89 protein-coding genes and 2 tRNA genes (2 of these 91 only partly in view) are annotated in these 115,343 nt (G+C 34.1%); 64 read left to right on the top strand and 27 right to left on the bottom strand.

Annotated elements, in window-relative coordinates; translation table 11 throughout:
- Both ACTU6T_RS12970 and ACTU6T_RS12965 read left to right on the top strand, forming a co-directional pair.
- Positions 1-13, top strand: partial view of a hypothetical protein gene (locus ACTU6T_RS12970; RefSeq protein WP_460218619.1) — the final stretch only. It extends 1,184 nt beyond the left edge of the window; the window shows 13 of its 1,197 coding nt (coding positions 1,185-1,197); its start codon lies beyond the left edge, outside the window; its stop codon occupies positions 11-13.
- An 8-nt stretch (positions 14-21) separates the two neighbouring features.
- A complete protein-coding gene (locus ACTU6T_RS12965) occupies positions 22-399 on the top strand; it encodes a hypothetical protein (RefSeq protein WP_460218618.1) in 378 nt (125 codons plus the stop codon).
- On the opposite strand, the gene ACTU6T_RS12960 is transcribed toward ACTU6T_RS12965, so the two are convergent.
- The gene (locus tag ACTU6T_RS12960; RefSeq protein ID WP_460218617.1) at positions 392-919 is read right to left on the bottom strand and encodes a hypothetical protein; all 528 of its coding nucleotides are present in this window, start codon (positions 917-919) and stop codon (positions 392-394) included. The genes ACTU6T_RS12965 and ACTU6T_RS12960 overlap by 8 nt on opposite strands.
- A gap of 130 nt (positions 920-1,049) precedes the next feature.
- On the opposite strand from ACTU6T_RS12960, the gene ACTU6T_RS12955 reads away from it, so the two are divergent.
- From ACTU6T_RS12955 to ACTU6T_RS12895, 13 genes are all read left to right on the top strand, one after another.
- Positions 1,050-2,465: an alpha/beta fold hydrolase gene (locus ACTU6T_RS12955; protein WP_460218616.1), complete on the top strand. Its 1,416-nt coding sequence runs from the start codon at positions 1,050-1,052 to the stop codon at positions 2,463-2,465.
- A 95-nt stretch (positions 2,466-2,560) separates the two neighbouring features.
- Positions 2,561-2,911 carry a hypothetical protein gene (locus ACTU6T_RS12950; protein ID WP_460218615.1) on the top strand — a complete coding sequence of 117 codons (351 nt, stop codon included), beginning with the start codon at positions 2,561-2,563 and terminating at the stop codon, positions 2,909-2,911.
- A 154-nt stretch (positions 2,912-3,065) separates the two neighbouring features.
- A complete protein-coding gene (gene uvrA / locus ACTU6T_RS12945) occupies positions 3,066-5,897 on the top strand; it encodes an excinuclease ABC subunit UvrA (protein WP_460218614.1) in 2,832 nt (943 codons plus the stop codon).
- Between the two features lie 31 nt (positions 5,898-5,928).
- The gene (locus ACTU6T_RS12940) at positions 5,929-6,618 is read left to right on the top strand and encodes an LOG family protein (protein WP_460218613.1); all 690 of its coding nucleotides are present in this window, start codon (positions 5,929-5,931) and stop codon (positions 6,616-6,618) included.
- Between the two features lie 37 nt (positions 6,619-6,655).
- A complete protein-coding gene (locus tag ACTU6T_RS12935) occupies positions 6,656-7,927 on the top strand; it encodes an endonuclease/exonuclease/phosphatase family protein (RefSeq protein ID WP_460218612.1) in 1,272 nt (423 codons plus the stop codon).
- Positions 7,924-10,764 carry a gluzincin family metallopeptidase gene (locus ACTU6T_RS12930; RefSeq protein WP_460218611.1) on the top strand — a complete coding sequence of 947 codons (2,841 nt, stop codon included), beginning with the start codon at positions 7,924-7,926 and terminating at the stop codon, positions 10,762-10,764. Before ACTU6T_RS12935 ends, ACTU6T_RS12930 begins: the two co-directional genes overlap by 4 nt.
- Before the next feature lie 152 nt (positions 10,765-10,916).
- The gene (locus tag ACTU6T_RS12925) at positions 10,917-13,328 is read left to right on the top strand and encodes an alpha-ketoacid dehydrogenase subunit alpha/beta (RefSeq protein ID WP_460218610.1); all 2,412 of its coding nucleotides are present in this window, start codon (positions 10,917-10,919) and stop codon (positions 13,326-13,328) included.
- A 153-nt stretch (positions 13,329-13,481) separates the two neighbouring features.
- The gene (locus tag ACTU6T_RS12920) at positions 13,482-15,089 is read left to right on the top strand and encodes a class I SAM-dependent methyltransferase (protein ID WP_460218609.1); all 1,608 of its coding nucleotides are present in this window, start codon (positions 13,482-13,484) and stop codon (positions 15,087-15,089) included.
- Between the two features lie 16 nt (positions 15,090-15,105).
- Positions 15,106-15,483, top strand: coding sequence for a DoxX family protein (locus ACTU6T_RS12915; protein ID WP_460218608.1), 378 nt, complete (start codon positions 15,106-15,108; stop codon positions 15,481-15,483).
- Positions 15,483-15,746: a DUF202 domain-containing protein gene (locus ACTU6T_RS12910; RefSeq protein ID WP_460218607.1), complete on the top strand. Its 264-nt coding sequence runs from the start codon at positions 15,483-15,485 to the stop codon at positions 15,744-15,746. Before ACTU6T_RS12915 ends, ACTU6T_RS12910 begins: the two co-directional genes overlap by 1 nt.
- Positions 15,743-16,222 carry a hypothetical protein gene (locus ACTU6T_RS12905; RefSeq protein WP_460218606.1) on the top strand — a complete coding sequence of 160 codons (480 nt, stop codon included), beginning with the start codon at positions 15,743-15,745 and terminating at the stop codon, positions 16,220-16,222. Before ACTU6T_RS12910 ends, ACTU6T_RS12905 begins: the two co-directional genes overlap by 4 nt.
- Before the next feature lie 25 nt (positions 16,223-16,247).
- Positions 16,248-17,108, top strand: a complete 861-nt coding sequence (locus ACTU6T_RS12900; RefSeq protein WP_460218605.1) for an alpha/beta hydrolase — start codon at positions 16,248-16,250, stop codon at positions 17,106-17,108.
- Positions 17,109-17,213: 105 nt separating this feature from the next.
- Positions 17,214-17,678 carry a hypothetical protein gene (locus tag ACTU6T_RS12895; protein WP_460218604.1) on the top strand — a complete coding sequence of 155 codons (465 nt, stop codon included), beginning with the start codon at positions 17,214-17,216 and terminating at the stop codon, positions 17,676-17,678.
- Positions 17,679-17,720: 42 nt separating this feature from the next.
- On the opposite strand, the gene holA is transcribed toward ACTU6T_RS12895, so the two are convergent.
- Positions 17,721-18,725 (bottom strand): DNA polymerase III subunit delta, encoded by a 1,005-nt coding sequence (holA, locus tag ACTU6T_RS12890; RefSeq protein ID WP_460218603.1) that lies wholly within the window; start codon positions 18,723-18,725, stop codon positions 17,721-17,723.
- A 105-nt stretch (positions 18,726-18,830) separates the two neighbouring features.
- Here holA and ACTU6T_RS12885 point away from each other — a divergent pair, with 105 nt between their 5' ends.
- The 3 genes from ACTU6T_RS12885 to ACTU6T_RS12875 all read left to right on the top strand — a co-directional run bounded on the left by ACTU6T_RS12885 (position 18,831) and on the right by ACTU6T_RS12875 (position 21,211).
- Positions 18,831-19,274 (top strand): type I restriction enzyme HsdR N-terminal domain-containing protein, encoded by a 444-nt coding sequence (locus tag ACTU6T_RS12885; protein WP_460218602.1) that lies wholly within the window; start codon positions 18,831-18,833, stop codon positions 19,272-19,274.
- Positions 19,271-20,251 carry a glycosyltransferase family 2 protein gene (locus tag ACTU6T_RS12880; RefSeq protein WP_460218601.1) on the top strand — a complete coding sequence of 327 codons (981 nt, stop codon included), beginning with the start codon at positions 19,271-19,273 and terminating at the stop codon, positions 20,249-20,251. Before ACTU6T_RS12885 ends, ACTU6T_RS12880 begins: the two co-directional genes overlap by 4 nt.
- Positions 20,252-20,353: 102 nt before the next feature.
- Complete coding sequence (locus ACTU6T_RS12875; protein WP_460218600.1) at positions 20,354-21,211, top strand: OmpA/MotB family protein; 858 nt, start codon at positions 20,354-20,356, stop codon at positions 21,209-21,211.
- Positions 21,212-21,260: 49 nt separating this feature from the next.
- Here ACTU6T_RS12875 and ACTU6T_RS12870 read toward each other — a convergent pair whose 3' ends face one another.
- Entirely contained in the window at positions 21,261-22,166 is a 906-nt protein-coding gene (locus ACTU6T_RS12870) for a hypothetical protein (RefSeq protein ID WP_460218599.1), read from the bottom strand.
- Between the two features lie 78 nt (positions 22,167-22,244).
- Complete coding sequence (locus tag ACTU6T_RS12865) at positions 22,245-22,865, bottom strand: L-threonylcarbamoyladenylate synthase (RefSeq protein WP_460218598.1); 621 nt, start codon at positions 22,863-22,865, stop codon at positions 22,245-22,247.
- On the opposite strand from ACTU6T_RS12865, the gene ACTU6T_RS12860 reads away from it, so the two are divergent.
- The 3 genes from ACTU6T_RS12860 to ACTU6T_RS12850 are packed head-to-tail and all read left to right on the top strand — an operon-like array spanning position 22,800 to position 25,745.
- A complete protein-coding gene (locus tag ACTU6T_RS12860; RefSeq protein ID WP_460220769.1) occupies positions 22,800-23,783 on the top strand; it encodes an alpha/beta hydrolase fold domain-containing protein in 984 nt (327 codons plus the stop codon). The two genes, ACTU6T_RS12865 and ACTU6T_RS12860, sit on opposite strands and share 66 nt — an antisense overlap.
- A gap of 34 nt (positions 23,784-23,817) precedes the next feature.
- The gene (locus tag ACTU6T_RS12855) at positions 23,818-24,777 is read left to right on the top strand and encodes a pepsin/retropepsin-like aspartic protease family protein (RefSeq protein WP_460218597.1); all 960 of its coding nucleotides are present in this window, start codon (positions 23,818-23,820) and stop codon (positions 24,775-24,777) included.
- Positions 24,774-25,745 (top strand): early set domain-containing protein, encoded by a 972-nt coding sequence (locus ACTU6T_RS12850; protein ID WP_460218596.1) that lies wholly within the window; start codon positions 24,774-24,776, stop codon positions 25,743-25,745. Before ACTU6T_RS12855 ends, ACTU6T_RS12850 begins: the two co-directional genes overlap by 4 nt.
- Here the strand turns inward: ACTU6T_RS12850 and ACTU6T_RS12845 are convergent, their stop codons facing one another.
- Positions 25,746-28,061, bottom strand: a complete 2,316-nt coding sequence (locus tag ACTU6T_RS12845; RefSeq protein WP_460218595.1) for an ATP-dependent helicase — start codon at positions 28,059-28,061, stop codon at positions 25,746-25,748.
- Positions 28,062-28,207: 146 nt separating this feature from the next.
- Between ACTU6T_RS12845 and ACTU6T_RS12840 the strand changes: the two genes are divergently transcribed.
- From ACTU6T_RS12840 to ACTU6T_RS12830, 3 genes are read left to right on the top strand one after another with little or no spacing between them, the layout of a single operon-like run.
- Entirely contained in the window at positions 28,208-29,479 is a 1,272-nt protein-coding gene (locus ACTU6T_RS12840) for an amidohydrolase (RefSeq protein ID WP_460218594.1), read from the top strand.
- Between the two features lie 47 nt (positions 29,480-29,526).
- Positions 29,527-31,095, top strand: a complete 1,569-nt coding sequence (locus ACTU6T_RS12835; RefSeq protein ID WP_460218593.1) for an FMN-binding glutamate synthase family protein — start codon at positions 29,527-29,529, stop codon at positions 31,093-31,095.
- A 36-nt stretch (positions 31,096-31,131) separates the two neighbouring features.
- On the top strand, positions 31,132-31,650 hold the full coding sequence (locus ACTU6T_RS12830) for a DUF7935 family protein (protein ID WP_460218592.1): 519 nt from the start codon (positions 31,132-31,134) through the stop codon (positions 31,648-31,650).
- A 6-nt stretch (positions 31,651-31,656) separates the two neighbouring features.
- Here the strand turns inward: ACTU6T_RS12830 and ACTU6T_RS12825 are convergent, their stop codons facing one another.
- Both ACTU6T_RS12825 and ACTU6T_RS12820 read right to left on the bottom strand, forming a co-directional pair.
- Positions 31,657-32,556, bottom strand: a complete 900-nt coding sequence (locus tag ACTU6T_RS12825; protein WP_460218591.1) for a patatin-like phospholipase family protein — start codon at positions 32,554-32,556, stop codon at positions 31,657-31,659.
- Positions 32,553-34,562: a M1 family metallopeptidase gene (locus ACTU6T_RS12820; protein WP_460218590.1), complete on the bottom strand. Its 2,010-nt coding sequence runs from the start codon at positions 34,560-34,562 to the stop codon at positions 32,553-32,555. Before ACTU6T_RS12820 ends, ACTU6T_RS12825 begins: the two co-directional genes overlap by 4 nt.
- A gap of 79 nt (positions 34,563-34,641) precedes the next feature.
- Between ACTU6T_RS12820 and recG the strand changes: the two genes are divergently transcribed.
- Both recG and ACTU6T_RS12810 read left to right on the top strand, forming a co-directional pair.
- Positions 34,642-36,744, top strand: a complete 2,103-nt coding sequence (recG, locus tag ACTU6T_RS12815; RefSeq protein ID WP_460218589.1) for an ATP-dependent DNA helicase RecG — start codon at positions 34,642-34,644, stop codon at positions 36,742-36,744.
- A 68-nt stretch (positions 36,745-36,812) separates the two neighbouring features.
- Positions 36,813-37,547, top strand: a complete 735-nt coding sequence (locus tag ACTU6T_RS12810; protein ID WP_460218588.1) for a Tim44 domain-containing protein — start codon at positions 36,813-36,815, stop codon at positions 37,545-37,547.
- A gap of 67 nt (positions 37,548-37,614) precedes the next feature.
- On the opposite strand, the gene ACTU6T_RS12805 is transcribed toward ACTU6T_RS12810, so the two are convergent.
- The gene (locus ACTU6T_RS12805) at positions 37,615-38,715 is read right to left on the bottom strand and encodes a DUF2911 domain-containing protein (RefSeq protein WP_460218587.1); all 1,101 of its coding nucleotides are present in this window, start codon (positions 38,713-38,715) and stop codon (positions 37,615-37,617) included.
- A gap of 160 nt (positions 38,716-38,875) precedes the next feature.
- On the opposite strand from ACTU6T_RS12805, the gene ACTU6T_RS12800 reads away from it, so the two are divergent.
- Positions 38,876-39,457 carry a MiaE family protein gene (locus tag ACTU6T_RS12800; protein WP_460220768.1) on the top strand — a complete coding sequence of 194 codons (582 nt, stop codon included), beginning with the start codon at positions 38,876-38,878 and terminating at the stop codon, positions 39,455-39,457.
- Between the two features lie 10 nt (positions 39,458-39,467).
- On the opposite strand, the gene ACTU6T_RS12795 is transcribed toward ACTU6T_RS12800, so the two are convergent.
- Complete coding sequence (locus tag ACTU6T_RS12795) at positions 39,468-40,682, bottom strand: peroxiredoxin family protein (protein ID WP_460218586.1); 1,215 nt, start codon at positions 40,680-40,682, stop codon at positions 39,468-39,470.
- Between the two features lie 200 nt (positions 40,683-40,882).
- On the opposite strand from ACTU6T_RS12795, the gene pheT reads away from it, so the two are divergent.
- The 8 genes from pheT to ribB all read left to right on the top strand — a co-directional run bounded on the left by pheT (position 40,883) and on the right by ribB (position 51,928).
- Entirely contained in the window at positions 40,883-43,309 is a 2,427-nt protein-coding gene (pheT, locus tag ACTU6T_RS12790; protein WP_460218585.1) for a phenylalanine--tRNA ligase subunit beta, read from the top strand.
- Between the two features lie 5 nt (positions 43,310-43,314).
- On the top strand, positions 43,315-44,169 hold the full coding sequence (locus ACTU6T_RS12785) for a phosphatase PAP2 family protein (RefSeq protein ID WP_460218584.1): 855 nt from the start codon (positions 43,315-43,317) through the stop codon (positions 44,167-44,169).
- Between the two features lie 115 nt (positions 44,170-44,284).
- Positions 44,285-44,785 (top strand): thiol peroxidase, encoded by a 501-nt coding sequence (tpx, locus tag ACTU6T_RS12780; protein WP_460218583.1) that lies wholly within the window; start codon positions 44,285-44,287, stop codon positions 44,783-44,785.
- Positions 44,785-45,153: a diacylglycerol kinase gene (locus ACTU6T_RS12775; RefSeq protein ID WP_460218582.1), complete on the top strand. Its 369-nt coding sequence runs from the start codon at positions 44,785-44,787 to the stop codon at positions 45,151-45,153. Before tpx ends, ACTU6T_RS12775 begins: the two co-directional genes overlap by 1 nt.
- A gap of 100 nt (positions 45,154-45,253) precedes the next feature.
- A complete protein-coding gene (locus tag ACTU6T_RS12770) occupies positions 45,254-47,656 on the top strand; it encodes a DNA translocase FtsK 4TM domain-containing protein (RefSeq protein ID WP_460218581.1) in 2,403 nt (800 codons plus the stop codon).
- A 39-nt stretch (positions 47,657-47,695) separates the two neighbouring features.
- A complete protein-coding gene (gene lolA1, locus ACTU6T_RS12765) occupies positions 47,696-48,337 on the top strand; it encodes an outer membrane lipoprotein periplasmic chaperone LolA1 (RefSeq protein WP_460218580.1) in 642 nt (213 codons plus the stop codon).
- Positions 48,338-48,354: 17 nt separating this feature from the next.
- Entirely contained in the window at positions 48,355-50,733 is a 2,379-nt protein-coding gene (locus ACTU6T_RS12760; RefSeq protein WP_460218579.1) for an LptF/LptG family permease, read from the top strand.
- Between the two features lie 40 nt (positions 50,734-50,773).
- Positions 50,774-51,928 carry a 3,4-dihydroxy-2-butanone-4-phosphate synthase gene (gene ribB / locus ACTU6T_RS12755; RefSeq protein ID WP_460218578.1) on the top strand — a complete coding sequence of 385 codons (1,155 nt, stop codon included), beginning with the start codon at positions 50,774-50,776 and terminating at the stop codon, positions 51,926-51,928.
- On the opposite strand, the gene ACTU6T_RS12750 is transcribed toward ribB, so the two are convergent.
- The 4 genes from ACTU6T_RS12750 to ACTU6T_RS12735 all read right to left on the bottom strand — a co-directional run bounded on the left by ACTU6T_RS12750 (position 51,925) and on the right by ACTU6T_RS12735 (position 55,912).
- The gene (locus tag ACTU6T_RS12750) at positions 51,925-53,481 is read right to left on the bottom strand and encodes a family 16 glycosylhydrolase (protein WP_460218577.1); all 1,557 of its coding nucleotides are present in this window, start codon (positions 53,479-53,481) and stop codon (positions 51,925-51,927) included. The genes ribB and ACTU6T_RS12750 overlap by 4 nt on opposite strands.
- 97 nt (positions 53,482-53,578) lie before the next feature.
- Complete coding sequence (locus ACTU6T_RS12745; protein WP_460218576.1) at positions 53,579-54,772, bottom strand: DegT/DnrJ/EryC1/StrS family aminotransferase; 1,194 nt, start codon at positions 54,770-54,772, stop codon at positions 53,579-53,581.
- A gap of 7 nt (positions 54,773-54,779) precedes the next feature.
- Entirely contained in the window at positions 54,780-55,199 is a 420-nt protein-coding gene (locus tag ACTU6T_RS12740; protein WP_460218575.1) for a hypothetical protein, read from the bottom strand.
- 83 nt (positions 55,200-55,282) lie between these two features.
- The gene (locus tag ACTU6T_RS12735) at positions 55,283-55,912 is read right to left on the bottom strand and encodes an NAD(P)H-dependent oxidoreductase (RefSeq protein WP_460218574.1); all 630 of its coding nucleotides are present in this window, start codon (positions 55,910-55,912) and stop codon (positions 55,283-55,285) included.
- Positions 55,913-56,089: 177 nt separating this feature from the next.
- Between ACTU6T_RS12735 and ACTU6T_RS12730 the strand changes: the two genes are divergently transcribed.
- Both ACTU6T_RS12730 and ACTU6T_RS12725 read left to right on the top strand, forming a co-directional pair.
- Positions 56,090-56,174 (top strand) — tRNA-Ser (locus ACTU6T_RS12730).
- A gap of 174 nt (positions 56,175-56,348) precedes the next feature.
- Positions 56,349-60,113, top strand: coding sequence for a WD40 domain-containing protein (locus ACTU6T_RS12725; protein WP_460218573.1), 3,765 nt, complete (start codon positions 56,349-56,351; stop codon positions 60,111-60,113).
- A 3-nt stretch (positions 60,114-60,116) separates the two neighbouring features.
- On the opposite strand, the gene ACTU6T_RS12720 is transcribed toward ACTU6T_RS12725, so the two are convergent.
- Positions 60,117-60,974 (bottom strand): universal stress protein, encoded by an 858-nt coding sequence (locus tag ACTU6T_RS12720; protein ID WP_460218572.1) that lies wholly within the window; start codon positions 60,972-60,974, stop codon positions 60,117-60,119.
- Between the two features lie 185 nt (positions 60,975-61,159).
- Between ACTU6T_RS12720 and ACTU6T_RS12715 the strand changes: the two genes are divergently transcribed.
- From ACTU6T_RS12715 to ACTU6T_RS12700, 4 genes are all read left to right on the top strand, one after another.
- The gene (locus tag ACTU6T_RS12715; protein WP_460218571.1) at positions 61,160-61,945 is read left to right on the top strand and encodes a DUF3108 domain-containing protein; all 786 of its coding nucleotides are present in this window, start codon (positions 61,160-61,162) and stop codon (positions 61,943-61,945) included.
- 6 nt (positions 61,946-61,951) lie between these two features.
- Positions 61,952-62,281: an FUSC family protein gene (locus tag ACTU6T_RS12710; protein WP_460218570.1), complete on the top strand. Its 330-nt coding sequence runs from the start codon at positions 61,952-61,954 to the stop codon at positions 62,279-62,281.
- Positions 62,282-62,365: 84 nt separating this feature from the next.
- Positions 62,366-63,403 (top strand): M28 family metallopeptidase, encoded by a 1,038-nt coding sequence (locus tag ACTU6T_RS12705; RefSeq protein WP_460218569.1) that lies wholly within the window; start codon positions 62,366-62,368, stop codon positions 63,401-63,403.
- Between the two features lie 93 nt (positions 63,404-63,496).
- On the top strand, positions 63,497-65,050 hold the full coding sequence (locus ACTU6T_RS12700) for a M28 family peptidase (protein WP_460218568.1): 1,554 nt from the start codon (positions 63,497-63,499) through the stop codon (positions 65,048-65,050).
- A 279-nt stretch (positions 65,051-65,329) separates the two neighbouring features.
- Here ACTU6T_RS12700 and ACTU6T_RS12695 read toward each other — a convergent pair.
- Together ACTU6T_RS12695 and bshB1 are read right to left on the bottom strand one after the other, a co-directional pair.
- Positions 65,330-65,405: transfer RNA gene (locus ACTU6T_RS12695), tRNA-His, on the bottom strand.
- A 66-nt stretch (positions 65,406-65,471) separates the two neighbouring features.
- The gene (bshB1, locus tag ACTU6T_RS12690; RefSeq protein WP_460218567.1) at positions 65,472-66,188 is read right to left on the bottom strand and encodes a bacillithiol biosynthesis deacetylase BshB1; all 717 of its coding nucleotides are present in this window, start codon (positions 66,186-66,188) and stop codon (positions 65,472-65,474) included.
- 316 nt (positions 66,189-66,504) lie between these two features.
- On the opposite strand from bshB1, the gene pckA reads away from it, so the two are divergent.
- The gene (gene pckA / locus ACTU6T_RS12685; RefSeq protein ID WP_460218566.1) at positions 66,505-68,136 is read left to right on the top strand and encodes a phosphoenolpyruvate carboxykinase (ATP); all 1,632 of its coding nucleotides are present in this window, start codon (positions 66,505-66,507) and stop codon (positions 68,134-68,136) included.
- A 67-nt stretch (positions 68,137-68,203) separates the two neighbouring features.
- Here pckA and rlmF read toward each other — a convergent pair whose 3' ends face one another.
- The 5 genes from rlmF to ACTU6T_RS12660 form a co-directional block, all read right to left on the bottom strand.
- A complete protein-coding gene (gene rlmF, locus ACTU6T_RS12680; RefSeq protein ID WP_460218565.1) occupies positions 68,204-69,088 on the bottom strand; it encodes a 23S rRNA (adenine(1618)-N(6))-methyltransferase RlmF in 885 nt (294 codons plus the stop codon).
- Positions 69,081-70,247 (bottom strand): trans-sulfuration enzyme family protein, encoded by a 1,167-nt coding sequence (locus ACTU6T_RS12675; RefSeq protein WP_460218564.1) that lies wholly within the window; start codon positions 70,245-70,247, stop codon positions 69,081-69,083. The genes rlmF and ACTU6T_RS12675 overlap by 8 nt, the downstream gene beginning before the upstream one ends.
- Before the next feature lie 65 nt (positions 70,248-70,312).
- A complete protein-coding gene (locus tag ACTU6T_RS12670) occupies positions 70,313-71,128 on the bottom strand; it encodes a T9SS type A sorting domain-containing protein (RefSeq protein WP_460218563.1) in 816 nt (271 codons plus the stop codon).
- A 131-nt stretch (positions 71,129-71,259) separates the two neighbouring features.
- Positions 71,260-80,793: a LamG-like jellyroll fold domain-containing protein gene (locus tag ACTU6T_RS12665; RefSeq protein WP_460218562.1), complete on the bottom strand. Its 9,534-nt coding sequence runs from the start codon at positions 80,791-80,793 to the stop codon at positions 71,260-71,262.
- A gap of 230 nt (positions 80,794-81,023) precedes the next feature.
- Entirely contained in the window at positions 81,024-82,430 is a 1,407-nt protein-coding gene (locus ACTU6T_RS12660; RefSeq protein ID WP_460218561.1) for an MATE family efflux transporter, read from the bottom strand.
- Positions 82,431-82,733: 303 nt separating this feature from the next.
- Here ACTU6T_RS12660 and ACTU6T_RS12655 point away from each other — a divergent pair, with 303 nt between their 5' ends.
- The 4 genes from ACTU6T_RS12655 (at position 82,734) to ACTU6T_RS12640 (ending at position 87,531) form a co-directional block, all read left to right on the top strand.
- Complete coding sequence (locus ACTU6T_RS12655) at positions 82,734-83,399, top strand: HAD family hydrolase (RefSeq protein ID WP_460218560.1); 666 nt, start codon at positions 82,734-82,736, stop codon at positions 83,397-83,399.
- A gap of 213 nt (positions 83,400-83,612) precedes the next feature.
- Positions 83,613-85,907 carry a hypothetical protein gene (locus ACTU6T_RS12650; protein WP_460218559.1) on the top strand — a complete coding sequence of 765 codons (2,295 nt, stop codon included), beginning with the start codon at positions 83,613-83,615 and terminating at the stop codon, positions 85,905-85,907.
- 4 nt (positions 85,908-85,911) lie between these two features.
- Complete coding sequence (locus tag ACTU6T_RS12645) at positions 85,912-87,024, top strand: hypothetical protein (protein ID WP_460218558.1); 1,113 nt, start codon at positions 85,912-85,914, stop codon at positions 87,022-87,024.
- Positions 87,025-87,243: 219 nt separating this feature from the next.
- Positions 87,244-87,531, top strand: a complete 288-nt coding sequence (locus tag ACTU6T_RS12640) for a DUF2188 domain-containing protein (RefSeq protein ID WP_460218557.1) — start codon at positions 87,244-87,246, stop codon at positions 87,529-87,531.
- 24 nt (positions 87,532-87,555) lie between these two features.
- Here ACTU6T_RS12640 and ACTU6T_RS12635 read toward each other — a convergent pair whose 3' ends face one another.
- Positions 87,556-91,023 carry a CHAT domain-containing protein gene (locus ACTU6T_RS12635; RefSeq protein WP_460218556.1) on the bottom strand — a complete coding sequence of 1,156 codons (3,468 nt, stop codon included), beginning with the start codon at positions 91,021-91,023 and terminating at the stop codon, positions 87,556-87,558.
- A 52-nt stretch (positions 91,024-91,075) separates the two neighbouring features.
- Between ACTU6T_RS12635 and ACTU6T_RS12630 the strand changes: the two genes are divergently transcribed.
- From ACTU6T_RS12630 to ACTU6T_RS12610, 5 genes are all read left to right on the top strand, one after another.
- Positions 91,076-91,849 carry a hypothetical protein gene (locus tag ACTU6T_RS12630; protein ID WP_460218555.1) on the top strand — a complete coding sequence of 258 codons (774 nt, stop codon included), beginning with the start codon at positions 91,076-91,078 and terminating at the stop codon, positions 91,847-91,849.
- Positions 91,842-93,026, top strand: coding sequence for a CHASE2 domain-containing protein (locus ACTU6T_RS12625; protein ID WP_460218554.1), 1,185 nt, complete (start codon positions 91,842-91,844; stop codon positions 93,024-93,026). The genes ACTU6T_RS12630 and ACTU6T_RS12625 overlap by 8 nt, the downstream gene beginning before the upstream one ends.
- A gap of 172 nt (positions 93,027-93,198) precedes the next feature.
- Positions 93,199-93,528, top strand: a complete 330-nt coding sequence (locus ACTU6T_RS12620) for a nucleotide pyrophosphohydrolase (protein ID WP_460218553.1) — start codon at positions 93,199-93,201, stop codon at positions 93,526-93,528.
- Positions 93,525-95,723 (top strand): DNA/RNA helicase domain-containing protein, encoded by a 2,199-nt coding sequence (locus ACTU6T_RS12615; protein ID WP_460218552.1) that lies wholly within the window; start codon positions 93,525-93,527, stop codon positions 95,721-95,723. The genes ACTU6T_RS12620 and ACTU6T_RS12615 overlap by 4 nt, the downstream gene beginning before the upstream one ends.
- Positions 95,724-95,764: 41 nt before the next feature.
- Complete coding sequence (locus tag ACTU6T_RS12610) at positions 95,765-96,643, top strand: phospholipase D family protein (protein ID WP_460218551.1); 879 nt, start codon at positions 95,765-95,767, stop codon at positions 96,641-96,643.
- 45 nt (positions 96,644-96,688) lie between these two features.
- Here ACTU6T_RS12610 and ACTU6T_RS12605 read toward each other — a convergent pair whose 3' ends face one another.
- Entirely contained in the window at positions 96,689-97,165 is a 477-nt protein-coding gene (locus tag ACTU6T_RS12605; RefSeq protein ID WP_460218550.1) for a Pvc16 family protein, read from the bottom strand.
- Between the two features lie 415 nt (positions 97,166-97,580).
- On the opposite strand from ACTU6T_RS12605, the gene ACTU6T_RS12600 reads away from it, so the two are divergent.
- On the top strand, positions 97,581-97,988 hold the full coding sequence (locus tag ACTU6T_RS12600; protein WP_460218549.1) for a DUF2452 domain-containing protein: 408 nt from the start codon (positions 97,581-97,583) through the stop codon (positions 97,986-97,988).
- Positions 97,989-98,474: 486 nt separating this feature from the next.
- Here ACTU6T_RS12600 and mscL read toward each other — a convergent pair whose 3' ends face one another.
- The gene (gene mscL, locus ACTU6T_RS12595) at positions 98,475-98,915 is read right to left on the bottom strand and encodes a large conductance mechanosensitive channel protein MscL (RefSeq protein ID WP_460218548.1); all 441 of its coding nucleotides are present in this window, start codon (positions 98,913-98,915) and stop codon (positions 98,475-98,477) included.
- Between the two features lie 508 nt (positions 98,916-99,423).
- On the opposite strand from mscL, the gene ACTU6T_RS12590 reads away from it, so the two are divergent.
- Positions 99,424-99,696, top strand: coding sequence for a GIY-YIG nuclease family protein (locus ACTU6T_RS12590; RefSeq protein WP_460218547.1), 273 nt, complete (start codon positions 99,424-99,426; stop codon positions 99,694-99,696).
- Between the two features lie 63 nt (positions 99,697-99,759).
- On the opposite strand, the gene ACTU6T_RS12585 is transcribed toward ACTU6T_RS12590, so the two are convergent.
- The gene (locus ACTU6T_RS12585; protein WP_460218546.1) at positions 99,760-103,014 is read right to left on the bottom strand and encodes a cytochrome c biogenesis protein; all 3,255 of its coding nucleotides are present in this window, start codon (positions 103,012-103,014) and stop codon (positions 99,760-99,762) included.
- Positions 103,015-103,120: 106 nt separating this feature from the next.
- On the bottom strand, positions 103,121-103,522 hold the full coding sequence (locus tag ACTU6T_RS12580; protein ID WP_460218545.1) for a group III truncated hemoglobin: 402 nt from the start codon (positions 103,520-103,522) through the stop codon (positions 103,121-103,123).
- Positions 103,523-103,597: 75 nt separating this feature from the next.
- Here ACTU6T_RS12580 and ACTU6T_RS12575 point away from each other — a divergent pair, with 75 nt between their 5' ends.
- The 10 genes from ACTU6T_RS12575 (at position 103,598) to ACTU6T_RS12530 (ending at position 113,745) form a co-directional block, all read left to right on the top strand.
- The gene (locus ACTU6T_RS12575) at positions 103,598-104,356 is read left to right on the top strand and encodes a Rossmann-like and DUF2520 domain-containing protein (RefSeq protein ID WP_460218544.1); all 759 of its coding nucleotides are present in this window, start codon (positions 103,598-103,600) and stop codon (positions 104,354-104,356) included.
- A complete protein-coding gene (locus tag ACTU6T_RS12570; RefSeq protein WP_460218543.1) occupies positions 104,346-104,876 on the top strand; it encodes a KdsC family phosphatase in 531 nt (176 codons plus the stop codon). The genes ACTU6T_RS12575 and ACTU6T_RS12570 overlap by 11 nt, the downstream gene beginning before the upstream one ends.
- Before the next feature lie 41 nt (positions 104,877-104,917).
- Positions 104,918-105,832, top strand: coding sequence for a geranylgeranylglycerol-phosphate geranylgeranyltransferase (locus ACTU6T_RS12565; RefSeq protein ID WP_460218542.1), 915 nt, complete (start codon positions 104,918-104,920; stop codon positions 105,830-105,832).
- Positions 105,833-105,839: 7 nt separating this feature from the next.
- A complete protein-coding gene (locus tag ACTU6T_RS12560; protein WP_460218541.1) occupies positions 105,840-106,424 on the top strand; it encodes a Maf-like protein in 585 nt (194 codons plus the stop codon).
- A 38-nt stretch (positions 106,425-106,462) separates the two neighbouring features.
- A complete protein-coding gene (locus tag ACTU6T_RS12555; RefSeq protein WP_460218540.1) occupies positions 106,463-107,407 on the top strand; it encodes a septum formation inhibitor Maf in 945 nt (314 codons plus the stop codon).
- Positions 107,408-107,459: 52 nt separating this feature from the next.
- On the top strand, positions 107,460-107,978 hold the full coding sequence (locus ACTU6T_RS12550; RefSeq protein WP_460218539.1) for a mechanosensitive ion channel domain-containing protein: 519 nt from the start codon (positions 107,460-107,462) through the stop codon (positions 107,976-107,978).
- Positions 107,979-108,013: 35 nt separating this feature from the next.
- Complete coding sequence (locus tag ACTU6T_RS12545; protein ID WP_460218538.1) at positions 108,014-108,358, top strand: VOC family protein; 345 nt, start codon at positions 108,014-108,016, stop codon at positions 108,356-108,358.
- 97 nt (positions 108,359-108,455) lie between these two features.
- Entirely contained in the window at positions 108,456-110,978 is a 2,523-nt protein-coding gene (locus ACTU6T_RS12540; RefSeq protein ID WP_460218537.1) for a PIG-L family deacetylase, read from the top strand.
- Between the two features lie 96 nt (positions 110,979-111,074).
- A complete protein-coding gene (locus ACTU6T_RS12535) occupies positions 111,075-112,778 on the top strand; it encodes a sodium:solute symporter family protein (protein ID WP_460218536.1) in 1,704 nt (567 codons plus the stop codon).
- Positions 112,765-113,745: a Gfo/Idh/MocA family protein gene (locus tag ACTU6T_RS12530; RefSeq protein ID WP_460218535.1), complete on the top strand. Its 981-nt coding sequence runs from the start codon at positions 112,765-112,767 to the stop codon at positions 113,743-113,745. The genes ACTU6T_RS12535 and ACTU6T_RS12530 overlap by 14 nt, the downstream gene beginning before the upstream one ends.
- A gap of 61 nt (positions 113,746-113,806) precedes the next feature.
- On the opposite strand, the gene ACTU6T_RS12525 is transcribed toward ACTU6T_RS12530, so the two are convergent.
- Positions 113,807-114,655: a DUF2911 domain-containing protein gene (locus ACTU6T_RS12525; RefSeq protein ID WP_460218534.1), complete on the bottom strand. Its 849-nt coding sequence runs from the start codon at positions 114,653-114,655 to the stop codon at positions 113,807-113,809.
- A 111-nt stretch (positions 114,656-114,766) separates the two neighbouring features.
- Between ACTU6T_RS12525 and ACTU6T_RS12520 the strand changes: the two genes are divergently transcribed.
- Positions 114,767-115,343: the 5' portion of an MIP/aquaporin family protein gene (locus tag ACTU6T_RS12520; RefSeq protein ID WP_460218533.1), read on the top strand. It continues 80 nt past the right edge of the window; only the first 577 of its 657 coding nucleotides appear in the window; the start codon lies at positions 114,767-114,769; its stop codon lies beyond the right edge, outside the window.

Below are 115,343 nucleotides of genomic sequence, written 5' to 3'. Positions count from 1 at the left end.
TATGAACCCATAACTTAAATAATGAAAGATATTTTTGATTTCACTTATAAAGTTCTTATGAATTTATCTAGAATTTCAGGTTTTAGCTATAAGGAAACCAACATCATTATATGGTTCGTCCTTATTCCTTTTTCTTGGATGTTTTTAATTGATAAAATTAGAGGTAAACATATATTCAAATTAAGCTTTACCTTAATAATATTTATATCTGTTATAACCATTAATGATTTTTCAAAATTCTCTAATAAGTTATTTGACAAGTCAGCTGAATTCCTCAGAAGTTTTAATGCCGTAGGAAGCAATTATACTTCATCTTCAGTAATTATATGTTTAATAATCCCATTGATAGTCTACATTATATTAATCAAAAAAGCATACTTCAGTAGACCACCTATTTAGATTTCTGCCCCACGAACTGCTGTGATTTTAACTTAAACAAGACATTAAACGTTGTCAAACTACCATAACTTCGTGTGATATATTGCTGCAAATCAATTTTCTCTTGTTCATCAAGATTCTTGCTCGAATTGATTTTTTGTTCCATCACTCTCAGTCGATCTCTTACCATAGTAATCTTATGAAAAAAACTATCAATAGGTAACTCTTTACCTTGAAGGTTAGTATCTCCTGGTTCCATAATGAGCTTACCGCCTTTCCACTTCTCTGCAATAGGCACAACTTCAGTAACATCACTCCAACGTTTTAAAATATGTACTAAACTACTTTCAACTTCAGCAAAACTTACTGTGTCCACTTCGTCTTCACATGCTTCAATAACTTCAAATTCACTATCAATATCAATGGTTTCTAATCCGTTATCCATAAAAGTAACCCAATAGTGTTTTGAAGTGACATTGGTCACAACACCTTTTCCGTATTCATTATGATTAATTCTTGATCCTATTCCTAATATATTCATGATTAATTACTTTAATTTATAAAACTAAAATAGAGATAATATTGGAATTGTAGCTCTTATATTTTTGTTAATTGAATTTAGGCTAAAGTATTTTTTTCTAATTTGTATGTATAAACTAAAACATATTATTATGCGCCAGCAGATATACTTTTCTTTATTTCTTTTTATTTGTTTAAGCTGTCAATCACAAGAAGATCATAGCTGCGTTTTTAAAGGTCAAATTAGTATACAACATGATCGCTGTGGTTATGTTGATGTGCCTAACAATTGGGGAAAAAAATCAAATGGCAATACTCAAATTGCCTATCTCGTCATTGCATCTAAATCGGCTAACCGAAAAGAAGACCCTGTTATTTTTTTACAAGGTGGTCCAGGTGGAAGTGTACTACCATTGGCCAATGTATTTAAAAATCTATCTTTAGATAGTGATCGTGATTTTATCATGTATGATCAGCGTGGAATGGGGTTTTCTAATGAAATTTGCCCTGGATTAAGTAGTAAATTTTTAGATATCATGTCTGCAGACATACCTTTAAATCAAGAAGACGAAGCGCTTATAGAGATAAGTAAAGATTGTATTAAAACTCTTAGTAGTTCTAATTTTAAAACGGCTTTTGGGTCTACAGAAAGTGCAAAAGATATTGAAGCCTTAAGGTTACATTTAGGTTATAAGCAACTCAATTTATTTGGTGGATCTTATGGTACACGACTTGGTCTAAAATACATGGAGCTCTATCCAAGTAAGGTGCGTACTTCTATTTTATCAGGTTTGTTTCCACCAAATATTAGGCTTTATGATAATATTTACACTAACTTAAATCGTTCTCTTAATAAACTTTTCAATACTTGCGATAATGATGAGAATTGCTCAAAAAAATATCCAAATTTAAGAGATGAGTTCAAAACTATCTGTACTGCTTTAGACAAGGCGCCAAAAACCTTCTCAAATGGCAATGAAAACATTGTAATTAACAAACAAGACTTTTTATTACTCATACAACAAATGCTATATGATCGCAGAACAATTAGTGAAGCACCTAGCTTTATTATGGCCTTTAAGAATGAAGACTCAAATGCTGTTATTGAATCAATTCAAGCATTTGCAAGTCGTCTAGGAATTATCAATGTGGCCGCGTATTGGTCGGTTATGACTATTGATGAAGGCACTTTTGGTAACGCTAAGAGTTTAGCAAATGATGGACAACAGCATGCTACTTTATCGTCTGGAATAAGCTTATTTACATCAGATCCAGATGTCATCAAAGTATGGCCATCTCAAAACAACAAGAACAAAACAATGAAAGCAGTAGCTTCAGATGTCCCAACCTTATTAGTGAGTGGTGATTGGGATCCTATTACACCTCCTTCTAATGCTGAAAATGCAGCGAAATCTCTCAGAAATGCTAATCATGTTGTATTTCCTAACGATGGGCACTGCCCTATGAATCAATGCTTCTTTAGTATAGCCAAATCTTTTTTAAATCATCCTCGTCAAAATATAGATGATAGCTGTACTTCTGCTACGCAATCCATTAGATTTAATTAATGCTTTTTTGTGAAGTTAAAAAATCACCAAAAGAATTGTTTCGAATACATTTTCTGAATAATTTTGTAATAGTCTCACTGTAAAGACTTTTTATTATGAAAACACTTTTTTTTACAATCCTTTTTTTAGGGTTCAGTATCATTTCATATGGACAAAATCAACCAAAAGTTGGTGATGTTTTAGAAATTAACAAACCCTATGCCCAAACTTTTAACCATATCAAATTCCCAAAGGTAAATATGTTAATTAAGAAGGGGAAAGTTCCAAATTACAATAGTGTATATGGAACTAAAGTTGTTATTTCAAATATTAAAACCAAAGGCGATGGAACAACTTATGTGATTCTAAAAAAGCAAGATGATTCTAAGTTTTTTGGTTATCTAACTGAAGTCAAAGCACACTACACAAATGCTATCGAATCTGGAGAATTATCAGTTTCTAAATAACATACAAACTGGTTCTACAACTATAAATGCTCTGAAAATTCAGTATGTTTTTTGTTGAAACCCTGTTTAACACACCTAAGCTTCACAATTATTTAACAACTAAATATCGTACCTTTGCAACTTTGCCATCTAATTCAGCAATTCTATACCATTTATGAGCAATTTTGATGATGCGATAGAGGTTAAAGGCGCCCGCGTACATAACCTAAAAAATATTGACGTAACCATACCAAGAGAACAACTTGTTGTCATAACAGGATTGTCGGGTAGTGGAAAATCATCCTTAGCATTTGATACTATTTATGCTGAAGGTCAACGTCGTTATATTGAAACATTTTCAGCATATGCTCGACAATTTTTAGGCGGACTTGAACGTCCGGATGTTGATAAGATTGATGGGCTTTCTCCAGTTATTGCGATTGAGCAAAAAACAACAAGTAAATCTCCTCGTTCTACGGTTGGTACCATTACAGAAATCTATGATTTCCTTCGTTTGTTGTATGCTCGTGCAAGTGATGCCTATAGCTATAACACAGGCGAAAAAATGGTAAGTTACAGTGATGAGCAAATTAAAGACCTTATTAAAGATAGCTACAAAGGCAAGAAAATTAATATCCTCTCTCCTATCATTCGTTCTCGAAAAGGTCATTATCGTGAGCTTTTTGAGCAAATTGCTAAACAAGGCTTTGTCAAAGTTAGAACTGATGGAGAAGTTCGTGATCTCATAAAAGGAATGCGACTTGATCGTTATAAAACTCATGATATAGAAATTGTAATTGATCGCTTAAAAATTGATGATACAGACGATAACGATAAGCGTCTTGCCGAAACTATAAATACTGCAATGTATCATGGAAACGATGTACTTATGGTTTTAGATCATGACACCAATGAGACTCGTTATTTTAGTCGAAATTTAATGTGTCCATCTTCTGGAATTTCATATCCTAACCCTGAGCCTAACAATTTTTCATTTAATTCTCCTAAAGGCGCATGTTCAAACTGTAATGGGATTGGTACTTTATATCAGGTAAATGAAAACAAAATCATACCAGATAAAACACTGTCTATTAAATCTGGAGCTCTAGCACCTCATGGTCCACAAAAAAACAGTTGGATATTCAAACAGTTTGAAACAATTGCTCAACGTTTTAATTTTAATTTAAGCGATCCCTATGAGAGCATTCCTGAAGATGCTAAACAAATGATTTTGTACGGTGGAAATGATAAGTTTTCAGTTGAAAGCAAGACACTTGGAGTAACAAGAGATTATAAAATTGACTTTGAAGGTGTTGCGAATTTTATTGAAAGTCAATATAGAAATGCCGAAACCACGTCATTAAAGCGATGGGCAAAAGATTACATGGACAAAATAAAATGTCCTACCTGTGAAGGCTCGAGGCTAAGAAAAGAATCTTTATATTTTAAAGTTAATGGGCTAAACATTGCTGAATTAGCGCACAAAGACATCGTAGATTTGGCAAAATGGTTTGATCAGATTAACGAAAAGCTCACAGATAAACAATTTAAAATAGCCGAGGAAATCATTAAGGAGATCAAAGCAAGACTTCAATTTTTATTGGATGTTGGATTGGATTATTTATCTCTAAATCGAAGTTCAAAATCGTTATCTGGAGGTGAAGCTCAGCGTATAAGGTTAGCAACGCAAATTGGTTCGCAGTTGGTTGGTGTACTTTATATTTTAGATGAACCAAGTATTGGATTACATCAGCGTGATAATGAAAAGTTAATTAACTCATTAGTTTCGCTTCGCGATATTGGAAATTCTGTGATTGTTGTTGAGCATGATAAAGACATGATAGAGCGTGCCGATTATGTTATTGATATTGGTCCAAAGGCAGGAAAATACGGAGGAGAAATTATAAGCACAGGTAACCCTGAAGAATTATTAAAACACAATACCTTAACTGCAGATTATCTCAATGGAACACGAGAGATTCCTGTCCCTAAAACACGTCGAAAGGGTAACGGCAAACATATAGAACTTAAAGGTTGTAATGGTAATAACTTAAAAAACGTATCGGTAAAATTTCCATTAGGAAAAATGATTGGCATTACTGGAGTATCTGGAAGCGGAAAATCGACCCTTATCAATGAAACTTTGTACCCAATAATGAATGCTTATTACTTTAATGGTGTAAAAAAACCAATGCCTTATAAAAGTATCAAGGGATTAGAACATTGTGATAAAGTTATAGACATCAACCAGTCTCCTATTGGAAGAACACCACGAAGTAATCCTGCAACTTATACTGGAACATTCAGTGAAATAAGAAGCTTATTTGCTAAAATTCCAGAAGCCATGATTCGTGGTTATAAACCTGGCCGCTTTAGTTTCAATGTTAAAGGCGGACGCTGTGAAACATGTCAAGGTGGAGGATTACGCGTAATTGAAATGAATTTTCTTCCAGATGTCTACGTCGAATGTGAAACCTGCCAAGGGAAACGTTTCAATAGAGAAACTTTAGAAATACGATATAAAGGAAAATCGATAAGCGATGTTTTAAATATGACGATTTCCGAAGCTGTTGATTTCTTTGAGCACATTCCGAAAATTTATAAAAAACTTAAAACCATTAAAGATGTAGGTTTAGGTTACATCACACTAGGACAACAAAGCACAACACTATCTGGTGGTGAGGCACAACGCATTAAACTAGCTACAGAATTAAGTAAACGGGATACAGGGAATACCTTCTATATACTTGACGAACCTACTACTGGCTTACATTTTGAAGATATAAGAGTCTTAATGCTAGTCTTAAATAAATTAGTAGACAAAGGAAATACCGTTTTAATTATTGAACACAATCTCGATGTTATAAAAATGTGTGACTACATTATTGATATTGGCTATGAAGGCGGACAAGGAGGCGGACAAGTTGTTGCTAAAGGAGATCCTGAAACAATTATAAAAGATAAAAAGAGTTACACTGCTAAATTCTTGAAAAAAGAGTTAAATTAGCAGGTTGACAAAACACTAATTTAAAGCATATATGAGAAAAGAACAAAACCATAAAGGTTGGAATGAAATAAAAACAAATGATTCTTGGGCAATTTTTAAAATCATGGGTGAATTCGTAAACGGTTACGAAAAGCTTAGTAAAATTGGTCCTTGTGTATCTATATTTGGTTCAGCACGTACTAAACCAGACCATAAATATTATAAATTAGCAGAAGAAGTTGCTTCTAAAATTGTTGAACATGGTTATGGTGTAATCACTGGAGGTGGTCCAGGAATTATGGAAGCTGGTAATAAAGGAGCACATATTGCTGGAGGAACTTCTGTTGGATTAAATATTGAACTTCCTTTTGAACAACATGACAATCCTTATATCGATAATGATAAAAGCTTAGATTTTGATTATTTCTTTGTTAGAAAAGTCATGTTTGTAAAATATTCTCAAGGTTTTGTAGTGATGCCTGGAGGTTTTGGAACATTAGATGAACTCTTTGAAGCTATTACTTTAATTCAAACGAATAAAATTGAAAAATTCCCAATCATTCTCGTTGGAAGTGAATTTTGGGGTGGTTTAATGGATTGGGTAAAACAAACCTTATTAGAAGCCAATAATAATATAAGTGCTAAAGATTTAGACTTAATTCATGTTGTAGATACATCAGACGAAGTCATAACAATACTAGATAAATTCTATAAAGAATATGGGCTAAGTCCGAATTTCTAGAACGCATACATCAAAATAAAATTTCAAGATTACCGCTATGATTAAGAAATTATATGTTTTGGTTTTTGCCTGTACATTAGTGTGTCATACATTGATCGCTCAGGAAAACTTTAAACTCATGTTTTACAATTTATTAAATTTTCCTTCAGAAGATGCTGTTCCAAACCGCTTAGATGGATTGCAACTCGTTTTAGACGATTACAGACCAGATCTTTTTATGGTTTGTGAATTGAATAATGAAAACGGAGCAAACTCCATATTATCTGTCATGCAATTTTTGAACCCAAATTATCAAAGAGCAGTCTTTCAGACCAATTCGTCGGACGATAATGGGAGTGATCAAAATGATTTGCAAAATTTAATTTATTATGACAGCTCGAAATTTAGTCTTGAAAGTCAAACCATTATAACCTCAATTTTTAGAGATTTCAATCACTATAAACTTAAATTAAATACGATAAATCAAGATTCAAATCCTGTAGTTTTAGATGTCATCGTTTGTCATTTAAAAGCTTCAAGTGGTGTTGATAATGAAGCCTTGCGTTTACAAATGGTTCAAGATTTAACTGCTTATCTTAACCCCTTCCCTGAGGATAGCAATATTATTCTTGCTGGCGATTTTAATGTGTATTCTAGTTCTGAACCAGCATTCCAAGAGATTATTGATACTGATAATGATAACACTATAACATTTGAAGACCCTGCAGATCGTATAGGAAATTGGCATACCAATCCTACATACATTGATGTATTTACGCAATCAACAAGAACACAAACAGGTTTTGGTGGATCTACTGGCGGGTTTGATGATCGTTTCGATTTCATAATGGCATCTTCATCTCTAATGACTGGAGACCCAATGTTATCTTATGTTACAAACAGCTATGACGTGTATGGAAATAATGAAAATGTGAATTGTTTTAACCGATCGATAAACTCAAATGATTGTGCTGGATCTCAATTTTCATTTACTATTAGAGACGCCTTGCATGATTTTAGTGATCACCTTCCGGTTACTATTGAACTTCAAACCAACCAGACACTTCATGTTAAAGATATTGTTAAAGAAAATGCCATATCGTTCTTAGGTACAAATATTGTAGATGAACTATTAAAAATTAATATCAAAACCGGTTTACAAAATCAATTGTCATTATCTGTATACAACAGTTTAGGACAAATTATTAAAACTGTCGACGTTAATAATTCGTTAATAGAGATAGATACCTCACAATTTACCAACGGTATCTATTATATTACAAGTTCTAAATTTCAAATTAAACCCTTAAAATTCATCGTCTCACATTGAAGCTTAATCGATTTATAAGTTTAACTCTCTTTTTATTGTGGAGCTTTTTGTCTTTTGGTCAAAATACTATTGACCTAAAAGCTTCTGTAGATGCTGAAACGAAAACTATAAAAATACACCAGCGTATTAAATACTTAAATGAAAGTAACGATATACTCACCGAAATTTATTTAAATGACTGGAACAATGCCTATTCAACAAAAAAAACACCTTTAGCAAAACGCTTTACCGAAGAGTTTAATGATAAATTTCATTTTGCAAAAAGTGAACAACGTGGATTTACTGTCATTACAAGTCTTGAGGATCAGGAAACAAACTCACTAGAATTTTCTACATTAGAAAATCATCCTGATGTTATTAAGGTAACATTGAAAAAACCGATACTTCCTGGTGAATCTTATGTCATAAAACTCGCCTATGATGTTATTTTACCTGATGATAATTTTACAGGTTATGGGATTAGTCCAGAGAAAGATTTCAATCTAAAATATTGGTACATTACTCCTGTCGTTTATGATGGGCAATGGCACTATTACAGTAACAAGAATCTAGATGATTTATACATTCCAAATGCCGATTTAATTTTTGAAATTGAATTACCGTTAAATTATCAATTAATTTCAGAACTCAATACCATAAATGTAAAGCAAACTCTAGACAAACAAACGTTCTTTTTACACGGAAAAAATCGAGTAAACACCCATTTAATTATTACAAAATTCTCACAGTTCAAATTTGTTCAAACCGATAATTTCACGATTTATTCAGATTTATCAAGTGAAGGCATTCTTTCAGAAGAGAAAGCATTAATCACAGATAAAATCACACGATTTATTACCGAACATTTAGGGAATTATCCTCATGAACGTATGTTAATTACTAAAAATGATTATAAGAAGGATCCTTTATATGGATTAAACCAATTGCCTGATTTCATTTTGCCCTTTCCAGATAATTTTCAATACGAATTAAAACTCTTAAAAACAGCATTAAATAATTATCTAGAAAACACCTTGCTCATTAATCCAAGGAAAGACTATTGGTTACGAGATGGCATACAAATTTATTTCTTGATGAAATATGTTGAACTCTATTATCCAGACACTAAACTTTTAGGGAAATTGGCAAATATATGGGGCGTACGCTCATTTCATGCTGCTGATTTAGGCTATAATGACCAATTCAATTTGTTCTACATGCAAATGGCCAGAACCAATAGAGACCAACCACTTACAACTTCTAAAGACTCTTTACTTAAGTTTAATTCTAATATAGCAGGTAAATATAAAGCTGGTATTGGTCTTCGCTATCTTGATGATTTTGTTAACTCAGACATTCTTGAAAATACTATTTCTGAATACTTAAAAACCAATCAAATAAAGATTACCAATTCAAATAAATTTGAGAGTTTATTGAAATCAAAAACAAAAAAAGATATCAATTGGTTTTTTACAGATTATGTAGATTCAAGAAAGAAAATTGATTTTAAAATTAAGCGTATAGAAAAGACTGAAGATTCTGTAACAATTATTATTAAAAATAAACGAGAGAACAGTATGCCAGTGTCTCTATTTACATTGAATAATGATTCTATTTTATCAAAGTCTTGGGTTGAAAATATTGACAAGTACAAAAGCTTAACAATACCCAAAGACATTTTAAACAAGTTAGCTTTAAATTATGACAATATACTACCAGAGTTTAATTTGAGAGATAATTACAAGTCTCTAAAAGGCTCTTTTTTAACAAACAAACCATTCCAATTCAGATTATTTAAAGACATTGAGGATCCGTATTATAACCAAGTCTTCATTATGCCTCAAGCAGAATTTAGAAACATTTATGATGGACTAACACTTGGTGCAAAATTCTACAATAAATCTGTACTAAGAAAACGCCTAAACTATCGATTTTCTCCAGTATATGCTACAAAATCTAAATCTCTAACTGGTAGCAGTAGTGTGTTTTATACACATTATTTAGACGGAATGGACTTATTTAATATTACATATGGTGTTAATGCTAAATATAATTCTTTCGCAGAAGATTCATTCGTAACCATATTAACTCCTAGCCTATCGTTTTCATTTAGGAATAATGACAATTTTAGATCAAATCAACGCCGTTTTCTAAATTTAAGATATGTTGGAATTTCTCGAGATGTTGGTGAAAATGCAATTATTGAAGATTTAGATGAACCCGATTACAGTGTAATCAACTTGAGATACATTAACACCAATCCAGGATTGGTTGACTTTTATAGATGGTTTTATGACGTGCAGTTTGCCAGTAACTTCGGAAAAGTTGCCGTAAATTATGAATATAGAAAGTTATCTGAAAACAATAGACAATTCAATCTCAGACTATTTGCAGGAACCTTTTTATATAACAAAACTAATACAAATTCTGACTACTTTAGTTTTGCATTAGACAGACCAACAGACTACTTGTTTGACTATAATTATTTAGGACGTTCTGAGGATTCAGGAATCTTTAGTCAACAAATTATCATAGCTGAAGGCGGTTTTAAATCCCGTTTAGAAACACCTTTTGCAAACCAATGGATGACAACGGCCAATGTAAGTACTACAATTTGGAAATATATAGAAGCTTATGGAGATGTCGGCTTTGTTAAAAACAAAGGTTTTGACCCAATATTTGTCTATGACTCTGGAATTAAAGTCGATCTAGTAACCGACTATTTTGAATTATATTTCCCTATATACTCCAATCTAGGTTGGGAAATTGGTCAACCTAACTATGATCAAAAAATAAGGATAAAATTTACTGTTGACCCACAAGTATTACTTGGGCTATTTAGAAGAAAATGGTATTAACAGATTCTTAACGAAAAAGCCTTTTTTTGTGCTTTTTTAATGATTTTCTTAAAAAATCATTCTTTTATTAACATATTCGCAATATTATAACAATGCTCAAGGTTGCAAATGCGGTAAAAATTAGCTAATTTTGCAGCATATAATTCACAGCTATGCCAACAGAAACCAAGGTTACTAATAAGATGACTTTTACAGACTTCAAAAATGAAGTTCTTAATGATTACAAGACTGCTGTTACCAGTAGAGAGTGTAGTCTACTCGGTCGTAGAGAAGTACTCACTGGTAAGGCAAAATTTGGAATTTTTGGTGACGGCAAAGAAGTACCTCAACTCGCTTGGGCCAAAGTATTCAGAAATGGCGATTTTCGTTCAGGTTATTATCGTGATCAAACATTGATGATGGCTATTGATGAACTCAATATCCAACAATTTTTTGCGGGATTATATGCGCATACATCTTTAGAAGCTGATCCAATGAGTGCTGGACGTCAAATGGGAGGTCATTTTGGAACTCATAGTCTTGACGACAATGGAGACTGGAAAAACTTAACACAGCAACGTAACTCTAGTGCAGATATTTCTCCAACTGCTGGTCAAATGCCTAGATTATTAGGTTTGGCTCAAGCCTCAAAAATTTATCGTCATGTCAATGATATTGATACTACAAAATTTTCTATAGATGGAAATGAAATTGCCTGGGGAACAATAGGAAATGCTAGTACAAGTGAAGGCTTGTTTTTTGAAACTATTAATGCCGCCGGAGTATTACAAGTACCAATGGTAATTAGCATTTGGGATGATGAGTATGGTATTTCAGTACATGCAAAGCACCAAACAACAAAAGAAAATATTTCTGAAATTTTAAAAGGGTTTCAGAGAGATGAAAATAACAAAGGTTACGAAATTTTAAAAGTAAATGGTTGGGACTATTCGACATTGGTAGATACTTACCAAAGAGCCGAAAAAATTGCTCGTGAAGAACATGTACCAGTAATGATTCATGTCGTTGAATTAACACAACCGCAAGGACACTCTACTTCAGGATCACACGAACGTTATAAAAGTAAAGAGCGTTTAGCATGGGAAGCAGAATACGACTGTATTGCTCAAATGCGCCTATGGATGATTAGCAATAACATTGCAACTGAAGAGGAATTAGATCAATTAGACAGATCGATCAAGAAAACCGTAAGAGAAGGAAAAAAAGCAGCTTGGACTGCTTACTTAAAGCCTATTTTACAAGAGCAATATCAAGCGATAGACTTAATTTCTAAAGCCGCAGAAGTAAGCTCAAATAAAGCTTTTATCGATAAAATTTTAAACGATTTAAAAGAGATTGATGAACCTTGTAGAAAGGATGTTCTTTCTGCAAGTAGAAAAACCTTACGTTATATAGTAGGTGAAACATCAAATGAAAAAGTAGCCTTACAACAATGGATTACAAATTATATTTCTAAAGTTCAACCTGAATATAGTTCTCATTTATATAGCCAATCTAAACAGTCTGTTTTACATGCTTCAGAAGTAAAACCAACATATAATAACGATTCACAATTGGTAGATGCAAGACTTATCTTGAGAGATAATTTTGATTTCATATTTAACAATTATCCAGAAGCACTCATTTTTGGTGAAGATTCTGGAAACATTGGAGATGTAAATCAAGGTTTGGAAGGCTTACAAGAAAAATATGGTGAATTAAGAGTCGCCGATGCAGGAATTAGAGAGGCTACCATCTTAGGTCAAGGCATAGGAATGGCTATGAGAGGTTTACGACCAATAGCTGAAATTCAATACCTAGATTATATCCTGTATGCACTACAAATTATGAGTGATGATTTGGCAACGCTACAATACAGGACTAAAGGGAAGCAAAAAGCACCATTAATTGTAAGAACACGTGGTCATAGATTAGAAGGTATTTGGCATTCAGGCTCTCAATTAGGAGCTATAATTAATTTAGTAAGAGGTATTCGTGTTTTAGTTCCTAGAAATATGACTAAAGCAGCAGGTTTTTATAACACTTTATTAGAAACCGATGAACCTGCATTAATTATAGAATGTCTTAATGGCTACCGTTTAAAAGAAAAAATGCCAAGTAATATTGGCGAATTTAAGACTCCAATTGGTGTTGTCGAAACGATCAAAGAAGGAAGTGATATAACATTAGTATCTTATGGTTCTACATTAAGAATGGTCGAACAAGTTGCTAAAGAACTACTTGTTGTAGGTATTGATGCTGAAGTTATCGATGTACAGTCACTACTCCCGTTTGATATCAACCATGACATTGTAAAGAGTGTTGAAAAAACTAATCGTGTAATGGTTATTGATGAAGATGTTCCGGGAGGTGCTTCTGCATACATACTCAATGAAATACTAAATATTCAAAACGCATTTCAGTATTTAGATAGTCAACCAAAAACCTTAACGGCAAAAGCTCATCGTCCAGCATATGGTACTGATGGAGATTATTTCTCGAAGCCCTCGTCTGAAGATATTTTTGAGGCTGTTTATGACGTCATGAATGAAGTAAATCCTTCAGATTACCCGAAATTAAGGTAAATACATTCAATTTTGAATTGTCAAAAACTGCTATATTCTATATTGATTTACACTAAGTAACGATTAAAGCTCACTTCGCGTATCATATATTTATAATAGACCTTTTGCTATATATTAATAAGGTTTTTTATATTTATAGAAACTCAAACAAATATGCTTTCTAAAGACGACAAAGTCAAACTAAGAAGTACCATTTTTAGGCATCTTGATGGTATTGCAACAGCCACATCTGCATATGCTCTTCATAAAAAAGGAGTGTTAGATTATTTGCTACAACATAAAAATGTTAATGTAGATTCTCTTTCAGAAAAATTTAAAGCTAATAATGGCTATCTTAATGTTGCACTTCATGTAATGGCATCGCAAGGCTGGGTTACTCAAGAAATAGAAAATAAAACTAATACTATTAGTTACCTCACAAATGACAAAAGCGCAACTGCATTTGAATTGGTTCATTTATATGAAGAAGCCGTTAATTTGCTTAGCTATTCAGATCGTTTTGCTCAAGACAAAATGATAAGCTCAGATGCATTTATTGCCTTAGAACGTATTTTCAATAATTTCAAAATAAACTTTGGTATAGATGTTTCAGATGAAAACTCAATTGCACATCAAATTATAAAACATATAGAAGGCGTTATTGCTGCACCTATTATTGTTTTACTTGGAGTTAATGGTTTGTTTCATAAATATTTTATGGAAGCCTCCTTCACAGCAGAAGAATACCACAAAGATCCTGAAAGTTTTAAAAAAATACTTGATTTTTTTGCACATTTGGGGTGGTTTAAAAAAAAGAAAAACACATACCAATTCACAGACGAAGGTTTATTTTTTGCTAAACGCGCTAGTGCTTATGGTGTAACTGTATCATATTTACCAACCTTTATCCACTTGGATGAGTTAATTTTCGGGAATGCAAATATCTTAAAAACAACATCATCTGATGATACCGAAAAACATGTACATCGAGAAATGAATGTTTGGGGAAGTGGTGGCGCACATTCCACCTATTTCAAGGTAATTGACGAAGTCATTATTAAATTATTTAATAAACCAATAGACGAGCAGCCCAAAGGTATTTTAGATATGGGTTGTGGCAATGGCGCATTTATTCAGCATATATTTGATGTTATTGAATACCAAACGGCACGTGGAAAGCTATTAGATGAACATCCTCTATTATTGGTTGGTGCCGATTTTAATCAGGCCGCTTTAAAAGTCACTAGAGCCAATTTAATTAAAGCTGATATTTGGGCTAAAGTGATTTGGGGTGATATAGGACGACCAGAACTACTGGCTAAAGATTTAAAAGACGATTATAATATTGAATTGAGAGACTTGCTTAACGTAAGAACTTTTCTAGACCACAATCGTATTTGGGAAGCACCAAATAAGAGAACAAACAGGTTAAGTAGTTCTTCAGGTGCTTATGTTTCTCTGGGAAAAAGACTCAATAATAACGAGGTTGAAGATTCACTCCTAGAACACTTAAGTAAATGGAAACCCTATGTAGAACGCTTTGGATTACTAATGATTGAGTTACACACCGTTAATCCAAGTCTAGTTGCAAACCACATGGGAGAAACAGCAGTTACAGCATACGATGCAACTCATGGCTACAGCGATCAATATATTTTAGAGGTCGATGTTTTCAACGCTATAGCGAAAGAAGCAGGTTTACATCCCGACCCTAATTATTTTTCTAAATTTCCTAATAACGAATTGGCTACAGTAAGTGTCAATCTTTTAAAAGGACACTAACCAAATAGACTATCTGATGAAAAAAAAATTTATAGATTTAGCTTTACTTATTTTACGACTTGGATTTGGCGGACTCATGCTTACACATGGCATTCCTAAAATCAGCATGCTATCAGATGCTGCAAATTTCCCTGACCCACTTGGAATCGGAGCTATGGTGTCTCTTATTTTATGTATTATAGGTGAAGTTGTAGCTCCAATTCTTTTAATTATTGGATTTAAAACCAAATGGGCAGTCATTCCGGCTGCGATGACTATGTTAGTAGCTGCATTTATCGTTCATGCTCCAGATGATTTAGCTACAAAAGAAAAAGCCATACTATACTTAATAGCATATATTGTTATCTTTTTAGCTGGAGCTGGTAAACTTTCAGTAGATGGAATAAAAAAATAATGGATACAGAAAACACACTTATCACGAGAGACTGGTTAGCAATAGAACGCACTAAACTTGCTAACGAACGTACTTTTTTAGCTTATTTTAGAACCTTTTTGGTTATTCTAGGAACAGGAGTAACGATTTTAAAATTAGAGTTTTTCTCAGATTTAAAATCTTATGGAATTATCCTTATCATTTTATCTCTAATACTTCTTTTGATTGGAGTATTAAGACTATTTAGTGTAAAACGAACTATAAGAAAACATTATAACATTTGAAAGCCGTTTCTGTCGTTACAATTAGAAAAGAACTCAAGCATAAATCTAATGAAGAGTTAGCTGAGTTATGCTTACGTTTATCGCGTTTTAAAAAAGAGAATAAAGAATTGCTCACTTATTTGCTATTTGAAGCCGATAGTGAAGCTGGATATATTGAAACCGTTAAGGAAGAGATAGACGAACAATTTGAGGACATCAATACCAATAGCAATTTCTATATTAAAAAAAGTGTACGCAAAATTTTGAGACACACTAAAAAATATATCCGTTATTCCTTGAATAAAGAAACCGAAGTAGAGCTTCTCCTCTACTTTTGCAAAAAACTTAAATCCATGTCTCCATCTATTAAGCGCAATACAACACTTACAAACATTTATGAGCGTAATATGGATGCGATAGCAAAAAAACTAGTGAAGCTACATGAAGATTTACAGTACGATTTCAATGAGGAATTAGAACAATTAAGAGACTCGTAAAATTCAAACAATAATAGTTTAGGTTATGCAAGACACCGTTAAAGTAAGCAATGGCAGCCTACAATTTGATTGTAGAGTGGCTGGTAACAAAGATAATGAGCTCGTAATCTTCCTACATGGTTTCCCCGAAACCTCTTATATGTGGATTAACTTAATGGCGTCTATCTCAGAACTTGGATACTACTGTGTAGCTCCTAATTTAAGAGGTTACAGTCCAGGTGCATGTCCAAAAGGAAAACACAACTATAGCCTAGACAAACTTGTCTCAGATGTCATAGCGCTATCTAAGCATTTTGATGAATCAAAATTTCATTTGGTTGGTCATGATTGGGGAGCCGTAATTGGCTGGAAAATTGCACATGACTATAAAGAAAGTATCCTATCTTGGACAGCGATTTCTGTTCCGCACATACAAGCTTTTGGAGAAGCTATGATGACTAACGAAGAGCAGCATAAAATGAGTGCGTATGTAAGGCGCTTTCAAATCCCTTTTTTACCAGAGTTAAAGATTAGAAAAAATGACTTTAGATTGTTTAGAATTCTATGGAAACATAGCTCCCCAGAAGAAATTGCAGATTATTTAACGGTATTTAGAAATAAGAAGCAGTTAACGGCTGCCATTAACTACTATCGAAGTAATTATCCATTATTAAAAAGTACTAAACACCAACAAATACTTGGTGATATTCACGTACCTACATTATTTATTTGGGGTAATAAAGATGTCGCCATTGGTTCACATTCTGTTAGTAACTGTCATAAATACATGAAGCATGAGTATCGGTTTCTGGAACTAGATTCTGGACATTGGCTTATACAAACGAGTTATGACCAATTAAAAGAAGTTATAACTAAACACCTAACTACATACAAGCTAGAGTCATAGCATAATTAACTGCATCTTAAAATTTACGCTACGTATAGACATAGTAAGAAAATACTTCAATTTTATTTTATTGTAACTTACTATCCGTTAACCAACTATACAAATATGAAACGAATAGTATTAATTGCTAGTCTACTGTTTTTTACCAATATGTATTGTCAGGAGAAACCAGACAAATATGAACCATTTGTTAGAGTATATAATTTAGATTATAAAAAAACACATAAGGGTCGTGTAGTCTCTATTTCAGACACTTTGCTTCAATTAAGACGTAATAAGAAGATTACAAATATTCCTGTTAGTAGTATTGGAAAAATAAAAACTAAACGTTCTAACGGTCATAATATACTTACTGGTGCAGCAGTAGGTTCTGGTCTAGCTATTGTTTTTGCATCAAGCTCAGGTGAAGAATCATTTTATGAAGGTTACTCTGGCTTAGGAACACTATTATTTGGTGGCACTGGCGCAGCCGTAGGTGGAATTACAACTATTTTCAAAAACTCTATAACCTATCATATTGATGGTAAAAATGAGAACCTCAAAGTTTTTAAAGAAATAAGAAATAATTGACAAGCAATACACAAACTAGACTTAGACTTTTCATATATAGACTTAATTAAATATCTTCACTAACAACTCTTTCAATAAATCGCCTTGAGGCACAGCATTAGAATTCACACCTTTTCCTTTAACGTCAAATTCACGAAGCGTGGCTACTACTTGACTCACTTTTCGCATTGGAAAATTACGAGCCGCTGCCATATATTCATTAACAAAATAAGGATTTATCTTTAGTGCAGATGCCACATTTCTAGGATTTTTATCATGCAACCCATGAAAATGTAGTAACTGAGAAAAGAAACTAAATAACAATGACACCGTTACAACCATTGGATTGTCCTTTGGATTATCAGCAAAATAATTAATGATTTTAAATGCTTTTACAGTATCGCGTTCACCTATAGCTTTTCGCAACTCAAAATTATTATAGTCTTTACTAATACCTATATTCTCTTCAATATGTTCTGCCGAAATTTGAGTGCCTTCGGGTAACACAATTTTTAGCTTATCTAACTCATTATTAATTTTACTCAAGTCGGTTCCTAAAAACTCAACAAGCATTTGAGCTGCTTTTGGTGAAATCGTATATTTTTGGCCAGATAATACTCGACGAATCCAATCAGACACTTGATTTTCATATAGTTTCTTACTTTCAAATACGACACCAGTTTTCTTAATCGCCTTATATAAAGCCTTCCGCTTATCTATTTTTTTATACTTGTAATTCACCACTAAGACGGTTGTAGGCTGCGGGTTTTCAGCATAAGCCGATAATTTCTCAATCGTACGTGATAAGTCCTGGGCTTCTTTTACGATAACCACTTGTCTTTCAGACATCATAGGATAGCGTTTGGCATTTCCAACGACATCATCAATTGCTACATCACGACCATATAACACCATTTGATTAAAACCTTTTTCTTCTTCAGCAAGTACATGAGATTCAATATAGTTAGAAATAGCATCAATATAATATGGCTCTTCACCCATTAAAAAATAAATAGGCTTTATATTTCCATTTTTTATATCTGCGACTAATTGTTTTACCTCGTCCAAATTGAGTTTATTTCAAGTTTTAATATGCCAAATTCTAAAAAATAGATTTCCGATTTGGTATTTGAGTTTTGAAGGTTACCTTTGGAAAAATTCTAGATTGCAGTTATGCAAGAATTAAATTTTCCGAAGTATAAATTCCGTTTCAAAAATAACGAAAATAAAGTTTCTATTTTTGATGAAATTCGCAAAAAATTCATTGTCTTACAACCTGAAGAATGGGTACGTCAACATTGTATTCAATATTTAATTCAAGTAAAAAAATACCCAAAATCATTAATTAATGTTGAGAAAGAACTAAAGGTTAATGGATTAAGCAAACGTTATGATATTGTCATTTTTAATCCAGATGGCACTATACATCTTATTGTTGAATGTAAATCTCACAAAATTAAAATTAACCAAACAACCTTCGATCAAATAGCGCGTTACAATTTAGCTTTAAATGCAAGCTACTTAATGGTCACTAACGGAATTAATCACTATTATTGCGTGATGGATTTCGAGAAGGAACGTTATGATTTTTTGAAAGACATCCCTAGTTACAAATGAAATTAGCAATTGTCATATTAAATTGGAATGGAAAGAAATTATTAGAACAATTTCTTCCTTCTGTAGTCGAACATTCTAAAGATGCCGACATTTATGTTGCCGATAACGCGTCAACGGATAATTCAATCACTTTTTTAAGAGAACAATTTCCTCAAATCCAAATCATTCAAAATGATACTAATTGCGGATATGCAAAAGGCTATAATGATGCACTTAAATCTGTTGAAGCCGACATATACTGTTTATTAAATAGTGATGTTGAAGTTACAAAAGAATGGCTCACCCCTATTATTACAGAATTTAGTACCAATGACAAAACAAGTATTGTTCAACCTAAAATACTAGATTTCAAAAACAAGTCTAATTTTGAATACGCAGGAGCTGCAGGCGGTTATATTGACAAATATGCCTACCCTTTTTGTAGAGGTCGAATATTTGATACTATCGAGAAAGACAAAGGTCAATACGATGATAATACACCAATTTTTTGGGCATCTGGTGCCTGTTTCTTTATACGGAAATCAACATTTGAAAATCTCAATGGTTTTGATGATTCCTACTTTGCTCATTTCGAAGAGATTGATTTATGCTGGAGAGCTTATAATGCTGGCTATCTAACAAAATATATTGGAGGCTCAAAAGTGTATCATGTTGGTGGCGCTACTCTAAATGCAATTAACCCCAAAAAAACCTATTTAAATTTCAGAAATAGTTTATTCACCCTCACCAAAAATGCACATGGCTTTGTCTTCGGAATAATTTTTATTAGGTTAATTCTCGATGGTATTGCCGGATTAAAATTTTTATTAAGTTTCAAACCATCTCATACAATCGCAATTATAAAAGCGCATTTCTGTTTTTATGCACATTTGCCAAAACTTCTTAAGCAACGACACCATTTACCTCAAAAGAAAAACTACTATAAAATGAGATCAATTGTCTGGTCCTACTATATTCGAAAACGTTCTCGCTACTAATTGTTCATAAAAGTGTTAAAAAATTAGTTAAAGACTATCATAAGGACTATTCTTTTGTATAATTTTGGTACGTTAAATAACAACTAATTATTAAACTTTATTATGAAAAAATTAATGCTATTAAGTGTTGCTGGGATGTTGATTTTAACTTCATGTGTGTCTAAGAAAGAATTTATGGCACTAGAAGAAAAACAAAAAGAAACGCAAGATTTATTAAATACTGCTACTGTAAAATTGAACAGCTGCTTATCAGATAAAGCTGCTGCTCTAGCCAGAGTTGATGCTATGAAAGATCAACTAGATGATTTACGTAAAGCAAATCAAGATTTAATAGACACTAAAGGAAACTTAACGACTTTAACCCAAAAAGGTGCAGAAAATCTTGAAAAATCATTAGAAAGTCTAAAAGAAAAAGATCTGAAAATTTCGCGCCTTCAAGATGCTTTAACAAAAAAAGACAGTGTTACTTTAGCTATTGTAACGAGTTTAAAGAAAGCTGTTGGTATCGATGATCCAGACATTGAAGTTAATGTTGAAAAAGGAGTTGTATTTATTTCAATTGCAGACAAATTATTATTCAAAAGCGGAAGTTATAATGTTACTAGTCAAGCAAAAGATGTACTAGCTAAAGTTGCTAAAGTAATTCAAAGTAAGCCTGATTTTGAAGCTATGATTGAAGGTCATACAGATAGTCGTTCTTATAGCAAAGGAGATTTAGTAGACAATTGGGATTTGAGTGTTAAACGTTCTACATCTATTATTCGTGTATTACAAGAACTTGGTGTAAACCCTGGACAATTAATAGCTGCAGGCCGTAGTAGTTATGTGCCTTTGGCTGATAATGATACCGCTGAAAATAGAGCAAAAAACAGACGTACACGCGTTGTTGTGCTTCCTAAAATTGATCAATTCTATGAAATGATCGAAGAAGAAATGAAAAATTTATCTGCTGAAAATTAATTCGGTAGAAACATAAAATCAAAAGCTCAATCTTTAGATTGAGCTTTTTTTATGCTAATAAATGAGCATAAACATCATATAAAAATATAGAAGAGAAAATAGTGATTAACAACAGAGGGACTTCATAAAGATACTTAGTACTTGAAGATTCATTCATATAATCTGGCCTCTTCTTGAACAAAAAAATATAAATAGAAGATAATAGTTTTTGAAAAATTAAAAACAAAAAGGAACTTGTTAAAACACTAAAAAATGTAAACGAGTCTGCAATCAAATTTTGTTTTATAGCATAATAACCAATACTCATAATAAGAATAGAAAACACTAGCATTTTGAGATAGTGCCTAGCTTTGAATAAATAATCATGCTCAAAATAAACCCAGCCAAAAGGTGCTAATGTTAAAAACACATAATAGGTGTTATGCAATTTAGAATCAATGTAATGAATAGATACTAAAAATAATAGTATAAAAATTGAAGCAATTATATAAAACCGCTTTTCAAATGATTTATGATTTACAAATGGATTGTAATCATCTGGTAAAGGTTCTGGCACCTTTATAGATTGAGTATGTGTAACCATATCAATACTAAATAAGGGTTCTGAAAAGAATTTCATCGCTTTAAATTTAAAGCGTTTGGGCTTAAAATCAATACTATAAAAATCACCTTTAGTAGTAACAACATTTACACTATCTAAGACTTTATCATCTTCAGGTAGTAGCACCATAATACGGTCACCCAATTCGTCTTCAGAAAAAAGAACATTATCTTTCACATTCGTATAACCCTTGATATAAGGCGAATAGTCAATATACTGAGGATATTTTAAATAGTTTACAAGAAAAAAGAACTGAAGATTAGTTAGCCTATTATCAACTTCTACAATATGTTTTCCTCTTCCATTTTTATGAAGCAAAAATGCGTAATCCTTTTCAAGTTCTTTACAATACAAACCCAACCATTGATTTAAAGCTTTTTTTAAATCAACATAGCTACAACGTTCTATATAAATTATTGAATTTTTAATACCCTAAAAAATCTCTAAACTCCCTTTCCCTTCCCTTACAATAAATGGTTCATCTTCAGACAAGTCAATAACTGTAGACGCCTCATTTCCTCCATAACCAGCATCTATAACCAAATCGACAAGGTTGTCCCATTTTTCAAGAATTAACTCTGGATCGGTTGTATACTCCACAACATAATCGTCATCTCTGATAGATGTCGATATAATAGGATTGCCCAACTGATTTACAATTTCAAGCGCAATAGCATTATCTGGTACACGAATACCAACTGTTTTTTTCTTTTTAAAAGGATGAGGCAAACTCTTTGAACCAGGAAGGATAAAAGTGTATGGACCAGGAAGTGCACGCTTTAATATTTTAAACGTTGTTGTATCAATTTGCTTCACATAATCGCTCAGGTTACTTAAATCCTCACATATAAATGAAAAATTAGATTTTTCAAGTTTCACACCTTTTATTCTTGCAATCTTCTCTAACGCCTTTATATTAGTAATATCACAGCCTAAACCATAAACTGTATCTGTAGGATAAATAATTAATCCACCTCGCTTCAATACATCAACAACCTTTTTAATTTCCTTAGGATTAGGGTTTTCCTCATAAATTTTAATCAGTTCAGCCATAATATTGTATATTACATTTGCGTTTACAAAGTAATTAAATATTTCATCATGAAAGCTATAAAGACTACTTTACTACTGCTTTTTATTTCCTTCGGAATATATTCTTGTTCTGAAGATGACACAAATTCTAACGATCCACAAAATGAATCACCTTTAGAATTCCGCCAAGAGCTAAATGTGGCTTACGGAACTGATAGCGAACAAATATTTGATATTTATTTACCTGCCAATAGAACCATAACAACAAAGGTTATGATTTTAGTTCATGGTGGTGGATGGACATCTGGTGACAAAAATGATATGAATCCAATAAAAGATTTAATCCGTCAAGATTTACCCGATGTAGCTATCGTAAATATTAATTATAGATTAGCCGATGAGAACAACCAGCCTTATCCTATGCAAATTAATGACATTACGGCTATTATTGACTTTTTAAAAGCCAATCAAAATGAATATGTCATATCGAGTGATATTGCATTTCTTGGCACAAGTGCTGGAGCGCATTTGTCGATGCTTTGGAGTTATGCATTTGACTCCGATAATGACGTAGAAATGGTTGCAAGTATTGTAGGCCCAACAAATTTTACAGATCCAGCTTATTTAGAAAGTAATAATCCATTGTTAGATGAACTTATTGAAACTTTTGGCATTGATACCTCTATTGAATTTTTAGAAGAAGTTAGCCCGTACCATCAGGTAACATCAACTGCGCCTCCCACTATTCTATTTTATGGTGGACAAGATCCTCTTGTTCCTACAAGTCAAGGTGAAGATATGGAAGAGAAACTTTCAGATTTAGGTGTTGTTAATCAATTCACTTTATATCCAAACGCTGGTCATGGCTGGGTTGGATTAGAGCTTTTAGATACCTGGACAAAACTCAAGGCTTTTACCGAAACCCACCTAGAAAATTAGTGTAACATTTTTAATGTTTTAACGTCTTTATAGTATGCGGAACCTCTACCTCCTCATATTGCTTTTTACATTATCGCTACCATCTTTTGCCAACAAAGGAGCAAAAGCCACTATGTCTTTTCCTAAAGCTGAAATTCTAAATAATTACACAACCAGAATTCCATTTAAACTTATAGACAACCTCATCGTTATTGAGGCAGAATTATTAAATAAAAAAGGAAACTTTATTGTTGATACAGGTTCAGAAACTTTAATCTTAAACAAAGTACATTTTGAAACTGGAATTTCGAATGCCAGTAATAGAAAAACCTCAGGAGTGATTGATGTTATTGACAATCCTATAGAAAAAAGATTAAAGCAATTTATCATTAAAGGTTTAGTTCTTGAAGATAAAAACTCAGATGTCATTGATTTATCACATATTGAAGTCAGCAAAAAAATTCATCTACTAGGTATCATAGGCTATAATATCCTGAAAGATTATGAAGTCTTTATTGATATGTATTTGAATCAGATTACATTATCCAAAATAGATTCTAAAGGTGTTAAACTTGATAAAAGAGGTTATTTAGAAACAATTATAGATACTGTCAATTTCAAATTGAAAAAACACACGATAGTATTAGAAGCCAATATTAATGATCGCAAACTCAAATTCGCATTAGATTCAGGAGCCGAATACAATCAACTCAACAAAAGAACAAGTAAAAAAATCCTGAAATACTTCTATCCATCTAAAAGACTAATGCTTGTTGGTGCTAGTGGAAAGAAAATAGAAGTTTTGGCAGGGAAATTGTATCGAGTTAAATTAACCGATCAAATTTATTTTGCTCCTATGGAAACTATACTCACAAATCTCAATCAGATGAATGAAGCTTTTGGAACATCTGTAGATGGAGTTTTAGGATATGAGTTTTTCAGACAACAACGTACCATCATAAATTACAAAAAAGAAAAGCTTTTCTTTGTAGAGTTCCCTATCATAAAACAGTGAATCACTTTTACAAACATATTATCATCATTATAATTGCACTTGCAACTAGCATATCTTTTGCACAAAAGAAAGACAAAGGCTATCGCTTTGAAGGCAATGATGTAGTATTCACATTTCATAAAGAAGATTATGAGAAATATACAGATCACAACACAGATGAACGCATAAAGTTTGAAGACTTAACCATTGAAAATGTCGTAGTTGCTGGCGAATTTAATAATTGGTCGCTGTACAATTGGGCTATGACAAAGATTAGTGATACGACATATGAGCTTAGAAAAAATATTAACGACTTTAAAGACGAATTTACATGGGAATTTAAATTTGTTGTTAACAATCAATATTGGGCAGAACCTTCTCAAGAGGATTCAAATATTAAATTAGCGCAAAAAAAAGGAAGCCTTTTAAATGTGTATAACTTAAAAATGGACACCAATGCTGCTATTCCGAATAAAAAAGGGAATGTACGTTTTAGGTTAAAAGGCTACGAAGACGCAAATAATGTCATCGTCACTGGATCTTTCAATAGATGGGATCCTGATGAATTTCAGATGTATCGTATAGACAATGGCTGGGAAATCAAACTTAATATTAAGCCTGGAGAGTATGAATATCGTTTTATTGTAGATGGTCATTGGATGGAAGATCCTTCAAACCCATCTAAGGTTATTAACGAATTTGATGACTATAATTCCTATCTTAATGTAGGTAAATATGTAACCTTTTTACTCAAAGGACACAAAAGAGCTAGTCGTGTTATTTTAGCAGGATCATTTAATGATTGGAATGAAAACGAAATCCAAATGAAAAAAGGAGATAATGAATATTGGACCTATCGCATGCCATTACCTGCAGGTAAACATTACTATAAGTTTATTATTGATGGAAAATGGATTTTAGATCCAGAAAATCCTGTTAGAGAGTACGATGGCAAGGGTAATGTCAACTCTGTTTTTATGGTGAAATAATTAACCTAAAATATCTAATTTCGCAAAACGTAATAGTAGTTTTTTTACACCTCCAACTTCAAAATTAATTTCAGCTTTAGTATCAGGACCTTTACCTTCTATCTTAACAACCTCACCTTTTCCAAAACGCGTATGCTCAACAACATTTCCAACAGTGAGTTTACCATCAAATAAATTAGTATTATCAGAAGGAGAACTTTTTGATACTCGCTTTAAATTTTTTGGCGCAACAAATTTTGGAGGTTTCGTTTCAGATTTTCGTTTTATTGGCTTTTTAAATCTAATACGGTTAGGCTCAACATCACCAAATATATCTGCACTTAACATTGGGTTTTGTCTAGGCTCATTAATAGGTGTCATCACATCTAAATATTGATCATCTATTTCTTCTATAAAGCGACTAGGTTCAGCATCAATAAGCTTTCCCCAACGGTATCGTGATAATGTATATGTTAAATACGCTTGCTTCTCTGCTCTAGTTAATGCCACATAAAATAATCGGCGTTCCTCCTCTAACTCACTTCGCGTATTCATACTCATTGCACTCGGAAACAAGTCCTCTTCCATACCTACAATATAGACATAAGGAAATTCTAAACCTTTAGCTAAATGTATGGTCATTAAAGCAACACGCTCATCATCACCTTTATCATTATCTAAATCGGTAGCTAAAGCCACATCTTCTAAAAACTCTGCAATACTACCAGTCGCATCAGCAATCTCCACTTGCCCCTCAACAAAATCTTTAATACCATTTAACAATTCTTCAATATTCTCGAGTCGTGCAATATCTTCTGGTGTCCCTTCATTATTGAATGCTCTAATAATTCCAGTTGTCTTAGTAATATGTTCTGCCAATTCAAAAGCATTAGCAGTTTGATTCATGACTTGAAAACTCTCAATCATTGTCACAAAATCTTTAAGTTTTGTACGTGTTCCAGCATTCACATTGACTTCTGTTTTATCAATATGCTTCATCACTTCAAATATGGAACGATTATAACCATTAGCAGCAACCACGAGCTTGTCTACAGTAGTTTGCCCTATACTTCGCTTCGGAAAATTGATAATTCGTTTTAGCGCTTCTTCATCAGCTGGATTAATCACCAATCGTAAATACGAGAGCACGTCCTTAATTTCTTTACGTTGATAAAAAGATAAGCCTCCATAAATCCTATAGGGTATATCACGTTTTCTTAAGGCATCTTCAATTGAACGTGATTGCGCATTGGTTCTGTACAACACAGCAAAATCATTGTCCTTAAGCTGATGCTGCATTTTATTTTCAAAAATAGAACTGGCAACAAAACGACCTTCATCTCCATCGGTCATCAAACGATTCACTTTTATTTTCGGACCTTCATCATTGGCCGTCCAAACCACTTTATCTAGTTTCGTTTGGTTTTTATCAATTATAGAGTTTGCAGCATGAACAATATTCTTGGTTGAACGATAATTTTGCTCTAACCTAAATACCTTAACATCGTCATAATCGCGTTGAAAATTTAGAATATTATTAATATTTGCACCACGAAACGCATAAATACTCTGTGCATCATCACCTACAACACAAATATTTTGAAAGCGATCTGACAAAGCTCTTACTATCAAATACTGAGAATGATTAGTATCTTGATACTCGTCAACTAATATATATCTAAAGCGATCTTGGTATTTAGCTAATACATCAGGAAATCGGGTTAATAGTTCATTAGTCTTTAACAATAAATCATCAAAATCCATGGCTCCAGCCTTAAAGCAACGATCCACATAGTTTTTATAAATCTCTCCTAAACGTGGTCTTCTAGCTGCTGTATCAGCCTCAACAAGTTCTGGGTTCTGAAAATAAGCTTTAACAGTTATCAAGCTGTTTTTATATGAGGAAATTCTAGATCTAACTTGCTTATACTTATATACATCTTTATCTAATCCCATCTCTTTTATTATAGATGAAATTAAACGATCAGAATCCTGAGTATCATAAATGGTAAAATTACTCGGAAAACCTAAACGGTCAGCTTCAAAACGAAGGATCTTTGCAAAAACAGAGTGAAAAGTTCCCATCCACAAATTCTTTGCTTCACTTGACCCAACAATATCAGCTATTCGACCTTTCATCTCACGAGCCGCTTTATTCGTAAAAGTTAATGCCAATATATTAAACGGATCAACACCTTGACTCATCAAATACGCAATACGATATGTTAGTACTCGCGTCTTACCAGAACCCGCACCAGCAATAACAATCATTGGACCATCTTTTTGCAATGTAGGTGCTAGTTGCTCATCGTTTAACTGACTTAAATACTTCTCCAAAAGTGTTAGATTTTATGAACTGTGAAATTAACCAAATGCCTAGTTTTTACTAAACGATTTTATAAATAATTATAAACAATTTTTAATTCAATTTTACTTAACATTTTTTTGAATATCTTTAGGCTCAAACTTAAATATATAATTCAATGCGCTACTTGTTTTTATTGTGTTTTTTCTTCGGAAATGTAACCGCGTTTTCGCAAAATGATCTAGAAAAAGATATCATAGATATCGAATCTAAAGTCATCGAATGGCGTCATGATTTTCATCAAAACCCAGAACTCTCTAATAGAGAATACAAAACTGCTGAAAAGATTGCTGCACATTTGAAGTCCTTAGGCTTAGAAGTCAAGACTGGAGTTGCTATCACAGGTGTGGTAGGTTTATTGAAAGGTGATTTACCTGGAAAGGTAGTAGCTTTAAGGGCTGATATTGATGCTTTGCCCGTAACAGAACGCAATGACCTACCTTTTAAAAGCCAAGTAGAAACTGAATTTTTAGGCACAAAAACAGGTGTTATGCATGCTTGTGGACATGATACCCATACAGCAATTTTAATGGGAGTAGCAGAAGTATTGTCCAAACATAAAGACAAGATTAAAGGCACAATAAAATTCATTTTTCAACCTGCAGAAGAAGGCCCTCCTCCTGGTGAAGAAGGCGGAGCAAAACTCATGATAAAAGAAGGAGTTTTAGAAAACCCAAAAGTAGATGCTATATTTGGATTACACATACGTTCTAACTACGAAGTTGGCACTATTCATTACAAAAAAGGTGGCATCATGGCATCTGTAGAGCGTTTTGTTATTAATGTCAAAGGAAAACAAACCCATGGAGGTCGACCATGGCAAGGTGTCGATCCCATATTAATTTCAGCAAAGATTATTGACGGACTGCAAACCATTATTAGCCGCGAATCTAAATTAGTAGATGAAGCTGCGGTAATTACAGTAGGCAAAATAACAGCTGGTACTCGTTTTAATATCATTCCTGAAAGTGCCGAATTAATTGGAACTGTAAGAACTCTAGATCCAGATATGAAAGCCTTGATCGAAAAACGAATGACCGAAATGTCTACTGATATTGCTAAAGCTTACGGCGGAGAAGCTACCATTACTTTTCAAAATAACACAACAATTACTTACAATGATTTTGACCTAGTCGATCAAATGCTTCCAACAATGAAGCGTATCGCTGGTGATAAAAATGTACGCTTAAGAAAAGCTACAACTGGAGGTGAGGATTTTTCCTATTTCCAAGAAATCATTCCTGGGTTTTATTTCTTTTTAGGAGGTATGACACCAGGAAATACTGAAGCTTTCCCACATCATACTCCTGATTTTAAAATTGATGATGATGGACTATTACTCGGTGTAAAGACCATGACTCATTTAGCCTTAGATTATTTAAATAACTAATCATACTTATTTCAATTATAATTACTTTTATAGCTCATTAGAATTATATGGATACTGTTTTAAATTTCATGTCTAACATCTCTTGGTGGATGTGGATTATTATTGTTGTTGCAATTATTGCCATTCGTGATATTTTCTTTCAAAACAAGCATACTATTAGTCATAACTTCCCAGTAATAGGACATTTACGATACTGGCTTGAAAGCATAGGTCCAGAAATGCGTCAATATTTTGTAGCAAATAACCGAGAAGAATTACCATTTAATCGGATTGAACGTGGTTGGATTTATGCCTCGGCGAAAAAAGAAAACAACTATGAAGGTTTCGGTACCGATAGAGATATTTATGCACATCAGCATTTGTTCATCAATAATGCAATGTTCCCCTTTAAAACTGATGAAAATCATCCAAACAGCATAGATAAGTCATTCTTGCCGTGTGCTAAAATAATGGGAGAATTTAACAAGCGTAGAAAACCTTATCGACCTGCATCCGTTATTAACGTTTCTGCAATGAGTTTTGGATCACTTTCTGCTAAAGCTATAGAGTCTCTCAACAAGGGAGTAAAAATCGCTCATGCCTACCATAACACAGGTGAAGGTGGATTATCTCCTTACCACAGCCATGGTGGAGATGTAGTGTTTCACTTCGGAACAGGATACTTTGGAGTACGTGCAGAAGACGGTGGCTTCTCTATGGAGAAAATGAAAAAACTAGTAGAAAACAACCCTTTTATTCGTGCTATTGAGGTAAAGCTATCACAAGGCGCAAAACCAGGAAAAGGCGGTGTGCTTCCAGGCTCAAAAATCACAAAAGAAATTGCAGAAATCAGAGGTGTTGAAGAAGGTAAAACTGTACTCTCTCCTCCAAATCATAAAGCATTTTCAACAATTCCAGAAATGGTCGATTTTATTGAAGCCATTGCTGAAGAAACAGGATTACCTGTAGGCATCAAAGCAGCTATAGGAAAACTTGATCAATGGAAAGAACTTGCAGATGTTATGCTCAAAACTGGTAAGGGCCCAGATTTCATAACTGTTGATGGCGGCGAAGGGGGAACTGGAGCTGCTCCTCCAAGCTTTGCTGATCATGTGTCATTACCTTGGGTATATGGATTTGGGGATTTGTACAAACTATTTCAAAAGAAAGGCTTATCTGAACGAATAGTATTTATTGGAAGTGGAAAACTAGGATTTCCTGCTAAAGCAGCGATGGCTTTTGCTATGGGAGCAGATTGCATTAATGTAGCTCGTGAGGCTATGATGAGTATTGGCTGTATACAAGCACAGATATGCCATACTAATCGTTGTCCTGCTGGTGTCGCAACACAAAGTAAGTGGTTGCAAAATGGAATCAACGTACCCTTAAAATCTGAACGCTTAGCTCAGTATTTTAAAACCTTCAGAAAAGAACTAGTCGAAATTACACATGCCGCTGGATATGAACATCCCTGTCAATTTACTATGGATGACATAGAAGTTAATGTTGACGATCACAACCTATCAAAAGAACTTTCTAGCACCTATATGTATCATAAAACAAAGGTGCCATATACCTCGATGCAGGATTTAAAAGATTGTATGTATTTGGGTGGAAAATATGAATACAATAATTAAAAAACTATTAAGTTTACATTCAAATAAAAACCAACTATGGAACAACAGCTAGTGAACCTTTTAATGTTTATCATCCCTGCTTTAATCACTGGAGCAATTGCCTTTTTATTTTTTAGAGAGCATGTAGAAAATGAAAGTAAGCGTCGAGATTTTTTGATTCAAAAAGACCTTCAAAAAGACAGCTTACCAATGCGACTTCAAGCCTACGAAAGACTATCGCTTTTCCTTGAAAGAATCAAGCCTTCAAAATTACTAACTAGAATCAATCCAATATCCTCTAATAAAGAAGATTATGAATCCTTACTTATATCAAATATTGAACAAGAATTTGATCACAATTTAGCACAACAAATCTACGTAACTGACCAATGCTGGAGCATCACGTCTACCGCCAAAAATGCTACAATTCAAATGATTAGAAAAGCTACACTTTCAGATAAAATTGACTCTGCAGACAAGCTTCGCGAAACCTTATTAACAGACATGATAGACAAACGCGCTCCTAGCGATGCTGCACTTTCATTTATTAAGGAAGAAGTATCAAATATTTGGTGATTTATTTTACCCAGAAGACATTTCTGATTCAAATTTATCCTTAGCATAGTCATAGCCTTGAGCCCACCACTTTGTCATTAATGGTTTGCTAAAAATCAAGGAGTTTTCAGTTAAGCTAGTTGGCGTGTAATACAAATTAAGCTTAGCACCTTTGTTTTTAGCAGCCAACTTACCGATAACAACATCGTTTTTTTCTACTTGATCCAATAAATGACCAAATAAATTCATCATTAAGGAAAACGGATTCTTACCCAAAACTTTAGTACGCTCCATTTGTTCTGCCTCTAAAACAATAGCATCAATCTCAGTAGCACCTCTCAAAATTGCTTCTCTAATTGGTATAACACACCCTAAACCACCATCAGCATACTCATAACCATCTACTGTTGCTAAGGACATAAATGGAATATAATTACATGAAATCCAAATCCAGTTACAAAATTCCTCGTAAGAATAATCTTTGATTGACTTATATTCTACTCTGTTTTTTGACAAATTTGAAACAGTTACAACAACATCTTCTTTAGAAGCTATGATTTTATCATATTCTGTTTTAGTAAAATTTTGCCTAATGTTACGTTTTAACGCTTTACTTTCTCCAAACGTACGTTTCATGCGAATAAATTGCCACAGTGAGTTCACAAAATCGATCGACACAAATTCTCGATCTCCTTTTTTACGTTGCACAAAAGGACTAATACTAAAAATATCATGCTGTTGAACATTTGTAAAAATATCATACAATTTACCGATATCATTTACAGCTAAGTGAGGCACAAGCAAACTCCCAGTAGACGTCCCAAGAAACATATCGTAATCACGCCCCTGCCCCTCCATAAGATACTGAGCCACACCACCCGCAAAAGCTCCTTTACTTCCTCCTCCAGATATTACAAGTGCCCTCATTTCTGTTTGTTTTTAAGAGTTTCTATAATTCTTTTATAAACTTCCTTTTGTTCCAATTCCAAAACTAACGCTTTAGCATACTTTGAAAATCGCCAATTATGATGTTTTGTTGCCGCCAACAAACTTTCCAATGACTTTTCTTCAAAGGCATCAAGAAGTTTTAAATAATTAAACGCATTAATACGCAATTCAAAATGGTAATGCTTCAACGAATAACTAATTAACTCCCCTAGCACCTTATTTTTCAGCTTTGACTGATATTCCATAGTATTTAAATGTAACGCTAACCAAAGCAATCTCACATTATAATCGTTAAAACCAATAATATCTTTGGTTTTGTGCAGGTATTCAATTCGGTTTTGCGGAAAATTAACCCACAAATGATATAAAGCGTTTTCAATAGTTACATAGGACTGATCATCTAAAAGTGACTCGTAGTGCAATTTTAACGCTTCTGGAATATACTCCATATGCTTTGCAATTGCTTGGCGCACCTCTAAACTATTCTGAAATGCATTAGCATCGATTTTGTCAGGAATTTGACTAACAACCTTCATCTTTGCCTTATCAGAAACATACGATGAAACATAATCTTTGCATTTAGAAGTATATACATCGCAATCCACCATAAAATACTCCTGCATAAATGAAGACTGTTTCAAACTCTTTACCATAGCATCTTCAGGCAAACTAACACCTTCAAGCCACACCTTTACAAAATCCGACAAATCTTGACCACTAGTACGCTCAGCTTCAGCAATAAAATCTGAAGTCTCCACATTAGCAAACTGATACTTTTCTAAATATGACTTTACCGCAGATCTAAATGCTAAATCACCAATCTGCTTCCTAAGCACATGCAAAGCCCAAGCACCTTTCTTATAAAATGTTGTACTGCTAGATTTTGGGTCTAGTAATGACGTACTATGACCAGACTCCTCTTGAGCAATCAACTCTTGAGCATTCTCAAACAATTGCCAATAATAGTGATTCTCACCATATAAAGCTTGTTCAGCTAACAAAGCATAATAAGTAGCAAACCCTTCTTGAAGCCAATGATGCTTATCTGATTTTGCAGTAACCATATTTCCAAACCATTGGTGAGCCAATTCATGAGCATTAACAGTAATATAATTTTTATCATTAAACGCTATAGAATCAACCATAAAGCTATCCGAAAAGATCGTTAAGCCCACATTCTCCATTCCTGAATACAAAAAATCCTTCACTGGAACCTGTTTGTAATTTTGCCAAGGATACGGAACTCCGATTTCTTCTTCAAAGAAATCAAACATCTCCTTTGTATAACGATAGGTTGGTTCTATTTTGAGCGAATCTTCAGGATAATAGTAATACTCCAACGGAATACCTGATTTAGAAACCTCGGTTTTCTTTTTATACTTTCCAATCGCAAGCGCAACAAGATAACTAGATATCGGCTTTTTCATATCAAAGAACCAATTACCAAACAAACCAACTATACTATCTACCTGCCTCCCATTACTAATAACTTCATAATCCTTAGGCGTATTAAATGTTAAGTCGAATTCAATTTTATCATTAACATCATCTATACTCGGCAACCAATGACTTGTATACATTCCTTGACCTTGAGTCCACAATTGATCAAGTTTTTTATCATTGTTTTCAAAAAAATACATCGCTTTTTTAGGACTTGCATAAAAATTAAATTGCAATTGATAATCTCTACCTTTTTTAAAATTATTTAGAACTACAACCTCTTTACCTGTATTAATAAAATCAACATCTTCATTATTAAGACGAACACTATCAAATTTCATATCAACAGCATTAATAAAAATTGAGTCAACCGAGTTAATAACTTGGAATTCAATTTTATATGGAGTCCCAAAAATACTTCCTATTTCAAATTGATCAATAAAAATAGTTGCTGCTACTCTTTTAAAGTCAACATCTTTTGTTTGCTGAGCAGTAACATAACTGCAAACCAATAAAAAGACAAACAATTGAGGAAAACGTTTCATAAGTAAGTTTAATCAAAGATGACACCAAAATACGATAATTAAAAAATAAATTAAGCCGCAAATTCTGTAAATTCGCTTTATGAGTGCTAATATTCAAACCCCAATTGATTATCTTAAAGGCGTTGGCCCCAATCGTGCAGATTTACTACGAACTGAACTTGGGATACATACCTATCAAGACCTAATCAACCTTTTTCCTAACAGATATTTAGACCGAACTAAGCATTACAAAATCAATGAACTCCAACGCAATAGCTCTGAAGTACAAATAATTGGAAAGATTACTGGATTCAAAGAAATCACTCAAAAACGTGGCAAACGCTTAATTGGAACCTTTAGAGACGAGACAGGAACTATGGAGTTGGTTTGGTTTAGAGGACAAAAGTGGATTAGAGACAGTATTAAGCTAAGCACGCCATATGTTATCTTCGGAAAAATAAACTGGTTTAATGGCGTCTACAATATGCCTCATCCGGAATTAGAATTACTAGCAGACCACAAAGCCAGTCTACGCTCTTCAATGCAAGCCGTATATCCATCTACAGAAAAATTAGCAAACAAAGGCATTACAAATCGTGTGATGACAAAAATCATGCAAAACCTCTTTTTAGAGACAAAAGGACAATTCTCTGAAACCTTACCAGAAAACCTGTGCGCTGAACTTAATTTAATATCAAAAAGTGACGCTCTTTTTAATGTACATTTTCCAAAACACCAAGAACTTTTATCACGTGCAGAATATAGATTAAAATTTGAAGAACTATTCTATATTCAATTGCAATTAATTTTAAAAAATCTAATTCATAAATCAAAAATAAAAGGTTTTCCTTTTAAATCTGTAGGCCATTACTTTAACACCTTTTACAAAGAGCATTTACCATTCAATCTAACCAATGCTCAAAAACGAGTAATTAAAGAAATTAGACAAGATCTAGGTAGCAATGCACAAATGAACCGCTTATTACAAGGTGATGTAGGTTCAGGAAAAACCATAGTTGCCTTCATGTCAATGCTCATGGCACTTGACAACGGTTTTCAAGCCTGTTTAATGGCGCCAACTGAAATTTTGTCAGTCCAACACTACAACAGTTTTAAAGAGTATTCTAAATTACTGAATATCAGGATAAAAATACTAACTGGATCAAGCACTACTTTAGAAAGAAGAAAAATTCATGAATCCTTAGAAAATGGTGAATTAAACATCCTAATTGGCACACATGCATTACTTGAAGACAAGGTCAAATTTAAAAATTTAGGGCTTGCAATTATTGATGAACAACACCGATTTGGAGTTGCACAACGCTCTAAATTATGGAAAAAAAACACATCTCCTCCACATATTTTAGTAATGACGGCAACACCAATTCCAAGAACATTGGCCATGTCGGTTTATGGCGATTTAGATATCTCAATAATTGACGAATTACCTCCAGGAAGACAAAGCATAAAAACCGTTCATCGCTATGATTCAAATCGACTCAAAGTGATGCGATTCATGCGTGATGAAATCAAAAAAGGCAGACAAATCTATGTGGTCTACCCATTAATTCAAGAAAGTTCAGCGTTAGACTATAAAGATTTAATGGATGGCTATGAAAGTATAGTAAGAGAATTTCCGCAACCAGACTATCAAATTTCTATAGTTCATGGAAAAATGAAACCCACAGATAAAGACTACGAAATGCAGCGGTTTGCTAAAGGTGAAACACAAATTATGGTTGCCACTACAGTAATCGAAGTTGGTGTAAATGTTCCAAATGCTTCTGTAATGATTATAGAGAGTGCGGAGCGTTTTGGATTGGCTCAATTACACCAATTAAGAGGCCGCGTAGGGCGTGGCGCAGAACAAAGTTACTGTATCCTAATGACAAGTTACAAGCTAAGTCAAGACAGCAAAACACGCTTGGAGACTATGGTTAAAACCAGCGATGGTTTTGAAATTGCAGAAGTAGACCTAAAACTTCGCGGACCAGGCGACGTCATGGGCACACAACAAAGTGGTGTTCTCAATTTAAAAATTGCCAATATCATAAAAGATAAAGATATTTTGCAAAGCGCTCGATTACATGCAAAACGCATATTAAATAGCGACCCTTCATTAGCATTTCCTGAGCACAAAACAATCTTAAAAACTTATAGAGAACTAAGTAAATTCAAGAATATCTGGAATTACATAAGTTAGTTAACTTCTAATGGTTTTTAAATAAATTAGTATCTTTAATTTAAAAGTCACTTAAACAAATTCCCAAAATGACTCCAAAACAAAAACAACTACTCTTTACTTTTATATTACTTGCCATTCTGTTTTATGCAGATCCAGTCTATGCTGGACCTGGAGGCACTGTAGCAAAAGCATTCTTCAAAACGTGGTGGGGAAAAACCATTTTAGCGCTACTTACAATTATTTTCCTTCCACTTATTATTTACATGAAGACTGTTGAGTTTTTTGCAGTTAGAAAAGCGAAACAGGAACTCTCCAAAATAGGTTTGATTAATAAAGATTTTTCATGGCTCAACTTAGAAAAGAATGTGCACAATGTGTTTACTCGTGTTCACAATGCATGGAGCAATGAAGACATGAAGGAAGTCTCTGAATATGTCAACCATTGGTATTGGCAAAATCAACAATCGGTATATCTAAATCAATGGAAAGCCGAAAATATTAAGAATGTATGTAACTTAGAGAGCGTAGGTAAAATCAAACCGCTTTATATTGAAATATCTGAAGACGACAATTTTGAAGGTTCAAAAGTTGCGTTTAGCATTACAGCAAATATAGAAGATTACCTCATTGACAGAGACACTCGAAGACCAGTAAAAGGAAAGAAAGGCTATAATGACGAAGAAAAGATTTGGATTATGGAATATACTGATGGAAAATGGCTTCTCGATGATATTAGAGATGGCGATATGTCTCTTCAGTTTGCAAAATTAAAAAACATAATCCCAGATAATATTACTAGTCGCGTACTCCATAGAGCATAAATACAACACCAATAAAAAAGCTCAACCTTAGGTAAAAGTTGAGCTTCAAAACGATACTGAACGTTTTTTAATTGATATCTTCATTTTTTTCAAGCTTATCTATATTAGCCTGAACCCTTCCTTTACTAGCTTCATTTGGAGCATTAACTAAAGCCTTTTTTAAATGTTTAAGAGCCGTTTTATAATCTCCTTTTGCAGAATACCCTCTTGCTAACCCATAATGTGTTGGCCATACATCAGCATTCTTCTCTGCATTCATTTTAAAAACAGCTAAGGCTTTATCCGTTTGACCGCCTGCAATCAGTGTTCTACCATACTGATGCACTTGTAAAATTGTCGCTAATGGTAGTGCCTCATCCATTATTGCTAAAGCATCTTCGGTTTTACCCAACTTATTCAATATTTGCGACTTTATCTGCAAATTATTAAATGTCTTTTGACTAAAGAACTGACCAGAAATTGCACTATCTATCCAACCCAAAGCTTCGTTTAAATCACCTCCATTATTCAATGCAAAATTAGCCGCCTGTTCCCAATTTTGACGTTGAAACCCTGCTTGACCTTTAGACTTTTGTCGCCAATCATTTAACACAATATCTGTAACATCAAAGGATACTTCAAACGGAAACGCCCTTTTCTCCCACAACAATGAAGCAGTTGCTGAATTAGGCTTAACATTATCAAACTCATAAGTAAGAAGTTCATGATGTGGCACTGATACACTTTTGATTTCTGCTCTCAATGCATCTTTGGTATCGTCATAAAAATAACTTCCCCAAGCATCGGCATCATTTGACAAAATTAATGTAGCTGTATTATCTGGTTTGACTTCTAAATGCAATCCATAGGTTCCAGCTTTAATAGCCTTTCCCTCTATTTTAGCATCATGTGAAAATGTAATCGTTGTATTTTCGTTTGCTCCTGCTCTCCATGGTGCAGCTGTAGAAGTCCCAAAACCCAGATTATTCATTCCATATGGCACTAATTTACCCCAAATTTCTCGATCGTTTACACTAGGTCTTGAATACGTAATTGAAACATCAGATACTCCAACACGTTGTGACACAGTTGCCTGTTGACTTCCTCTTGGTGTGTTGAGTTGTGCATAAGTACTAAAACTAAGAGACAGCATTATACACACAAAAAGCGTAGTAATTGTTTTTTTCATGATTTTGATTGTATTAGTTAAATTGTGATATCAAGGTAGATACAATACAGACATAGCGATGTTACAAACTTGTTAAAGTATGATTTGTTTTTGTTAATTAACATTGCTTTATGATAATTTTACATACATTCCCTTATTCAAAAAAACCAGTGTTATGAGTATGCTTCACTTAAAATTAGAAACAGATCCACGTTGGACAAAGATTGCTGAAGACAATATAGAAGACATTCTAACCGATCATGCTTGGTGCGAACAAAAAGCGGCAACAAATGCAATTACCATTATCACACATAATTCTCAATATGAAGATTTAGTAACCGATTTATTAGAATTAGCTAAAGAAGAGCTAGAACACTTTCAAATGGTTCATAACATAATTAAAAAACGTGGCTACACTCTAGGCAGAGAACGAAAAGATCATTATGTCAATCAACTTTATAAATTTATGAATAAAGGAGGCAGTCATTTACAAAGTATGGTAGACCGACTTTTATTTTCCGCAATGATTGAGGCAAGGAGTTGCGAACGATTTAAACGTTTATCTGAAAACCTAAAAGACCAAGAGCTTGCTAAATTTTATTACGACTTAATGGTAAGCGAAGCAGGACATTACACCCTTTTTATTGGATATGCCAGAAAATATGGTAAAGACATAGATGTAGATAAACGCTGGAAAGAACTCGTAGAATTTGAAGGAGAATTAATTAAAAGCTATGGAACTTCCGAAAGCATTCACGGATAGTTGAATACATTTATTCGGTTAATAATGTTTCAATAAAACCTGTAAACTCTTCCTGAAATTCAGTATATTTCTCTCCAGTTGCTGGACCGTTAAATCCAGTATGTATTTTACGCACCTTCCCCTTCTTATCAATAAATATTGAGGTTGGGTACGACAATACGTGATTTAACATAGGCAATTTTTCTTGAGCCTTGCTTTTACTAGAAGTGCCATATTGGGCTAGTAAAATTGGATATTGAATACCAACATCTTTCTTAAGTCGCTTTATACTTTTAAAAGCACCTTCTTCAGTTTTTGCATATTCAAAAGCCAAAGCAATGAATTCAATATCTTTTTCGGCATTATTATTATAAAATTCCGAATAATACTTGCTTTCATCTAGGCAGTTTGGACACCATGTTCCCATAATTTGCACCACTACAACTTTATCTCTAAACCTAGTATCTGACAAAGACACTTGAGTTCCTTCAGTATCAGGAAAAGTAAATTCTAAAGCATCATATCCTTCATTTAAAAACGTAAGGTCATTAGCATTTGGTAACTCATAAGATGCATTGCGTTTTGCAACAAACGGCTCTTTCCAATGATTCCCTGAATAAAAATACCCAGTCATGACACTGTCACTTATTTTAGCAGTAAATAAAAAAGCGTGAGCACCATCAAAAGTAGATAACTTCATTTTGTCTCCATCCATAACACCTTCTAAATATCTATAATCTCCTGTTGTTGTTCTAAACGTCCCTGTAACCTTAGCTCCTTCTTGTTTAAAAATCCCTTTAGCAATATAACGATTAGCATCTGAGTTAGGACTAAAAACAGCTTCCCAGTTTCCTGTCACATCAGCTTTAGGTGCATCATTCTTAATTTCAAAACGGTTTTTTTTACCATATTCGGCTGAAAAAGGTACTACACGATCCAAACTTTCTTTTACATAGTTCCCTACTAACTTTCCATTTTTAGAAACCGCCTCTATATAGCCTTCAAAAACAGGTGCTTTAAAGACTACAGTGTCATTAGAATAGCTTATATCTGTAACCATAATAACTTCTTCTGCATTAAAAATTTTAAATGCGTCTCTAGACGTTACTTCAAAATTAAACGGTAGCACTTCAGTATCAGACACTTTTAACTCTGCTCTCCAAACACCCTCCTTCAAGGCCTCTGGTCGATTTAGATTGCAACTCAGGCATAACAAAACGAGTAAAAAATAGAATAATTTCCGCATGATAATTCCTTTTAAATAGGTATAGTCTCAACAAAGATAAAATTCTTACATTGACTACATAACAATTGTTACTGATTTGATTACAATTCTAAAAGCTTTTACATTTCCGAAGAAAAATAAAAGATTCGTTTAATTTTTATTAAAATCACGGCTTTCAAATTATTAGTATTATTATCTTTGGCAATTGATAAAATAGGATAATGAAGATATCATACAACTGGTTAAAACAATTTTTAAAGACAGATTGGTCTGCTGAAAAAACCGGCGAATTATTAACCGATTTAGGATTAGAAATTGAAGGTATAGACACCTACCAATCTGTTAAAGGCGGATTAGAAGGAATAGTTATAGGTGAAGTATTAACCTGTGACCAACATCCAAATGCAGATCGTTTAAAGGTAACTACTGTCAATATTGGTGGAGACGAGCCCTTACAAATTGTTTGTGGCGCACCTAATGTCGCTGCTGGTCAAAAAGTGCCTGTAGCAACTATAGGAACGACGCTTTACACAGAAACAGGAGAAGCTTGGAAGATTAAAAAAGGAAAAATACGAGGCGAAGAAAGTCATGGAATGATTTGTGCCGAAGACGAATTAGGACTCGGAAAGTCTCATGATGGCATCATGGTTTTAGATAGTAAATTAAAACCAGGAGCTCTTGCCTCCGATATTTTTGATATTGAAAATGATGAAATCTTTGAAATTGGACTTACACCTAATCGCGCCGATGCCATGAGTCATTATGGTACTGCTCGTGATTTAAAAGCTGGGTTACTTCAAAAAGACATCAACACAGAATTAATCACACCTTCCGTTAGTTCGTTTCATGTAGATAGCAGAACACTTAAAATAGATATTGATGTTAAAAATTATGATTTAGCACCTAGATATTGTGGTCTTACTATTACCGGAATAAAAGTAGACGACTCGCCTGCATGGTTACAACATCGTTTAAAAGCAATTGGATTAACGCCAAAAAACAATATTGTTGACATCACAAATTACGTGTTACATGAATTAGGACAACCTTTACACGCATTTGATGCTGCGAAAATTTCGGATAACAAAGTTATTGTTAAAACCTTACCTGCAGGCACAAAGTTCACCACTCTTGATGAAGTAGAGCGCGAATTACACGCTGAAGATTTAATGATTTGTGATGGCGAAAAACCAATGTGTATTGCTGGTGTCTTTGGCGGCGCACATTCTGGAGTTTCCGAAGGTACAACAAGTATCTTTTTAGAAAGCGCATATTTCAACCCTGTGAGCATTAGAAAGACGGCTAAACGTCATGGTTTAAACACAGATGCCTCATTTAGGTTTGAAAGAGGTATTGACCCTAATATTACAGATTATGCGCTTAAACGTGCAGCTTTGATGATTTTAGATATTGCTGGTGGTGAAATAGCGAGTGATTTAATGGATTTTTATCCAAAGAAAATTGAAGACTTCCAAGTACGTTTAAGTTTTGAAAATGCTAAAAAGTTAATTGGTCAAGAAATTCCAAAAGAAACGATTAAAAGCATCTTAACTTCTTTAGATATTAAGGTAAATAATGTAACCGAAGCAGGTTTAGGATTAACCGTTCCAGCATATAGAAATGATGTTCAACGTGAAGCTGATGTGATTGAAGAAGTATTACGTGTCTATGGATACAACAATATAGAAACAACAGAAAAGCTCAATGCTTCAATTTCTAACACATCTAAATTTGAAGATTATAAGCTTCAAAATATCATAGGCAATCAATTAAGCTCTCAAGGTTTTTTTGAAATCCTATCTAATTCGCTCACAACACCAAAGTACATTGAGTTAAGCGATCAATTAAAAGAGGAACACAATGTAGAAATGCTTAATCCGTTAAGCAATGATTTAAGTGTTATGCGTCAAAGTTTACTCTTTTCTGGATTAGAAGCTGTAAGCTTTAACATTAATAGAAAGCGTGATAATTTAAAGTTGTACGAGTTTGGTAAAACCTACCACAACTACGACAAAGCACGTGAAGAACACAAACACCTGTCTATTTTCTTATCTGGAAATAAAACAAATTTACGCTGGAATTCTCCTGTTCAAAAAAGTGACTTCTTTTACCTAAAAGGAATTGTAAATGCCACTTTAGAGCGTCTAGGGGTTTCTAGATTTAAGGTTTCTCCTATCAAAAATGATGTATTTAGTGAAGGTATTAGTTTATCTTTAGGAAAAACTAAACTCGTTGATTTTGGCATTGTGAGTTCTAAAGTTTTAAAACACTTCGGAATTTCACAAGAGGTATTATATGCAGATTTTAATTGGGATAATGTTTTAGAGATGGCAAAGCATAATGACATTAAGTTTAAAGGCATCCCAAAATACCCAGAAGTACGACGAGATTTTGCGTTACTTTTAGATGAGCAAGTAAGCTTCGAAGATATCGACAAAATTGCTATGCAAACAGAAAAGCAATTACTAAGAGATGTTGATTTGTTTGATGTCTATCAAGGAAAAAACCTTCCAAAAGGCAAGAAAAGTTATGCTGTAAGTTTCACAATTCAAGATGAACATAAAACGCTTACAGATAAGCAAATTGATAAAATCATGAATAAGCTTCAAGCAAATTTTGAAAAACAACTTGGAGCAGAATTAAGATAAATTTATTGAAGAAGGCTAGTGTTTTAATTTTTGGAATAATAGCATGGTTTGGATCTAATTCAATCCATGCACAAACCCTTGATACTTCTCCTTCTAATGACACCATTTCTGTTTGGCAATTAGCAAAGCATGATTTTAAATACACCTTTAAAGGTTTTGGGCACTCAATAACACGCCCCATTCACTGGAAAGGTGACGATTTTGGCAAACTCGGAATATTAGTGGTTGGTACGGCGAGCTTAAGTCTAATGGATAATCCCATTCGAGATTTGGCTCAAAACAATAGAAAAGATTTTCCTAAAATAGTGCGTGACTTTGGCTGGTATTTTGGAAGTCCACAAAATTATTTTGCCGCAAATGCAGGACTTTACACCTTTGGTTTACTCACTAAAAATGAAAAAATTAGAAAAACAAGTGTATTAATCATTTCCTCATCGTTAACTACTGGTATTATTCAATCCTTTGGCAAAACCGTTATTGGTAGAGCACGCCCAGGATCTGATTTAGGACATCTAGATTTTAACCCATTTTCGGGGAAATCTAGATATCGCTCATTTCCGTCTGGTCACACTATTTTATCAATGACAATGGCACATTCTATAGCAAAACAATTTGACAATACTTGGGTGAAAGTTGGAATTTATACTGTTGGCGCCATTCCTCCTATATCGAGAATTATTGATGATGCGCACTGGATAACTGATGTCGCCTTTAGTACAGCAATTAGTATTATTGTGGTAGACAGCATAGATAAATTTCTTTTTGACGAAAAGGCCTATGACTACACAAAAAAGAAAAAGCACATTTCTTGGAACCTAAAATTTAGCACTAATCAAATTGGTATTGTTGGCACATTTTAGATGTTAACAAATGCTTTCATTTCCATCTGTTAAACTATTGTAAAAAAGTAAGCAGACCTTGCTTTTAACATTCAAATAATTCTTAATTTTAACATTCACAAAAACATTAAGATACATGGCAACAGTTACATTGGGCGGAAACACAGTACACACATCAGGAACATTACCAAATATTGGAGTTACAGCTCCTGATTTCAAATTAACAGCAACCGACTTATCAACTAAATCATTAAGTGATTACAATGGTTGTAATCTAGTTTTAAACGTGTTTCCTAGTGTAGACACTGGGACTTGTGCAGCCTCTGTACGAGCATTCAACAAAGCTGCTAGTAACCTTGATAACACAAAAGTGCTTTGTATTTCTAAAGATTTACCATTTGCCATGGCTCGATTTTGTGGCGCTGAAGGCTTAGACAATGTTGAAAGTTTAACAGATTACAAGGATGGTAATTTTGGAAAAACTTATGGCTTAGACTTTATAGATGGTGCTTTTGACACATTACTTTCTCGTTGCGTAATTGTTATTAATTCTGAAGGGAAAGTTATTCATACTGAGCAAGTTTCTGAAATTGCTAACGAACCAAATTATAATGCCGCCTTAGATGCATTAAGCTAATGCAAAAAAAAGAATCCTTTCTAATAAACAGACTTAAAAGTGTTGGATATGCTTTTAAAGGTGCTATGTATTTAATTAGAACAGAAGCTAGTATAAAAATTCAAGTATGTATTGCTATTGCAGTGACTATTGCTGGTTTTTATTTTGATATTTCTAGAACCGAATGGTTATTTCAAATTGCCTTTATTGGCTTAGTGATGAGCTTAGAAGGAATGAATACTGCAATAGAGTATATCGCTGACTTCATACATCCAGATCGTCATGAAACCATTGGAAAAATAAAAGACATTGCAGCTGGAGCTGTATTTATTGCAGCAATTTCTGCAGCTATTGCAGCGCTAGTTATTTATATTCCGAAGCTATTTTAGAAGCACTACTGCTTTCTTTTAAATATGTAAGCATAAAATACTTTTACGTTAGGATAACCGTTAGTAATTTGTATTTTTGTTTTATACTAATAACCCTTTAATGGCGAAGAAAAAAACCAAAACTAAAAGCAAAGCTAAAACAACGCCTAAATTTAAAAAACCAAGTTTTAAATTATCAAGTCAGCAAAAACTGATATTCGGTAGCTTATTAATCATTCTTGGTGTTTTAATGTTTATTGCTTTTCTATCATTTTTCTTCACAGGTAAAACTGATCAAAGTGCACTATCAGAGATTGCCTCTCGAGAGGTAAAAACAGACAATTGGCTCAACAAATTAGGAGCTTGGGTAAGCGACCTATTTATAAGCAAAGGTTTTGGAATTGCTTCGTTTATTTTTTCTGGATTGGTATTTTTATCGGGAATCTATATCACATTAGACATCAATAAAGCGCGATTGCGTCGTCATTGGATTTGGGGCACACTTATCGCTATATGGCTATCAGTGTTTTTTGGCTTCTTCTCACACAAATATGATATTCTTGGGGGCACTATAGGTTTTGAAATGAATACATTTTTTCAAGATTATATCGGCAAAATTGGCACTGCTCTATTGCTACTCTTTGTTCTTATAACCTATCTAGCCATTCGTTTTGGTGTTAATGGTGAAACATTTGTAAAACTCTTCAAGCGTGCAAAAAATGACATCAAAAATGATATCAATACCTCAGAAGATAATCAAACCTTTACAGTAGATAATGATTTAACAGCTGAGGCCGAAGATATTAAATCTGCTTTTGAGCTTACCATAGATGACACTAAACCTAAAGAAACCGAACCTGTTTCTAAACCTGAAATAGAGAAAACATTAAAGCCAGAATTTAAAGTTGAGCCAAAACCGGAACCAATAAAAGAAGCCGAATTAGATATTCAAATTGAAACTGTAGAAGAAGAAATCTCAGAAACCAACAACTTATCTGATAAACTTGTGGAAGACTTTGGGCAATTTGATCCAACTTTGGAATTGAGCAAATTTCAATTTCCACCTTTAGATTTATTAAAAAAATACGATACAGAGGGTATTACAATTAATCAGGAAGAACTTGAGGAAAACAAAAACCGAATTGTAGAAACACTAAATAACTACAAAATTGGTATCTCAAGTATTAAAGCAACGATTGGCCCTACGGTAACATTATATGAAATTGTCCCAGAAGCGGGTGTTCGTATTTCAAAAATTAAAAATCTTGAAGATGACATTGCCTTATCATTGTCTGCACTTGGTATAAGAATTATTGCGCCTATTCCTGGAAAAGGAACTATTGGTATAGAAGTTCCAAATAAAAATTCCACTATAGTTTCTATGCGATCTGTAATTGCATCTCAAAAATTTCAGAAGTCTGAAATGGAATTACCTATCGCATTTGGAAAAACGATTAGTAATGAAACTTTTGTTGTTGATTTAGCTCGAATGCCACATATGCTTATGGCTGGAGCTACAGGTCAAGGTAAATCGGTAGGATTAAACGCTGTTTTGACCTCTTTACTTTATAAAAAGCATCCTGCTGAAGTAAAGTTTGTATTGGTAGACCCAAAGAAAGTAGAATTAACCTTATTCAATAAAATAGAACGCCATTATCTTGCTAAACTTCCCGATAGTGAAGATGCCATTATCACAGATAACACCAAAGTGATTAATACCTTAAATTCACTTTGTATTGAAATGGATAACCGATACGAGATGCTTAAAAATGCAATGTGTCGTAACATTAAGGAGTATAATACAAAATTTAAAGCCCGTAAGTTAAATCCAAATGACGGTCATCAATTTTTACCTTATATCGTTTTGGTAGTTGACGAATTTGCCGATTTAATTATGACGGCAGGAAAAGAAGTAGAAACCCCTATTGCGCGTTTAGCCCAATTAGCACGTGCCATTGGCATTCATTTAATTATTGCAACGCAACGTCCTTCGGTAAATGTAATTACTGGTATTATTAAAGCTAATTTCCCTGCGCGAATTGCATTTAGAGTAACATCAAAGATTGATTCTAGAACTATTTTAGATGGTTCAGGAGCAGATCAATTAATTGGTCGTGGTGATATGTTATATACTTCTGGAAATGACATTACGCGTATTCAATGTGCTTTTGTGGATACACCAGAAGTTGAAAGAATTACCGAATTTATTGGTGGTCAAAAAGCATATCCAGATGCTCATTTATTACCAGAATATGTTGGCGAAGAAAGTGGCACAAGTCTTGATAATAATATTGCAGATAGAGATAAATTGTTTAGAGAAGCTGCAGAAATTATTGTAACTGCACAACAAGGTTCAGCTTCTTTATTACAACGAAAACTGAAGTTGGGTTACAATAGAGCTGGACGATTAATAGACCAGCTTGAAGCTGCCGGAATTGTTGGTGGTTTTGAAGGTAGTAAAGCACGACAAGTGTTGGTTCCAGATTTAGTTGCTCTCGATGAATTATTAGCAAACGAAATTTAAACATTTAAAGTTTCCGCGAAAGCATTAAAAGACACAGACATGAAACAAATAATTGTAGTATTAGCATTTTTAATTACAGGTGTTGGGTTTTCACAAGACTCAAAAAAAGCAGAAGTATTGTTAAATGAGGTTTATGATAAAGTAAGTGCTTATGATAATATTTCTATTGATTTCAAATACGTATTAGAAAACACAAGTGAAAATATCAATCAAGAAACTCGTGGCGATGTTGTCATGCAAGGCGAAAAATATGTACTTAATATATTAGGGGTTACGCGATTATTTGACGGAAATAAACTATATACAATAAGCCCTGAAGATGAAGAGGTAACAATTTCTTCTGATAATTCTGAGGATGAAAACACCATTACTCCAAGCAAGATGATGTCATTTTATAAAGACGGATATTCCTATGCAATGGATATCATACAGGATGTAAAAGGTAGAAAAATTCAATTTGTAAAATTAAATCCTATTGATACAAATTCTGAAATCAAACAAGTTCTATTAGGGATTGATGCAAAAACGAAGCATATCTATAGGCTTATAGAGATTGGAAAAAACGGAACAAAAACCATACTAACTGTTAATTCTTTTAAAACCAACGAACCTATTTCAAAAACCTTATTTACTTTTGACAAAAATAAGTACAAAGATTATTATATCAATAATCTGGACTAGGTGAACCAATCCCATATATGAAAATATTAGATAGGTATATATTAACGACCTACCTAAAAACATTTTTGAGCGTGTTTGTGATACTCATGTTCATTTTTGTTTTACAGGCTATCTGGCTATACATTGGTGATTTAGCAGGAAAAGACTTAGACACCTTTATTATTGTAAAACTTTTACTTTACATTACGCCTACACTTATCCCTTTAATTTTACCGCTCACAATTTTATTGGTATCCATTATGGTTTTTGGACAGTTTGCCGAAAACTACGAATTTGCAGCTATGAAATCTACTGGAATTTCATTGCAACGTGCTATGCGAAGTTTGAGCGTATTTATAGTGTTATTAGGTATCACAACTTTTATTTTCTCTAATAATGTCATTCCTTGGGCAAATTACAAAGTCTATAATCTAAGAAAGAATATTGCTCAAGTAAAACCAGCTCTGGCAATTGCTAAAGGACAGTTTAATGAAATTGGCACCTATAATATCAAGGTGCAAGATAAAAGTGGTGAAAACGGTCAGTTTTTAACCAATGTGGTTATTCATAAAAAAGCGGCCAATGGCACTTCTAAAAACAGGACTGTTATCATTTCTGAAAGTGGCGAGCTAAAGAGTAATGAAAACTCAAATATTCTACAGCTGGTTTTATATAAGGGTAACTACTACGAAGAAATTTTCACAAAAAAACAAAGTCAGACCAAGAAAAAACCTCATGCAAAAAGTTATTTTGAAGAATATACTATTAATGTAGATTTAGAAGGGCTTAACGACGTTGATATTAATGATGAAAGTTATGATAATCGCTACAACATGTTAAATGTAAGCGAATTAAACTATACTATTGATAGTTTATATAATCGTAAAAATGAATCCTACAAAAATTTCTCAAATACACTTTACAACAGAACATCTATCGCTAATTTAAACGATAATATTTCACCTCAACAAGATTCAATTTTTGATAGCAGCCAAGATGTTTTAGATTTATTTAAAACGCAAACCAAAGTCAATCTTCTTAATCTGGCTAAAAACACAATAACAAGTACCAAACAAATTATTACAACTAACAAAAAGAGCTTCTTAGTTAGCACTAAATGGCGAAATAAACACGTTCAATCTTTGCATGAAAAATATGTCTTAGGACTTGCATGTATTATCTTGTTCTTTGTTGGTGCACCTCTTGGAGCCTTAATTAGAAAAGGGGGAATTGGATTACCTTTAGTTGTAGCTATACTCCTATTCTTAACCTATCACTTTATTGGGATTTTTGCAAAAAATAGTTCTTTAGACGACTCATTAAATCCAGTAGTTGCTTCATGGTTATCAACTGCAATTATGTTGCCGTTAGGTGTGTATCTAACCAGAAGAGCAACAAGAGACAGACCTTTATTTGAATCTGAAGGCTTATTACAACCGTTAAAAAATCTCTTTGGTATACAAAGTAAGACGCTTACCTACAACACCAATGTTCTAGCCACTGATTCTGAAGCCTACAGTACACTCAATAGTTATGATGACAAAAAATTAATTGATGTTGTAAAACACTATCGCCAATATGATTATGGCATTGAATACAGAAATTCATCTTTGGCTATTTTGGATTCCAGAGGGATTACTGAACAAGAATTAAAATTTGGAGGTAATCTCACCGACCATGATTATGAAGAGTCGCTAAGATTAAAGTATTCATACGAAGAAAATTCGAAACTAGCTTTTGTTCTGTATATTCTTACTGTTGTTTTAATAATTCCAGGTGCTATTCTCAAAAACAATGGGTTACCTTCACTAGGGCAAGCATTATTTGTTTCTGGAATTATTGTCGGTGTATTCTATATTTTTGCTCTCATAAAATCTTTCTTAGATTATACAAACCTATACAAACTTATAGGAAAGAATAGCTTTTCAAATTCATTGTTATATATTTTATTAGGACTACCATTAAATGCATTTTCTTATTTTTTCATCGTAAAACAAATCAATAAAGATTTGAAAATTTCGGATAAAAATAGAGCTAATGTTGATGCAGATACGCCTATAAAAACTAAAATCACAAATCTTGAGGGCTTTACTAACACATTAAATGATTATAAAGCGTATTCAAAATTTGCGTTGATTTTCTTCTGTGTTGGTGTCGTTCTGTTTGTACTCAATTTTGTGTTAAAAAACAATAATGTACCAGCAGCAACTTCGGCATCATTAGAACTTTCAATAATTTCTGGGTTTATATTTTTAATCTATGCTATACTAGCAAGTCTTAGCTTTAATAAGCTTTATAATTATAATGTTGAGAACTCAAATTCAAAACATATGTTATGGACAATTTTAAGTTTTGTATTGTATCCTTTAATACACATTCTAAGGCGAAATAAAATCACTGAAGACTTTTCAGCATAGAAAAAATTAGCCATATCTTTGCATTTATAAATTGAAAACAATGACTAGTAACACTGCTCAACGTACTACAAACATACAATTAGATACTATTGAAGACGCCATTCAAGATATAAGAGACGGAAAAGTAATCATTGTTGTAGATGATGAGAATAGGGAAAATGAAGGTGATTTTCTAGCCGCCTCTAGTAAAATTACACCAGAGACGATCAACTTTATGGCTACTCATGGACGTGGACTTATCTGCGCGCCACTTACAGAGAGCAGATGCAAGGAGTTGGACTTACACATGATGGTGAACAATAACACTGACCCTATGGAAACGGCTTTCACGGTTTCAGTTGATTTAAGAGGAAATGGCGTCACTACTGGAATTTCTGCAAGTGACAGATCAAAAACTGTTAAAGCACTCATCGACCCTGACATTAAGCCTTTTGAATTGGCTCGTCCTGGCCATATATTTCCATTAGTAGCTAAAGATGGTGGTGTGCTAAGACGAACTGGTCATACTGAAGCTGCTATTGATTTTGCAAGACTCGCTGGCTTAGAACCTGCTGGTGTTATTGTAGAAATCATGAATGAAGATGGTACAATGGCTAGACTGCCGCAACTTGTAGACGTTGCCAAAAAGTTTGATTTAAAAATTGTATCAATTGAGGATCTTGTTGCTTATCGTATGGAACATGATTCCTTAATAGAAAAGAAAGAAGATTTTGATATTGAAACGCGTTTTGGTCAATTTAGATTACGTGCTTATCAACAAACAACAAATAACCAGATTCACATTGCATTAACCAAAGGATCATGGTCAAAAGATGAGCATGTACTCACTCGTGTTAATGCTACTTTAGTAAATAATGACATCCTTGGCACACTAACCAATAATGCCGATGAAAAGTTGGATGACATGTTTAAAGTGATTAATACAGAAGGTAAAGGCGCGATTGTATTTATCAACCAACAATCGCAATCAATGAACCTTCTAAAACGTTTAAATATGTTAAAGGATAATCAGATTAAAGGTAAAGTTGCTAAGGCACCAAGAATTGAAATGGACTCAAAAGACTTCGGTATTGGTGCTCAAATCCTACATGATTTGAACATTCACAAATTAAAACTCATTTCTAATAGTCTGCAAACAAAGCGTGTTGGAATGATAGGTTATGGCTTAGAGATTGTAGAATACGTAAACTATTAATTAACAACTATCTTTTTTGAGGCCACTTGTCCTTCAGAATAAATCTTTAGAACATATAATCCAGATTCCAAATCAGTAACAATCAATTGATTAGCATTAGCACTATAGTGTTGTATTAATTTACCTAGAACATTATATAGTTCAATTCTATCAATAGGCTTAGTACTTTCTATTTGAATTCTATCTGAAGTAGGATTTGGAAAAACACTAAAGGCATTATCTAAAGTCTTATCTACACTCAAACTATTTTGATACACTCTTACATAATCAATCACCATACTACTTTGGTTAAAATTGGGATCTATGGTTCCTGAGATTCCTCCCATTGCAATATTTAAGAGCAAATATTGATCTTCGTCAAATGGCCAAGTGCTAGAATTTTTATTGGCAGGATTATAAGTGTAAAAACCAACACCATCAATTAAAAATGTAATTTGATTTGGAGACCAATTTACAGAATACACATGAAAATTATTGGCTACATCTGTTAAGAGTTGAGTCGCTGTATTTACTGTATTTCCAGAACTAGAAGGTGTATGTATAGCTGTACTAACTTCATTTGTTGCATGCAATCCATGCTCCATTATATCTATTTCCCCACAAGCTGGCCAAGACGTAGTCCCATATTGATTATCCCAAAAAGCACCATCTTCGTTTATATTTTTTCCAAGTGTCCAAATGGCTGGCCAAGTGCCTTCTCCAAAAGGCAATTTAGCTCTCACATCTACTCTACCATAGGTAAACGCAAATTTAGAATTGAGTCGTGCTGATGTATATTGCTTTGTTTCTCCTTGATCTGTATAATTTTCTTTAATTGCTACAATATTTAGAAATCCATTATCAACAAATGAATTTTCGATACGATTAGTATAATGCTGTTCTTCTCCATTAAACCAACTCCCACCCGCTGGTAGTTGGGTTTGATGGAACCAATTATTACTATCTATAGCACCTGAATTATCAAACTCATCTGCCCAAACCAAATCTGTATAAATCACATCCAATTCATTAGGATCTACAGGTTCAGTTCCATCATCAATATCATCAATTAGATAAGTCCCAGAAGTAAATTCTCCTTCATCAATAAAAATAGTTAATCTGCTATAAGCACCAGAAGCATCTACAGGAGAACCATCTGAACTGTATTGTGCCATAGAAAAATCGAAAGTTACAGTCACCCAATTTGAAGGAGAAGGCACGCTAAATGTTTCTTTAACTTGAACATCTGGGTTTACACCATTTTCAAGTTTCATTAGAATATTGTGTTGATTAGGATCAAATGAATAAAAAGATAACGTAATGGTTTGCTGCTCATCTAAGTCTATAGGTTGAATCAAATCTAGATAAAAGCCTTGTGAAGCTTGAGAGCCGTCATTAAAAAATTGTCCTACAGCATCACTCCCATCTTGTGGATTTGAATTGAATGAAAACCCACTATTACCAAATGGAAGAAAATTATCATTAGTATCCTCAAAACCAATTGGCATTTGTTGCGCAAAAACAATTTGAATAAGACAGATAAATACTAAAAGAAATAATTGGAACCGATTCATAGATTATTTTTTTACAATCTTATGAATAGTAAAGTCTAGGCTAAAATTAATAACCCATACAAAAACACAACAAAACCGTTAAATAAGGGAATCTATACTAAATTGATGCTTTAATAGCTTCTACCATTTTCATAGCTCGTTCTTTCACTTCTTTTTCTGTCCATGATAGTTTTATCAAACACGAAATATTACGACCAATATAATGGTCAGATTGCTCAAAGTTTTTTGTTTGAAGATAATTTAAGCCTTCTTTGACTTCTTGAGATATTGGATACAGTGATTTTAAATCTTTAAGATGTTGCCACTCTCTAATATAATGCCAACTATTATCATAATAATGCCAACATGCATCAATACCAATTGCCTTAAACGTTTTAATCGTTTTTCTGGTAGTATCTAAATCAGGTAAAAAGAAACTTAAAAATGAATAACTTTCTTCACCACCAACTGGAACTGTTCTAAATGTCACTTCAGGTATTTGAGATAAAGCATCTCTTATAATGGTATAGTTTTTCTTTTGAATAGCAACAAATTCATCTAATCGCTTTAATTGTGCTAAACCAACAGCTGCATGCAATTCTGAAATTCTAAAATTATAACCTAAGAACGGATGAGATTCTGCACCTCTATCGTTACCAATATGATCATGTCCATGATCTGAATAATGATCTGCATGTCTATAATACGCTTCATTATTAGTTAATACAGCGCCTCCTTCTCCAGCGGTAATTATTTTCACAAAGTCTAAGGATAAACAACCTAAATCACCAATACTTCCAAGAGGTTTTCCATTATAAGTTGCGCCTGTAGCTTGTGAAGAATCTTCGATAAGAACTAAATTATGTGCTTTACAAATTGATGTTAAAGCATCAAGATTTGCCATACTTCCGCACATATGCACAGGCATAACCGCTTTAGTTTTAGGTGAAATTGCTTCTTTTACTTTTTCAGGATCAAGTGTTAATGTATCATCAATATCAACTAATACAGGAATAGCCCCAAGCATCATAATAGCTTCAAAACTAGCAACAAATGTAAATGTTGGCATAATCACCTCATCACCAGAGCCTATACCTGCTGAAGCTAAAGCAACCGACACTGCAGCCGTACCACTAGATACTAATTGTGCGTGCTTTACTTGTAATTGCTGTTCTAATTGGTATTCTAATGACTTAGCTTTCCAATGGCCTTTGCGCATACCATCAAAGCCATAACGCATTAATACTCCATTGTCTAAAACGTCATTAACTTCTTTGCGTTCTAGGTTACCAAATAATTCAAATCCAGGCATATGCTAATTAGAAATTATCATTCCACAAGGCTAAAAACTTCTCGATGTTTTCTGAAGAAAAATCAACAACAAGAGGATCAAACATAGGTTTCCCCTTCTGGTTTATTAGCGAAATTCCAGGTGCATTATTGTGTTTGGTATAATGTATTCCTAAACGTGCATTTGTAGAATTTTTATCTGATACATCTAATTTCAGCAAAATACATTTTGAAGCGAACTTTTTAAAAGTATCAGATTTAAAAAAATCTGTATTTAAATTTTCATATGCTTCAGACTTTTCATTATTAGTTACAAATACTAATATGGGTTTATTTTGTGTTTTAGACAGATTTAATGCTGTTGTATTATCTGTAATCCAATTGGATTGCTCTTGAGCAGATACTTGAAGGGCAAAGATCAAGGCTAAAATTAAAAGAAATCTTTTCATTGCAATAGTTATAATACGATTGGTATCGTAATTAAAGGTGAAACAAATATAGGTAATTCAAAAGCACATCAAAAGCTTTTTAATTACATTTCTATAACAGATTCATTAAGATTTTTCCTAACTTTTTTAAAGTCAGCAAACATATCATCATCTGCTCGATATCCTACTGGAAGCAATAACACCGACTTTAAATGCCTCTCTTTCAAGTTTAGGATGTCATCATAAGCTTCTGGAATAAAACCTTCCATCGGACAAGAATCAATACCTTCAATCGCACAAACTGTCATTAAGTTTCCTAAAGCGATATAAGCCTGTTTAGTAGACCATTCTATACGTTCTTCTATGCTTTTGGACGACATCATTTCTTTTAAATCGCTTCGATAAGGTTCTAAAATAGTCTCTGGAGTTTTCCTAATCGCTTTCACATTATCAAAATAATCATCAACATCATGAGTTTCAATATTATCTTGTATACATAAGACTAATAAGTGTGAGGCTTCTGCCACCTGTTTTTGATGAAACGAATGCTCAATAAGTTTAGTCCTTAAGGATTTATCCTCAATCACTATCATACTAATGGTTTGCAAACCGAAAGAAGTGGCTGTAAGATTAAAAGCATGTTTTAGTATCTCTAGTTTACCTTCTGATAGTAATTTACTGGAGTCAAATTTTTTTGTGGCATAACGCCATTTTAATTTATCTATAGTGTTCATTATGGTTCAATATTTCGGCAAAAATAAGGCTTGAAAAATCATCTTGCGTTATTTGTTTTATAAATTAATTCTATAGTCCTATTTAAAAGCATAAAAAAAACAGTTTTTTATTTGAAAGAATTAAAAAAGGGTTCTATATTTGCACTCGCGTTTGGGGAATACCCGATGAGACACACTGGAGAAATGGCAGAGTGGTCGAATGCGGCAGTCTTGAAAACTGTTGAGGGTCACACCTCCGGGGGTTCGAATCCCTCTTTCTCCGCAAAAAAACCTATAACGAAAGTTATGGGTTTTTTGTTTTTATAGTTTGCAGAAACTTTACCATTCTATTTCTAAAACACACCTCATATTTATCTTTTAATTATTGGTGTTAGGTTTATTATTTTTTAAATTGAAAAGCAAAAGCTGTTTTTTTTAATTTAAAATTCGGACCAAAATGTTTACTAAAAAATTAAATATTATTAGTTTATTTATTACTATAGTATTTTGGACAACAAATATTTGGTCTCAAAAAGTTGAATTAGGTATTCCTTTAGGTCATAGTGATAATGTAAGTTCATTATGTTATTCTCCATGTGGTAATTTTTTATTATCAGCTTCATATGATGGTGATGCAAAATTATGGGATCTAGCTTCAGGAAAACTAATTCACACACTCGAAGATCACACTTCTTTACTTTATACGGCAAGTTTTTCTCCTGATGGAAACCAAATAATAACAGCATCCGCTGATGGAACAGCAAAATTATGGGAGACAGATTCTGGTAATTTAATTCATACTATCCAAGATGACAAAAGTTCCATTATAGAAGCTATTTTTTCTCCTGACGGGAAACTAGTTTTAACTTCTTCATTTAAAGGAAAAATTAGTTTATGGGATTCAAAAAGCGGTAAACATCAACATTCTTTTGGAGGAAAAGAAAATAAGGTTTATGATTATTTTTTTACTCAAGACAGTAAAAGTATTTCACTAAAACTAAGTAACGAACTATTGCTTTGGAACATTGAAACACGCAGCCTCATTTATTCAAAACCCATTCCTAAATGGTCTTTACAAAATTATGTTTTATCAAATGATGATAAGCTTATTGCTGGCATTCATAAAAACGGATTAATATTTATAATGGAATTAGCAAGCGGAAAGATTATAAAAACACTCAACGGTCATAATGAATCTAATGGTTTGGTGAACTTTTCATATGATAGTAAGTCATTGATAATATCATATAATGATGGAACCGTTGAGATTTGGAATATAGCTAAAGGCAAATTAATTAAAACAGTTAAACTTGCCACGTCAAATGTATTATCTGTAAAACTCACATACAAGGATAAATACATTCTTACGCGTTCAAGATATAATGGTGAAGTAAAATTATGGAATTTACTTACAGGAAAAATGATTAAGTCATTTGGAAATTCTAAAAACCAGGTGGTAGAAACATCATTTAACCTAAACAAAACTAATCTTATTTTAGCATATAAAAATAATGAAATTAAGTTTTGGGAAATTGAACAAAAGAATTTTTTACCTACTATAAGAAACAGTACATATCCTATTAAATCCGTGGCATTTTCAAATGATTCTAAGCGATTGCTTTTAAGTTCTTTTGATAATTCATCAAAATTATTAAATCTAAATACAGGGAAGTTGATTCATGTATTTAAAAATCATAAGGATCATGTCAATTCATCAGTTTTTTCACCAGATTATGAAAAAATATTAACAGCTTCAAAAGATGGGACTGCTAAGCTTTGGAATGCAAAATCAGGAAATCTAATTCATACATTTTCAGGTCACAAAGACCAAATTAATTCCGCTATATTTTCACCCAATGGCGAAAAAATATTGACAGCATCAAAAGATGGAATGGCTAAAGTATGGGATATAAATTCTGGAACATTAGATTATTCTATAATTACAGGTGATTATGATGTAAATCTAGCCATTTTCTCTTCAAATGGGGAGCAAGTGGTAACTTGCTCTAAACAGGTAAGACTTTGGAGTGCCATTACAGGAAAATTACTTGATTCCCTTGGCGGAGGTCCCGAAGTATTACACGCTAAATATCTGCTAGATGGAAGTCAATTAATAACAGCTACTAACTTTGGTGAGGTAAATATATGGAATAATAAGAAACAAAAATTAACTATTAAAGCTCATACAGCATATATTCGCTCTATAGAATTTTCAACAAATGAAGAGCAATTTTTGACTTCTTCGCCTTTTGATAATAAAGTAAAAATATGGGATTTGTCTACTGGCAACTTAATAAAAGAAATACAAGATGTACAAAGCGGTATTGTTTTGGCTACCTATTCGAGTAATAGTAATGAAATATTAACAACCACAAAAAAGGGGGATATAAAATCGTGGAATATTTCAACTGGTAACCTAATTAATACTATGGGTAATAAGTCAAATTACATTAATTCAATTAGCATATCTCCTAACAAAGCATTTATTATAACAGCATCTGATGATGGCAGCATTACTGTTTTGAATGCCAGTACAAATAAATACATTATGAAGCAATTCTTTTTCGACGGAAATCCCAACAAATGGGTACACTTACATCCAAGCGGACTCTTTGATGCCTCGCCTGAAGCCATGAAACTAATGTACTGGACAAAAGGTCTTGATATTATAGAATTTGAGCAAATAAAAGAGTTTTATTGGGAACCTGGCTTATGGGAAAAGGTCATGAACAATTTACCCTTAAAAGAAGTACCAGATATTCAAGATTTAAAACTACCTCCAGAAGTTGTATTAGGTGACATAAAAAATAACACTCTGCCTATTCATATAAAAAAACTGGATGGAGGCTATGGAAATCTTTCAGTTTTTGTCAATGACGTTAAGGTTGATCAATTGCAAAATCAAATTGATAAAACTAAGGAGAATCAAACCGTGTATTATAAGTTCGATCCCAATACAGATTTTTCAAAAGGTAAAAATACCATTCAAGTTATCGCTGAATCTGATGACGGATTAGTAAAAAGCAGAGGTGCAATTGGCGAATATATCAATAACAAAAAAGACCCAGAAATCAATTTTTATGGAATATTTGTTGGGGTTGAAGATTACCCTGTCAATAGTATGGATTTAAGCTTTCCTGTTAAAGATGTAAAGGCGTTATCAAGTATTGTAAGTAAAGGTGCCAACAATTTGTATTCAGAAAAAACTCATATTTACAAATATGTATCTAACCATTCAAGTTCAGATTCGGTACCGACAAAAAAAAATATCAAGAAAGCATTTCAAACCATACAATCTAAAGCTAAAGTAGATGATATCATTTTTGTATATTTAAGTGGTCATGGAGCTACCTTTCATAAAGCTAACAATAGTGAGTTTTTATTCTTACCAGAAAACGCAACATCTATTAATCTAGAAAAATATCAAAACGATTTTATAAGGGCACAACAAACTATTTCTGGAAATGAAATCAACGATTGGTTATATAAAATCAAAGCCAATAAAAGGGTCATGATTTTAGATGCTTGTGGTTCTGGTATATATACTAATAATCAAAAGAAAAGCATTATTGATCCAAGTCGTGAAAAGGTATTAAAGGAAATGGTAGAAGTATCTGGTTTATCCATACTAGTTAGTAGCGCAGCAGATAAAGCAAGTTATGAAAGTAGTTCCTATGGACAAGGCTTATTAACTTATGCTATTCTGGAGGGTATTAAACAACAAACACAAGATAACAAGGTACGCTCCTACCCTATTATGCAACACGCCCAAGAGCGTGTTCCTGAACTTGCAAAAGGGATTTCTGCGATACAAAAACCTGAATTATATGGAGATGCATCTATAACTTTTGGGATTTTAAATGCTTCGGAAAAAGATGCTATCATATTACCTAGTCCAAAAAAAATAATGGTATTACCTCGACTGAGCAATTCTAAACTAAAATATAACGAAGATGATTTAGGGTTAACAGAAATACTCAGTCAACGCCTAATATCATATTCAGATGAAAAAGGTGTTGCCATAAAATATATCCCTCAATTAAGCTATTCTGGTGCATATAGAATAAATGGAACCTATCAAGTAGAAAATGACTTTTTCATTCTTGATTTAATAATCATACATGAAAAGGAAAAAGTTACAGCAACTCAGTTAAAAGCATCTACCCCAAGGGAACTAATAGAATTAATAATTGATTGGGTTGGTCAAAGTTTAAATAAATGAAAACTACTTCAAATAAAAATCTCCAGTATTTTCCATAACCAATAAAGGCACTTTTAAATCAAAAGTAAAGCTTTCAACAGGATGTCTAGTAAACAAGCGTTCTAAAAAAGAATGTTTTCTACTCATCATGGCTAACATATCTATTGCATTAGTTTCGATATACCTACTAATTGTTTTAAATAATTTTCCCTCATCCAATTCAACAAACGAATGATTTAAGTTTGCGAAGCAACTATCTAAAAACGCACGATTATTTTCTTGAAACTCGGTAAGATGTTCGGCTTCCTTAACATGAATCACATGCATAGTATAATCATATTTTTCAGCCATATGGATTAATGGCATTAGGTCTTCAATACGATATTCAGTATAATAATTAGATGGAAAAGCCACATCCTTAATATTTGAATACACATAATGTTGTGGTATTGCCAACACAGGACAACTACAACGCTGAATAACACGTATGGTATTAGATCCAAAAATTCGCTTATCAAATTTAGAATCACCACGAGTTCCCATAACAATCAAATCGATGCCTTCTTTCTCAATAATTTGATGTATCGCATCAATAAAATTGTCAAAATCAACCTTGGCATTAAACTGGTGTAATGAGTTTCCATGAGTTGCTTCTAAGTCTTTAATTAAACTAGCTAAACGCTCTTTAGCAGAACTAATTAACGAGTTAAATATGGTCTCCGAAGGCGGTGTTAGCATCAAATCATCTGTCACAAATGACGCCACTTTTTGAACATTCAATACAAAAAATTCGCAAGGCTCATACTGAAAATAAGCTAAAGCATAATGAATAGCATTTATAGAATTTTCAGAAAAATCGGTAGGTAACAATATCTTTTTCATTTTAAAAAGAATTAAGGTTATACACTAATTTACAATGCATTCATAAAAAAAACCATGACATTTATCAGTTAAAATATGGGGTATCATCATGAGAAAACCATAATAAAAAATTAGCTAGATATCTTAAAGGATTGTATTTTCGGCACAATAAATGCTAATAGATACGTTATTAAACCAAACTAGAAATGATGAGATTATTACTAACTCTTGCTTTTGTTTTACTTACTTCGATTGCTGCTTTCGCTCAAAACACCACAATTGCAGCTGGAGAAAAATTAACCTTTAGTGCGTCGTATAATATGTCTGGGTTACTTAACGAATTAGCTCAAGTGACTATGGAGACTAGCGAAGTAAAAACATCTAAGTCTACCTTACTTAAATTAAAATGTACAGCAGCCACTTATAGCAAATGGGATAGTTTTTTTAAAATTCGTGATTTATATGAAAGTTATGTAAATCCGAAAACTTTGACTCCTTATTTGTATAATAGAGATATTGATGAAGGTGGATATAAGAAATTTATGAAATATAAATTCAATCATAAAAGTAGAAATGTATCAAGCACAAAACGTAAAACGAGAAGTGACGGAACTGTTTGGGAAGAAAAAAAATCTGTAAAAATTGGCGCTTCTACTCGAGACTTAGTAACCACTTTATATCATATTAGAAATTTAGACATTCATAAAGCTAATATTGGTGATAGCCAGAATTTTAAAGTTATATTCGACAATAACGAATCTGTGATTAACGTAAAATACTTAAGTAAAGAGACCTTAACTACCGCTTTAGGTAGTAAAGAATGCTACAAACTTGCAATCAAAATATACAATAGCAATGTTCTTAAAGGTAATAATGCTAATGTAATTTGGCTTACAGCAGACGCCAATAAAGTTCCGGTATACGCGAAATTTAAAATTGCTGTGGGTAGTGGTGAATTAAAACTCAAATCTGCAACAGGCTTAAAACACTAAATTATTATGAAAAAATTATTCGTTATTTTTGGATTTATCACTTCAATTCTTGCTTTAATTTTAGCGGTTACGCCACTGTCAAAGATTGCTTATATACCAGCCATTGCTGCATTAATATTTGGTATCATAGCATTGTATGTTTCCAAAGGCAATCAAACTTCTAAAAAATCAATCCAACTTATATTTTTAATGACCATTATTGCATTAGCTCTTACAACCTATAAAGCGGTATTTGACAAAGCTGAAGTTGGAAACACAGAAGAACTTCAACAAAAAGAACAACAAATAGAAGAGGATTCATTAAATGAACTCAACGATTTAGAAATTGATGAGTAAAAAATTAAATCAGGTAATACGTTTCGGTATTACCTTTTTTTTTGTTTTATTTGAATCAAAATCAGACACTTATTTAATCCGAGAATGAAAGTTCAGCTTATTGCGTTATCCCTTACTTTAGTTGGCTCCTGTTCAACACCAAGACATACCGAAAAAATTGAGCAATTAAAAGAGAGTATCGCATACGAAGATACGCAAACCATTGAAAAATATCTCAATACTATAACAGCCGAAGAACTTAAAGATCATGTATATACGTTTTCTTCAGATGATTTCAAAGGAAGAAAAGCAGGAGAAATAGGACATCATAAAGCCTCCAAATTTTTAAAGGATTATTACATTAACCAAGAAATAAAATCTCCACTAGGATCAAAATATTACCAACACATCCCTGAGTCCTATTTTTCAGATGGCATAAAAGATTCACAAAATGTTATTGCCTATGTGAAAGGGAGTGTCTATCCTGATGAAGTTATTATCATCTCTGCACATTCAGACCATGAAGGGTATACAGACACCGAAATTTATAACGGTGCAGATGATAATGGTTCAGGCACAGCAGCTGTTTTAGAAATGGCTCAAGCCTTTAATAAAGCTGCCGAACAAGGTAACAGACCCAAACGAAGTGTTGTGTTTATACATTTTACAGGAGAAGAAGTTGGGCTTAATGGCTCTCGATATTACACGCAATATCCTGTATTCTCAATGACTAATACTGTGGCCAATCTCAATATCGATATGATTGGTCGTGTAGACGAATCACACATTGACGATGAAAATTATGTATATATCATTGGTGCCGATCGTCTAAGTACTGAATTACATTATATATCTGAGGAAGCTAACAATCAGTTTGCAAATCTTAATTTAGATTATAGACTTAATAGTGATAGTGATCCGAATAGATATTACTATAGATCAGATCATTATAATTTTGCTCAAAAAGGCGTTCCAGTTATTTTCTATTTTAATGGAGAACACGAAGACTATCATGAACCAACAGATACGCCAGATAAAATTAATTATCCTCTTTTAGAAAAACGTACCAAGCTAATTTTTGCAACAGCATGGTATCTTGCCAATTCTGAAAATCGCATCGTTGTAGATAAAGAGGCCCTCTAAGACGTTAAATTTTGCTTAAGACTTACCTAAACTAACAGTTGATAGTTAGATTTTTTGTAATATCGTGCAGCAAAATTTTATAACACTAAAACCATGAATACTCCTTTAAAGCTAATAGCTATTACTCTTGTGTTAGGGAGCTGTGCAAAATCTCCTGAAACATCGATTGATCCTACAACATATGGCACTACAATTACTGCCAATGAATTAAAAGAAATGCTTTATACTTATGCATCTGACGAATTTGAAGGTCGTGAAACAGGAGAACCTGGGCAAGACAAAGCAGTTAACTACTTAAAAGAGCAATACCAACAAATGGGAATCGCTTCTCCCATTTCTGAAAATGACTATTTCCAAGAAGTACCATTAGAACGCCAACAAGTACCCGATGTGCAAATGACACTAAATGGTAATGAGGTCAAAATGTTTGATGATTTCTTATCTGTAGGGAGTGTAGATACTAAAAATTATGCTGTAGATCAAATCGTTTATGCTGGATACGGTATCCACGCGTCTAACTACTCAGATTATAAAGATATAGATGTTAAAGATAAGATTGTTCTGGTAAAAGCTGGTGAACCTAAAAATGAAGACGGAACTTATGTAACTACAGGAGATACATTAGATACAAAATGGAGTAAAGGACGGGCAGCGCGATCTTCAAAAAAAGTTGCTGCTCAAGATCTTGGTGCTAAAGGCATTTTCATTATGGATAATGCGGCTTATGATTTTTACAACAATTATTATTCGCGACTTAAAAAATCTAATAGTCCAGGACGCATGTCTCTAATTAGCAATGAGCCAAACATGCTTTATTTTTTAGTAAACGAGTCTTTAGCAAAATCACTTGTTAGTGATATCGATACTAATGATACTCCAAAAACAGTAGATGCAAAAATTGAAATATCAGTACAAAAAATAGCAGAAAACTTAGAGTCAGAAAATGTCGTTGCGCATATTAAAGGCACAGAAAAACCTGACGAATATTTAGTGATTTCTTCACATCTAGATCATATTGGTAAAACTGATGACGGACAAATAAATAACGGTGCAGATGATGATGGATCAGGTACTGTAGCCTTATTAGAAATTGCCGAAGCGTTCAAAACAGCTGTCAAAGATGGTCATGGTCCAAAACGTTCTATTTTATTTTTACATGTTACTGGTGAAGAAAAAGGCCTACTAGGCTCAAGACACTATACCGATAATGACCCAATTATCCCCTTAAAAAATACAGTAACTAATTTAAACATCGACATGATTGGTCGTGTAGATCCTAAACGTGAAGGAGATAGAAACTATGTTTATCTTATTGGAAGCGACCGTTTAAGTACTGAATTACATAACCTCTCAGAAGAAATGAATTCAAAGTATATGAACATCGATTTAGATTATACCTATAATGCAGAAAGTGATCCAAATCGCTATTATAATAGAAGTGACCACTACAACTTTGCTAAGAATAACATTCCAATTATTTTTTATTTTAACGGAACGCATGATGACTATCACAAACCATCAGATACTCCAGATAAAATAGAATACGATTTATTAGAAAATCGAGCACGCTTGGTATTTTATACCGCTTGGGAAGTTGCAAATCGTGACAAACGTCCAGTTGTAGACAAAGCAGAAACAAAGCCCTAGCACAATACTTTGGACGTTACCCTAAAGGGTCGCGCTCTTCGCTGTATCTTTTTGAAAACAAAAAGGATGCCGCTACTATCGCTAACGCAAAAAAGCGCTATTCTTCATAAATAGCGCTTTTTTATTAAATCTCATATGCAAAAAAAGTCCTCAACGTTAATTGAAGGCTTTTGTTTTGGGTATAAGACCGAGTTTACTTCGACTCCGTTCTGCATAAACCTCTAACCCAACAATAATTTAAAACTAAAAAAGCTTCCCATTTCTGAGAAGCTTATTTTTGGGTGGAAGACCGGGTTCGAACCGGCGACTTTCGGTACCACAAACCGACGCTCTAACCAGCTGAGCTACAACCACCATTTAAATTGGACTGCAAATGTAAATTATTTCGCAGTTACTACAAAGACTTTTTTTTAAAAAATTATCACTTCAAATCAAACAAGCTATCTACAGCAGGATATCGTTCTACTGTAAAACCTTCTGCATATTCTGTACCTATTAAACGACCTAAGTCTCTAGCCCTATAATTAATACTGTCAATAAAGTTTTTACTTGATATAGGTGTTTGTGGCTCTTTACTATTAGGATCATAAAACTGAGTTTTATACGCCAAAACAGCATCTGTTTTTGTTTGGATATAACCAGTAACATCAACTACAACCTCAGGTTCAATATGTTTCCATTGAATGTAGTGATATACATATTTAGGACGCCATTGCTTTTGAGCGCCTCCATCTAATTCTGTTTCAATTTTTATGAGTCCACTCAAAAAACATGCATCACTCACCAATTGACTCCCTTTTCCATGATCAATATGTCTATCGTCAATGGCATTACATAACACAATTTCTGGTTGATATTTACGTATGAGTTTAATAATCTCCAACTGATGCGATTTATTATTCTCAAAAAAACCATCAGCAAATGCAAGATTTTCACGTACGGTAACACCCAATATTTTTGCAGCATCACTAGCTTCCTGATCTCTAATTTCAGCTGTACCTCTAGTTCCTAGTTCGCCTCGAGTAAGATCTACGATGCCCACTTTACGACCTTTAGCCACTTCTTTGGCTACAGTTGCTCCACAACCTAATTCAACATCATCTGGATGCGCACCAAATGCAAGTATATCTAATTTCATCTCTTTTTTGTTTTCAGAATTACAATCTGATTGCTTTTATCAAAAAAACTGATTCAACTATCAAATTGTCATCTAAGATAAGTCAATATTCATTTAAAAAACAAAGCTAGTACTTATAAGTCAATACATCTCACTCGTTTTCGCAAAAATTTTATGCAATAAATAAAGGTAAATACCAATAATTCTGCAAAAGTGAATGGGCTATTGTTTCTATGATATTTGTCATATGAATTAGAGACAGTAACTCATAAATTTATAATAGAGATAAATTTTAAATCTATGTGATTTATCGTTAACCTTTTAAATTATAAATATTATGACACATCAAACAATAACTCCAAAAAATTCTGATTTGGGCATTTACAACCTCAAAAATGTAACTGCTCATTGGAATCTTTCTCCAGAAGAACTTCAACGTATTACTGTTGAAAAAGGCATGGGTAAAGAAACAAACAACGGCACTTTAGCTATTAACACTGGTAAGTTTACTGGTCGTTCTCCTCAAGATCGCTTTTTAGTAAAAGATGAGTATACTAAAGATAAAGTATGGTGGGGAAAAACTAATAAACCAATTTCTCCAGAACATTTTGATTATTTACAATCTGAAATAGAACAATACCTCAGTGGCAAAGAAATCTATGTTAGAGATGGTTATGTTTGTGCAGATCCTGAATATAAAATGAATGTAAGAACAGTTACAGAATATCCATGGTCTAATATGTTTATCTATAATATGTTTTTAAGACCAAATGTTGAGGAATTAAAATACTTCAAAGAAGATTGGTTGGTACTTTGTGCTCCAGGTTATGAAGCCAAAGACCCAAAATCTTGCGGCTTACGTCAAGGAAATTTTTCGATTCTAAATTTTACAAAAAAAATAGCACTTGTAGGTGGTTCGGCTTATACTGGAGAAATGAAAAAAGGCATATTCTCTGCCCTCAACTTTATATTACCAGTTGAAAAAGATGTACTACCAATGCATTGTTCAGCAAATGTAGGCAAAGAAGGAGATACTGCAATTTTCTTTGGATTATCTGGCACAGGAAAAACAACCTTATCTGCTGATCCTAACCGAAAACTTATTGGAGATGATGAACACGGCTGGACAGCTGAAAATTCTATCTTTAATTTTGAAGGGGGTTGCTATGCAAAAGTTATTGATCTTACCGAAGAGAAAGAACCCGATATTTATAGAGCAATTAGACCAGGTGCTATTCTTGAAAATGTCATTTTTACAGATGATGGAGATATCGATTATTTTGATAGTAGTATTACGCAAAACACACGTGTAAGCTATCCCATTTATCATATTGACAACATTCAAGAACCATCTTATGCTGTAAATCCCACGAATATATTTTTCCTAACGTGTGATGCTTTTGGTGTATTACCTCCTGTATCAAAATTAACTCCAGGTCAAGCAGCTTACCATTTTATATCTGGTTATACAGCAAAAGTTGCAGGGACAGAGGCTGGAATTACAGAGCCAGTACCTTCGTTTTCTGCATGTTTTGGTGAACCCTTTATGCCATTACATCCTACAGTATATGCCGAAATGTTAAGCAAAAAAATGCAAGATGCTGGAGTAAATGTATGGCTTTTAAACACAGGCTGGAGTGGCGGCCCTTATGGTGTAGGCTCTCGTATTAAACTGAAATATACCAGAGCAATGATTACCGCTATCCTGAAAGGTAAACTCAACAAGGTGGAATTTGATCAGCATCCTATATTTGGCTTATTTATGCCTAAAGAATGTGATGGGGTACCTACTGAATTATTAGACCCTATCAATACTTGGCTGCAAAAAGGAGCTTATGTTAGTAAATCGATTCAGCTGGCTCATTCATTCCATCTCAACTTTGAAAAATTTGCAAGTCAGGCATCTCAACAAATTATTGAAGGCGGACCATTAATTGATGAGCATCATCATTTAAATGATCACGTATAATTTTGAGGAAAAATGAGGTTGACAAACTAAAAGGCAAATAATTTCCCATTGTCAACCTCATTTTATATTACCATTTTTGTTGTTGCTTGTCAGTTAAAAAAGTCCAAGCTACAACCCTACTTATTTTGTGTCCTGTATTTAAACTTAAAACCTTAATCTTCGTAGCTCCAAGTTTTTTAAGTGATTTTTGCATTGGCTTCACTTGCTCTTTTTTTGACACTAAACTTGTATACCAAAAGCTATTGGTTTTCAAAAGTGAGCTTTGATATAAATAATTGTGCAAAAATGCCTTTTCACCTCCTTTATACCAAAGTTCTTTAGCTGTTCCACTAAAATTTCTAACCAACTTAGTAGTCTCCTTCCCTAAACCTTTCAACTTACGTTGCGTATGTGCAGCAGCTTCTGCTTCATTTTTATAAAAAGGCGGATTACACATCGTTGCTGTGACACGTTCTGAAGGGGCTAAAACTCCAGTCAAAATATGTTGTGAATCTTTTTGATAACGCAATTCAATGACTGCATTCAGTTTATTCTTATCTATTATATGTTGAGATGACTTTATTGCTTGTTTATCAATTTCCGAAGCAATAAATCGCCAGCCATATTCGGCATGACCTAATAGCGGATAAATACAAGTTGCACCTGTTCCTATATCTAAAATCGTAATATCTTGTTGCAATTTTGTGCTATACAACAACTCATTTAACAAATGGATATATGCTACTCTTCCTGGAATTGGCGGACATAAATGTTGATTTGGAAACTCCCAATACTTAACATCGTAATATAGTTTTAGTAAGGCTTTATTTAAGGTTTTAACTGCTTCAGGATTGGCAAAATCGATAGTATCATTTCCATAGGTATTCTCAAACACAAAATCTGCTAATTCAGGAGAGTTTGTCATCAAGGCATCAAAGTCGTAGCCTTTTTCATGTTTATTGTGCTTATGCAAATGATTTGATTTTAGTTGCACTGAGTGCTTGTTCTATATCTCGCTTTAAATCTTTGATATTTTCAATACCTACCGAAAAACGTATAAGTTGATTACTTATTCCAACGGCATCTCGCTGCGCTTGTGTTAATAAAGCATGTGAGGTTTCTGAAGGTAAAAGCATGGTACTTTCAACACCAGCTAAGCTCATTGATGATTTAATAAGATATAATTGCTTTTGAAATGCCATGGCATCTATTCCATCAACCAATTCAAAAGATAACATGGCTCCAAAATCATGCATTTGTGTTTTAGCTAACTTATGCTCTGGATGATCTTTCAAACCTGGATAGTAAACTTTAGCAACATCATCATGTTTATTTAAAAATTTGGCAAGCTTTCGAGCATTTTTTGTTTGCGCCTTAACACGTAATGCTAATGTCTTCATACTACGTTCTAGCATCCAAACGGTCATATCACTAAGACTTCCTCCTAAATTTTTAGAGACGTTCCAAATACGATCTATGTGCTCTTGAGAACTGGCAACAGCTCCTGCCAAAATATCACTATGGCCGCCTAAATATTTTGTTGCAGAATGCATAACTACATCAATTCCGAAATCTAGCGGATTTTGATTTATAGGACTTGCAAACGTATTGTCTATCGTAGAGATAATTCCTTTAGAAGAGGCAAGATTCGCTACGCCTTGAATATCTGTAATCGTCAATAAAGGATTAGATGGAGTCTCAATATGAATCACCTTGGTATTAGACTGAATAGCAGCTTCAAAATCTGAAACGGCATAACCATCCGTGAACGTATACTCAATGCCATATTTATGAAATTCTTCTCTAATAAAATTACTTGTACCTCCATACAAGGTATTTTGTACCACAATATGATCACCTTTTTGTAAAAAAGCTAAAAACATATGACTAATGGCCGCCATTCCGCTTCCAAAAATCATAGCGGCTTCAGCCTGCTCAAGAGCTGCAATTTTTTTTGATAAATATTCTTGATTTGGTGTATTAAAATATCTTGGATATCGCTTGATATCAACATTATCAAACTCATAAGATGTTGATAGATATATTGGAGAAATAGCTCCTTTAAACTGTTCATCCTTAATCTCACCTACATGAGTGCAAATGGTATTAATTCCTAATTTTTTATTTGACATATGTACTTATTTGTAACACTAAAATTACAAAAAAGAACGGTATCAAATTTCTACGAAAATGTTAGTTATTCAGAAATAATGAGGCGCTTAGTGAAATTACCCGTTTTGGTCTTAACACTCACTAAGTATGTCCCTTTAGATATATTAGACAGAGACAAGTTGTAACCTCCAGATAAATTAGATGCAACATTACTCCATTGCTTCACTTTTTGTCCTAAAATACTATACAAACGAATATCTTGAATATCTATAGGTTGTGAAGTTCTAATCTGAAGCTCCTTCTTAGAACTGATGTAACTAATTTCTGGGGTATTAATTTTTGAATCGGCAACAGACAATTGACTATTTGCAAAAACCATCGCACTAATATTATCGGTAAATGCAACGTAGAAACGATTAGTATAATTCCCTTCAGACATACTTACAATGTGGTTAACTTCTGAAATTGGAGTTACTGAGCTATTTAAAGCATCGTATATATACACTGTAATATCCTGTTCAAAATGTTCTAAACCTAATAAAGAAAATTCAATATCTCCAGCATCTGATAAAAACAATCCTAAAGGATATGTTTTATTAGTATCGAAAGCGCCAACACCCTGTATTACACATCGTTGATCACCAACCATCCAGCTCGAATCATTGGCATAAGTATCAGGATTTAAAGCATCATAACCATAGTCAAAACCATCGGTAGCAGCGTTGTCTGGTGTAAAACCTAATAACAAGTGCCTTGTATATCCCATAGCTGTTGTGATATCAATTCTAACACGTTGAACTTGAGTATTTGTACTTGATGAATTTGTATTGGTAAAAGCATGTACGTCATTAGTAGACATACATAGTAGTATGACAAAACAGATGTAGGTTAAGGATTTCATTACGTTAGGGCTTAAATGAAACTATTATTTAGTTAAGCGCTAATGTAAAACTAAAAATTAAAAAAATCCACAAAATGCATATTTTTTCGATGAAATGCATCGTGTGGATCAATTTTATATAGGTTAAAATTTTATTCTTTCATGATAACCTTAACACTATGTGTTGCATTTTGAGTACTTACTTTAATAATATATGTACCTTCTGAAATAGATTTTACAGGAATCCTAATTGCTCCTTCAAGCTCAAAGTCTTGTGTATTATCCCAGTCTTGAATCTCTTGACCAAGTAAGTTAATAAGCTGGATTCGTTCAACATCTGAAATATTAGGCATTCTCACATAAATCTCCTGAGTTGAGTTTAAATAGTTAATGATGGTATTACTAAATTCCTCATCTGTTGTTGACAATGCATCTTCAGAAGAAAATGTAACATAAAAACGGTCTAAATATACATCTGCATCTAAAGCAATTTCAAAAGCTTCTGAATTAATTTCAAAATACGTATCTAAAAGAGCATCATGAATATAAACATTGATTGGCTCTTCAAAATTCTCTATGGCTTTTAATGAAATTGACACGTTGCTTGTACCATCAACAAATAATGACAATGGATACTGCTTATCCATATCAAAAACTCCAACACCTTGCGTTGTATAATTTCCATCGTCTATTCTCCAGAACATATCATTAGGAAACTCAGAATCTGTATCTTCGGCATCATAACCATAGTCAAAACCATCAGTAGCTTCTCCATTAGGCGTAAAGGCCAATAACAACGGACGAACAACAGCATCAGTACTAAAATCTATTCGTACGCGTAGCATTTCTGAATTTGGATCTTCCTGAGCTGAATACATGTTAGGATTACTCGTTCTAAAAAATTGTGAACTCGCTACTGTTTCTCTTTGGAAAACGCGCTGACTATTTTTAAACTGAATACTTCCTCCAGTACTACTTGCTGTTACAAAGAATCCTTGTGACACTGGTATATATTGACCAGGTAACTTTGTAGGCGTACCATTTCCACTAACTAGTGGTGGCGACACCGCTGGATTTCCTCCAGATAAATTAAAGGTTGCATAACCGCCTTCATAGTCTTCCAATATATGTGTGAAATTAGAAGTATAATGCTCCCAGAAATATAAGGTACCATCGGTACTTTGTGTGGATCCTGGGTTTCCTTGTGCGCCAGGTAAATTATCTCTAATAAACTGGTCGGCATCTATTGCAGAAGCATATGGATTACCTATTAGAGCTTGATTACCAATTGTAATTGGTGTTGTTATAGTTCCATTGTTAGGTTTTCCAACAAATACATAATTTTGAACATCGGTTACAGGATCACCTACACCACTACCTTTCATGGTATAACTTAATCCACTAGCAATAGCATCGGTTTGATTAATATCTCTCCAAGCTGCATAGACATCTTCAGGATAATTTTCATAAGCAAACAACCAATAACTACTCAATGTTATAGGAGTTGTGCTTCCATTTGCATCATGCGCACCTGTCCATTGAAATGCTAAAGGTGTTGCAGAATTACTTCCATCTCGCATAATACCATTAATACTGTAATCATTATTATTAGATGTTGCATTCACTGGTCCAACTGGAGAACTCCAATAGTTATAGTTATAAAGATTTGTAGTTCCTTGTTGGTCGCGTTCTAACTTTCCTGCACTAGTCACATCCAAGATACTGCCTTCATCTTGTAGTAATTGTGATTCACCAAATAAATCAATATCACCATCCAGTTTCAAATAATGGGTGACACGCAAGGACTGACCATCATTAGTTTCATCTTGAGCCGTTGCTGGATCTTTAATATCCAATGTTTTATTTGGAGTATCAGAAATAAGACCAAGAACTGTAATGTCTTTATCTCCTGAATTGATATCATGTGAGGTTTGTACAATATTCCAATCAATTGGTGTTGCTCCATCTACACCTATACTATTAGGCGCATCCCAAACATTAAAGTTAGTCCATGTATTATCTGTAGCCCAATCTTGACCATCTACACGAGATGTATATGGTAATGGTGCTGTTTCTTGTTGCGAAGTATTTATATTTCGTAATCGACCTCTTACTCCTTTATAAGCGGTTAAATATCCACAGTTCACATCCATACGATAATAACCGTCTAAAGCTGTCCATGCCAATCCAGGAATATCTAAAGGCACAACTACACCTCGCACAGCTGTATTATCTTCAATTTCTTGATTCATCATTTGGCGTACTTGAGCTTCGGTTAAAGCCGTATTCCAAATACGCAATTCATCAATCCAACCATGATACAAGTTAGATACATTATTATTAGATCCATTATCATTATCAAGCGCTCCAATTAATGCCTCAACATTAACTGTTGTAGCTTGAGGCGCACTAATGCTTCCTGTAACAGTACCTACATTAACACCATCAATATATAAGACATATGCAGTACCATCAAAAGTTACAGCAACATGATACCAACGAGAGGTGTCAATAGCATATTGAGACGCAATGGTACCATTGCCTCCAGAACTATACCAACTATATTTTACGATACCATTTTCAATATACAAGGCATAACCGCTTGAGTTATCTGATGCATTTTTCTTAGAAAAAATAGTATGATTTCCTGTTGTAGTTATTGGTTTTACCCAATTCTCAATACTAAATGCAGAATTTAATGCATAATTATCTTTTAAGGTTACAAAATCATCAGCTCCATCGAAATTTATATCGGAACAATTATTGATTGTAATTCTTACAGTATCTGAACAGTTATTTTGCAATGTCCAAGTGAGGTCATAAACCCCTGGAGGAGCAGTAAACGATGCTCTTGGATCACCATCACCTGAAAACGTAGGTGTAAATGTAGAACAACTTTGAGATACTATTGCATAAGACCAAGTCCCTGTCATTCCAGTACCTGGATAGTTTGTAGGATATGTATCATCTGCAGTATTGCCTGGGGTACCATTATCATCAACTGGTGGAGCTGTAAACAGAGGTGTTCCAGGGTTTCCTGGCTGGTCTGGCATTACATTATTCCAAAACGCTAAATTCTCATTAGCTGTTATAGTATTGTCATAAGCTCTTAAATCTATAGTAGACTGACCACACTCAGCAGAGGTTGGTGAAAAATCTATACCTGCATAGGCAAGGCTAGCATCAATCGTCACAAACTCTGTTCCGTCATCTGTATTTAATCGACATCCATTTACAAGAGAAGTCACACCATAAATTTGAGTACCTGGCGTTACAGGAATCACACTTACAGTAGATCCAGTAGCAACGACATTTCCATTCTCATCAGTCCATTCTAATTCTTCATCAATTGGAGCATAAGGAACGCGTATCCCATCTAAAGCCCATGAACTTCTTACATTACGAGTAATACTTCCACAAGGCTGGGTTCCACTTTGATCTATAAATGTATCTGAGCATTGGCCTCCAGCAACACCAAAAAATGAAAATCGAACTCTTAATGTTCCTTCATCTAAGTATGGTGTTAAATCAACAGATATAAATTCATACCCATCTTGTTCTGGGTCATAACTGTTACAATTATTTGGATTTCCACTAGGTCTGACTATCGTCATACCTGTATCACTTTGTCCACTATCAGAAAATAATAGTTCGGTATAAGTTACACCACCATCTAGAGATAATTCTATAGCTAAACTTGCTCCAGCACATAAGTAATAGGCTTGATAAAACTCAAATCTAGCATCAGCAGCATCCATCCCTATGGTACTAAATACTGGTGTTTCTAATACAGAATCAACAGCGCCATAAACAGCAGCAAATTTTGAGCCTTCTTGTGGGTAATGTCTAATGCCTGCTAATTCTTTTGTTTGAGCCACCTCTTTCCACGTACCTTGAGCTGTATTATTACCAGAAGCAGGTATATCATTTGCAACCCCGTCTACAATCCAACCTTCTGGTTGAGCAGAATTAAAGAGTCCAGTATCACCAAATTGTTCACTATATTCAAAAAAGCTTTCAGCTTCAATTGTATATTCTGGAGGAAAACATCCATTATTACTGCTTACGCCTACAATAGTTGGAGGTTCATCAGGTGGAATAATTTGCAACATCGCTACTGCTGAATAAGCGATACAATTTCCAGACTGAATAACCGCTCTTACTAAAGTAGTTTCAGTAACATTCGCAATACTATGTTGTGTTGGGTTTCCTGCATTAATACCGTCATCAACCCAATCCCAAAATGCCGTTGTGGCATTATAGGTTGCAATTTCCCATCTTAAAATATTAGGGATCAAACTTGGATCTATTGTTAAATCAAAAATTGCACCTTGAACCGCTGGTGTTGGAGGGTCTGTCGTTAAATCATAAGGACAAAACGTAACCTCAATAAGGTCATCAGCAGGTTCTGGATTCACCACATCAATATAACCTTCGACAATTCCTGCAGCAATTGTTGGTGCCTCTATAACTACGGTAATACTACATGTATTTGTATTTCCATTGACATCGGTTATTGTTAATTGAACCGTATTTGTACCAATATCATCACAACCAAACGTCGTTTGTGCTAACACTAAAGTATCAATACCACAGGCATCTGAACCTGCATAAGCTGCACTAATTTGAGCTGGTGTAACTGTAACTTCTCCTGATACTGCATCTATTACTAATGGCCCAATTGAACCACAAACCGTATTATTAGCAATAGGATCAATATTATCTTCAACAGTAACTGTTGATGTGCATGTCGCTGTATTTCCATTAATATCCGTAACTGTTAGGGTTACTGTATTTGGTCCAACATCTGCACACGTAAAACTACTTGGATTAATTGAAATAGATTGAATTCCACAATTATCACTTGAACCGTTGTCAATATCAATAGCATTAATATTTGCATTACCCGACCCATCCAACTGAACTGTTAAATTTTGACAAACTGCAATTGGGTCAGTAACATCATCGATAATTACATCCTGTGTCTGTGTTGATGTGTTGCCATTACCATCATCATAAGTCCATGTGACTGTTGTCGTTGTACCTTCTCCTGAAATTGGAAGGGTTGCATTATTAGTCACTGTAACTGTTCCTCCACAGTTATCCGTTGCAGTTGGTGCTGTTAAACTAGTAACCTCACATTCTGCTGTGATATTTGGCAGGTTCGCTACATCTGGAACTGGTGCTGTAACATCATCAATGATCACATCCTGTGTCTGTGTTGATGTGTTGCCATTACCATCATCATAGGTCCATGTAACTGTTGTGGTTGTACCTTCTCCTGAAATTGGAAGGGTTGCATCATGGCTAACCGTTACTGTTCCGCCACAGTTATCTGTTGCGCTTGGTGCTGTTAAACTGGTTACCTCACATTCTGCTGTAATATCTGATAGGTTTGCCACATCTGGAACTGGTGCTGTAACATCATCGATAATTACATCCTGTGTCTGTGTTGATGTATTTCCATTACCATCATCATAAGTCCATGTGACTGTTGTGGTTGTACCTTCTCCTGAAATTGGAAGCGTTGCATCATGGCTAACCGTGACTGTACCACCACAATTATCCGTTGCACTTGGTGCTGTTAAACTAGTAACCTCACATTCTGCTGTGATATCTGATAGGTTCGCTACATCTGGAACTGGTGCTGTAACATCATCAATGATCACATCCTGTGTTTGTGTTGATGTATTTCCATTACCATCATCATAAGTCCATGTAACTGTTGTGGTTGTACCTTCTCCTGAAATTGGAAGGGTTGCATCATGGCTAACCGTGACTGTACCACCACAATTATCCGTTGCACTTGGTGCTGTTAAACTAGTAACCTCACACTCTGCTGTGATATCTGATAGGTTTGCGACATCTGGAACTGGTGCTGTAACATCATCAATGATCACATCCTGTGTTTGTGTGGATGTATTTCCATTACCATCATCATAGGTCCATGTAACTGTTGTGGTTGTACCTTCTCCTGAAATTGGAAGGGTTGCATCATGGCTAACCGTTACTGTTCCGCCACAGTTATCCGTTGCAGTTGGAGCTGTTAAACTTGTCACCTCACACTCTGCTGTGATATCTGATAAGTTTGCCACATCTGGAACTGGTGCTGTAACATCATCAATGATCACATCCTGTGTCTGTGTTGATGTGTTGCCATTACCATCATCATAAGTCCATGTCACTGTTGTGGTTGTACCTTCTCCTGAAATTGGAAGCGTTGCATCATGGCTAACCGTTACTGTTCCGCCACAATTATCTGTTGCACTTGGTGCTGTTAAACTAGTCACCTCACACTCTGCTGTGATATCTGATAAGTTTGCCACATCTGGAACTGGTGCTGTAACATCATCAATGATCACATCCTGTGTCTGTGTTGATGTGTTGCCATTACCATCATCATAAGTCCATGTAACTGTTGTGGTTGTACCTTCTCCTGAAATTGGAAGGGTTGCATCATGGCTAACCGTGACTGTTCCGCCACAATTATCGGTTGCACTTGGAGCTGTTAAACTTGTTACCTCACACTCTGCTGTGATATCTGATAGGTTCGCTACATCTGGAACTGGTGCTGTAACATCATCAATGATCACATCCTGTGTCTGTGTTGATGTGTTGCCATTACCATCATCATAAGTCCATGTAACTGTTGTGGTTGTACCTTCTCCTGAAATTGGAAGGGTTGCATCATGGCTAACCGTGACTGTTCCGCCACAATTATCCGTTGCAGTTGGAGCTGTTAAACTAGTCACCTCACACTCTGCTGTGATATCTGATAGGTTTGCCACATCTGGAACTGGTGCTGTAACATCATCAATGATCACATCCTGTGTCTGTGTTGATGTGTTGCCATTACCATCATCATAAGTCCATGTAACTGTTGTGGTTGTACCTTCTCCTGAAATTGGAAGCGTTGCATCATGGCTAACCGTGACTGTTCCGCCACAATTATCGGTTGCAGTTGGAGCTGTTAAACTTGTCACCTCACACTCTGCTGTGATATCTGATAAGTTTGCGACATCTGGAACTGGTGCTGTAACATCATCAATGATCACATCCTGTGTCTGTGTTGATGTATTTCCATTACCATCATCATAAGTCCATGTAACTGTTGTGGTTGTACCTTCTCCTGAAATTGGAAGCGTTGCATCATGGCTAACCGTGACTGTTCCGCCACAATTATCGGTTGCACTTGGAGCTGTTAAACTTGTTACCTCACACTCTGCTGTGATATCTGATAGGTTTGCGACATCTGGAACTGGTGCTGTAACATCATCAATGATCACATCCTGTGTCTGTGTTGATGTATTGCCATTACCATCATCATAAGTCCATGTAACTGTTGTGGTTGTACCTTCTCCTGAAATTGGAAGCGTTGCATCATGGCTAACCGTGACTGTACCACCACAATTATCGGTTGCACTTGGAGCTGTTAAACTTGTTACCTCACACTCTGCTGTGATATCTGATAGGTTTGCGACATCTGGAACTGGTGCTGTAACATCATCAATGATCACATCCTGTGTTTGTGTGGATGTATTTCCATTACCATCATCATAGGTCCATGTAACTGTTGTGGTTGTACCTTCTCCTGAAATTGGAAGCGTTGCATCATGGCTAACCGTGACTGTTCCGCCACAATTATCCGTTGCACTTGGAGCTGTTAAACTAGTAACCTCACACTCTGCTGTGATATCTGATAGGTTTGCGACATCTGGAACTGGTGCTGTAACATCATCAATGATCACATCCTGTGTTTGTGTTGATGTGTTGCCATTACCATCATCATAAGTCCATGTAACTGTTGTGGTTGTACCTTCTCCTGAAATTGGAAGCGTTGCATCATGGCTAACCGTGACTGTTCCGCCACAATTATCGGTTGCAGTTGGAGCTGTTAAACTTGTCACCTCACACTCTGCTGTGATATCTGATAGGTTTGCGACATCTGGAACTGGTGCTGTAACATCATCAATGATCACATCCTGTGTTTGTGTTGATGTGTTGCCATTACCATCATCATAGGTCCATGTAACTGTTGTGGTTGTACCTTCTCCTGAAATTGGAAGGGTTGCATCATGGCTAACCGTGACTGTTCCGCCACAATTATCGGTTGCAGTTGGAGCTGTTAAACTTGTTACCTCACACTCTGCTGTGATATCTGATAGGTTTGCGACATCTGGAACTGGTGCTGTAACATCATCAATGATCACATCCTGTGTCTGTGTTGATGTATTTCCATTACCATCATCATAAGTCCATGTAACTGTTGTGGTTGTACCTTCTCCTGAAATTGGAAGCGTTGCATCATGGCTAACCGTGACTGTTCCGCCACAATTATCGGTTGCACTTGGAGCTGTTAAACTTGTTACCTCACACTCTGCTGTGATATCTGATAGGTTTGCGACATCTGGAACTGGTGCTGTAACATCATCGATAATTACATCCTGTGTCTGTGTTGATGTATTTCCATTACCATCATCATAAGTCCATGTGACTGTTGTGGTTGTACCTTCTCCTGAAATTGGAAGCGTTGCATCATGGCTAACCGTGACTGTACCACCACAATTATCCGTTGCACTTGGTGCTGTTAAACTAGTAACCTCACATTCTGCTGTGATATCTGATAGGTTCGCTACATCTGGAACTGGTGCTGTAACATCATCAATGATCACATCCTGTGTTTGTGTTGATGTATTTCCATTACCATCATCATAGGTCCATGTAACTGTTGTGGTTGTACCTTCTCCTGAAATTGGAAGCGTTGCATCATGGCTAACCGTGACTGTGCCTCCACAGTTATCCGTTGCAGTTGGCGCTGTTAAACTAGTAACCTCACACTCTGCTGTGATATCTGATAGGTTCGCTACATCTGGAACTGGTGCTGTAACATCATCAATAATTACATCCTGTGTTTGTGTTGATGTATTGCCATTACCATCATCATAGGTCCATGTAACTGTTGTGGTTGTACCTTCTCCTGAAATTGGAAGGGTTGCATCATGGCTAACCGTTACTGTTCCGCCACAGTTATCTGTTGCGCTTGGTGCTGTTAAACTAGTAACCTCACATTCTGCTGTGATATCTGATAGGTTCGCTACATCTGGAACTGGTGCTGTATTATCCACAACATTAAAAGTTGCTCGATAATTTGCGCCACCATTATTAGCAAAATGAGTCCCAGATACGCCTCCACCTAAAGTAAGTTCATAATCAGCTGTTGTGTATATTTCAATATAATAAGCTCCTGGAGCTAATCCAGAAACTACATTAATGTTAGCGCCTGCTTGTTCCCATGTCTGATTAATTCCTGCTGTAGGATTACAAATAGCAGTAGCACCATCATTACTTAAAAATGGCAAATTTACGCTTGATGTAAATGCTGGAGGAACATTCGCTGTTAAGTAAATGCGATAGTACAACACACCATCTAGGATGTTTTCTGTACCACATTTATATACTCTATTTTGAGCACCATTTAAAATTAATGATCCATTACAGGTAAAGTTTCCCAAGTTGGCACCTTGAAAATCTGGATTTCCAGTAGTGGCCTGTAAATCGTAATAAGTATTCCCTGAACCGCTATCTAGAATGGCATAGCTTTCAAAAATCCCTGATTGCGCATTAATAGTTACATTTCCGTAGAACAGAAATGCTAAAGCGAATAATATTAGACGTGCTCCTTTCATCGTTAATATTTTTTATAGGTTAAGACATAAATAATCATTCCTTTATTGCAAGGGAAATCATTATTCACGTAAATTTGGTACTAATTTTTGTGCTATTAATCAATGGATAGGGATACTCAAAAATAGGGTAAATCCAACATTATCAACAAATTAATCGGCAAACAGCGAATAAATACTTTTAACGTAAATTTCTTACTCCAAACCGCAATAAATATCTGTTAAAATGCTAATCAGACTTGTTTTAATTTCCAGTGGCCTTTTCTAAACCAAATAATAGCGATAATAGAGATTAATACTTCAGCAAGAACTATAGCTAAGAAGACGCCTATAGGTCCAAAATCAAAACTAATTGCCATAAGATATGCAAACGGCAATTGGAACAGCCAAAAACAAATAAAATTGATAACGGTTGGGGTTATGGTATCTCCTGCGCCATTAAAGGAATTAATGACCACCATACCATAAGCATAAAACACATACCCAGCTGCAATGACTCGCAAACACAGGCTTCCGTTATCGACTACATTGGGTTCTTGTGTAAACCAAGAAATAATTTCGGGTGCAAAAACAAGATATACAATGGAGACTAAGCCCATAAAATAAGCACAGTATTTTCCGGTTTTCCATACAGATTGCTCGGCACGTTTTGGCTGTTTAGCGCCTAGGTTTTGACCCACTAATGTTGCCGCGGCATTGCTCATTCCCCACGCTGGCATAAAAGTAAACATCATCACACGAATGGCAATGGTATATCCAGCAAGGACTTCACTTCCAAATTCGCTCATAATACGCATTAAAATCACCCATGACGAGGTACCAATCAAGAATTGCCCAATACCTCCTAAAGAGACTTTAATCAGATTGAGCATAACACCAATTCTGAGGACGATATCTTTAAAACCAACTTTAATTTTACTCCAGCCATAGAACAATACTATAAGTTGAAAGACAACAGCCGAGCCTCTTCCAATGGTTGTGGCAATAGCTGCACCTTCTACGCCATAGGCAGGAATTGGTCCGAAACCAAAAATAAACATCGGATCTAGGATTATATTGAGTCCGTTAGAGACGATAAGTGTCCACATCGCTATAGATGCATCACCAGCACCGCGAAAAATGGCATTGATTAAAAACAGGAGCATGATGGTTACATTTCCGCCGAGAAGCACTTGAGTATATCCGTAACCTTCAGCAATGAGGTCAGGTTCACCTCCCATGAGTGCTAAAATTTCTTTTGGAAACAGGATACCAATTACACTGATAAATATGGATACAATGATACCTAAGAGTATCACCTGAACTGCTGCCTGAGAGGCGCCTTTATGATCTTTTTCACCAACGCGACGCGCTACAATTGCAGTAGCTGCCATGCTTAGTCCTATGGCTACAGCATACACTAATGTGACGACAGATTCTGTAAGTCCGATAGTAGCCACTGCATTCACACTCACTTGCGATACATAGAAGATATCGACAACAGCGAAAATGGATTCCATGAGCATTTCTAAGATCATTGGTATTGACAGCATAAAAACGGCCTTCCGAATGCTTCCTTTGGTGAACTCTTGCTCTTTACCTGAAACAGCCTGTTTGAGGTAGTAAAAAAAAGTTGAAATTGATCTATTTGATTTTGACATGATTGTTATTATAAAATATAGGTATAACCATAAGCGAAATGCTAATGGTTCGTTTTGAAAATCACGTGTTATTGTGATGTATCGCGAAGTTTGGGCTTATACAATCATGATATAAAGGTGCGGATTTATTTTTAGATTTCAAAATGACTAATGGTTAATCACTTTTCATTGCTATAAAAACAACAAGTTTTGACCAGTTCGTCGAACTTAACGACCAATCAACTAGAGTTCATGGATTTATGAGCAGAAAGTATTGACTCTCAAGTATTAAATACATATATTCGTGATGCTAATTAATTCAACATGTTTAAAGCCGCCTTATTTGATATGGACGGAGTCATTGTCGATTCTGAACCATTACATCATAAAGCCTACTACCAAATGTTTGCCGATATTAATATCGATGTCTCCGACGACCTATACGCCTCATTTACGGGTCAGTCAACTTTAGAGATTTGTAAACAACTCATTCGTCAATTTAAGTTGCCTTTAGGTCCGCAAACTTTAGTCGACATTAAGCGTCATCATTTCAAACAGTTGTTTGATACCGATACGTCTTTACACTTATTAGATGGCGTTTTAGATTTAATTAAAGACTATCATAGTCATGGTATGGCTTTGGTTCTTGCCTCTTCGGCTTCGATGCCTAATATCAATCGTATTTTTGAACGTTTTGATTTAGACCAGTATTTTGTTGCGAAGATTTCGGGAGCCGATTTAAAACGATCCAAGCCTCATCCAGAAATTTTTATAAAAGCCGCTGAACTTTCAGGTCACAATCCAAAAGACTGTTTTGTGATAGAAGATTCAACCAATGGCATTGCTGCTGCAAAAGCTGCTGGTATTTATTGCATAGGATATGACAGTTTACATAGCGAAGACCAAGATTATACAAAGGCCGATATGGTAGTGTCAGAGTTCTCATCAATTCGTTATACGGCACTTGAAACCAAATTAACAGCTGTGTAATCAGAAAAATTTCTTATCTTTAAGTACTTCCAACTGAGTTTTACTCTATTTGGATTAGTTAAGATTGTTGACACCATCTGTTTTATGTTTTGTTGAGAACACATAAAACCTCTCCCTATTTAATTATTATAGCATCCTACCCATTATTGGGTATGATTTGATATGTAAAGCTATTAGTATTTAAAGCCAATATATTAACTAAACCAACTTATTATGAAACGCTCATCGCTACTAATTTTAGTGTTTTTAATTTCATCAACACTGCTCTATTCACAAGACACAACATCTTCAACAATTCTCGGCACAAAGTATAGCTTAAGTTATGATGCTGCTAAGGAATTATTTGAAATCTGTCAAGTCAAAGATAAAAGCTCTAAATGCTATAAAGAGTCCATCGCAAAAACTAGTGAATTTGAATTTGTAAATGCACTTAGTTCGAATTTAAAAACTCAAGTGAACAAGTTCACGTTTAACATCCTAGGACAAGACAAAACGCTTCAAGATTTTAAGACTATCGATTATACAAAAGTCACGGTATACATTGATAGCTTAAATCTTGCTACTATAGGTAAAGAAATTCCTGTAAAATTTAAGGATGAACCAGAGGGTTTTCCTGAGTTTAAAATTAAAAAAGCTAATGACTCCATCTATGAATTGAGTCAGAAAGAACTATTAAAATCCTCCATTACAATAAAGTTCAATGATGTGGTTACTACCAAGTCTGATGAATTTAAAACTGAATTACAAAAAGAATTGGTCAAGATTAAAGATGGCATCGCCAAGCATTTTGTTCCAAAAATAAAAAAACAGTTTGACGATTTATTAGAAGAACTCTATACCGAATCTATTTCAAAAAATGAAAGCTACTCTTTTTTAACCTCACAGAAACTTAAGGACACAGATTCTACGTCTGCGTCGTTTAATTTTTTACTTCTCATCAATGACCAAATTCATTTAAAAGTTTACAAATCAACAGAAACTAAAGACGACGCTTCTAAATATGGTGCATTCGATATCTCAACTTCAGAAAATGAGTTTGTAAATGGTATGATTACACAACACAATGCCTTTGAAGATACAGCCCTCAACCGACAAACGCTTGGTAAAGTCTATCACATGATTACCACCAAAAAAGAAAGCAAAATTGTAGCCGATACAAAACAACAATTTGATAATGATTTGCAAAGTGAAATCGACAAGCAAGTGAATGCTAAAACTACTTACAGTGGAAAAATGGCACTCAATAGAAAAGTTCCATTATATCACAGAAAAATCAAATACGAAAAAGTAGTTGACTCTAATGGAAATGAGACAGGCGATTCCACTATAGTTTATACGAGAAATTGGTATTTGAAAAAGACACCTAAATACACACTAAAACCTGTAAAGAAATCTGAGCTTGAGTTAATAGTCGATTCGGTCAACGTTCATTTTTTCAATAATCGTGCGGACAACATCAGCATTGTAGGCCGTTTAAGTAAAGATTCAAATACCAAAACTAGAGTATTAACCAATAGACTATACAGTTTGCCATTACGAGAATTGAATAACCGTTCCCAAACCAATTCTTTTTTCCATGAAGACGGAACAGAATACACCTACTATTATGATGACGTATTAGATTATTTACCTTATAATAAATACAATTATGCCATAAAAAATGGCGAAATTAAAGTTAAAGCAGACCAGCCTACTAAAGTGAAAGAACGTAAAATTGGAGATTATTTTACAGGTATTTTCTTTTCAGATTTTCTAGGGCTAAACACTAATAACAGCAATAGTTTAATTGTTGCAGAAGGTCGGATTAGAATTCCATTTAATTTAAGAAATATTAAACGAGTTACTTGGTTTGATAATGTCACAGCCTATGCTTCAGTCAATCTTTTTAGTGGTTTTGAAAATAGTTCACGTAAGGTCACTTTAGACGATTCTTCAGATCCAGATGATACCTCAGACACTAATGCTGCCTTGTTCACCACCAATAATTTCAACCTTTTAAACAATAATAATATTGACGCAGGAATTCATATCACACCTTACACTTTTGAATGGAAAGGCGCTTCAACATTTGTGCATCTCAGATACGGTTTGCGCTTTTTAAGAACTGGTATTGAATATAACTTAAGAACACAGGATAGTACTGGAACTACCAGTAATGAATTGAAAGGCTTTCAAGTATTTTCTATCGGACAAGAAGCTGATATTAATTTTGAAATCAGACCGCAATCTAGTGTTGGCGCCGATTTATCCATTGGCTTAAACTGGTTTCGAGCTAACGGAACTAATAAAAATGACATCGATTTCTCTACAACCAACAACGCGCCAAATCTTAAAGCCGTCGCAAACATCTACTCCTTAACTAATTCTGATGAAAGCAATGCTGGTGTGTATTTTAGAATAGGCGGTCATTATAATTTAGGTAATTACAAGGTGTTTCCTCAGTTGATGGTTGGCTATGCTACCAACCTCAGTTCATTTGTAAATAAAGTTAAAAAAGAAAAAAAGTAAGCTTATGAATCATAGAACTTTTATCACTACTCTAGTGATGTTATGTATTTCAGCAATATTATTTAGCCAAAACGACACCTTAGTGCGTATTAGCAAGCAAGACTTTAAGACTTTAGAACATAAAAAAACCATCTACGATATCCTTCAGAAATCGTGGGTTGCTAATGAGTCGGTGTCCTACTTAGCGCCTCTACCTTATGTAAATTCGGTTGGAGACAGACGCATTCCGCTGCGAGAAGGTGAAAGTCGGAGTAGTAATTTTTATCTCATAGAAGCCAATATCAATTTGAGTTTTCCTTTATTCTTCGGAAAAAAAACGGGAGGACAAAATAGCAAGCGTAGCCGCATCACTTTTGATTATAATGGTACTTTCAGAATGACTCTAGATGAATCTAAACCCTTAACACCTGGGAGCAATAAAGTAGGGTTTTCGTGGTATTTCAACTTATATAACAACTATACAGGTTGGGCTTATGGAAGCGAGCAGACCCCAAGTAATCAGATGATTGATTCTAAACCAAATGATTTGAAATTTGTAAACCTGCTATTGCGAGCGCATCACTATAGTAACGGACAAGCCACAGGCTTCTATTATACACCAGACGACACCAATCCGTCGGAGTTTAGAAACTCCTATCTCGATGGTGACTTTTCAACCAACTACCTCATACTCCAATTGACCTATGGAAAATTTAATAAAGGGATTAGCTCCTTACATCAAACCAGTTTGGGGTATCGTTATGATTTTGGTGACGATACGAGTGTTCTTGCTTACTCCAAAGAACAAGACGGCACTTATGGCAGACATCGACTTTTAGGACTCTATGATTTTAGAACCAAGAAATTTAGTGAAGGCTACGAATTACACTTCAGGTCGGAATTGGGTTATATTTTAGATGATTTAGATGTGTTTAGAGCCAACCTTACCAACGACACCAAAAAATACCGTTTTAGTGGGAGAGCCTTATTAGAAATTGCTCCTCAAAACCATCGTGCTATTGGCTACTTTATATCAGCATATTATGGTAGAGACTACTTAAACATTAGATATGATGATATCATCTATAGCATCCAAGGTGGGATTACCTTAAGTTTAGATAAATTTATATTTAATTAAGGTAAATCATGACCGACACGTATCATCAAAAGGCTTTAAACTTAGGGCTAGATTTTTTGATTAGCTCATGTCAATTTCATTTATTAAAAATGTATTCGTGAATCTCGTACCTCGATTTCTTTTTTATCAATGAAAAAAGTACTGAGATCATGGCTTTACATCCAAAAATCAATGTGATTTAGTACTTTTACGCTAACAACAGAGAACACCAACAAACCTATGCCCAAAACCAATACCCTAACCAAAGACATCCAAAACCTAATCCACGCCATATTAAAAGCCTTAGGTTACGACGTCAAACGCAAACGTACGTGGCACCAGCATGTGGTGCCTTACGATAACGGTTGGGCAGTACGACGTGAAGGCAACAAACGTATCACCTCCAAACACCGTAAACAAAGTACTGCGATAAATAAGGCAAAAGTATTGGCGAAGCGCTACAAAGCCGATGTGATTATACATCGAGAAAGCGGAGGTATTCGGGATCGGGTGAGTTATAGGGATTAACGATATCTTGATAAGAGATATTATTTAGTTAATAAGGACAAATGCTGCCCAATAATATGGATTTGGATATTTTGCTTTAATCTTATTCTGTGTTCTAAAATAGGCATCTTGAATAGATTTTTTTTGCTCAATTAAGTTATTATAAAATTCAACCATATATTCTTGAGTAACATTATCGTCAACCTTCCAAAGTGACACTAATAGTTTTTGCGCTCCTGCCATTTTCAAACCTCTTTGTAAGCCAAATACACCTTCGTTACTTTGAGATTCACCTAATCCAGTTTCGCAAGCAGACATTACTGCAAGCTTCACATTTCTTAAATCTAATGTCGATATTTCGTTAGCAGTTAATATACCATCTTCTCTATTCTTAGTGATTTTATTACCATATTTCCAAAAGTAATTGGCTTCAGCTAAAGCTAAGCCAGATCTATTCATCGGATTACTCTGTTGATTTAAAAACCCAGAACCAATTAAATCAGTTGCGAAAAATTCATCAGCTATGGGTTCTAAATAAAACGCATGCGTGCCAATATGAATAATATCAGGTTTTTCATTACTAGCAATAATTAGATTCTCTTCTGAAGCCTTTTTTTGTATAAAAGTGGTATAATGAATCGCATTTTGTTCCAATATCCTTTCTATTTGTTCAATTTCTTTTTTTGTACCAGGTAATTTTTTAAAATCTGAACCTCTATTATATCGAATAGCTGCATCATCACCTCTTATTTCAGAAGGTTTCTGCGTAGAATTATATTCAATATCACCAAACAGTGCAGCTTTATCAAACTTCGCAACGCTATTAAAATTGACAATATCTTTTGTACTTCCTAGTTGAATTAATTTTTGCGGCGTACGAAGTTCTGTGTTAGAAAAAGGCGTAACAAGTGCCGAAAACGAAAAATTATGCAAGATTCCAGATGGTGAAAAATATATGGTTTGCGCTTTATTTATATATGTTTCAAGTGGCCGCCATATGAGATTATACATAGTTGTATTATTTGCTTCATATAATTCTGTGATTGCAGATTTCGTAGTCCCCGTTTTTGAAACTATTGGATTAACAATATCAGTAAGTTCTCTTTCGGAACATAGGCTTATAAATAATGGAAACTGTGCCTCTTTCAGTAAAATAAATGCACCATACATCACATCATCTTGATTTTGTAAATACCTATATGGTTTAAAGCTTACAAACTCAATCGCAGCTTCTCCAAGTTTAAGGTTCTTTTGAACATCGGTCCACTCAATTTTAGAATTTTCAAACAACTGTACTATTTGCTTCTTTCCTCTAATAATAATTTCTTTTTCAAAAGCACGTGAATGATCTATTAATGAATCTCTGTTTACAACATCAATTTCCTTTAATTGATTATTAACGTCAGTTAATTTAGTATTTATGGCTTTCAACTCTGGAATATCATTAATAGACGCATTATTTCTGATGGTCTCTGAAGTATTTAACAATAGTTCTTTAGACAATAAGGCATAATCATATCCAAAACCAATTAAATCATCAGCATTCGATTTATTTTGAGATAGATAATAAAACAAGGTATTGGGTCCATGAACATTTTGAGAGTTTACATTTGCTCTTTTATATTCATTAACATTAAGTAAGGATTCAAAAAATGGCGTTCTAAACTTTTTAGCAAAGGATCGCATATTTTTTTCAGACTTTACCATTTTGTTCCAGTTAGCATATAATATACCCATATCGGCATACAAAGTAATAAGAATATAATTAGATTGGTTTACAAATTCTGTATCAGACTGGTAGCCTTCTAAAGCGATAAGAAATTCATTTTCTGCTTTATCAAATATATTTAAAGCCAAATATGTTTTTCCCAGTTGATGATGTGCATAACTATTAGCATAATCATAACCATAGTCTTCTTCATTAGGCTCTAGATAATCAAGATACTTTTTTTGCCAAAGTAAAGCTTTATCAAATGCTCCCATTTCATAATAAATTTGCCCTATAAAACTATAGCTTGACATCATATTTTCATCGATGTCGTCAAGAATATCTGTATCTTCATAATATTCTAAAGCCTTTTTAAAATTTCGCTGCTGAAAATATAATGTAGCGTAATAAACTTTTGAACTATTAAGTACTTCTGAAAGTATCTTTTCTGAAGGCTGTTTATTATAGAATTCCATTGCCTTATCAATGCTAACCAAAGCTTTTTCAAAATCATTTAACTGACTATGAACTGAATATAGGTTTAAATAAATATAGTAATTGAGTTCACAATAGGATGCCCAATCCTTAGCTTTTAAGTTAGATTGTTCAGCTTCAATTATTAATGCTTTAAGCGCAGCTTTATATTGATTATACATTTCGCTTGTTAGCAATATTGAAAGTTCTCCAAGCTTATTCATGAAGTACAAATAATCTTTACTGTTGGTAACTTGACTAACCTTTTCTTTAGACTCAGTTAATAGCTTTTGGTAACGTCCTTCATTCAATTCTATATCAAAAATATTCTGTTTAATACTAGCTATATTTTTCTCAAAGCGTTCTTTTAAGTTTATTTTATCACTCCTTTTAAGAATTGAATCTGACTGAATAAGAATCGATAATGCTTCTAGGTTAGACTTAGCTTCTATTAAAGCGTCTCTTTCTGGAATTACGCTATATCTCCTTGGGTTAAAGTAATCTGCTTTATGTTTATAATATTGCTTCGTAAATGACTCAAGATACTTTTGTTTTATGAGCGTATTTTCAAAATTATAAAGTAGAAGTTCATCAATTAAGCGTTTGTAGTCTTGTGCTGCTTTTAGATATCGTGGTTTATTTTCAGGATCTATTTCAAAAGACATTACAGAATTATCAATTGAAGACGCCATATTAGTAAAATAAAAGTCCAACTTATCTACATTACCTTTCATCATTGGCTTAATCCTATTGGCCTCGATATGAAGCATTTCAGAATAACCTTTATAATCAGCTTTACTAAGATATGTCATTCCTTCTTGAAGAACCACCAATTCATATTGACTAAAAATTTTGGGATTTTTAAGATTGTATTCATTGATAATGGAATATTTAAAAAATTTAAGGAGTGTCAAGGATTTATCATAGCGTTCTGCTTCTATATATATACCATTTTCGCTCAAAACAAGCATACTATAATACGAAAACACATCTATATTAAACATGTCATAAGAGTTCAAAATATGCTCCCTAATGCCTTTTACTAACTGAATTCCCTTATCAAATTGCTTCGTCCTTTTATAGATATCGGCTTCAATTATACTGATACTACAAAATGTCTCAAATGTATCTAACGAATTAGGTTGTTTTGACGCTTCAACTTTAGACTTCACCTTGTTCACATAAACCATGGCCTCGTCATATTTTTCATCATAACAAAGTGACCTTGCCTTTCTACTATCTTCATAAGTATCAAAAAACAATGTACTAGATTGGGCTTTCATTTCCAATGAAAACAGAACACATAGTATTAAAAGAGAATATCTTATCATGAGTTTATCCTTGCAATAAATTTAGTATTTTTATAAACACGATTTGTAACTAATGCGTAAACTCTTCTTAATTTTTAGTTTTATTTTCTGTATTCATAGTTTCTCTCAAGAAGCCTTTCTCGTGTTACAAGTTGAAGGTTCTATCACATACGATAGTATTACTAAACCCATACAAGTAGGTGATGAATTTTTCGGCAATCCAAAATTTAAGTTCGCAACAGATAAGGCTAAAGCCGTTATTTTAAGTAATCTAAAAGGTCGCGTGGTCCTTTTTCCGAATAAACCAGAACAGGAAACAACTTCGGCACTTGTCTATTATTTAAAGAATAACATTTTACCAGTAAAAGAATATACGGCCACACGTGGCGATAACTCTGATGCGATACAACTCATTTTCAAAAACAATGCGCTGTATCACACTAAGACAATTAAGGTTTATAAGCGTCCTAAGGACCAGAATTCTTATTATTTCTTGTCCTATAAAAGAAACGCTATTGAGTTTATTTCAAAACTAGACATGAGTTCTAATGGGTTTATTGAAATTAGCAAGGCAACATTTGAAACACCACCTGATTCAACTAGTATACATGTGCCAGAACATATGAAATTGCATTACTATAATGCAGAAACGACCGAGACAATACACTTAAAAAATTTAAAGTTTGATTTAATTCAGTTAGAGTCTATTGAAAGCGAACTGAAACTCTATCAACAGTGGCTCGTTCAACAAGGCGTAAAGCGAAAAAAGCATGAGGCACTATTAACAGACTATATTCAAGATACTTATACTTCAGATTTAAACTTAAACGACTTTACCATTGACTAATATCTTATCAAAAGAGAACCGATGGTTTATAGTAGGTAATTCTGTTTTTGCACTACTTCTATTCTTCTTGGTACAGAAAATTTATTTACTCCCAGCACATGATAGTAAAGCATTTTTTTTAGGTCCGATAATTAAAAATACGCTATTTAGTGATGCTATGACAACACCTTCGCATGATGTTTTATTAGTGAATACACATTATGATAATGCCCTTACCAAAAATTATGATCAGTATACTACTGAAAAAGGCAATCTGGTTATTGTAGATCGCGAAAAATTAATCAAACTCTTCACAAAACTGAAAGCCAGTAATTCTTACAACTATATCATTTGTGATATCGTGTTTGAAGACAGTACAGCCTATGACGACGATCTTGCTAAGATTTTAAAAACAACCGAACGAATTGTTATCCCTAGAAAGAACAGTCTTTCAACCTCGTTAAAACCTTATCGAGACATAAACTCAGGGTTGGTAGATGCTTATACTGCAGGAGGTGTGTTTTATAAATATGAATTGTACAATCGTAGGTTAGATTTCAAATCTATGCCACTTACAATTTATGAAGACCTACATAAAACGACCTATACCGATTATTTCTTTTTTGGTTCACTTGATGGCGCCTTAGTTTTTAATGACTTTGTCCCAGAACATTATATTAACAACTATAATGTATTTGAAACTAGAACTTACCCACTCGTCAATTTAGGAGACCTCATTAAAGCCAATACTACTTTTGATTCTTATGTTCGTGATAAACTGGTGGTCGTCGGAAATTTTAATACCGATACAAAAGGCACGCTTTATGGTGATATTCCTGGGCCATTAATTGTCACCAACACTTATCTCAATTTAGAACATGGCAAGCATAAAATCACAGCAGGCTTAATGGTGTGTTTATTACTTATTTTTGCAGCATTCTCTTTTGTTATTTTATTGCCAAAAACGCATTTTGAAAATGTTGTTTTACAAATCCCAGTCATTGGTGGACTCCTACTAGGGTTTTCGTTTGTCTTTACTATGGGTATATTAGCCTTACTCTTATATGGCATTTTTAATGTAAATCTTAATCTCACCTATATTGCTTTAGTCTTTTATCTCCAAAACTTAATCTACCATCGAAAGGCGTATTGGGAACGTTTTAAAAAGAAATTAAAGTCAAAGACTGAAACACTCTAAACGGTCGTTAATTATATCATAAAAAGTATTCTAATAATTACGTTGTTTTACTTTTCTGTGAGCAAGAAAGTCTCTATATTTAAACTCTCCCTTAAAATTAATTAATTGTTGATTTTAAATCAATCATATTATTGATTTATGTATTTACATATATTAAAATAAGACCGCTAAAATGTCAGAAATTAAAAATCTAATTGAAAAACTTATCGAGTTTAGAAATGCAAGAGATTGGGAACAATTTCACAATTCTAAAGATTTAGCTTTGGCAATAAGTATAGAAGCTGGGGAATTATTAGAATTGTTTTTGTGGAAAGAAAATGAAGATGTAAAAAAAGAAAAACTAGAAGAAGAATTAGCTGATATCATCTCGTTTTGTCTTCTTCTTGCTGAAAAGCATAATATGGACATTACTAAAATAGTCGAAAAGAAAATAAAAGAGAACGATAAAAAATATCCTGTAGAAAAAGCGAAGGGAACTGCAAAAAAGTATAACGAATTATGAGTTTATCATTTGAGTTATCAATTGAGGTTTCTGAACAATATGATTTTAATAAAGAAACTTTAAAAAAAATCCAAGAAAACACTTGGGTGAAAAATAAATGGCCATTAGTATATTTTATACAAAATGAAGTGACTAAAATTGCTTATGTTGGTGAATCTACAAATGCTACAAGTAGAATAAAAAACCATTTAGCTAATCCTAAAAAATCTAATCTTAAAAAAATATCTATAATTGGCTCAGATAAATTTAATAAATCGGCAACCTTAGATATTGAATCAAAGTTAATTCAGTATATTTCATCCGAAGGGACTTATAAATTACAGAACGGAAACTATGGATTGATAAACCATAATTATTATCAGCAAGATTTATATAAAAACTTATTTAGAGTAGTTTGGGATAAATTGTTAGAAAAAAGAATAATAAGTAAATCTCTCGAAGAAATTGAAAATACTGAGTTATTTAAATATTCTCCATATAAGACCCTAAATGAAGACCAGTATAACTCCGTAATACAAATATTAGATGCTTTAGTGATTAATGAATCTAATATGATTTTTGTCAAAGGAAGTGCTGGAACAGGTAAAACCATTTTATCAACATATTTTATCAAACTTTTAAATTCCGAAGAATCAGATTATGACCTTGAAGATTTAAACGAAAATGAGGTTCATGAAATAAATTTAATTAAGGAATTCTCAGATAAATATCCTAACAAAAAAATTGGACTTGTCATAGCTATGACTTCTCTTAGAGAAACCTTAAAAAAGGTTTTTCGAAAAGTACCAGGTTTAAAAGCTTCAATGGTAATTAGCCCATCTGATACATTCAATGAATATTATGATTTATTAATTGTTGACGAAGCTCATAGATTAAGACAATACAAAAATATTTCTTGGCGAGGTACTTTCAAAAAAAACAACCAAAAACTCGGTTTAGATGACAAAGGCAACGAACTCGATTGGATACTAGCAAATAGTAAAAATCAAATATTATTTTATGATTCAAAACAATCCGTAAAACCTTCGGATATTAGTCAAAATTATTTTGATAATTTATTAGCAAATCCCAAAACATCAATCATCGAATTAAAATCTCAAATGCGTGTTGCTGGGGGAAATGACTATATCTCATTTGTTGACAAACTGCTTGAGGTTCAATTAAATAAAAATCATTTTTACAAACCTAACAATTATGATTTGAAAGTCTTTGACTCTTTAAAAGATTTATATGAAGAGTTAACAAGAAAAGAAGAAGTACTTGGCTTATGTAGACTAATAGCAGGTTACTCATGGGAATGGAGGTCTGACCCTAAAAAAAATCCTCATTTAAAAGATGCTATAGATATTGAAATAGATGGGTTAAAATTTCAATGGAATAAAACACATAAAGATTGGATTAATTCCCCAAACTCATTTCAGCAAATAGGATGTATACATACATGTCAAGGCTATGACTTGAATTATACTGGGGTTATTTTTGGTAAAGAAATCAAATATAACAATACAACCAATACAATTGAGATCGATGCAAATAATTATTTTGATAAGTATGGTCGAATCGGTGTTGAAAGTATTGAAGATTTAAAATCATACATTATAAACATATACAAAACTATAATGTATAGAGGGATTAAGGGAACATACATTTACGCTTGTGACAAAAATTTGAGAGAATACTTTAAAAAGCATATTCTTTCTTTTGAAAAAGAGTTGAAATTCAGAATCATTGAAGAGAAAAATGTAATTCCTTATGTAAATTCTGTTCCACTATTAGATTTAAAAGTGGCTGCAGGAGAATTTAGTGATTTACAATTAATTTCTGATTATAAATGGATAGAGTTACCTGAACATATATCTGCTAAAGAAGACTACTTTGTTTGTAAAATTGTTGGAGAATCTATGAACAAAATTATTCCTAATGGTTCATATTGTCTATTTAAAAAAGACCCAGGAGGTACAAGGAATGGAAAAACAGTAATAGTTCAACATCATAAAATTCAAGATAAAGATTATGGCTCTGGTTTTACTATCAAATACTATCAAAGCACAAAAACCGTTGATGAAAAAGGGTGGCATCATAAATCCATTACACTTAGCCCAAAATCAAATAATGAATCTTTTAAAGACATTATTCTTTTAGAAGAAGATCTAGAAGAATTAAAGGTTTTTGGAGTTTTTGTAAGTATAATATAAAATGAATTATTAGAAAATAATAAATCAAAACACAATCTTCTATGAGTACATTTTTAACTGGAAAAGAATTAGAAACCTCAATCAATAAAATAATATGGGAAGCTAAAGATATATTATTATTAGTTTCACCATACATTAAACTCGACAAACATTTCAAAGACCTTTTCAAGGCTCATGAGTACAATGAAAAACTTCATATAATAATTGTATTTGGTAAAAACGAAAAAAGTATAAAAAAGAGTCTGAGTAAAGATGATTTTGACTTTTTAAAAACGTTTCCAAAAGTAAGTATTCTTTATGCACCAAAACTACATGGAAAATATTATGGGAATGAAAAAATGGGAGTAGTTACTTCTGTAAATCTTTATGACTTTTCCTTCACTAATGAAAACATTGAATTTGGAGTGTTTTCAGAACAATCAATTTTGAATCAACTAAATATTACTTCAAATAATGTAGATAATGATGCTTTTAATACTTGTATGGAAATTGCAGAAACAAGTGATGCAGTTTTTATTAAACGCCCAATTTATAAAACAAATAAACTAATTATAAATATTGGAAAAACATACATTAATACCTCAGATATCTTGATAGATAATACAGAATATTTCTATGGCTATAAGAGTAGAAATAAATTAGACCAAAAGAAACTATCAGATTTTCCTGAAGAAATAATTAGTGGGTCTTCTAAAAACAAGATGCCAGAGAGAGTTAACCAAGATTATGATTCAAAAATGGGTTATTGTATTAGAACAGGTGAGAAAATCACTTTTAATCCAAAAAAGCCAATGTCATATAAATCCTTTCAATCTTGGGTGCAGTTTGAAAACTATGATTTTCCTGAGAAATATTGTCATAAATCTGGTAAAGAATCATTTGGAAAGACTTCTATGTCAAATCCTATTTTAAAGAAATAGAATATTGATTAATAATATACAAATTATATATCATAGCTTTAACCATTAACCATTCCCAATTACCCGCAATTGATACACCACTGACGGCTGGTAAGCCGCGCCCAATCCTTGCCATAACACCGATTGGCCTTCCAAAGTTTGTGAATAGTTTTCAATGACGATGCGTTCTATTGATTTTGGAAGATTAGGTGATGTGGTTGCCGTGAGTAATGGATTCTCATCAAACCAGTTCATTGCTGCATCTAACATCTTAATGCCTTCTTCATAAGGTGTTTCAGGATTTGTAGAGATGACTATATAAAGTCGCGTATGCTTTGGAGGTTTAGTCATTGTAGGTTGACGACCAATAGCCACATGCGTTGTATGCTCGTTATCCATATTCACTAGCGATAAGCGTAACGGAATCTTAGAGCCCGTTGACCTCACTCCAGACACGCTAATCATATGGTCTTGAGTTTCAAATTCATTTTTTAACACCTTGTTTAGGGTATCGTTAATAATACGTAAACTGTCTAGTATCATATATATCGTTTAAATTAGAGGCTCCTCACCTATCCCGATCCACTTTATCATAAGCACGAATCGCCAAAATTGCCCAAATCACAACACAAATGGAAACAAACACCGAAAAGTATAATACAATATCGTTAGCGTCCATTACGTATAAGTTTTATAAAGATGACTATTCCAAGAAGTGTAGGTGCCCACAATCCTACAAAAATAGCATGAAGTTGATCTCCACGTAAAAAGAGATATTCTGCAACAACAATAATTAGTACGCATAAGACCAACATAAATATATTTGATAGACCAATTTTTTTAATAAAGTTCATGAGAATTAGTTGATTAACACTTCTAAGTTAGTAAAAATTTTAACTTCGTATTATCATTCTCATGATATTAACGAGTGTTATCTTTGTAAAAACCAATACTTAGTATGACTACAGACAAAAAACCAGATCAAGTTGTATTTAATGATGACACGCAATCTTATGATGCGGCACTTAAACCTTATGCCACTAATGTAGGCGCACCAGCTATTATAGTAACTGATACGTCATCTTGGAAAGATCGTAACGTCTTAAAAGCTAATAAGCAACTCAAAGCCAAATACTTAGAACTTAAAGCCGAATACGATAAAATGATTAAAGAACTAGAATACAATAATCTGGTCTATAACGCACGTTATAATTTTGAGCCTATTGTTGGTGAGACTTATCACCTCTATCGCGATAAAAATGACGAAGCATTTTTGTCTATTCTAGAGCCAAATAGCTGTAGTTTTGATCATATTGGGAGTTTTCAACTCAATAGTGAATTACTTTGGAAAAAGGTTGAATTGTAAATAACCTTCCTTCATTTTTTTCTTGATAAAAAAACAAAGCAAAAAAATCAAAACCGTTTATTAGGAAATTACTGCGTACCACTCGCCTTTTCTTTAAGTCCAATGGTGATTTCCAAAACAACAACTATAAAACTCCTAGAACAAGCCTATTTATAACATGTTGAGGCTCGTTATTTCTGAAAACGGTTGAGTATAAATTCAAAATAGTTCATCCCATTTGATAATTAGAAAGCCCAGAATCTTAATCGCCCTAAGTTTAAATATTGTGAACCTACCGACGATGTAAAGCGTTTAAAACAAAAAGCTGTTTGAGATTTTGCCCTAGCAAAATTGAGTTCTTTTTGTTTAGCTTTCGAGGAACAGATAGGTAATATTTAAAATTCGGGCTAGACTTTTTTGTTTAGCTCATGTCAATTTCATTTATTAAAAATGTATTCGTGAATCTCGTACCTCGATTTCTTTTTTTGGCAATGAAGAAAAGAAAAACTACTTTTTCTTCAACAAGGCATTCTGCTCTTCCATTAAATCGGTAAGCTTAGCTAACAACTCAATATCTTTTGGTGTGGCCACAACCTCATTTTTAGGGTCTTGAGCTTTACTACGTAAACGGTTCATAGCTTTTACCACAATAAAAACGGTGAGCCCAACAATAAGAAAGTCTAAAGTGGTTTCAAACAATACACCATATTCTATAGCAACTTCTTGAACAGTAACCTCGCCTTGCGCATTAACTACAGCATCACGTAACACCCATTTTTTATCTTGGAAATGGAGCCCGTTAGTCATTAAAGATAATGGCGGCATAAACACTTTTTTGACCAGTACATCTATCACTTTATTAAAGGCAGCTCCAATGATGATACCAATAGCCATATCCATCATATTGCCTTTTATAGCAAACTCTTTGAATTCTTTTAGAAACTTCATGGGTGTTTTGTTTTGTATGCAGTAAAGGTATTTGAATCTGGGTGTAAAAGCAAATGAATACACTTCGACTGCTACACACTTCGACTACGCTCAGTGTGACAGTCGCTCAGTGTGGCAAAGAGTTTAGTGCCTGTAGTGCAGTACGACTGTGACTCAGTGCGCAAAACTATTTTAATTTTAAAGTCTTATCTTAATACTATAACTATGTCAGTCTGAGCGCAGTCGAAGACTCATGTGTAAAACACTTCATTAAACTGTGTTTGCTAACTTCAAAGCGAAATATATGTTTTTTATTTATAACACCCTGTTTAACAAGATGTTAAGCATGCGTTAGACTTTATACACACTTCGACTGCGCTCAGTGTGACAGTCGCTCAGTGTGACAATAACTTAATGTGGTAAGGTGAATATTTTTTTTTATAGTCAATATTCTACACTTAAAATAAAAGCACTAACTTTAAAACCATTATAAATGTCAGTCTAAAACCCAACAAAACGCCATAACCAAATGCATTCCTATTATACAGGCATAACTAGTACATTAGACAAACGAATTAAACAGCATCAATTTGGAACATATAAAAATTGCTACACCTATAAACGCAGACCATTAGAATTAAAATTTTATCAAGTTTTTAACGATGTGCTTCAAGCCATCTATTACGAAAAGAAAATAAAGGGTTGGACTAGAGCCAAGAAAACGGCGTTGATTGAAAATGATTCAGAGCAGTTACAGTTGCTTTCTGAATGTAGGAATTCCACGCATTATAAATATAAGTAGTTATTTGTCGTTTAATTGCACTTCGACTGCGTTCAGTGTGACATAGCGCTCAGGGTGACAAATCTACTTCCTATAATACTTCGCATATTTGCGGTAGGCCATCACAGCAATAAGAGCTAAAACTACTAAGACGATAGCAATCACCTTATAACTTAGTATCTGCTGACCAGATTGGTAGGAGTGCAATCCTGCCAAGTAGAAGTTTACACCAAAATAGGTAAACATGATAAAACCTAAACCAATAATAGACATCAAATTAAATCCAAAACGTCCTCGCATGCCTGGAATGAGTCGCATATGAATAATAAACGCATAAGCCATAATACTAATCAATGCCCAAGTTTCTTTTGGATCCCAACCCCAATAACGTCCCCAACTTTCATTGGCCCACATACCTCCTAAGAAGTTTCCTATGGTTAACATGACAAGCCCAACGGTTAATGCCATTTCATTAATAATCGTGAGTTCCTTAATATTAAGATCCATTTTAACCTTATTTTCTTTGGTTGTAAATATCATCAAGAAGAGCACAGTTAATCCTAACATCATACCCAACGTAAATGGTCCGTAACTCGCTACGATTACTGCCACATGAATCATTAACCAGTAGCTATCTAAAACAGGTTGCAGATTAGAAATCGCTGGATCCATCCAGTTTAAGTGTGCTACCAATAATAGCATGGATGTTACAAAAGCCGTAGCTGCCATGGTGAGTCGGCTTTGTCGTCCAAAGGCTAAACCAAAGAACATGGTTGCCCAAGCCACATAGATCATCGATTCGTAGGCGTCACTCCAAGGCGCATGACCCGAAATGTACCAACGTGCAATTAACCCTCCTGTATGTATTGCAAAACACAAAATAATCGCAATACCGAATGTTTTAACAAGTACATTGACCAATTTACTTTTCGCATTAAAAATCTGAACGATTAATGAGATAAACAAAGCCACACCAAAAAACATATAGAACAAATAGATGTTTTTGAAGATATCATACTTATTGTATAAAATTTCAGCTTTGATCTTATCATCCGATAACATCACCTCACTTCCCTCCTGCTGTTGATTCTTCTTAAAGCCTTCCAACAAACGATTGGCAGTAGAGAAGTCTCCCGATTGTCGTGCTTTATATAATTCGCCAAGGTAATACCCCAAACTATTTTCGATAAACTTTCCGTAGAGGGTATCTTTAATTTTAGTACGATAGTCTTCGCGGTATTCTACAGGAGAAATCCACGTATTCCCTTCATCATTAGGCACAGGAAATATCTTCATTGAACGACCATCTAAGGTATTAAACAACAAACTCATACGATCGTAAGCCTCTCGTAACTGCGTTTGGTACGCATTTGGTGTTTCTGTACTATAAGCTTCTTGAAGATAAGGGCCAAGTTTATTTCGACCATCATCGGTAAGGAAATCAGTAATCGCCACATGTTTTACATCGGTACCAACACCAATAATTTTTCGGATGGAATCTGCTTTACGCTTAGCTAAATAAATCACAGGAACGTTATACCAAAACAACGGGCTCTCCTGCATAGACATCAAGACCTGATTAGCATCAAATTCTTCGTAATGGTCACGCTTGCTCAATTTCCGAAGTACTTCAGAAGCAAAGGTATTTGCAGGCATCATTCGTCCAGAATAATCTTGTATCACAAGTTCACCAAACTTATCAGAATGTTCTTTAGGGTTGATATTTGCACGAATGACAGAATCAATTTCTGCTTTAGTTGGACGTTCAAAAGCCACTTTCGCAGTATGGTCATGACCATCACCTTCAAAATGTTCTTGTTGTTCTACTGCATTATGATTATGTCCATCATTTTCGGTATGCTCTTGCGAAAACCCTAACAAACCACAACATAAAAGAACCATCGACATGATCTTAGCCTTTTTATCTTCTACCTTTTTTAGCATGCGCTTGAGGTCTGCAAAACGTGTTCCTTTAGAAAATAAGATGGCCATCAATCCAAAATACAATAACATATATCCAAAATAGGTCACCCAAGTTCCCCAACGGTCATGATTCACTGAGAGTTTAGTTCCTTGTTCATCTGGAAAGAAACTCGATTGAAAGAAACGGTAACCACCTTCATCGAGAATATTATTCATAAAAATGCGATAATCGTAAGGCGCTTCATTTGGTTTTATAACGGTGACTTCACTAGCAAAGGCCGAAAAATTATCGGTTGTTCCAGGATAGCGTTCTGCAATAAAATCGTTAAGCTTGATACTAAATGGCAATTCTTTAACAATAGACCCATACTTCACCGCAATATCAAGACCGCCAACATTCACCTGTTCGAATCGTCCGTTGACGTATTGTCCGCCTAATAAGTTTACCGTTTTAGTTTCTCCATTTGCCGTAACATCAACAACAAGTCCATCTTCGCGGCTACGTAACAACTCTGATTTTTTAACCACACCAAACTGACCTTGCATTACAGGCTTTGGAAATACAAAAGCCATATTTGCCATCTGATACCGTGACCGTAAGACTAAAGGCTGAATTGAATCTTTATAGACTTTCCCAGTGGCCTGTGTTGCCATCGTCATATAATCGCCTTCAAATGGGGTTTCAATAAAAATTTGATTGTCTTTTGTTGTAAAATTAACGGCCCCTTTCTTAGGGTTGTTTAAAGTGAATACCACATTGTGAATGAGCTCATCATCACCATCTTTTATAAAATGACTGTGAGAGGCTTCATCTCCAGCTTCTACTAATTTTAAGTAGCGTTCACCTTCATCTCCCGGAATGATATCCAGTTCGGCATCTTGCACAAATTTCTTGACTTCTAAGGTTACAGGAATGCCATTGTATTCGGTTTCCACCATAAAATCATTATCCAAACGCTCTGAAAAATCAACGCGCTCTTGAACTACGCGTCGTTGCTGTTGCCCATCAACAACTAAATCGCCATCAATAAAAGATGTCAAATAAATATCACGTGTTAAATAGGTGTTTTCTGTAGCACCTTCACGAATAGGCATCCAACCTTCAAATCCGATATATCGTGTAATGCCTGCACCTAAAAGGATAAAAATAAAGGCTAAGTGTAATATGAGTGTTGCCCATTTTTCTTTTCGTAATAATCTGTAACGAAAGATATTTCCGATGAAATTAATCATGAATAATATCATGATGAGCTCAAACCACCACGCATTATAGATGTAATGTCTCGAGTATGGTGTTGGTGAGGTATCCTGACCAGCATCCATAAACGTACCGACAATCATAGCGATAGCATAAACAATAAATAAAATACCAGTAAGACGTGTAGAAAAGAGAATATTAGCAAGTTTCTTTTGCATAGCAAGACAGCTTATTTTTTTGTTGTGCAAAGATAACCATTTTAGTTTGTTTTGACTCTCAGATTACTAAGCAAAAATCTGTTAAAAACCTACATCACAATTCGTCTTATTCCTTTTGTCGTGCTTCAAAAATTTTAAGATACATAAATGTGCCCATTTTACGGGCTCTACGCTTGGCATTTTCCGTTACTTCACCTTCAAATAATTCATTGAGAGTTTGCGCCCAAAGGTTCAGCCAAATTCCAAAATGCATTTCATTAATACTATGTTCATACTGTTGATCAACTTTGACATGAGCTTCTAGCGGATTTCCGTAGTATTTCTTTTCCAATTTCCGCGTCATAAACAAGCTCGTTTCCCAAAAGGCTGTAAGGTGATCTAAATGTGCATCCCAATCTTTGATAGTTTCATTAAAAAAATGACCAATTGATTCATCAGCCCTCACTTTATTATAAAAGGTAGTGACCAATAAAAATATATCGTCTCGTGTTTGAATATCTTGTTTCATGACTCAAATGTAATCACAACTAATAAATTAGTAAATGATTTTTATCATTTCTTATTTCTATTGTACTTTAGCAGCATGATTTCAGTCGTTATTTTAGGAGCTGGCAATGTAGCCACGCATTTATATAAAGCCTTTCGTTCTTCGGAAAACGTCACCGTATCTCAATGGTATAACCGACGTTTAGAACCTATTTCTGGTTATAAAAATGAGGTTACTATTACAGATGACATCTCTCAACTTATTGATGCTGACATCTATATCATTGCTGTAAGTGATGATGCCATTGCAGAATTATCCTCAAAATTACCTTTTGAAAATCGCTTTGTGGTACATACATCAGGAAGTGTGAGTGCTTATGATTTAGATAAAAAAAATAGACGTGGCGTATTCTATCCGCTACAAACCTTTTCAAAAGATGCTACAATTGATTTTTCCAAAGTTCCTATTTGTCTAGAAACGTTAATGCGGAAAGATTATATGCCATTGAAAAACTTAGCGACATCAATTACCAATATTACTAAGCGTGTAAATAGTGATCAACGTGCTGCTTTACATTTGGCGGCAGTATTTGTGAATAATTTTACTAATCAGTTGTATCGTGTGGCTCATGAAATCACCGAGTCTCAAGGTGCAGAGTTTGATTTGCTGAAACCATTAATTTTAGAAACAGCACTTAAGGTTCAAGATCATTCGCCGTACAAATCGCAAACAGGTCCAGCTAAGCGCAACGATAAAAAAACTATAAAAAGGCATATAAAATTGCTCGATAATGAGCATCATAAAGACATCTATAAGCTGCTAACCGCTTCAATAAAACACACACATGGACGATAAAAGTTATAAAGAATACCTAGAACACATCACGACATTCATTTTTGATGTAGATGGCGTACTTACCGATGGAACCGTTACTGTAATGACAAATGGGGATATGCTACGCCGTATGAATATTAAAGATGGTTATGCTTTAAAAACCGCTAAAGATGCAGGATTTAATATCTGCATTATTTCTGGAGGAAGTAATCTGGGCGTTCAAAAACGATTGGAAGGCTTAGGCATTACAGACATCTACTTAGGTGCACACCAAAAGGTAGTTCAGTACAACGAATACTTAAGTCAAAACAATATTGATGCTAAAAATGTGTTGTATATGGGAGATGACATTCCAGATATCCCTGTAATGAAACTAGTTGGCCTTGCTTGTTGTCCGCAAGATGCTGCAATAGAAGTTAAAGCAACGAGTCATTACATTTCTCATAAAGGTGGTGGAAAAGGCGCTGTAAGAGATATCATTGAACAAATCATGAAAGTGCAAGGCAAATGGGATGGGAATTTTGATGCGAAATACGACTAGTCATCACAACAAAACTATAACTAACTATACCCTACAAAAAAATGCAAGGCATTTTAAATCTTATCCGTTGGAAAAATCTAGTACTCATCATCATTGCGCAAGTGCTTATTAAATATGCGCTTTTAGAACCTTTTTCGGCACTTACTACATTAAGTCACATCGGGTTTATTTTACTTGTAATTACGACACTCTGTATTGCCGCTGCAGGCAATATTATTAACGATATTTATGATATAGAGACCGACGCTATTAATAAACCTAGTAAGATTATTATTGGGAAACAAGTGTCAGAATCCTTAGCCTACAATCTGTTTTTTGCACTAAATATTGTCGGAGTAATTCTAGGATTTTACATCTCGCATAGTATTGGTAAGAGTTCTTTTTTTGCCATATTTGTTATGATATCTCTGGCCTTATACGTATATGCCTCTTACCTTAAAGGCACCATCTTATTTGGAAATATTCTCATCTCAATATTAGTGGCCATGAGCGTTCTTATTGTCGGAATTTTTGATTTGCTTCCTGCGATTATTCCCCAAACTAAAGAGACACAAATGACCTTTTTTAAAATTGTTATCGATTATGCCATCTTTGCGTTTGTAATCAACCTCGTGAGAGAAATTGTTAAAGATATTCAAGATATTGATGGCGATTACAAAGCAGGTATGAACACCTTACCAATTGTTTTAGGTCGTGAGCGTGCCAATAAAATAGCATTTGCAATAAGTATGATTCCTATTGGTGCAGTCATCTATTTTGTAGTCACTTACTTGTACCAACACCAAATAGCCATTGTATACTTTTTAATAGCCGTGATTGCTCCCTTGATTTATGCCACAATCAAAATCTTTGGAGCCAAACACAATAAAGATTATGCACATATTAGCCTCATATATAAACTAGCCATGTTATTAGGTTTATTATCTTTATTGCTCTATCCTTTAATTCTGAAATAGGATTCACATGATATACGATAGACTCAAAGCATACCATATTATTTTAGCATCTGGCTCTCCAAGACGACAGCAGTTTTTCAAAGATCTTGGCTTAAGCTTTGAAATTCGTTTAAAACCTATAGAAGAAAACTATCCTAATCGTTTGCGACACTTTGAGATTTCAGATTATTTAGCACAATTAAAATCTTTACCTTTTAAAGATGAACTTACAGAAAAAGATATTCTTATTACAAGCGATACAATCGTGTGGTATAACAATAAAGCATTAGGCAAACCTAAACATGCCGAAGAGGCCTTTAGCATGCTATCTGCAATGAGTGGCAAAACCCACGAAGTCATAACTTCGGTTTGCTTTACGACTAAACACATGCAAAAAACAGTGAATGCTGTTACCAAAGTAACTTTTAAGGTTCTTTCTGAAGACGAAATTAATTACTATATCAACACCTATAAACCATTTGATAAAGCAGGTGCTTATGGCATTCAAGAATGGATTGGTCAAGTAGGCATTACTAGCATTGAAGGCTCCTACACCAATGTTGTAGGCTTACCAACACATCTCGTTTACAAAACGTTAAACCATATGGTTTAATGACTTTTCGGTCGTAAATTTATAGAAAATTTATTGCCATGAATAAGTTAGTAATACTCACCATATTATCCTTCGGAATTTTAGCATCTTGTAAAGAGGAGAAGGTCTCTCTAAAAGACCAAACTTCAAATACAACTTTAGTAGCAGAAGCCATTGAATATAACGAAAACACTAAGGCTTTCAAACCATCTGAAGCTTTCAAAACCTATTGGTATGCTGGTGAAGCCGAAATATCTTCTTACAAACTAGAGCAAGCACGCTATGGAGAACTAAGAGACGGCGAAGCCGTACTCGTCTTTGTAACTGAAGATTTTTTACCAGAAAAACAAGTCAAAGCAGATCGTTATAGCAAATCAAACACACCTGTTTTAAAACTGAATGCGACAAAAAATTTTAATACTGGAATTTATCCCTACTCCATCATGCAATCCACATTTTACCCTATAAGCAATACAGAACACGCTCTTAAAGTAAGCTGTTCTGTTCAAGAATGGTGTGGTCATGTGTACTCACAACTTAATAATAGAGCTCAATTTGAAATTAAGTCACATAGTTATTTTGAGAGCGAAGGTGATCAAGACTTTAAATTAGACAAAACTATTCTAGAGAATGAACTATGGACCCAATTAAGACTAGACCCTAATAGTTTACCTTTTGGAGAACTCGAGATAATACCACCATTAGAATTTATAAGACTCAAACATATTCAAATAAAACCGTATATCGCAAATGCAAATCTTAATATCAAAGAGGGCATTTACAGTATTAGTTATCCAGAATTAAAGCGGGTGATACACATACATTTTAACCCTAACTTCCCATATGACATTCTTGGTTGGGAAGAACAATTTAATGATGGTTATGGTGCAAATGCAAAAATGCTAACTACAACAGCAACGAAACTGAAAACAATTAAATCACCTTATTGGAGCAAGAATTCTAATGCCGACGAAAACCTTCGTAAAACGCTAGAATTAAAATAAATCAAATTAAAGTTTCTAATGTATCTTTGAATGACCAATCAAACCGTTTTTTATGTTTTTTGATACGTATCATTCCGAATTAGTCACCACTGGAATTATTCTTCTAGTGGTTTTAATCCTTCGTTTTCTTAGTCATTTAATCATCAAGAAAATTGGACGAAAAAAAGGCATCAACAAGAATCGTATTAAATTGATATGCAGATATGTAACTGCCACATTATTAATTATTACTTTAATTATAGAGGCTTTTGTTTTTGGAGCAGAATTAAAGGACATGACACTCATTGTATCATCGGTATTTGCTGTTATTGGTATTGCTCTCTTTGCGATTTGGTCTATTTTAAGCAACGTCACTTCTGGCATCATTATGTTCTTTTCATTTCCATATAAAGTGGGAGATAAAATTCAAATTCATGATAAAGACTTTCCTATCGAAGCCATCATAGAAGACATTAGAGCTTTTCAATTACACTTGCGGTTAGACCATGGAGACTTAGTCACCTACCCAAATAATTTAATCCTTCAAAAAGCAGTAACTCTAGTTGAAAAAGATGCCATTGGTGGGTTCTAGTAAAAATTAGATTATTACAAATAAAACTAAGGTGTATGAACAATAGTAACCACATCAACTACATCGAATTCTATGCAAAAGATCTCATTAGCATAAAAGAATTTTACTCTAAAGCTTTTGGATGGACTTTTACAGATTACGGTCCTGATTACACAGCGTTTTCAAATAGCGGACTTGAAGGTGGGTTTGACACTAGAAAAGAACCAATAGTTAATGGCGCCTTGGTGGTATTATATCATGACAATCTCGAACATATACTTCAAAAAGTAACAGATTGTGGTGGAGCAATTTCTAAACCTATTTTTTCTTTTCCAGGTGGTAGACGATTTCATTTTATGGATCCAGCCGGCAACGAATTAGCGATTTGGTCAGACCAGTAATTCTGTCTTAGTTTATTTCCGAACGTTAAAGAAAAATTAAATACAACTACAGCACTATCGGACTTCTGTATATTTGGTTTTAGCTAACTACAATATTATGACAAAACGATTACGCCTACTCGGTTTATTACTTTGTACTACTGCACTATTAGCAGCTCAACAACCTAAAAAACCAACTGCTTCTGACATTCACGAATCTATAAAGAAATTAAATTTTTTAGGATCTGTACTTTATGTTGCCGCACATCCTGATGATGAAAATACACGTTTGATTTCTTATATGTCAAACCAAACCAAAGCCAGAACCGCTTATTTATCTTTAACACGAGGTGATGGTGGACAAAACCTTATCGGACCCGAACTTAGAGAGCTTTTAGGCGTTATTAGAACTCAAGAGTTACTTGCTGCTCGACGCGTTGATGGTGGCGAACAACTATTTACAAGAGCTAACGATTTTGGCTATTCTAAGCATCCAGATGAAACATTATCTATATGGAATAAAGAGGATGTATTAGGAGATGTGATATTAGCCATTCGTCAATTTAAACCTGATGTCATCATTAATAGATTTGATCACAGACGTGCTGGTAGAACACATGGTCATCATACGACTTCGGCATTACTAAGTATGGAAGCATTTGATCTAGCCAATTCACCATCTTCTTATCCTGATCAATTATCTACTACAGAAGTATGGCAACCCAAACGCTTATTTTATAACACGTCTTGGTGGCGTTATGGCAGCAGAGAAGCCTTTGATAAAATCGATAAAAGTAATATGGTGTCTTTTGATATAGGTGTGTATTATCCGTCAAAAGGATTATCCAATAACGAATTAGCCTCCATAGCAAGTAGCCAACATTTATGTCAAGGCTTTGGTAGATTAACACAACGTGGCGCACAAGATGAATATATCGAATTCTTAAAAGGAGCGCCACTTAATGGCAGTAATGATGTTTTTGAAGGTATCGACACCACTTGGAATCGTATAGAAGGTGGCTCTAGCATTGGAACTATCCTCAGCGATATAGAACAACATTTTAATTATCAAGATCCGTCCGTACACCTTCCAAAATTACTCGAAGCTTATCAGCTATTAGCTTCAATTAAAGACAAGCATTGGAGAACTATTAAAACTAAAGAATTAAAATCAGTAATCGAAGCCTGTGCTGGTTTATACTTAGAAGTTTCGGCTGAAACCAACTGGGCCACTCCAAATGAAAACGTGAATTTAAATATTGAGGTGCTTAATAGAAGTCAGCAACCCATGACACTTAGAAGCATTAAAACTTCAGATGGGATGAATATTTCTAAAGAGATTGCGTTAGATAACAATACAAAATTCAACTTTAAAGAATCGATTACAATCCCAAGTAATCAAACACCAACAACACCATATTGGTTAGCCGAAAAAGGCAGTTTAGGCATGTATAAAGCTAAAAAAGAATTCATAGGCTTGCCCGAAACACCTCGCGTATTCAATGTTGATTTCAACCTAATAATTAATAAAGTCCCTATAACATTTACCAAAGCGATCATACATCGCTATTCTAGACCTGACAAAGGCGAATTATACAAACCTTTCGAAATTATTCCCGAGGCCTCTGCTAAAATTTCTGAAAAAGTCATCATAATAGATAGTGACAAACAAAGAGACGTTGAAGTTATCGTTACTGCAGGCAAAGACAATATAAATGGCTTTGTCCAAATTGCGCATCCAAACAATTGGAGTGTTTATCCTGAAAAGCAAAAAATCAGTATCGCTAAAAAAGGTCAAGAGGAGCGCCTAGTATTTACGATCATTCCTCCTGCAGAACAAAGCGAAGGCTTATTCACACCAATGGTTCATGTTGGAGATAACATATACACACGAGAGCTTATTGAAATCGATTATGACCATATTCCTCTACAAACCGTATTATTACCAAGCGAAAGTAAGATTGTACGTTTAGACATCCAAAAACGTGGTGAAAACATCGCCTATATTGAAGGCGCAGGTGATGTAGTACCAGAAAGCTTAAGACAGATAGGTTATAATGTCGCTATTTTAAAACCAGAAGATATTTCCGCAGAAAACTTAAGTCGCTTTGATGCTGTTGTTGTTGGAATTAGAGCCTACAATACTGTTGAAGCTTTAAATTTCAAACAACAAATCCTTTTTGACTATGTCAAAGAAGGTGGCAATATGATTGTACAATACAATACAAGTTATCGTGTTAAAGTTGATCAAATTGCGCCATTTGATTTAAAACTATCAAGAGATCGTGTCACCGATGAAACTGCAGATGTACGACTTTTAGCAACGTCTCATGAGGTATTAAACTTTCCGAATAAAATAACGACTAAAGACTTTGAAGGCTGGACACAAGAACGTGGTTTATATTTCCCAAACGAGTGGTCTAGTGAATTCACCTCTATCCTATCAATGAACGATAAGGGAGAAACACCAAAAACTGGAAGCCTATTAGTTGCAAAACATGGTAAAGGCCATTATGTATACACTGGATTAAGTTTCTTTAGAGAGTTTCCTGCAGGCGTTTCGGGCGCTTATCGCTTATTCGCCAATATGCTTTCACTTGGCAAAAATGACATCAATCAACCTAATCAAATCAAAAACTAATGGAAAAGTACAAATGGAACAAGATGTACACGCTCGTACTCTTAGCTAACATCATTTACATCATCGCATTTTATTTCATCACTAAAGCCTTTTAAAATGCAGACATTAGACTGGATTGTACTCATTAGTACATTATTAATTATTGTTGCCTATGGCACTTACCAATCAAGAGGCAGTAAGAATGTTCAAGATTATTTAAAGGGTGGAAATTCCTCAAAATGGTGGACCATAGGCTTGTCAGTTATGGCAACCCAAGCCAGCGCTATCACCTTTTTATCAACACCCGGACAAGCATTTAACGACGGCATGGGATTCGTACAATTTTACTTCGGATTACCAATTGCAATGGTGGTAATATGTATGGTATTTATTCCACTTTATCATCGATTAAAAGTCTATACTGCTTATGAATTTCTGGAAGATCGTTTTGATTTAAAAACAAGAACACTAACTGCTATTTTGTTCTTGATTCAGCGAGGGCTAGCAGCTGGAATTACCATTTTTGCACCTGCAATTATCTTATCAGCGGTTCTGGGGTGGAACCTATTATTATTAAACATTATTATTGGAATTTTGGTAATTATATACACTGTTTCTGGTGGAACAAAAGCTGTAAATGTAACTCAAAAGCATCAAATGATTGTGATTTTTACAGGCATGCTTATTGCTTTTTTCTTAATCATCGATAAGCTTCCTGAAGGTATTACCTTTTCAAAAGCATTAGATATTGCAGGAGCCAGTGGAAAAATGGAAGTGCTTGATTTTTCATTTAGCTTAGATAATCGCTATACTTTTTGGAGCGGTATGATTGGAGGAACATTTTTAATGCTCTCCTATTTCGGAACAGACCAAAGTCAAGTACAACGTTACCTTTCTGGAAAATCACTAAAAGAAATGCAAATTGGAATGATGTTTAACGGCCTCCTAAAAGTTCCAATGCAATTTTTTATTCTGCTTGTTGGTGTTATGGTATTTGTGTTTTATCAATTCAATCAAGCTCCCGTAAATTTTAATCCAACGGCTACAGAAGTGGTTTTAAATTCTCAATACGCAGACGAATATAGAACTATTCAAGAAAAACAAAATGATGTTTTCTCAATGAAGAAAGCCGCTATTGCAGAATATTCAAATACAAATGGAAAAGTAGACCCAGAGGTTATAGCCAAATATAATGCGCAGAGTGATCTCTTAAGAGCTGAAGCTAGAGCTTTAATAGACAAAGCAGGAGATTCACAAAACGTAAAAGTTGAGAGTAACGATAAAGATTATGTGTTTTTAAATTTTATTTTAAACAATTTACCAAGAGGATTAATTGGTTTATTATTAGCAGTAATTTTAAGTGCTGCTATGTCAAGTACTGCTAGTGAGTTGAATGCCTTAGCCAGTACCACAACTATGGATTTGTACAAAAGAAATACGCCTGAAAAGTCTGAAACTGAAATGGTATCAGCTTCTAGATGGTTTACTTTAGCTTGGGGAATTATCGCTATTGGTGTCGCATGTGTTGCTAATCTTGCTGAAAACTTAATTCAATTAGTAAATATTATTGGCTCTATTTTCTACGGAAATGTGCTTGGCATCTTTCTATTAGCTTTCTTTTTTAAATTCATTAAGGCAAACGCTGTATTTACAGCCGCATTAATTACTCAGGTTATTGTTATTGGACTATTCTTATTAAATGAATATGACTACATCAATTTACCGTTCTTATGGTTAAATTTTGTTGGCTGTTTTATCGTTATTGTCATAGCATACTTGATACAGTCAATAAGTCCGAACAACACCTATGTCGAAGTCTAGGATCATAAAATGGGGAATCATTGGATTAGGGAACATTGCTCATAAATTTGCGCAAGACTTAGCAAGTATTCAACATGCTCAATTACATGCAGTAGCCTCTAGAAATCAAGATAAGGCAACCCTTTTTGCAAAAAAATACGACGCCAATATAGCATATAAAAACTATGAAGATTTAGCAAAAGACAACCAGATAGATGCAGTTTATATAGCTACACCTCACGCCTTTCATAACGTGCATAGCATATTGTGTTTAAATCATAAGAAAGCTGTTTTATGTGAAAAGCCTTTGGCTATGAATCGCAATGAAGTTGATGAAATGATCGCCACAGCCAAAGCCAATAATGTGTTGCTAATGGAGGCTATGTGGACCTATTTTCTACCTCATTATCAATATGCTTTAAAACATATAAAAGAAAAGACACTAGGAAACATTTTAAAAATTGAAGCTGACTTTGGATTTCAACCAGAAATCGATATGACATCTCGCGTCTTTAATAAATCACTAGGAGGTGGTAGCTTACTTGACATTGGTATTTATCCAATTTTTGTCGCTTTATCTACTCTTGGAGAACCTGTAAGTATTGAATCTAAAGCGACTTTCTTTGACAACAATGTTGACTCTTCCTGTCTCATATTATTCACTTATGATCATGGTGTTGAAGCACATCTCAAGAGCACATTATTAGAACATACGCCTACTGAAGCTATCTTCTATTGTGAACATGGTAAAATTGTCATTAACTCTAGGTTTCAAGAACCATCTAGTGTTACGCTCATTTCCGAAGACAATGAAAACACTATAAACTTTAAGAGCACTAGTCATGGTTATGATTATGAGATTATTCATTTCAACGAACTTATCCGCCAAGACAAAATCCAAAGCGATATCATGTCCTATGATTTTAGCAGAAAGCTTATAGAGCTACTAGACACTGTTAGATTACAAATAGGTTTAAATTACGAATAAATAAAAAGACCCTTTTAAAATTAATTCAAAAGGGTCTTTAAGTATTGTTAATGCGCTAAGCTTACATTGCTCCCCATTCTTTTAGAGAGGCCATATTTTGCTTTACATAGTTTTGGTTCCCTGCTTCTTTTGCAGCTGCCATAGATTTCTTAGCCAATTTGATAGCTCCTTCCTTGTCACCTGCAGCAGCATAAATTAAAGACTGCTGTCTTACTTGCCAAAACCCAGGTGTTTCAATCATAGACATAGCTTTATCAATCCACATCTTAGCTTTTTTAGTGTCTTTTCCTGCATTTAAATAATATACCGCAGACGCATAGTAATCGTTAGCACTAGGTCCAGACATCACATTATCGATAGCTGAAGACACCTTTTTATCTGTTGGTACAGTAAATGGAATACCTACATATGATGTTTCCCAAATGATATCAATTGTACCACCAGTAGCCGTAATATTATTAATATCGATAGTCAAAGTTTCTAAAGTAAATGGTGTTTTGATAACATCAACTTTTGCAGTAGCAACTACTTTACTATCATCCCACTCTCTTGGTGCTCCCCAATTATTAGTGTCGTTATAAAAAATAACATCCCACTGCTCTGCAGAATTTAACTTAGTAAATATCGCATATGATCCAGCTTTCACCTCTTGACCAGCAATCGTAACATCATCACTAAAGGTAATTGTGGTGTTTTTATTAGCTCCAGTTCTCCACATCCCGCCAAAAGGTTCTAAATCTCCAAAAATAGTTCTTCCTTTAACACTCGGACGAGAGTACTCAATTGTGATGTCTGTTAACCCAACTTTTTGTTCAAATTTAGCAAAAGGACTAGGTGCTGGCGTTTCAATTTGTGCGTAAGTTGTGAACGTCATTGCAAACACAGCTAACACGAGTAATAATTTTTTCATTGTATTAGATTTAATGATTAGTTTTAAATTTCACGTAAATTTACGAACTAGTAAAGCCTTTGTTTGTTAATAAAACCTTAAATTAAATCCAGTATTTATCAATTCCCTTTTATGAAAAAATACATTTCAGAAACTATAGGAACGTTTGCCATGGTGTTTTGTGGTTGTGGTGCCATGACCATTAATGAAATCACAAATGGAAGTATTTCACATGTTGGTGTTGCCATTACTTGGGGATTGATAGTGATGAGTATGATCTATGCCTTTGGCGAAATATCTGGAGCACATTTTAATCCTGCAGTGACTTTTGGTTTTGCCTATGCTAAAAAATTTCCTTGGCCAGAAGTTCCCAAATATATCATTGCACAAGCCATAGGAGCTTTTGCAGCATGTTTAATTTTATGGTTTTTATTTCCTGAAAGTGAAACACTAGGAAGCACCCTCCCTGCTGAAGGTTTTGAGCCGTATAAAGCTTTTGTTTTAGAACTTATTCTATCCTTCTTTTTGATGCTTGTTATTATCAATGTATCTACAGGCAGTAAGGAAATAGGAACTATGGCCGCCATAGCTGTTGGTGGTGTTATTCTACTAGAAGCCATGTTTGCAGGTCCAATGACTAAAGCCTCTATGAATCCTATTCGCTCCTTAGCCCCAGCAGTTGTGTCTGGGAACTTACAGCATTTATGGT

Source organism: Psychroserpens citreus, assembly GCF_055686305.1.
Note: the sequence above shows the minus strand (reverse complement) of the source record. Positions and strands in the feature narration are given on the sequence as shown.

What these genes read in the sequence shown, in the direction of transcription:
- ACTU6T_RS12965 (WP_460218618.1), top strand. Translation starts at nt 22, where the DNA reads ATGAAAGATATTTTTGATTTCACTTATAAAGTTCTTATGAATTTATCT.
- ACTU6T_RS12960 (WP_460218617.1), bottom strand. Translation starts at nt 919, where the DNA reads ATGAATATATTAGGAATAGGATCAAGAATTAATCATAATGAATACGGA.
- ACTU6T_RS12955 (WP_460218616.1), top strand. Translation starts at nt 1,050, where the DNA reads ATGCGCCAGCAGATATACTTTTCTTTATTTCTTTTTATTTGTTTAAGC.
- ACTU6T_RS12950 (WP_460218615.1), top strand. Translation starts at nt 2,561, where the DNA reads ATGAAAACACTTTTTTTTACAATCCTTTTTTTAGGGTTCAGTATCATT.
- uvrA (WP_460218614.1), top strand. Translation starts at nt 3,066, where the DNA reads ATGAGCAATTTTGATGATGCGATAGAGGTTAAAGGCGCCCGCGTACAT.
- ACTU6T_RS12940 (WP_460218613.1), top strand. Translation starts at nt 5,929, where the DNA reads ATGAGAAAAGAACAAAACCATAAAGGTTGGAATGAAATAAAAACAAAT.
- ACTU6T_RS12935 (WP_460218612.1), top strand. Translation starts at nt 6,656, where the DNA reads ATGATTAAGAAATTATATGTTTTGGTTTTTGCCTGTACATTAGTGTGT.
- ACTU6T_RS12925 (WP_460218610.1), top strand. Translation starts at nt 10,917, where the DNA reads ATGCCAACAGAAACCAAGGTTACTAATAAGATGACTTTTACAGACTTC.
- ACTU6T_RS12920 (WP_460218609.1), top strand. Translation starts at nt 13,482, where the DNA reads ATGCTTTCTAAAGACGACAAAGTCAAACTAAGAAGTACCATTTTTAGG.
- ACTU6T_RS12915 (WP_460218608.1), top strand. Translation starts at nt 15,106, where the DNA reads ATGAAAAAAAAATTTATAGATTTAGCTTTACTTATTTTACGACTTGGA.
- ACTU6T_RS12910 (WP_460218607.1), top strand. Translation starts at nt 15,483, where the DNA reads ATGGATACAGAAAACACACTTATCACGAGAGACTGGTTAGCAATAGAA.
- ACTU6T_RS12900 (WP_460218605.1), top strand. Translation starts at nt 16,248, where the DNA reads ATGCAAGACACCGTTAAAGTAAGCAATGGCAGCCTACAATTTGATTGT.
- ACTU6T_RS12895 (WP_460218604.1), top strand. Translation starts at nt 17,214, where the DNA reads ATGAAACGAATAGTATTAATTGCTAGTCTACTGTTTTTTACCAATATG.
- ACTU6T_RS12885 (WP_460218602.1), top strand. Translation starts at nt 18,831, where the DNA reads ATGCAAGAATTAAATTTTCCGAAGTATAAATTCCGTTTCAAAAATAAC.
- ACTU6T_RS12880 (WP_460218601.1), top strand. Translation starts at nt 19,271, where the DNA reads ATGAAATTAGCAATTGTCATATTAAATTGGAATGGAAAGAAATTATTA.
- ACTU6T_RS12875 (WP_460218600.1), top strand. Translation starts at nt 20,354, where the DNA reads ATGAAAAAATTAATGCTATTAAGTGTTGCTGGGATGTTGATTTTAACT.
- ACTU6T_RS12865 (WP_460218598.1), bottom strand. Translation starts at nt 22,865, where the DNA reads ATGGCTGAACTGATTAAAATTTATGAGGAAAACCCTAATCCTAAGGAA.
- ACTU6T_RS12855 (WP_460218597.1), top strand. Translation starts at nt 23,818, where the DNA reads ATGCGGAACCTCTACCTCCTCATATTGCTTTTTACATTATCGCTACCA.
- ACTU6T_RS12840 (WP_460218594.1), top strand. Translation starts at nt 28,208, where the DNA reads ATGCGCTACTTGTTTTTATTGTGTTTTTTCTTCGGAAATGTAACCGCG.
- ACTU6T_RS12835 (WP_460218593.1), top strand. Translation starts at nt 29,527, where the DNA reads ATGGATACTGTTTTAAATTTCATGTCTAACATCTCTTGGTGGATGTGG.
- ACTU6T_RS12830 (WP_460218592.1), top strand. Translation starts at nt 31,132, where the DNA reads ATGGAACAACAGCTAGTGAACCTTTTAATGTTTATCATCCCTGCTTTA.
- ACTU6T_RS12825 (WP_460218591.1), bottom strand. Translation starts at nt 32,556, where the DNA reads ATGAGGGCACTTGTAATATCTGGAGGAGGAAGTAAAGGAGCTTTTGCG.
- ACTU6T_RS12820 (WP_460218590.1), bottom strand. Translation starts at nt 34,562, where the DNA reads ATGAAACGTTTTCCTCAATTGTTTGTCTTTTTATTGGTTTGCAGTTAT.
- recG (WP_460218589.1), top strand. Translation starts at nt 34,642, where the DNA reads ATGAGTGCTAATATTCAAACCCCAATTGATTATCTTAAAGGCGTTGGC.
- ACTU6T_RS12810 (WP_460218588.1), top strand. Translation starts at nt 36,813, where the DNA reads ATGACTCCAAAACAAAAACAACTACTCTTTACTTTTATATTACTTGCC.
- ACTU6T_RS12805 (WP_460218587.1), bottom strand. Translation starts at nt 38,715, where the DNA reads ATGAAAAAAACAATTACTACGCTTTTTGTGTGTATAATGCTGTCTCTT.
- ACTU6T_RS12800 (WP_460220768.1), top strand. Translation starts at nt 38,876, where the DNA reads ATGCTTCACTTAAAATTAGAAACAGATCCACGTTGGACAAAGATTGCT.
- ACTU6T_RS12795 (WP_460218586.1), bottom strand. Translation starts at nt 40,682, where the DNA reads ATGCGGAAATTATTCTATTTTTTACTCGTTTTGTTATGCCTGAGTTGC.
- pheT (WP_460218585.1), top strand. Translation starts at nt 40,883, where the DNA reads ATGAAGATATCATACAACTGGTTAAAACAATTTTTAAAGACAGATTGG.
- tpx (WP_460218583.1), top strand. Translation starts at nt 44,285, where the DNA reads ATGGCAACAGTTACATTGGGCGGAAACACAGTACACACATCAGGAACA.
- ACTU6T_RS12775 (WP_460218582.1), top strand. Translation starts at nt 44,785, where the DNA reads ATGCAAAAAAAAGAATCCTTTCTAATAAACAGACTTAAAAGTGTTGGA.
- ACTU6T_RS12770 (WP_460218581.1), top strand. Translation starts at nt 45,254, where the DNA reads ATGGCGAAGAAAAAAACCAAAACTAAAAGCAAAGCTAAAACAACGCCT.
- lolA1 (WP_460218580.1), top strand. Translation starts at nt 47,696, where the DNA reads ATGAAACAAATAATTGTAGTATTAGCATTTTTAATTACAGGTGTTGGG.
- ACTU6T_RS12760 (WP_460218579.1), top strand. Translation starts at nt 48,355, where the DNA reads ATGAAAATATTAGATAGGTATATATTAACGACCTACCTAAAAACATTT.
- ribB (WP_460218578.1), top strand. Translation starts at nt 50,774, where the DNA reads ATGACTAGTAACACTGCTCAACGTACTACAAACATACAATTAGATACT.
- ACTU6T_RS12750 (WP_460218577.1), bottom strand. Translation starts at nt 53,481, where the DNA reads ATGAATCGGTTCCAATTATTTCTTTTAGTATTTATCTGTCTTATTCAA.
- ACTU6T_RS12745 (WP_460218576.1), bottom strand. Translation starts at nt 54,772, where the DNA reads ATGCCTGGATTTGAATTATTTGGTAACCTAGAACGCAAAGAAGTTAAT.
- ACTU6T_RS12740 (WP_460218575.1), bottom strand. Translation starts at nt 55,199, where the DNA reads ATGAAAAGATTTCTTTTAATTTTAGCCTTGATCTTTGCCCTTCAAGTA.
- ACTU6T_RS12735 (WP_460218574.1), bottom strand. Translation starts at nt 55,912, where the DNA reads ATGAACACTATAGATAAATTAAAATGGCGTTATGCCACAAAAAAATTT.
- ACTU6T_RS12725 (WP_460218573.1), top strand. Translation starts at nt 56,349, where the DNA reads ATGTTTACTAAAAAATTAAATATTATTAGTTTATTTATTACTATAGTA.
- ACTU6T_RS12720 (WP_460218572.1), bottom strand. Translation starts at nt 60,974, where the DNA reads ATGAAAAAGATATTGTTACCTACCGATTTTTCTGAAAATTCTATAAAT.
- ACTU6T_RS12715 (WP_460218571.1), top strand. Translation starts at nt 61,160, where the DNA reads ATGATGAGATTATTACTAACTCTTGCTTTTGTTTTACTTACTTCGATT.
- ACTU6T_RS12710 (WP_460218570.1), top strand. Translation starts at nt 61,952, where the DNA reads ATGAAAAAATTATTCGTTATTTTTGGATTTATCACTTCAATTCTTGCT.
- ACTU6T_RS12705 (WP_460218569.1), top strand. Translation starts at nt 62,366, where the DNA reads ATGAAAGTTCAGCTTATTGCGTTATCCCTTACTTTAGTTGGCTCCTGT.
- ACTU6T_RS12700 (WP_460218568.1), top strand. Translation starts at nt 63,497, where the DNA reads ATGAATACTCCTTTAAAGCTAATAGCTATTACTCTTGTGTTAGGGAGC.
- bshB1 (WP_460218567.1), bottom strand. Translation starts at nt 66,188, where the DNA reads ATGAAATTAGATATACTTGCATTTGGTGCGCATCCAGATGATGTTGAA.
- pckA (WP_460218566.1), top strand. Translation starts at nt 66,505, where the DNA reads ATGACACATCAAACAATAACTCCAAAAAATTCTGATTTGGGCATTTAC.
- ACTU6T_RS12675 (WP_460218564.1), bottom strand. Translation starts at nt 70,247, where the DNA reads ATGTCAAATAAAAAATTAGGAATTAATACCATTTGCACTCATGTAGGT.
- ACTU6T_RS12670 (WP_460218563.1), bottom strand. Translation starts at nt 71,128, where the DNA reads ATGAAATCCTTAACCTACATCTGTTTTGTCATACTACTATGTATGTCT.
- ACTU6T_RS12665 (WP_460218562.1), bottom strand. Translation starts at nt 80,793, where the DNA reads ATGAAAGGAGCACGTCTAATATTATTCGCTTTAGCATTTCTGTTCTAC.
- ACTU6T_RS12660 (WP_460218561.1), bottom strand. Translation starts at nt 82,430, where the DNA reads ATGTCAAAATCAAATAGATCAATTTCAACTTTTTTTTACTACCTCAAA.
- ACTU6T_RS12655 (WP_460218560.1), top strand. Translation starts at nt 82,734, where the DNA reads ATGTTTAAAGCCGCCTTATTTGATATGGACGGAGTCATTGTCGATTCT.
- ACTU6T_RS12650 (WP_460218559.1), top strand. Translation starts at nt 83,613, where the DNA reads ATGAAACGCTCATCGCTACTAATTTTAGTGTTTTTAATTTCATCAACA.
- ACTU6T_RS12645 (WP_460218558.1), top strand. Translation starts at nt 85,912, where the DNA reads ATGAATCATAGAACTTTTATCACTACTCTAGTGATGTTATGTATTTCA.
- ACTU6T_RS12640 (WP_460218557.1), top strand. Translation starts at nt 87,244, where the DNA reads ATGCCCAAAACCAATACCCTAACCAAAGACATCCAAAACCTAATCCAC.
- ACTU6T_RS12635 (WP_460218556.1), bottom strand. Translation starts at nt 91,023, where the DNA reads ATGATAAGATATTCTCTTTTAATACTATGTGTTCTGTTTTCATTGGAA.
- ACTU6T_RS12630 (WP_460218555.1), top strand. Translation starts at nt 91,076, where the DNA reads ATGCGTAAACTCTTCTTAATTTTTAGTTTTATTTTCTGTATTCATAGT.
- ACTU6T_RS12620 (WP_460218553.1), top strand. Translation starts at nt 93,199, where the DNA reads ATGTCAGAAATTAAAAATCTAATTGAAAAACTTATCGAGTTTAGAAAT.
- ACTU6T_RS12615 (WP_460218552.1), top strand. Translation starts at nt 93,525, where the DNA reads ATGAGTTTATCATTTGAGTTATCAATTGAGGTTTCTGAACAATATGAT.
- ACTU6T_RS12610 (WP_460218551.1), top strand. Translation starts at nt 95,765, where the DNA reads ATGAGTACATTTTTAACTGGAAAAGAATTAGAAACCTCAATCAATAAA.
- ACTU6T_RS12605 (WP_460218550.1), bottom strand. Translation starts at nt 97,165, where the DNA reads ATGATACTAGACAGTTTACGTATTATTAACGATACCCTAAACAAGGTG.
- ACTU6T_RS12600 (WP_460218549.1), top strand. Translation starts at nt 97,581, where the DNA reads ATGACTACAGACAAAAAACCAGATCAAGTTGTATTTAATGATGACACG.
- mscL (WP_460218548.1), bottom strand. Translation starts at nt 98,915, where the DNA reads ATGAAGTTTCTAAAAGAATTCAAAGAGTTTGCTATAAAAGGCAATATG.
- ACTU6T_RS12590 (WP_460218547.1), top strand. Translation starts at nt 99,424, where the DNA reads ATGCATTCCTATTATACAGGCATAACTAGTACATTAGACAAACGAATT.
- ACTU6T_RS12585 (WP_460218546.1), bottom strand. Translation starts at nt 103,014, where the DNA reads ATGCAAAAGAAACTTGCTAATATTCTCTTTTCTACACGTCTTACTGGT.
- ACTU6T_RS12580 (WP_460218545.1), bottom strand. Translation starts at nt 103,522, where the DNA reads ATGAAACAAGATATTCAAACACGAGACGATATATTTTTATTGGTCACT.
- ACTU6T_RS12575 (WP_460218544.1), top strand. Translation starts at nt 103,598, where the DNA reads ATGATTTCAGTCGTTATTTTAGGAGCTGGCAATGTAGCCACGCATTTA.
- ACTU6T_RS12570 (WP_460218543.1), top strand. Translation starts at nt 104,346, where the DNA reads ATGGACGATAAAAGTTATAAAGAATACCTAGAACACATCACGACATTC.
- ACTU6T_RS12565 (WP_460218542.1), top strand. Translation starts at nt 104,918, where the DNA reads ATGCAAGGCATTTTAAATCTTATCCGTTGGAAAAATCTAGTACTCATC.
- ACTU6T_RS12560 (WP_460218541.1), top strand. Translation starts at nt 105,840, where the DNA reads ATGATATACGATAGACTCAAAGCATACCATATTATTTTAGCATCTGGC.
- ACTU6T_RS12555 (WP_460218540.1), top strand. Translation starts at nt 106,463, where the DNA reads ATGAATAAGTTAGTAATACTCACCATATTATCCTTCGGAATTTTAGCA.
- ACTU6T_RS12550 (WP_460218539.1), top strand. Translation starts at nt 107,460, where the DNA reads ATGTTTTTTGATACGTATCATTCCGAATTAGTCACCACTGGAATTATT.
- ACTU6T_RS12545 (WP_460218538.1), top strand. Translation starts at nt 108,014, where the DNA reads ATGAACAATAGTAACCACATCAACTACATCGAATTCTATGCAAAAGAT.
- ACTU6T_RS12540 (WP_460218537.1), top strand. Translation starts at nt 108,456, where the DNA reads ATGACAAAACGATTACGCCTACTCGGTTTATTACTTTGTACTACTGCA.
- ACTU6T_RS12535 (WP_460218536.1), top strand. Translation starts at nt 111,075, where the DNA reads ATGCAGACATTAGACTGGATTGTACTCATTAGTACATTATTAATTATT.
- ACTU6T_RS12530 (WP_460218535.1), top strand. Translation starts at nt 112,765, where the DNA reads ATGTCGAAGTCTAGGATCATAAAATGGGGAATCATTGGATTAGGGAAC.
- ACTU6T_RS12525 (WP_460218534.1), bottom strand. Translation starts at nt 114,655, where the DNA reads ATGAAAAAATTATTACTCGTGTTAGCTGTGTTTGCAATGACGTTCACA.